The 115,343-nt window shown below is 35.0% G+C and carries 109 protein-coding genes (1 of these 109 only partly in view); 50 read left to right on the top strand and 59 right to left on the bottom strand.

The window, feature by feature from the left end; genetic code table 11:
* A protein-coding gene (locus DFQ05_RS05620; RefSeq protein WP_132704428.1) for a fatty acid desaturase family protein crosses the window boundary here: on the bottom strand, positions 1-402 show its 5' end (the start). Its footprint begins 702 nt before the window's first position; only the first 402 of its 1,104 coding nucleotides appear in the window; its start codon is at positions 400-402; the stop codon falls past the left edge of the window.
* A 141-nt stretch (positions 403-543) separates the two neighbouring features.
* On the opposite strand from DFQ05_RS05620, the gene rsmG reads away from it, so the two are divergent.
* On the top strand, positions 544-1,170 hold the full coding sequence (gene rsmG / locus DFQ05_RS05615) for a 16S rRNA (guanine(527)-N(7))-methyltransferase RsmG (RefSeq protein ID WP_132704427.1): 627 nt from the start codon (positions 544-546) through the stop codon (positions 1,168-1,170).
* Between the two features lie 48 nt (positions 1,171-1,218).
* On the opposite strand, the gene DFQ05_RS05610 is transcribed toward rsmG, so the two are convergent.
* Positions 1,219-2,940, bottom strand: a complete 1,722-nt coding sequence (locus tag DFQ05_RS05610; RefSeq protein WP_132704426.1) for a T9SS type A sorting domain-containing protein — start codon at positions 2,938-2,940, stop codon at positions 1,219-1,221.
* A 111-nt stretch (positions 2,941-3,051) separates the two neighbouring features.
* Positions 3,052-4,677: an L-glutamate gamma-semialdehyde dehydrogenase gene (pruA, locus tag DFQ05_RS05605; protein WP_132704425.1), complete on the bottom strand. Its 1,626-nt coding sequence runs from the start codon at positions 4,675-4,677 to the stop codon at positions 3,052-3,054.
* 126 nt (positions 4,678-4,803) lie between these two features.
* Here pruA and DFQ05_RS05600 point away from each other — a divergent pair, with 126 nt between their 5' ends.
* A complete protein-coding gene (locus DFQ05_RS05600; RefSeq protein WP_241974219.1) occupies positions 4,804-5,826 on the top strand; it encodes a DUF6695 family protein in 1,023 nt (340 codons plus the stop codon).
* On the opposite strand, the gene apaG is transcribed toward DFQ05_RS05600, so the two are convergent.
* From apaG to DFQ05_RS05585, 3 genes are all read right to left on the bottom strand, one after another.
* Entirely contained in the window at positions 5,823-6,209 is a 387-nt protein-coding gene (gene apaG, locus DFQ05_RS05595; RefSeq protein WP_132705088.1) for a Co2+/Mg2+ efflux protein ApaG, read from the bottom strand. The genes DFQ05_RS05600 and apaG overlap by 4 nt on opposite strands.
* A gap of 51 nt (positions 6,210-6,260) precedes the next feature.
* Complete coding sequence (locus DFQ05_RS05590) at positions 6,261-7,643, bottom strand: pyridoxal phosphate-dependent decarboxylase family protein (protein WP_132704424.1); 1,383 nt, start codon at positions 7,641-7,643, stop codon at positions 6,261-6,263.
* 78 nt (positions 7,644-7,721) lie between these two features.
* A complete protein-coding gene (locus tag DFQ05_RS05585; RefSeq protein WP_132704423.1) occupies positions 7,722-8,966 on the bottom strand; it encodes a type IX secretion system plug protein in 1,245 nt (414 codons plus the stop codon).
* A 248-nt stretch (positions 8,967-9,214) separates the two neighbouring features.
* Between DFQ05_RS05585 and DFQ05_RS05580 the strand changes: the two genes are divergently transcribed.
* The 6 genes from DFQ05_RS05580 to nqrF are packed head-to-tail and all read left to right on the top strand — an operon-like array spanning position 9,215 to position 15,345.
* Positions 9,215-10,567, top strand: a complete 1,353-nt coding sequence (locus DFQ05_RS05580) for a Na(+)-translocating NADH-quinone reductase subunit A (protein WP_132704422.1) — start codon at positions 9,215-9,217, stop codon at positions 10,565-10,567.
* A gap of 49 nt (positions 10,568-10,616) precedes the next feature.
* On the top strand, positions 10,617-11,825 hold the full coding sequence (locus DFQ05_RS05575; RefSeq protein WP_132704421.1) for an NADH:ubiquinone reductase (Na(+)-transporting) subunit B: 1,209 nt from the start codon (positions 10,617-10,619) through the stop codon (positions 11,823-11,825).
* Between the two features lie 2 nt (positions 11,826-11,827).
* Entirely contained in the window at positions 11,828-12,616 is a 789-nt protein-coding gene (locus tag DFQ05_RS05570) for a Na(+)-translocating NADH-quinone reductase subunit C (protein ID WP_132704420.1), read from the top strand.
* A 1-nt stretch (position 12,617) separates the two neighbouring features.
* On the top strand, positions 12,618-13,262 hold the full coding sequence (locus tag DFQ05_RS05565) for an NADH:ubiquinone reductase (Na(+)-transporting) subunit D (RefSeq protein WP_132704419.1): 645 nt from the start codon (positions 12,618-12,620) through the stop codon (positions 13,260-13,262).
* 44 nt (positions 13,263-13,306) lie between these two features.
* Positions 13,307-14,032 carry an NADH:ubiquinone reductase (Na(+)-transporting) subunit E gene (gene nqrE, locus DFQ05_RS05560; protein ID WP_132704418.1) on the top strand — a complete coding sequence of 242 codons (726 nt, stop codon included), beginning with the start codon at positions 13,307-13,309 and terminating at the stop codon, positions 14,030-14,032.
* A gap of 2 nt (positions 14,033-14,034) precedes the next feature.
* The gene (gene nqrF, locus DFQ05_RS05555; RefSeq protein WP_132704417.1) at positions 14,035-15,345 is read left to right on the top strand and encodes an NADH:ubiquinone reductase (Na(+)-transporting) subunit F; all 1,311 of its coding nucleotides are present in this window, start codon (positions 14,035-14,037) and stop codon (positions 15,343-15,345) included.
* Positions 15,346-15,454: 109 nt separating this feature from the next.
* Here the strand turns inward: nqrF and DFQ05_RS05550 are convergent, their stop codons facing one another.
* Genes DFQ05_RS05550 through DFQ05_RS05540 form a run of 3 tightly spaced genes read right to left on the bottom strand, consistent with a single transcriptional unit; the run spans position 15,455 to position 17,787 of the window.
* Positions 15,455-15,907, bottom strand: a complete 453-nt coding sequence (locus tag DFQ05_RS05550; protein ID WP_132704416.1) for a Na(+)-translocating NADH-quinone reductase subunit F — start codon at positions 15,905-15,907, stop codon at positions 15,455-15,457.
* 49 nt (positions 15,908-15,956) lie between these two features.
* On the bottom strand, positions 15,957-16,328 hold the full coding sequence (locus DFQ05_RS05545; protein WP_132704415.1) for a cupin domain-containing protein: 372 nt from the start codon (positions 16,326-16,328) through the stop codon (positions 15,957-15,959).
* A 10-nt stretch (positions 16,329-16,338) separates the two neighbouring features.
* Complete coding sequence (locus DFQ05_RS05540; RefSeq protein ID WP_132704414.1) at positions 16,339-17,787, bottom strand: SLC13 family permease; 1,449 nt, start codon at positions 17,785-17,787, stop codon at positions 16,339-16,341.
* Positions 17,788-17,840: 53 nt separating this feature from the next.
* On the opposite strand from DFQ05_RS05540, the gene DFQ05_RS05535 reads away from it, so the two are divergent.
* The 7 genes from DFQ05_RS05535 (at position 17,841) to DFQ05_RS05505 (ending at position 25,994) form a co-directional block, all read left to right on the top strand.
* Positions 17,841-18,710 (top strand): DUF4846 domain-containing protein, encoded by an 870-nt coding sequence (locus tag DFQ05_RS05535; protein WP_241974218.1) that lies wholly within the window; start codon positions 17,841-17,843, stop codon positions 18,708-18,710.
* Entirely contained in the window at positions 18,703-19,080 is a 378-nt protein-coding gene (locus tag DFQ05_RS05530; protein ID WP_132704413.1) for a Na(+)-translocating NADH-quinone reductase subunit F, read from the top strand. The genes DFQ05_RS05535 and DFQ05_RS05530 overlap by 8 nt, the downstream gene beginning before the upstream one ends.
* A gap of 48 nt (positions 19,081-19,128) precedes the next feature.
* Positions 19,129-20,115, top strand: a complete 987-nt coding sequence (locus DFQ05_RS05525) for an FAD:protein FMN transferase (RefSeq protein ID WP_132704412.1) — start codon at positions 19,129-19,131, stop codon at positions 20,113-20,115.
* Positions 20,116-20,215: 100 nt separating this feature from the next.
* A complete protein-coding gene (locus DFQ05_RS05520; RefSeq protein ID WP_132704411.1) occupies positions 20,216-23,116 on the top strand; it encodes a sensor histidine kinase in 2,901 nt (966 codons plus the stop codon).
* A 37-nt stretch (positions 23,117-23,153) separates the two neighbouring features.
* Positions 23,154-23,909: a LytR/AlgR family response regulator transcription factor gene (locus DFQ05_RS05515; RefSeq protein ID WP_132704410.1), complete on the top strand. Its 756-nt coding sequence runs from the start codon at positions 23,154-23,156 to the stop codon at positions 23,907-23,909.
* Between the two features lie 103 nt (positions 23,910-24,012).
* Positions 24,013-24,975 carry a T9SS type A sorting domain-containing protein gene (locus tag DFQ05_RS05510; RefSeq protein ID WP_132704409.1) on the top strand — a complete coding sequence of 321 codons (963 nt, stop codon included), beginning with the start codon at positions 24,013-24,015 and terminating at the stop codon, positions 24,973-24,975.
* Positions 24,976-25,130: 155 nt separating this feature from the next.
* Positions 25,131-25,994 (top strand): hypothetical protein, encoded by an 864-nt coding sequence (locus tag DFQ05_RS05505; protein WP_132704408.1) that lies wholly within the window; start codon positions 25,131-25,133, stop codon positions 25,992-25,994.
* Positions 25,995-26,037: 43 nt separating this feature from the next.
* Here DFQ05_RS05505 and DFQ05_RS05500 read toward each other — a convergent pair whose 3' ends face one another.
* The 3 genes from DFQ05_RS05500 to map all read right to left on the bottom strand — a co-directional run bounded on the left by DFQ05_RS05500 (position 26,038) and on the right by map (position 28,205).
* Positions 26,038-26,826: a class I SAM-dependent methyltransferase gene (locus DFQ05_RS05500; protein ID WP_132704407.1), complete on the bottom strand. Its 789-nt coding sequence runs from the start codon at positions 26,824-26,826 to the stop codon at positions 26,038-26,040.
* A 117-nt stretch (positions 26,827-26,943) separates the two neighbouring features.
* Positions 26,944-27,318 carry a GxxExxY protein gene (locus DFQ05_RS05495; protein ID WP_132704406.1) on the bottom strand — a complete coding sequence of 125 codons (375 nt, stop codon included), beginning with the start codon at positions 27,316-27,318 and terminating at the stop codon, positions 26,944-26,946.
* 68 nt (positions 27,319-27,386) lie between these two features.
* Positions 27,387-28,205 (bottom strand): type I methionyl aminopeptidase, encoded by an 819-nt coding sequence (gene map / locus DFQ05_RS05490; RefSeq protein WP_132704405.1) that lies wholly within the window; start codon positions 28,203-28,205, stop codon positions 27,387-27,389.
* 124 nt (positions 28,206-28,329) lie between these two features.
* Between map and DFQ05_RS05485 the strand changes: the two genes are divergently transcribed.
* Entirely contained in the window at positions 28,330-29,595 is a 1,266-nt protein-coding gene (locus DFQ05_RS05485; RefSeq protein WP_132704404.1) for an acetyl-CoA hydrolase/transferase family protein, read from the top strand.
* 2 nt (positions 29,596-29,597) lie between these two features.
* Here DFQ05_RS05485 and DFQ05_RS05480 read toward each other — a convergent pair whose 3' ends face one another.
* Positions 29,598-30,008, bottom strand: coding sequence for a BT0820 family HAD-type phosphatase (locus DFQ05_RS05480; protein ID WP_132704403.1), 411 nt, complete (start codon positions 30,006-30,008; stop codon positions 29,598-29,600).
* A gap of 1 nt (position 30,009) precedes the next feature.
* On the bottom strand, positions 30,010-31,527 hold the full coding sequence (gene gpmI, locus DFQ05_RS05475) for a 2,3-bisphosphoglycerate-independent phosphoglycerate mutase (protein WP_132704402.1): 1,518 nt from the start codon (positions 31,525-31,527) through the stop codon (positions 30,010-30,012).
* 260 nt (positions 31,528-31,787) lie between these two features.
* On the opposite strand from gpmI, the gene DFQ05_RS05470 reads away from it, so the two are divergent.
* Positions 31,788-32,174 carry an ankyrin repeat domain-containing protein gene (locus tag DFQ05_RS05470; RefSeq protein WP_132704401.1) on the top strand — a complete coding sequence of 129 codons (387 nt, stop codon included), beginning with the start codon at positions 31,788-31,790 and terminating at the stop codon, positions 32,172-32,174.
* Positions 32,175-32,228: 54 nt separating this feature from the next.
* Here the strand turns inward: DFQ05_RS05470 and DFQ05_RS05465 are convergent, their stop codons facing one another.
* Positions 32,229-32,996 carry a M48 family metalloprotease gene (locus tag DFQ05_RS05465; protein ID WP_132704400.1) on the bottom strand — a complete coding sequence of 256 codons (768 nt, stop codon included), beginning with the start codon at positions 32,994-32,996 and terminating at the stop codon, positions 32,229-32,231.
* Between the two features lie 76 nt (positions 32,997-33,072).
* On the opposite strand from DFQ05_RS05465, the gene DFQ05_RS05460 reads away from it, so the two are divergent.
* Complete coding sequence (locus DFQ05_RS05460) at positions 33,073-33,498, top strand: GNAT family N-acetyltransferase (RefSeq protein ID WP_132704399.1); 426 nt, start codon at positions 33,073-33,075, stop codon at positions 33,496-33,498.
* Here the strand turns inward: DFQ05_RS05460 and pepE are convergent, their stop codons facing one another.
* Positions 33,499-34,206, bottom strand: coding sequence for a dipeptidase PepE (gene pepE / locus DFQ05_RS05455; RefSeq protein ID WP_241974217.1), 708 nt, complete (start codon positions 34,204-34,206; stop codon positions 33,499-33,501).
* Between the two features lie 91 nt (positions 34,207-34,297).
* Between pepE and DFQ05_RS05450 the strand changes: the two genes are divergently transcribed.
* From DFQ05_RS05450 to DFQ05_RS05425, 6 genes are all read left to right on the top strand, one after another.
* Positions 34,298-35,113: an Imm42 family immunity protein gene (locus DFQ05_RS05450; protein ID WP_132704397.1), complete on the top strand. Its 816-nt coding sequence runs from the start codon at positions 34,298-34,300 to the stop codon at positions 35,111-35,113.
* Positions 35,114-35,202: 89 nt separating this feature from the next.
* Positions 35,203-35,988, top strand: a complete 786-nt coding sequence (locus DFQ05_RS05445) for a carboxypeptidase-like regulatory domain-containing protein (RefSeq protein WP_132704396.1) — start codon at positions 35,203-35,205, stop codon at positions 35,986-35,988.
* Positions 35,985-36,767 (top strand): carboxypeptidase-like regulatory domain-containing protein, encoded by a 783-nt coding sequence (locus DFQ05_RS05440; protein ID WP_158281894.1) that lies wholly within the window; start codon positions 35,985-35,987, stop codon positions 36,765-36,767. The genes DFQ05_RS05445 and DFQ05_RS05440 overlap by 4 nt, the downstream gene beginning before the upstream one ends.
* A gap of 45 nt (positions 36,768-36,812) precedes the next feature.
* On the top strand, positions 36,813-37,319 hold the full coding sequence (locus DFQ05_RS05435; RefSeq protein WP_132704394.1) for a DUF6702 family protein: 507 nt from the start codon (positions 36,813-36,815) through the stop codon (positions 37,317-37,319).
* A gap of 65 nt (positions 37,320-37,384) precedes the next feature.
* A complete protein-coding gene (locus DFQ05_RS05430; protein ID WP_132704393.1) occupies positions 37,385-39,676 on the top strand; it encodes a M1 family metallopeptidase in 2,292 nt (763 codons plus the stop codon).
* A 190-nt stretch (positions 39,677-39,866) separates the two neighbouring features.
* A complete protein-coding gene (locus DFQ05_RS05425) occupies positions 39,867-40,157 on the top strand; it encodes a Sec-independent protein translocase subunit TatA/TatB (RefSeq protein ID WP_132704392.1) in 291 nt (96 codons plus the stop codon).
* A 14-nt stretch (positions 40,158-40,171) separates the two neighbouring features.
* Here the strand turns inward: DFQ05_RS05425 and DFQ05_RS05420 are convergent, their stop codons facing one another.
* From DFQ05_RS05420 to DFQ05_RS05370, 11 genes are all read right to left on the bottom strand, one after another.
* Complete coding sequence (locus DFQ05_RS05420) at positions 40,172-40,813, bottom strand: O-methyltransferase (RefSeq protein WP_132704391.1); 642 nt, start codon at positions 40,811-40,813, stop codon at positions 40,172-40,174.
* Positions 40,814-40,822: 9 nt separating this feature from the next.
* Positions 40,823-41,047 (bottom strand): hypothetical protein, encoded by a 225-nt coding sequence (locus DFQ05_RS05415; RefSeq protein WP_132704390.1) that lies wholly within the window; start codon positions 41,045-41,047, stop codon positions 40,823-40,825.
* Between the two features lie 44 nt (positions 41,048-41,091).
* Positions 41,092-42,222, bottom strand: a complete 1,131-nt coding sequence (locus DFQ05_RS05410) for an amidohydrolase family protein (RefSeq protein WP_132704389.1) — start codon at positions 42,220-42,222, stop codon at positions 41,092-41,094.
* 31 nt (positions 42,223-42,253) lie between these two features.
* Positions 42,254-42,790, bottom strand: coding sequence for a 3-hydroxyanthranilate 3,4-dioxygenase (locus DFQ05_RS05405; protein ID WP_132704388.1), 537 nt, complete (start codon positions 42,788-42,790; stop codon positions 42,254-42,256).
* A gap of 135 nt (positions 42,791-42,925) precedes the next feature.
* Positions 42,926-43,708 (bottom strand): SDR family oxidoreductase, encoded by a 783-nt coding sequence (locus DFQ05_RS05400; RefSeq protein ID WP_132704386.1) that lies wholly within the window; start codon positions 43,706-43,708, stop codon positions 42,926-42,928.
* Positions 43,709-44,233, bottom strand: a complete 525-nt coding sequence (locus DFQ05_RS05395) for a hypothetical protein (protein WP_132704384.1) — start codon at positions 44,231-44,233, stop codon at positions 43,709-43,711.
* An 11-nt stretch (positions 44,234-44,244) separates the two neighbouring features.
* Positions 44,245-45,684 carry an aldehyde dehydrogenase gene (locus tag DFQ05_RS05390; RefSeq protein ID WP_132704382.1) on the bottom strand — a complete coding sequence of 480 codons (1,440 nt, stop codon included), beginning with the start codon at positions 45,682-45,684 and terminating at the stop codon, positions 44,245-44,247.
* 1 nt (position 45,685) lies between these two features.
* Positions 45,686-46,090: a RidA family protein gene (locus tag DFQ05_RS05385; protein WP_132704380.1), complete on the bottom strand. Its 405-nt coding sequence runs from the start codon at positions 46,088-46,090 to the stop codon at positions 45,686-45,688.
* Between the two features lie 5 nt (positions 46,091-46,095).
* The gene (locus DFQ05_RS05380) at positions 46,096-47,514 is read right to left on the bottom strand and encodes an FAD-dependent oxidoreductase (protein WP_132704378.1); all 1,419 of its coding nucleotides are present in this window, start codon (positions 47,512-47,514) and stop codon (positions 46,096-46,098) included.
* Positions 47,511-48,776, bottom strand: coding sequence for a kynureninase (kynU, locus tag DFQ05_RS05375; protein ID WP_132704376.1), 1,266 nt, complete (start codon positions 48,774-48,776; stop codon positions 47,511-47,513). Before kynU ends, DFQ05_RS05380 begins: the two co-directional genes overlap by 4 nt.
* Positions 48,777-48,968: 192 nt before the next feature.
* A complete protein-coding gene (locus DFQ05_RS05370; protein ID WP_132704374.1) occupies positions 48,969-49,652 on the bottom strand; it encodes a hypothetical protein in 684 nt (227 codons plus the stop codon).
* A gap of 43 nt (positions 49,653-49,695) precedes the next feature.
* Here DFQ05_RS05370 and DFQ05_RS05365 point away from each other — a divergent pair, with 43 nt between their 5' ends.
* Positions 49,696-50,496, top strand: coding sequence for a class I SAM-dependent methyltransferase (locus DFQ05_RS05365; protein ID WP_132704372.1), 801 nt, complete (start codon positions 49,696-49,698; stop codon positions 50,494-50,496).
* Positions 50,497-50,544: 48 nt separating this feature from the next.
* Here DFQ05_RS05365 and DFQ05_RS05360 read toward each other — a convergent pair whose 3' ends face one another.
* From DFQ05_RS05360 to DFQ05_RS05340, 5 genes are all read right to left on the bottom strand, one after another.
* Positions 50,545-51,438 carry a DUF6882 domain-containing protein gene (locus DFQ05_RS05360; protein WP_132704370.1) on the bottom strand — a complete coding sequence of 298 codons (894 nt, stop codon included), beginning with the start codon at positions 51,436-51,438 and terminating at the stop codon, positions 50,545-50,547.
* A gap of 156 nt (positions 51,439-51,594) precedes the next feature.
* A complete protein-coding gene (locus DFQ05_RS05355; protein WP_132704368.1) occupies positions 51,595-52,323 on the bottom strand; it encodes a hypothetical protein in 729 nt (242 codons plus the stop codon).
* Positions 52,324-52,436: 113 nt separating this feature from the next.
* Positions 52,437-53,102 (bottom strand): peptide-methionine (S)-S-oxide reductase MsrA, encoded by a 666-nt coding sequence (gene msrA, locus DFQ05_RS05350; RefSeq protein WP_132704366.1) that lies wholly within the window; start codon positions 53,100-53,102, stop codon positions 52,437-52,439.
* A gap of 211 nt (positions 53,103-53,313) precedes the next feature.
* The gene (locus DFQ05_RS05345) at positions 53,314-54,099 is read right to left on the bottom strand and encodes a zinc ribbon domain-containing protein (protein WP_132704364.1); all 786 of its coding nucleotides are present in this window, start codon (positions 54,097-54,099) and stop codon (positions 53,314-53,316) included.
* Between the two features lie 2 nt (positions 54,100-54,101).
* Positions 54,102-55,217 carry a Nif3-like dinuclear metal center hexameric protein gene (locus tag DFQ05_RS05340; RefSeq protein ID WP_132704362.1) on the bottom strand — a complete coding sequence of 372 codons (1,116 nt, stop codon included), beginning with the start codon at positions 55,215-55,217 and terminating at the stop codon, positions 54,102-54,104.
* Between the two features lie 56 nt (positions 55,218-55,273).
* Between DFQ05_RS05340 and lpxK the strand changes: the two genes are divergently transcribed.
* Complete coding sequence (gene lpxK, locus DFQ05_RS05335; protein WP_132704360.1) at positions 55,274-56,269, top strand: tetraacyldisaccharide 4'-kinase; 996 nt, start codon at positions 55,274-55,276, stop codon at positions 56,267-56,269.
* Here lpxK and DFQ05_RS05330 read toward each other — a convergent pair.
* From DFQ05_RS05330 to DFQ05_RS05280, 11 genes are all read right to left on the bottom strand, one after another.
* Positions 56,266-58,497 carry a tetratricopeptide repeat-containing hybrid sensor histidine kinase/response regulator gene (locus tag DFQ05_RS05330; RefSeq protein ID WP_132704358.1) on the bottom strand — a complete coding sequence of 744 codons (2,232 nt, stop codon included), beginning with the start codon at positions 58,495-58,497 and terminating at the stop codon, positions 56,266-56,268. The genes lpxK and DFQ05_RS05330 overlap by 4 nt on opposite strands.
* A gap of 26 nt (positions 58,498-58,523) precedes the next feature.
* The gene (gene gap / locus DFQ05_RS05325; protein WP_132704356.1) at positions 58,524-59,540 is read right to left on the bottom strand and encodes a type I glyceraldehyde-3-phosphate dehydrogenase; all 1,017 of its coding nucleotides are present in this window, start codon (positions 59,538-59,540) and stop codon (positions 58,524-58,526) included.
* Positions 59,540-60,412, bottom strand: a complete 873-nt coding sequence (gene lipA, locus DFQ05_RS05320; protein WP_132704354.1) for a lipoyl synthase — start codon at positions 60,410-60,412, stop codon at positions 59,540-59,542. Before lipA ends, gap begins: the two co-directional genes overlap by 1 nt.
* Positions 60,413-60,465: 53 nt before the next feature.
* Positions 60,466-61,707, bottom strand: coding sequence for an NRAMP family divalent metal transporter (locus DFQ05_RS05315; protein WP_132704352.1), 1,242 nt, complete (start codon positions 61,705-61,707; stop codon positions 60,466-60,468).
* Positions 61,700-62,254, bottom strand: a complete 555-nt coding sequence (locus DFQ05_RS05310; protein WP_132704350.1) for an RNA polymerase sigma factor — start codon at positions 62,252-62,254, stop codon at positions 61,700-61,702. Before DFQ05_RS05310 ends, DFQ05_RS05315 begins: the two co-directional genes overlap by 8 nt.
* Positions 62,245-63,267 (bottom strand): glycosyltransferase, encoded by a 1,023-nt coding sequence (locus DFQ05_RS05305; RefSeq protein ID WP_338419699.1) that lies wholly within the window; start codon positions 63,265-63,267, stop codon positions 62,245-62,247. The genes DFQ05_RS05310 and DFQ05_RS05305 overlap by 10 nt, the downstream gene beginning before the upstream one ends.
* Positions 63,268-63,364: 97 nt before the next feature.
* Positions 63,365-63,568 carry a membrane or secreted protein gene (locus DFQ05_RS05300; protein WP_132704348.1) on the bottom strand — a complete coding sequence of 68 codons (204 nt, stop codon included), beginning with the start codon at positions 63,566-63,568 and terminating at the stop codon, positions 63,365-63,367.
* A 125-nt stretch (positions 63,569-63,693) separates the two neighbouring features.
* Positions 63,694-64,476 carry an anti-sigma factor gene (locus DFQ05_RS05295; RefSeq protein WP_132704346.1) on the bottom strand — a complete coding sequence of 261 codons (783 nt, stop codon included), beginning with the start codon at positions 64,474-64,476 and terminating at the stop codon, positions 63,694-63,696.
* Between the two features lie 10 nt (positions 64,477-64,486).
* On the bottom strand, positions 64,487-65,017 hold the full coding sequence (locus tag DFQ05_RS05290) for an RNA polymerase sigma factor (protein WP_132704344.1): 531 nt from the start codon (positions 65,015-65,017) through the stop codon (positions 64,487-64,489).
* A 40-nt stretch (positions 65,018-65,057) separates the two neighbouring features.
* On the bottom strand, positions 65,058-66,071 hold the full coding sequence (gene murB / locus DFQ05_RS05285; protein ID WP_132704342.1) for a UDP-N-acetylmuramate dehydrogenase: 1,014 nt from the start codon (positions 66,069-66,071) through the stop codon (positions 65,058-65,060).
* Positions 66,072-67,262: a pyridoxal phosphate-dependent aminotransferase gene (locus tag DFQ05_RS05280; protein WP_132704340.1), complete on the bottom strand. Its 1,191-nt coding sequence runs from the start codon at positions 67,260-67,262 to the stop codon at positions 66,072-66,074.
* Between the two features lie 236 nt (positions 67,263-67,498).
* Here DFQ05_RS05280 and DFQ05_RS05275 point away from each other — a divergent pair, with 236 nt between their 5' ends.
* Positions 67,499-68,725 carry an aspartyl protease family protein gene (locus tag DFQ05_RS05275; protein WP_241974216.1) on the top strand — a complete coding sequence of 409 codons (1,227 nt, stop codon included), beginning with the start codon at positions 67,499-67,501 and terminating at the stop codon, positions 68,723-68,725.
* Between the two features lie 16 nt (positions 68,726-68,741).
* Here DFQ05_RS05275 and DFQ05_RS05270 read toward each other — a convergent pair whose 3' ends face one another.
* On the bottom strand, positions 68,742-69,170 hold the full coding sequence (locus DFQ05_RS05270) for a DUF1573 domain-containing protein (protein ID WP_132705085.1): 429 nt from the start codon (positions 69,168-69,170) through the stop codon (positions 68,742-68,744).
* 186 nt (positions 69,171-69,356) lie between these two features.
* Here DFQ05_RS05270 and DFQ05_RS05265 point away from each other — a divergent pair, with 186 nt between their 5' ends.
* Positions 69,357-72,017, top strand: a complete 2,661-nt coding sequence (locus tag DFQ05_RS05265; protein ID WP_132704336.1) for a valine--tRNA ligase — start codon at positions 69,357-69,359, stop codon at positions 72,015-72,017.
* Between the two features lie 164 nt (positions 72,018-72,181).
* Entirely contained in the window at positions 72,182-73,618 is a 1,437-nt protein-coding gene (locus DFQ05_RS05260) for an NADP-dependent isocitrate dehydrogenase (RefSeq protein WP_132704334.1), read from the top strand.
* Between the two features lie 50 nt (positions 73,619-73,668).
* Here the strand turns inward: DFQ05_RS05260 and rodA are convergent, their stop codons facing one another.
* The 6 genes from rodA to purH form a co-directional block, all read right to left on the bottom strand.
* A complete protein-coding gene (gene rodA, locus DFQ05_RS05255; protein WP_132704332.1) occupies positions 73,669-74,949 on the bottom strand; it encodes a rod shape-determining protein RodA in 1,281 nt (426 codons plus the stop codon).
* A complete protein-coding gene (gene mrdA / locus DFQ05_RS05250) occupies positions 74,942-76,879 on the bottom strand; it encodes a penicillin-binding protein 2 (RefSeq protein WP_132704330.1) in 1,938 nt (645 codons plus the stop codon). Before mrdA ends, rodA begins: the two co-directional genes overlap by 8 nt.
* The gene (locus DFQ05_RS05245; protein WP_132704328.1) at positions 76,876-77,379 is read right to left on the bottom strand and encodes a rod shape-determining protein MreD; all 504 of its coding nucleotides are present in this window, start codon (positions 77,377-77,379) and stop codon (positions 76,876-76,878) included. The genes mrdA and DFQ05_RS05245 overlap by 4 nt, the downstream gene beginning before the upstream one ends.
* On the bottom strand, positions 77,372-78,193 hold the full coding sequence (gene mreC, locus DFQ05_RS05240) for a rod shape-determining protein MreC (protein ID WP_132704326.1): 822 nt from the start codon (positions 78,191-78,193) through the stop codon (positions 77,372-77,374). The genes DFQ05_RS05245 and mreC overlap by 8 nt, the downstream gene beginning before the upstream one ends.
* 10 nt (positions 78,194-78,203) lie before the next feature.
* Complete coding sequence (locus DFQ05_RS05235) at positions 78,204-79,232, bottom strand: rod shape-determining protein (RefSeq protein WP_073082502.1); 1,029 nt, start codon at positions 79,230-79,232, stop codon at positions 78,204-78,206.
* Positions 79,233-79,389: 157 nt separating this feature from the next.
* Positions 79,390-80,919, bottom strand: coding sequence for a bifunctional phosphoribosylaminoimidazolecarboxamide formyltransferase/IMP cyclohydrolase (purH, locus tag DFQ05_RS05230; protein WP_132704324.1), 1,530 nt, complete (start codon positions 80,917-80,919; stop codon positions 79,390-79,392).
* Positions 80,920-81,065: 146 nt separating this feature from the next.
* On the opposite strand from purH, the gene DFQ05_RS05225 reads away from it, so the two are divergent.
* On the top strand, positions 81,066-82,316 hold the full coding sequence (locus DFQ05_RS05225; RefSeq protein WP_132704322.1) for an ABC transporter permease: 1,251 nt from the start codon (positions 81,066-81,068) through the stop codon (positions 82,314-82,316).
* Between the two features lie 84 nt (positions 82,317-82,400).
* The gene (locus DFQ05_RS05220) at positions 82,401-83,654 is read left to right on the top strand and encodes an ABC transporter permease (RefSeq protein ID WP_132704320.1); all 1,254 of its coding nucleotides are present in this window, start codon (positions 82,401-82,403) and stop codon (positions 83,652-83,654) included.
* A 34-nt stretch (positions 83,655-83,688) separates the two neighbouring features.
* Here DFQ05_RS05220 and DFQ05_RS05215 read toward each other — a convergent pair whose 3' ends face one another.
* Complete coding sequence (locus DFQ05_RS05215; RefSeq protein WP_132704318.1) at positions 83,689-84,144, bottom strand: GAF domain-containing protein; 456 nt, start codon at positions 84,142-84,144, stop codon at positions 83,689-83,691.
* A 91-nt stretch (positions 84,145-84,235) separates the two neighbouring features.
* On the opposite strand from DFQ05_RS05215, the gene xrtF reads away from it, so the two are divergent.
* From xrtF to DFQ05_RS05180, 7 genes are all read left to right on the top strand, one after another.
* Complete coding sequence (gene xrtF / locus DFQ05_RS05210; protein ID WP_132704316.1) at positions 84,236-84,790, top strand: exosortase family protein XrtF; 555 nt, start codon at positions 84,236-84,238, stop codon at positions 84,788-84,790.
* A complete protein-coding gene (locus DFQ05_RS05205) occupies positions 84,783-85,211 on the top strand; it encodes an exosortase F system-associated membrane protein (RefSeq protein ID WP_132704314.1) in 429 nt (142 codons plus the stop codon). The genes xrtF and DFQ05_RS05205 overlap by 8 nt, the downstream gene beginning before the upstream one ends.
* Positions 85,212-85,260: 49 nt before the next feature.
* Entirely contained in the window at positions 85,261-85,665 is a 405-nt protein-coding gene (locus DFQ05_RS05200; RefSeq protein ID WP_241974215.1) for an HYC_CC_PP family protein, read from the top strand.
* Between the two features lie 68 nt (positions 85,666-85,733).
* The gene (locus tag DFQ05_RS05195; protein WP_132704312.1) at positions 85,734-86,465 is read left to right on the top strand and encodes a heavy-metal-associated domain-containing protein; all 732 of its coding nucleotides are present in this window, start codon (positions 85,734-85,736) and stop codon (positions 86,463-86,465) included.
* Complete coding sequence (locus tag DFQ05_RS05190; protein ID WP_132704310.1) at positions 86,462-88,732, top strand: TonB-dependent receptor; 2,271 nt, start codon at positions 86,462-86,464, stop codon at positions 88,730-88,732. The genes DFQ05_RS05195 and DFQ05_RS05190 overlap by 4 nt, the downstream gene beginning before the upstream one ends.
* A gap of 109 nt (positions 88,733-88,841) precedes the next feature.
* Positions 88,842-89,192: a heavy-metal-associated domain-containing protein gene (locus DFQ05_RS05185; RefSeq protein ID WP_132704308.1), complete on the top strand. Its 351-nt coding sequence runs from the start codon at positions 88,842-88,844 to the stop codon at positions 89,190-89,192.
* Between the two features lie 178 nt (positions 89,193-89,370).
* Positions 89,371-90,105 carry a sulfite exporter TauE/SafE family protein gene (locus DFQ05_RS05180; RefSeq protein WP_132704306.1) on the top strand — a complete coding sequence of 245 codons (735 nt, stop codon included), beginning with the start codon at positions 89,371-89,373 and terminating at the stop codon, positions 90,103-90,105.
* A 143-nt stretch (positions 90,106-90,248) separates the two neighbouring features.
* Here the strand turns inward: DFQ05_RS05180 and groL are convergent, their stop codons facing one another.
* The 7 genes from groL to miaB all read right to left on the bottom strand — a co-directional run bounded on the left by groL (position 90,249) and on the right by miaB (position 97,031).
* Positions 90,249-91,880 (bottom strand): chaperonin GroEL, encoded by a 1,632-nt coding sequence (gene groL / locus DFQ05_RS05175; protein WP_132704304.1) that lies wholly within the window; start codon positions 91,878-91,880, stop codon positions 90,249-90,251.
* A 40-nt stretch (positions 91,881-91,920) separates the two neighbouring features.
* Positions 91,921-92,196: a co-chaperone GroES gene (locus DFQ05_RS05170; RefSeq protein ID WP_132704302.1), complete on the bottom strand. Its 276-nt coding sequence runs from the start codon at positions 92,194-92,196 to the stop codon at positions 91,921-91,923.
* A gap of 261 nt (positions 92,197-92,457) precedes the next feature.
* Positions 92,458-92,799, bottom strand: a complete 342-nt coding sequence (gene secG / locus DFQ05_RS05165) for a preprotein translocase subunit SecG (protein WP_132704300.1) — start codon at positions 92,797-92,799, stop codon at positions 92,458-92,460.
* Complete coding sequence (locus DFQ05_RS05160; protein WP_132704298.1) at positions 92,792-93,667, bottom strand: tetratricopeptide repeat protein; 876 nt, start codon at positions 93,665-93,667, stop codon at positions 92,792-92,794. Before DFQ05_RS05160 ends, secG begins: the two co-directional genes overlap by 8 nt.
* Position 93,668: 1 nt before the next feature.
* A complete protein-coding gene (gene lptE, locus DFQ05_RS05155) occupies positions 93,669-94,169 on the bottom strand; it encodes an LPS assembly lipoprotein LptE (protein ID WP_132704296.1) in 501 nt (166 codons plus the stop codon).
* A 26-nt stretch (positions 94,170-94,195) separates the two neighbouring features.
* On the bottom strand, positions 94,196-95,467 hold the full coding sequence (locus DFQ05_RS05150; protein ID WP_132704294.1) for a sigma-54 interaction domain-containing protein: 1,272 nt from the start codon (positions 95,465-95,467) through the stop codon (positions 94,196-94,198).
* A gap of 115 nt (positions 95,468-95,582) precedes the next feature.
* Positions 95,583-97,031: a tRNA (N6-isopentenyl adenosine(37)-C2)-methylthiotransferase MiaB gene (gene miaB / locus DFQ05_RS05145; RefSeq protein WP_132704292.1), complete on the bottom strand. Its 1,449-nt coding sequence runs from the start codon at positions 97,029-97,031 to the stop codon at positions 95,583-95,585.
* 228 nt (positions 97,032-97,259) lie between these two features.
* Here miaB and topA point away from each other — a divergent pair, with 228 nt between their 5' ends.
* From topA to DFQ05_RS05110, 7 genes are all read left to right on the top strand, one after another.
* Positions 97,260-99,770 carry a type I DNA topoisomerase gene (gene topA, locus DFQ05_RS05140; RefSeq protein WP_132704290.1) on the top strand — a complete coding sequence of 837 codons (2,511 nt, stop codon included), beginning with the start codon at positions 97,260-97,262 and terminating at the stop codon, positions 99,768-99,770.
* A gap of 6 nt (positions 99,771-99,776) precedes the next feature.
* Complete coding sequence (locus tag DFQ05_RS05135) at positions 99,777-100,943, top strand: formimidoylglutamase (RefSeq protein WP_132704288.1); 1,167 nt, start codon at positions 99,777-99,779, stop codon at positions 100,941-100,943.
* 165 nt (positions 100,944-101,108) lie between these two features.
* Positions 101,109-102,455, top strand: coding sequence for a T9SS ring complex lipoprotein PorK/GldK (gene porK, locus DFQ05_RS05130; protein WP_479686040.1), 1,347 nt, complete (start codon positions 101,109-101,111; stop codon positions 102,453-102,455).
* A 63-nt stretch (positions 102,456-102,518) separates the two neighbouring features.
* Positions 102,519-103,151, top strand: coding sequence for a type IX secretion system motor protein PorL/GldL (gene porL, locus DFQ05_RS05125; protein ID WP_132704284.1), 633 nt, complete (start codon positions 102,519-102,521; stop codon positions 103,149-103,151).
* 44 nt (positions 103,152-103,195) lie between these two features.
* Positions 103,196-104,776 carry a type IX secretion system motor protein PorM/GldM gene (gene porM / locus DFQ05_RS05120; RefSeq protein WP_132704282.1) on the top strand — a complete coding sequence of 527 codons (1,581 nt, stop codon included), beginning with the start codon at positions 103,196-103,198 and terminating at the stop codon, positions 104,774-104,776.
* 59 nt (positions 104,777-104,835) lie between these two features.
* A complete protein-coding gene (gene porN, locus DFQ05_RS05115; RefSeq protein ID WP_132704280.1) occupies positions 104,836-105,735 on the top strand; it encodes a type IX secretion system ring subunit PorN/GldN in 900 nt (299 codons plus the stop codon).
* Positions 105,736-105,831: 96 nt separating this feature from the next.
* The gene (locus DFQ05_RS05110; RefSeq protein ID WP_132704278.1) at positions 105,832-106,887 is read left to right on the top strand and encodes an NAD(P)/FAD-dependent oxidoreductase; all 1,056 of its coding nucleotides are present in this window, start codon (positions 105,832-105,834) and stop codon (positions 106,885-106,887) included.
* Here DFQ05_RS05110 and DFQ05_RS05105 read toward each other — a convergent pair.
* On the bottom strand, positions 106,868-107,272 hold the full coding sequence (locus DFQ05_RS05105; RefSeq protein WP_132704276.1) for a DUF983 domain-containing protein: 405 nt from the start codon (positions 107,270-107,272) through the stop codon (positions 106,868-106,870). The genes DFQ05_RS05110 and DFQ05_RS05105 overlap by 20 nt on opposite strands.
* A 112-nt stretch (positions 107,273-107,384) precedes the next feature.
* On the opposite strand from DFQ05_RS05105, the gene DFQ05_RS05100 reads away from it, so the two are divergent.
* The 5 genes from DFQ05_RS05100 to DFQ05_RS05080 all read left to right on the top strand — a co-directional run bounded on the left by DFQ05_RS05100 (position 107,385) and on the right by DFQ05_RS05080 (position 115,311).
* Positions 107,385-109,304 (top strand): ABC-F family ATP-binding cassette domain-containing protein, encoded by a 1,920-nt coding sequence (locus tag DFQ05_RS05100; RefSeq protein ID WP_132704274.1) that lies wholly within the window; start codon positions 107,385-107,387, stop codon positions 109,302-109,304.
* A gap of 61 nt (positions 109,305-109,365) precedes the next feature.
* On the top strand, positions 109,366-110,514 hold the full coding sequence (locus tag DFQ05_RS05095) for an efflux RND transporter periplasmic adaptor subunit (protein ID WP_132704272.1): 1,149 nt from the start codon (positions 109,366-109,368) through the stop codon (positions 110,512-110,514).
* Between the two features lie 2 nt (positions 110,515-110,516).
* Positions 110,517-113,780, top strand: a complete 3,264-nt coding sequence (locus tag DFQ05_RS05090) for an efflux RND transporter permease subunit (protein ID WP_132704270.1) — start codon at positions 110,517-110,519, stop codon at positions 113,778-113,780.
* Between the two features lie 23 nt (positions 113,781-113,803).
* Positions 113,804-115,117 (top strand): TolC family protein, encoded by a 1,314-nt coding sequence (locus tag DFQ05_RS05085; protein WP_132704268.1) that lies wholly within the window; start codon positions 113,804-113,806, stop codon positions 115,115-115,117.
* A gap of 11 nt (positions 115,118-115,128) precedes the next feature.
* Positions 115,129-115,311 (top strand): CPXCG motif-containing cysteine-rich protein, encoded by a 183-nt coding sequence (locus DFQ05_RS05080; protein WP_073082434.1) that lies wholly within the window; start codon positions 115,129-115,131, stop codon positions 115,309-115,311.
* Positions 115,312-115,343 lie beyond the last annotated feature (32 nt).

The raw sequence follows: 115,343 nt of genomic DNA, 5'->3' as shown, positions 1-115,343 counted from the left end.
ATTTGTGTAAGTGTGGTGCAGAACATTGTGCTGTACTTTCCAATTGTACACGTTTCCTGCTAAAATGTAAATACTACTTCCCATTAAACGGTTAACCCATTCTTTATTAGAAAACGAGCCGTGATTACCATCGTGCATTACATTCATACCAACACCGGCCATGCCTATTCCCATAACAACGGTTAATAACAATTGTGCCCAAGTAGGTATATTTAATGTAAGTAGCAGAAAATAAGGTGTTAAAAATAGAGCAAACATAACAACGGTTTTAATCCATAGTTTATAGTTGCCAGTGCGTTTTATGTTGTTTTCTTTAAAATAATCGTTAACTCTTTTGTTAAGTGTTCTAAAGAATTTTGCTGAGTCTTTTCGGGAGAACGTAAGTGTTTTTTGGGTATTCATAGGTAATCTTAATTTTATACTTAACGCTTATAAATTATATTAAGTATAGATATGTCAAAGATAAAGTATTTAATCTTTCGATATATCCATAGATGTTAAATTATCAAATTTAAAAATAAGTATTTTTGCCAAAACAATTAGATGGAACTCATTCTTAAATATTTCCCTAATCTCACGGAGCTTCAAATTAGCCAATATGAAGCGCTTCTTGGCCTGTATAAAGATTGGAATTCTAAAATAAATGTTATTTCCAGGAAAGATATAGACGAGTTGTATTTACGACATGTTCTGCATTCTTTAGGTATTGCAAAGGTTATAACATTTAATAGCGGTTCTTCAATATTAGATGTTGGTACTGGTGGAGGTTTTCCAGGAGTTCCTTTAGCTATTATGTTTCCAGAATGTCAATTTCATTTAGTAGATTCTATTAATAAGAAGCTAAAGGTTATTAACGGCGTAGCAGAAGCCTTAGAACTTAATAACATTAAAACAACGCATAGTAGAGTCGAGGCGATTGACGAGGAGTTTGATTTTATAGTAAGTCGGGCCGTAACAGCTATGCCAGAATTTACGAAGTGGGTGAAAGGTAAAATCCTGAAAAGACAGCAAAATGAACTTAAGAACGGGATTTTATATTTAAAAGGAGGTGACTTAACAGAAGAGTTAAAACAATACACCACCGTAAAATTGTTTCCACTTACCGATTATTTTGAAGAAGATTTTTTTGAAACTAAAAAGGTGGTTTACCTTCCGATGAAGCACAAATAAGAAAAGCTCCAAAAAAGGAGCTCTTCTTAATTAAGTCATCAGTTTTTATTATTTATTTACAATAAACTTAGTGGTAAATCTGGTATTGTTTTCGCCTAACACTTTTAGGATATAAAATCCTGAATCTAAACTAATAGGAATTATAGTTCTATTGCCTAAAAAGGTATTTGTTTTAAATACTGTTTTTCCTGTGAAATCAATAATACTTAAAGAAACATTTTCGTTGCTATTGGATTGTAATATTAATTCGTTGGTAACTGGGTTTTTAGCGAGTTTAATAACTCTAGTATTAGTTTCAGATGTACTCAATGCTGTTCCTCTAATTTCTGATAACATAAATGCTGCATTTGCTTCTGTTACAGCGACGTGGTCTTCATTAGCATCTGGTAAAAACGTGTTATCAAATGGTGTGTTGTTAGTCGTCGCTCGGCCAGAGGTTAAGTTTATATCATGATACCAATTAATATTATCTGCATTATTTCCTTCATCTGTAATCTCAAGAGCCAAAGCACTTACAGTTGGGATAAAACTAAATTTGTCAATAGTTAGAGCGTTTAAGAAATCTGCTGCAACTCCCGTTGTAGGTAAATCGCTAGCTAATCCTGTTAAGTCAAACAAGCCGCCAGGAGCAGCGTCAATACCGTCGAAGTTTGTTGTGCCAGAAGATGCGATAGATTGAACTGTGCCTATAAAAATGACTGTAGTAAAAAAACTGCTTACTTGTTGAGAGCTTCCCGAATTAGGAGTCATATTTATATTAATATCTACATTAATTGTGCCTAAAAAACCTAAGTCAACAGGTAAGGTTGTATTTACTATTTCAAATCCAGGAGTTACAGGCGTTCCGTCAATTGCATTATAATTTGCGCCGATACCACTGCCGTTAACTACAGATACTTTTCTTACGTTTTGTGGAAAATCTATAGTATTAGCGTCGCCATCTAGACTATTAATGTTTGTTTCAAATTGTGTACGATAGGTATCTGCAATAGGCAAGGTGAGAGCAGGGTCGAATGTCACACCATCTCCAGAAGAATCCAAGTGAGCCAAGAAATGATCAACTAAAAGCTGTCTTGCTGCTGGTGAATTTAGAACATCATCTATAATGGGTTGGACTTCTGCTACAGGGCTTAATGAGTTGTTAGCTAAATAATTAAACTGGTGTTGCAAACCTATAGGTACATTAGCTCCTAAATGTGGAGCATCAAAAGAAATCCAAAGTCTAGTGTCTGCATCCAGCATATTATTTTCCATATAGTTCAAAGCATATCTGGATATTAAGCCGCCCATACTTGGTCCGATAATAACATTTTGTTCTGGTGTATTTGCTGCTTTGTCTGTGTTTATTGTTTCTATAATCTTAACTAATGTAAGTGCATTACGCTCTATAAAGTCAGCACCACCATCAACTTCTGTTCCACCAGAGTTTGTGTACGTCGGGAAGTTAACAACCACAATATCAAAACCTTCGGCGCGTAGCTCGTCACCCAAATTAGTAAAGTTTGGATTCCCAGTATAATCCAGTGAACTATACAATACATCAATATTTCTTGAATCTCCAGGGTCAAAACCATCGATTAAAAAAATAGGTTTATCTAACGTGTTGTCTGCGCTGAGATAGATAAAATATTCGGCTTGTCCAACAAATTCTGTGGCTCCCGAATAGCCAGTTAAATCTGCTGTTAAATCAGAGGTAATTGGTATAGGTGTTACTTGGGAAATGGCAAAAAAAGGGAAAACTATTAAGGCAAATAAGTAGTTTTTTTTCATGTTTTGATTGAATTAGTAGGCCTAAAGATACTAAGAAAGTGGTTATGTAATGAAAATAAAAACCCTTCAAAGAAAAACTTGAAGGGTTTACTAAATTGTATTTTCTAATTCTTATCCCAAAAACGGATATCTGTAATCTGTAGGTGTCACAAACGTTTCTTTGATTAATCGTGGTGAAACCCAACGTAGTAAGTTTTGAGCAGAACCAGCTTTATCATTTGTTCCAGAGGCTCTTGCTCCTCCAAATGGTTGCTGACCTACGACTGCACCAGTGGGTTTATCATTGACATAAAAGTTACCAGCCGAATTTTGTAGTGCTTGTGTAGCTTCTTCAATAGCATATCGGTCTGTAGATAAGATAGCTCCCGTTAGTGCATACTCGCTGGTTTCATCTACTAATTTCAATGTCTCTGAGTAGGCGTTGTCCTCGTAAACATAAATAGTAATGACTGGGCCAAAAAGCTCAGTACACATTGTCGTGTACTTTGGGTCGGTTGTTACAATAACAGTAGGCTCAATAAAATAGCCTTTAGATTTATCGTAGCCACCACCTGCAATAATTTCAGCATTACTGTCAGCTTTTGCGCCATCGATATATTTCGCTAATTTGTCAAAAGAGCCTTCATGGATCACAGCAGTAATAAAGTTGCTCATATCCTCAGGAGAGCCCATTTTAAACGATGCAATATCCTCTAATAAGTAGGTTTTAACATCGCTCCAAAGACTTTTAGGAATATAAGCTCTTGATGCTGCAGAACATTTTTGTCCTTGAAATTCAAAAGCACCACGAGAAATTGCTGTTGCTACTTGTTTAGCATTAGCAGATTTGTGAGCAACAATAAAATCTTTACCTCCAGTTTCCCCAACGATACGTGGGTATGTTTTGTAGTTATGGATGTTGTTTCCTATTTGCTTCCAAAGTTCTTTGAAGATATATGTTGAACCTGTGAAGTGCAATCCAGAAAAATCTGGACTAGATAACACGGTTTCTGTAATCATTACTGGGTCTCCAAAAACAACATTTATAACACCATCTGGTACACCAGCTTCTTTAAAAACATCCATAATGACTTTTGCCGAGTAAACCTGACTGTCACTAGGCTTCCAAACCACAACATTACCCATTAATGCCATACAAGATGGTAAGTTACCAGCAATAGCGGTAAAGTTAAACGGTGTAACAGCATAGGTAAAACCTTCAAGTGGACGATATTCTACACGATTCCATGCATCGCTCGTACTTTCGGGTTGCTCCATATATATGTCCGTCATAAACTGTACGTTAAAGCGTAAAAAGTCTATAAACTCGCAGGCTGCATCAATTTCAGCCTGATGTATTGTTTTAGACTGTGCTATCATTGTAGCTGCATTAATTTTAGCACGGTATGGTCCCGCAATTAGTTCCGCAGCTTTTAAGAATATGCCAGCACGTTGTTGCCATGGCATTTGCGACCACGATTTGCGAGCCTCTAAAGCGGTAGCAATAGCCTCTTCTACATGGCTTTTTTCTGCCAAATGATATTCGCCAACAATGTGTTGGTGGTCGTGTGGCGGTGACATTGTTCTTGTATTTCCGGTTTTAATGTCTTTTCCGTTTATATATAATGGAACTTCAACTTTACTATTAAACATTGATTTATAAGCTGCAGCAACAGCTTCGCGTTCAGGAGAACCAGGTGCATAAGATTTTACTGGTTCGTTAACCGCAACAGGTACATTAAAGAATCCGTTTGCCATGATATTTTGTTTTAATTAAATGATTTTTGAAAGTGCAAAAGTACAATTTTTAATAGAGTTAATTTAAGTTGAAGTCTTAATGAAAACTTAATTGTTAATTTTATTTTGTAAGTTGGTTCCTGTTAAATGGACTTATTATTTATGCCTCGAAACGATGCTTTTATAATTACCATGGCCTATCCCGAAACTATTGTTTCGCATGCTGAAGAATGGTATTCTAAATTTTTGAGATTTGCTTTTATTGGAAGCAAAAAACACGTCAGAGCTGGGCACGCCGCTTTGGTTTTAATTAATAAACGAACAGGAGTTTTAGAATATCACGATTTTGGACGCTACATAACACCGTCTCCTAATGGACGTGTTAGAGGACGACAAACAGATTTTGAGCTTAACTTTCCGCTTAAAGCTAAGGTTGTTAATGATACAATTGTAAACCTAGACGAAATCCTAAAGTTTTTGGCAACTAACCCAAAACTAACTCATGGTGATGGGGATTTATATGCGTCGGTATGCAGTAAAATAAATTACGATTTAGCTCGTAAGCATATTACTGCGCGTCAGAACGAAGGTTTTATAAGATATGCCGCTTTTATAGGAGACGCATGTAATTGTGCGCGTTTTGTAACGGATGCTTTAATAGCGTCTGTTACCAATTTAAAGATTAAAAAAAAACTGGTAAGGTCTAAGTGGTTTACGCCAAGTACTATTGGTAATGTGGTTATCGCAGATACAGAAGATTTTGTCTATCGGGTTACTGACAATGGCATTATAAACGAGTTTACATCTACAGTAAGCAAAGAGAATAGACGTTTATTTATAGATGCTCTTAAGGACTATAATCCAAGTTTAGTAGGTACGCTTAAGCCAAAGGAAAACAAAGAAAAAAGACCACATGCCCAATGGTTAGGTGGTATTGCGGCAGGCGCGTGGTTCGAAATTTTTGATATTGGGAGTTCTCAAGAATTTCGATTTAGGCGCATTTCGCCATATGGTAACATCGACTGCGATGGCTTATATAAAATTGAAAGTGTAGGTTTTGATATTCGTCAGAATTATGAGTTTGTGCATTATTCTAACTGTGGATTTTTTCATATTCAACAAAATAGAAGCATTTACCGATTCGAATACCTAAAGGACTTTGAAGGCTAGTTTAAAGAAAAAGGTGCACTGAGTTTAAAGGAAGGGATGTAAACTTTAAACTCTTTGGTGTTAGAAAAATTTACCATATTGTAGTAGCCATGCATGCTTCCAAAAGGCGAAGACAGCAGACAACCTGAGCTGTAAGTGTGAGATTCTCCTGGCTGTAAAATAGGCTTTCTACCAATAACACCTTCGCCACGAACAATTTCTATATTATTTAATGCATCTTTAATTTTCCAGTAACGAGAATTTAACTGCACAACGTCGTTACCCTGATTTTCAATCGTAATTTTATAAGCGAAGGCATAATTCATTTTATAGTTTTTATAAAATGTACCTTCGAAATCAGTTTCAACAGAGATTTTTATTCCGCTTGTAACTTGTTGTACCATTGCTTTTTTTGTTCTCAACGAATATAAGATAATTTTTTATTTGTTTAATACCTAAGCTTCTGGCAAGCTGCTTTTTAACAAATCTTTAGATACAAAAGCTTCGATTGTTTGGAAAAAGTTAAGAATATCTTCTTTTTTTAGAACCGTATTTATTGTTACCATTCTTACAAATTCTGTATCTCTAAACCTTCCGAATCCAACCATTAACTCTGCCTCTTTATACAGTGCAGTGCACAAAAGGTTAGCAGGAATATCTCTGTAATTAAAGCATACCGATATGGAATCATCGAAACTGTACAACGAATAATCTGGGTGATTAGAAATATAGGCTCTTGCATACTCTGCCAATTCAAATTGATGGTCTACAATTTTTTCTAAACCTTTTTTGCCTATCGACTTCCATAGTGTCCATAGTTTAAGAGCATCGTTGCGACGACCACACTGTAACGAAATTTTCCCAAGATTAAAATCATCGCTGTCGGTTTGGTATAAATAATCAGCCTCATTAGAAAACGAATGATGTAACTGTGCTTTATGCTTTGTAATTATAATGGAGCAACCAAGTGGTGTGCCCAGCATTTTATGCGCGTTAAGGCTAAACGAATCCGACAGCTCCAAGCCATTAACTAAATACTTGTAACGCTCACTAAAAATTACGCTGCCACAATACGCACCATCGACATGTAGCCACAAATTGTATGTTTTACAGATTTTGCTAATAGATGTAATATCGTCGAAACCTCCAAGAACAGTTGTTCCTGCTGTAGCATTTACAAAAAAAGGAGTGTGGCCAGCTTGCATATCTTTTTTTACCAATTGCTCAAGGTGGGCAGCATCCATTTCACCTTTTTCATTTGTTTTAACTAAACGAACATTATTTTTTCCGATACCAGATAAAACAGCATTTTTAGAGATAGAGTAGTGTGATGCTTCCGACGTATAGAGTGTCATGGTTTTGTTTAGACCTTCTGCTCTTACTTCTGGAGATTTTTGGTCTCTTGCCATGAGTAATGCCATAAAATTAGTCATAGAACCACCCGCAGCCAAAGTCCCGCTACTATCTTTTGGATATCCAGAAAGTTGAATAATGTTGTTAATTATCTCTTTTTCGATACCAACGTGTGGGCCAGCTACTTTGTAAGTGTACATACTGTTATTAAGCATTACAGCTAATAAATCGCCAAGTGTTGCCTTACTTACACGACCACCAAATAATTGATTAAAGAATGCTGTTGAAGCAGTTTTAGGCGTGTACTTTATTATGGATTTTAAGTTCGAGACTAAATCTTGGTCCACAACACCAAAATCGTTAAGAGATAAATCTAATTTCTGGAATAATTCTGAAGTTTCTACAGGTCTAGCAACTGGATTTTTTTGCTCTTCCTGTAATAAGTAGTCGCATAATTCTACGAAGAGGTTTAAGTCTTGGCGCATTTTAAAGTTTTGTTTGGCTAATTTGTAAGTCTATATAAAACGAATATACTTACAATATTAAACTTTAAAATATTAAGTTTAGTTTGTAATCCTTTCGGAGTCGGCTTCTCCAAAGCCAATAAGTCTATCGAATCGTGCGCCTAAATCTCTGTAATAAACAAGTGTTTTGTAGTTGTTTTCAGTCTGCCAAAAGTTGCCGCTTATGGCACCTTCATCTATAGTTCCGTCTAAGTCTACCGTTACAAATTTATAGTTGTAAAATCCTTGTTTTAATTTAAAGGAACATTCGTATTGGCCGCTTTCTCTGTTATAAAACATGCGCGTCATATCTTCGATTTCAAAATTGTTAAAGTTACCATATACGTGAACGTCTTTTCCGATTATTTCGTCTTCTAAGAGTGTAAAGTGAACAACCGTGTAGTCTGCCTGAGTATCAATATTATCTACCCCAACGGCATTGATTAAGAAGTTTCCGTTAATATCGGGATTCCATGTGTACGGTCTATTTTTTCTACTTATTTGTTTAAACAGGTAACTGTGATAAAGCTCTTTTAAATCTATAAACTGAATGCCCAAATTTGCAACACGTACATTTTTACTTTCAAAATTTAAGTACTCATTACCAGCCCAAAAAGAAGCCTCTTCGTCATATCTGTATATCAACTCAGAATTGGTGGTGTACTGCGGTTTTAAATCTGAAATAGCGGTTTTAAGGTTGTTATTCTGAATAATTTTCACCTTTACTGTTTCCAAAGGATTATTAAGGTTTATACCGTTGGTATTAATCTTTAAATACACCGTTTGTTTTTCGTTTATGGTTTCAAAATCTCTAGTACGACTAGGCTGCACACCCACAGTTACCAAGTCTTCGACAACCATAAACTTCCTAGAAAACATAATCTCATCGTAGTCGTCGTAAATTGTAATCATATAATTTCCAGACTTAAGTAAACCTTTTGTTTGAATATTTGGAATTCTTAAATCGTAATGCGAATAAATCTGATAGGTATTTAGCGAGTTGAGGTAATTGATAATTCTAACATTGTCCACACCACGAAGATATTCGCCTTTAACTAGTTGCGACGGCTTCCAGTCAAAATCAAAATGCTCTATTTTATAGTAGAAGTCTTCCTCATTTCCTGTCAAAGCATCAAACTCTAATGTAAACGGTTCTCCAAGTCTTAGAATTGGTAATTGCGCTTGACTGGTGCTTCCTTTAAAAGTAATTGTTTTAATAAAATCTGGAGGTAGAATTTCTTCGGCTTGAGAAAAAATCGAAACCGAAAATAGTAGACATAAGATAAGAGATGCTTTTTTAATCATATCTAGATGGTAAAATTGTTTTACAAAGATAATCAATTTCTATGCCTTACTATTTTTATGAATAACTCCGTTAGACTTTGTTTATCTTTTTTTGCGTGATTTTACGAAAGCAAACGTTAAACTTAAACAAATGAGATTTACGCATCTAGAAATCCTAATATTAACTAAAAATTTTACGTTAGCTTCTGTGCATTTATGGTTTAATTCGTATTTTTGCACCGATTTTTAGATAACTAATCTTAAGATATATGTCCAAAGACATTAGAATAAAAAAAGGCTTAGATATTAAATTAGTAGGCGAAGCCGAAAAAACTACTGAAAATGCTATCATTAGCAATACTTTCACTATCAGGCCAGAAGATTTTCACAGCATTACACCTAAACTTGTAGCAAAAGAAGGAACTAAGGTAAAAGCTGGTGAAACTTTATTTTACAATAAGGAAAACGAAGACATGAAGTTTGTATCTCCTGTTTCGGGGGAAGTTACAGAAATTCAGCGTGGACCAAAACGTAGAATAGACGGTATTAAAATAAATGCAGACAAAGAGCAAACGTATCTAGAACATGGAAAGTTTGATGTAAATGCAGATGCCGAAACTTTAAAAGCGCACTTATTAGCTGCGGGTTGTTGGCCGTTTATTAAGCAGCGTCCATACGACGTGGTAGCTAATCCTAACAAAACACCTCGAGATATTTTTATTTCTGGTTATGCTTCTGCACCTTTAGCGGCAGATTTAGATTATGTTTTGGCAGGAAAAGAGGCTGAACTTCAAGCGGCGCTTACTGCAATAGCAAAATTAACAGAAGGCAATGTGCATGTTGCAATTCCAAAAAATGGAAACTCCGTGTTTGCTAACTTAAATGATATTACGACGCACAAGGTAGCAGGGCCGCATCCGTCAGGAAATGTAGGTACACTAATAAATAAAGTGGCACCTGTTAACAAAGGAGAAGTTGTTTGGACGCTTAATGCTCAAGATTTAGTAATTATTGGAGAGTTACTATTAACAGGGAGATTCAATGCAGAGCGTATTGTAGCTTTAGCAGGGTCTTCTGTAAAAAAGCCACGTTATTTTAAAACTAAGATTGGCGCCGAGGTGTCTACTATGATTTATGATAATGGGGTTGAAAAAGATGGAAACGATAGAATTATTTCAGGAAATGTTCTTTCTGGTAAGGAAGTAAAACCAGATGGTAATTTAGATTACTACAGCAACGTTATTACCATAATTCCAGAAGGTGATGATTACGAATTCTTTGGCTGGAATAAGCCAGTATTCGACAAGGTTTCCAACACAAGAGCATTAACATTTTCTTGGTTAGCGCCAAATAAGAAATATGACCTTGATACCAATACTAATGGCGAGCATCGTGCATTTGTATTAACAGGTAACTACGAGCAAGTATTTCCATTAGATATTTATCCACTACAAATTTTAAAGGCTTGTATGTATAAGGATTTAGATGAAATGGAAGCTCTAGGTATGTACGAAGTTGCTCCAGAGGATTTTGCACTAACTGAATTTGTATGCGTATCTAAACAACCGCATCAAAAAATTATCCGTGAAGGTTTAGATTTAATGTTAAAAGAAATAGGTTAAATTTTAAAATGCTTCAGTTTGTTTGAAGCTAAATTGAAACATCAGTAATATGGGTTTAAAACAAAATTTACATAGCTTTAAAATGAAAAATAAGGACAAGAAGTGGCTTCCAGCCTTCAACGCCTTATTTACATTTTTATACACACCAAACGAAACAACGCACAATGGAACGCACATCAAAGCTGCGGACGATTTAAAGCGTACCATGAATACAGTAATTCTTGCGCTTGTGCCATGTTTGATTTTTGGTATTTTCAATGCAGGATATCAGCATTATTTGGCTTTAGGCGAGATTGAAGCAGCTAACGGGTTTTTAGGGGCGTCGTTTTGGACACTAGATAACTTGTTGGTTGGTGCAGCAACAGTACTACCGCTAGTCGTAGTTTCTTATGGAGTTGGTCTTGCCGTAGAATTCGTTTTTGCAGTTATAAAAGGTCACGAAGTAGAAGAAGGATACTTAGTAACAGGTATGTTAGTGCCATTAATTGTTCCTGTAGATATTCCTTTATGGATGTTAGCCGTAGCAGTAGTTTTTGGAGTTGTTATCGGAAAAGAAGTTTTTGGAGGCACAGGAATGAATATTCTTAATCCAGCCTTAACTATACGTGCATTTTTATTCTTTGCTTATCCTACGTGGATGTCAGGAGATAAAGTATGGGTGCATGGTGCAGTTGAGCGTGCAGGTACACCAGATGCTATTTCAGGTGAGACGCTATTAGGTGCTTATGCACAAAATTCATCATTAGCAGGTATAGATTATTGGGATATGTTCTGGGGATTAATTCCTGGTTCAGTAGGTGAGACGTCTAAATTTTTAATCATTATAGGTGCAGCTTTCTTAATTTTTACTAAGATAGGTAGTTGGAGAATCATCTTATCTACACTTATCGGAGCCCTTACAATGGGACTGATTTTTAATGGTGTTGTTGAATTAGGTTGGATAGGAGAATCAAGTAAATTTTACGGTTTAATGACTGTACCTTTCTGGCAACATCTAATTATAGGAAGTATTTTATTTGGTGCGGTTTATATGGCTACGGACCCAGTAACTGCATCGCAAACCAATAAGGGTAAATGGATTTATGGTTTCTTAATAGGGTTTATTTCCATTATGATTCGTGTATTCAATCCAGCATACCCAGAAGGTGTATTCTTAGCAATATTATTAATGAATGTTTTCGCTCCGACTATAGACCATTATGTGGTACAAGGTAATGTGAAGCGTAGACTTAAACGTGTAAAAGTAAAAGCAGCATAATTATGGCAGTCGATACAGAAAAAAATTCGTACACCATCATATTTGCTATCGCAATGGTAGTCGTTGTAGGGTCTTTATTAGCCTTTACAGCATCATCTCTTGCACCAAATATTGATGAAAATGAAAGAATGGAAAAGCAGCAAAACATTCTTTACGCAATGGGTATTAATGGAAATGAAGGTGATGGTGATATTACATTTATTTCTACGGATAAAGTTGCTGAAGCCTTTAAAACTAATATTTCTGAGCAATTAGTAATCGAAGTAAAAGATGGAGAAATTGTTAAAACAATGACCCGTCAAGAATTTATGGAGGCTAATAATGGTAAAGAGCCTTATTTAATAGATGTAAAAAAGCAGCAAGCTAGATACAAAAGCGGAGAATCTAGACTTCTACCATTGTTCGTTGGAGAGCAAGATGGAAAAAAGGTTTATGTCGCACCAATTCGCGGAAAAGGTTTATGGGATGCCATTTGGGGCTACGTTGCTTTAGACGATGATATGATTGTTAGGGGAACATTTTTTGACCACGCGGGAGAAACACCAGGTTTAGGAGCAAATATTAAGCAGCGTTATTTTATGGACGATTTTTATGGAGAGCGTTTATTAACAGAAGCAGGAGTATTTAAAGGTATTACAGTTGCTAAAGGAAATAACGATCCTAAGAATGAAACCAAGGACGATTACGAAGTTGATGCTTTAGCAGGAGCAACCATTACAGGCGACGGCGTATCTGCTATGATAAAGAGCGATTTAAAATTGTATTTACCTTACTTTAAAACTTTAAAATAACATGGGACTACTCTCTAAAAAAGACACAAAGTTAATCACTGACCCGTTAGCAGATAATAACCCAATCACAATTCAAGTATTAGGTATTTGTTCAGCGCTAGCAATTACAGCAGAGCTTAAGGCTTCTATTGTTATGAGTGTTGCCGTATTATTCGTTTTAGGTGTCGGTAATGTTGTTATTTCGTTAATGCGAAATATTATCCCTTCAAAAATTAGAATTATAGTACAGCTTATTGTTGTAGCGTCATTAGTGATTATAGTAGATCAAGTCTTAAAAGCTTTTGCTTACGAATTAAGTAAAACGCTTTCGGTATTTGTTGGTTTAATCATTACCAACTGTATTATCATGGGACGTTTTGAGGCTTTCGCTTTAGGTAACGGTCCTTGGAAATCATTCTTAGATGGTATTGGTAATGCTTTAGGCTATGCTGTTATTCTAATTATAGTAGGCTTCTTCAGAGAGTTACTAGGCTCTGGAACATTATTAGGTATTCCTGTTTTAGGAGACCCAATAGAAAAAACAGGAGTTTACTCAATAGGTTATGAAAATAATGGTTTTATGCTAATGCCGCCTATGGCACTTATTATCGTAGGACTTATTATTTGGGTACAACGTAGTAGAAACACAGATTTAATTGAGGATTAAAAATCCTTTTCAACTTTTCTTTTAAGAAATAAAAGTATAAGACAATGATAGAACACATCGAATTATTTTTCAAGTCGATTTTTATAGATAACATGGTGTTTGCCGTCTTCTTAGGGATGTGCTCATACTTAGCAGTATCTAAAAAGGTAGCAACAGCAGTAGGTTTAGGAGCAGCTGTTATCTTTGTACTAGCCATAACAGTACCTTTAAACTGGTTATTGGACCAATATTTACTTCAGCCAGGCGCGTTATCTTGGTTAGGTGATGAGTATGCAAGTTACGATTTAAGTTTCCTTTCCTTTATTATGTTTATTGCAACCATAGCTACGATGGTACAGTTAGTTGAGATTGTAGTAGAGAAGTTCTCACCTTCACTATATAATTCTCTTGGAATATTTTTACCGCTGATTGCTGTAAACTGTGCAATTTTAGGAGGCTCTTTATTTATGCAATCGCGTGAAATTGAAACCTTTGGTTTAGCACTTAACTATGGCGTTTCTTCGGGAATCGGATGGTTTTTAGCTATTCTAGCTATTGCAGCTATTAGAGAAAAAATAAGGTATAGTGCTGTTCCAGCACCACTAAGAGGCTTAGGAATAACATTTATCATAACAGGATTAATGGGTATAGGATTCTTAAGTTTTGGTGGAATGTTAACCGGAGGAGACGAAGAGACAGAAGCTCCGAAGACAGTACAAACTATTGAGATAGAAAAAGAACAAACTGAAGACGCTAAGACATTAGCCGAAAACACTAAAACTATAGATTAAGTATGATTTTAGCAGCAGGAACAACAGGAACAGTAATAGCTACAGTAGCAGCATTTTTACTAATAACATTGGTGTTAGTAAGCTTACTTTTAGTTGTAAAACAAAAATTATCGCCTTCAGGACCAGTAAAGATAACCATTAACGGAGAAAAAGAAATTGAAGTCGCATCAGGAGGCACACTTCTTTCCACTTTAGGTAATAATAAAGTCTTTTTACCATCTGCATGTGGTGGTGGTGGAACTTGTATTCAGTGTGAGTGTCATGTTTTATCTGGTGGTGGAGAAGCGTTACCTACGGAAACACCGCACTTTTCACGTAAAGAATTACAGCATGGTGCACGTTTGGCTTGCCAAGTAAAGGTAAAGCAGGATATGGAAATAACAATTCCAGAAGAGGTATTTGGAATAAAAAAGTGGGAAGCTACTGTAGTGCGTAATTATAACGTAGCGTCTTTTATTAAGGAGTTTGTTGTAGAGATACCAGAAGATATGAATTATAAAGCTGGCGGATATATTCAAATTGAAATTCCACCATGCGAAATTAAATATTCTGATATCGATATTACGGCGCATCCAGAAGAGCATGAGACGCCTGATAAGTTTCAAGCAGAATGGGATAAATTTGGTCTTTGGCCTTTAGTTATGAAGAATACAGAAACTGTAGAGCGTGCATATTCTATGGCTTCTTATCCTGCAGAAGGGCGCGAGATAATGCTTAACGTGCGTATTGCTACGCCACCATGGGATAGAGCTAAAAACCAATGGATGGATGTAAATCCTGGTATAGCATCATCTTATATTTTCGCTCAAAAACCAGGAGATAAGGTGACAATTTCTGGACCATACGGAGAATTCTTTATTAACGAGTCAGAGAGTGAAATGCTGTACGTTGGTGGTGGTGCAGGTATGGCACCAATGCGTTCACACTTATATCACTTATTTAAAACATTAAAAACTGGTCGTAAAGTAACGTATTGGTATGGAGGACGTTCTAAGAGAGAGTTGTTCTACATAGAACACTTTAGAGAACTAGAAAAAGATTTTCCAAACTTTAAATTTTACATGGCTTTATCTGAGCCATTAGAAGAGGATAACTGGAAAGTAAAGAAAGATATTAATGACGAAGAAGGTGATGGTTTTGTAGGGTTTATTCATAATTGTGTGATTGATAACTACCTAAATCATCATGATGCACCAGAAGATATCGAATTATACTTCTGTGGACCACCATTAATGAATCAAGCTGTTCAGAAAATGGGAGAAGATTTTGGTATCCCAGATGAGCATATTAGATTTGATGATTTTGGAGGTTAAATTTTGAAGGTTATGATGCTCTCCCGAAGCTTCGGGAGTTTCAGCATCTCATTATAAAACAAAAACCAACGCTTTTGCGTTGGTTTTTTATTTTAAGATGTTTTAAGTTTTAAAAAGCCAACTCATACTTAGGTTTATCATTTTCGTATTCAAAGAGCTTTGAGTAATCCATAATATTGGTAATACCTTCTAATCTGCATAAATGCGATATTACGGCAGAAAGCGCTTTAAATAGCACATCCTTATCTGTAATGTTATCAGGTCTTCCATTTTTATGGTGTAGCGGTAATTTATATCCGCATGCCTTTAGAAATATAGACTCTATGGTAAGTAATTCTAACGGTGTATAACCGTTAAATCGGCGACCTAAATTTTGATGAAATTTTCCTATATAATTTAACTGAGTAGAGCCATGATTATCAGATAAATATTTCCAACTTTCTGTGTTGTTAAGAATATTTCCTACAGCACACTGTTTGCAACACTCTGGATTTAATGTGTTATTGTGAAACGCTATATACAGTTTTTGTATAGCAGCTTCAAAACGATTTGAAGTTTTCATAGATTTTTCTTTTTCGGAGTATTAAGATACAAAAAACTTAAAAAATATTTTATCTGTATTCCATAATTAGAAAAACTGCTGTGCTATCGCCTACATTCAAAACTTCATGGGAGGTTTTTTTGTCGTTTGAAAAAGAATACCCAGTAGGTACATTTACTTCTCGTACGCCTGTGGCGTCCTTTATTCTAAATTTACTTCCGCTAATGGTATAACCTACATGTGGATTATGGTAGTGTAATTCATGGCCAATATTAGGTGGAAATGTACATTTTAAAACCCTTAAGGCTTTGTTTTCTTCTAATACTTCGCAAACGTTCTTATTTTTCCAACCAGCTTCTAAAGGGTCTGGCAATTGAGGTTTATCGTTACAGTTAAAAAGAATAATTAAGAGTATAGGTACTATATATCTGGATAAGCGCATAATATTCTTTTTAGTTAGCTAAAAAAACCATTGGCATTATGTATTGAAACATAAGGATTAATAAAACTACAGAAATGAAATTTAAAATAATGCCAGCCTTTGCCATTTGATTAACTTTTATAAATCCGCTTGCAAATACGATGGCGTTGGGTGGCGTGGCCATTGGTAACATAAAGGCACAGCTACTAGCAATAGTAACTGGGATTAGAAGATGTAGTATAGGTATGTCTAATCCTAACGCAATACCAGCAACAACTGGTGCTAGAACTGCTGTAAGTGCTACATTACTCATTAGTTCTGTCATAAATAGCATAAGTAATATTAGTAAAGAAGCTGTGACCAGGATTCCAACTTTAGCCTCAGATATGGTTTGTGCAACTACATCTACAATACCACTTGCAGACATGCCTTTTGCTAATGCTAAGCCTCCACCAAACAATATTAATATACCCCAAGCTAATTTTTGAGTATCATTCCAGTGTAAAATAAAATCGCCTTTTTTTAGATTATGCGGAACAGCGAATAATGCAATTGCACCAAAAATACTAATCATTGTATCACTAAGGCCTAGACTTGGTAAAATGGAATTGATTACACTTCGGAATATCCAAAGCGCTACAATAACCGAGAAAACAAAAAGCACATGCTTTTCTTTTGAAGATAACTTACCAAGCGTTTTTAATTCATTTGAAACAACAGAAGCAGAAGCTCCAAAAACAAGTCCTTTATTCGGGAATAATAGCTTAACTAGTATCAAATATACGATTGTAATAAGGCTGATTGAAAATGGTAAACCAAAAGACATCCATTTCACAAAAGATACTTGTGTGTTATACTCATTCTCTAAAAGTCCAATTAATACTGAGTTTGGTGGTGTGCCAATCACTGTAGCTATTCCTCCGGCATTTGCAGAAAACGCGATACCAAGCATGACGCTTAGTGCAAAATTTTTATCAGCTTTTGTAAAACCATCCTCATCGTTTATTAAAAGATTAATAACAGACATGGCAATGGGCAGCATTACAACAGTACTTGCTGTGTTGCTTATCCACATACTCATAAAAGCAGTTGCAATCATAAATCCTAGAATAACACGATTGGGCGAAGTTCCTGTAAGTTTTATAATCGTTAGAGCTATACGCTTATGAAGATTCACCTTCTCTAAAGCAAGAGCTAGTACAAAACCACCAAAAAATAAAAATACAATAGGGCTTCCATAATTAGCGCCGACATCTGCTATTGGCATAATCTTAAATAACGGAAAAAGCAATAACGGTAATAATGCCGTGACGGAAATAGAAACTGCTTCTGTAATCCACCAAATTACCATCCATAATGCTATTGCAATAACAGTATCAGCCGCCTCGGAAATAAAGTTAATGGATGAAAATTGAATTACTAAGAAAAGAAGTGGCCCAAGAATTAAACCAATACGTTTAGATATAGGATGGTGATTCATATGATTAAATATAAAATTTTAATACGAAATTTATGTTCAATTACGTTTGCTATATGATGAAAAAATTACTCGTATTTCTTTTTTTAATTCTTGTAATAGCTGTTTTTGCATTACAGTTTCAACCCGTAAAGCAAACAGTGGCAGCTGTTATAACAAAACCAACGTATCTTAACAAAGGAGGAGCCACCATAAAAGAAAGGGTAAAAGTACCTAACAATTATAAAAGAGTTGTTTACGATTCAACTTCATTTCAGTATTATATAAGGCATCAGAATTTGAAAAACTATGGTGCTAAAGTGATTAATTATGATGGCGAACCGTATTTCTATCAGTTAGGTCATTTAGGCGTTTTGGATATCGATGTGCCAAGTAATGGTTTACAGCAATGTGCAGATGCATTAATTAGATTACGCAGCGAATATCTATGGGAAACCAATCAAAAAAGTAAAATAGGTTTTGAGTTTACTAGCGGACATTATTGCTCATGGAATAAATATGCTGAAGGCTATAGACCAAAGGTTAATGGAAATAAAGTTACGTTTCATAAAACCGCTTCTTCAAATCATTCAAAAATCAATTTTTACAACTACTTAAACCTTATTTATACCTATTCGGGCACCATGTCTTTGAATAATGAATTAAAGGAAATCACATCTATAAAAGACTTAAAAATTGGCGATATGCTCATTGTTGGTGGTTTTCCAGGCCATGTAATTATGATTGCTGATATTGTTGAAAATGAAGCTGGGGAAAGACGATTTTTACTTATTCAAGGCAATACACCTGCTCAAAGTATTCATCTGCTTAAAAATTTAGATGATACTAGTATTTCACCTTGGTATAAACTGCAATTAAATTCGGAAATTTCTGTGCCAGGCTTTACCTTTACAAACTCTAAGTTTGTGAGATTTATAGATGAGTAAAGCACTAACAAAACAAGAATTACATAACCTTGCCATGAACCATGTGGGGAAGGATTTAGAATCTCGAGGGTTTGAGTTTGTTGCTATAAATAGTAAACTAAAAAAGCACCCACAATTTGTCTGCATTGATAAAAATGGGCAATGGTTTTTTGTAATTGTCAGAGCTGTAATATTGCCAGAAAATCCTAATAATTACGATGTGGTTTGGATGGAAACCTTTAAGCAACATGCCTTTGATAAAAATGCTAAGGTGTTGTACGCGGGCGTTGGTCTGGGAAATCCAAATGGAGAAGATTTACCTATTTATTTAAATGAAGATTATTTAATCGAGTATAACGGCATCCAAGTCATAGACATGAACCTGAATTAAAATTTTCTGTCATGCTGAACTTGATTCAGCATCTCTTAATTTATTGAAATGATAAAAAAAACACTACAACTAATAGTTCTACTTGCATTACTTATTTCTTGCAAAGAAGATAAACCTCAAAACATAAAATTATCTGGACCTGTTTTTGGTACAGGATATAACATTCAATACTATTCTGAAACAAACACAAATTATCAAAGTCAGTTTGATAGTTTGTTCACTGTGATAAATAAATCGCTTTCTACCTACATCCCAGATTCCGACATTTCAAAGTGGAATAGAAACGAAAACGTCCAAGTCGATGAGCATTTTAAAAATGTCTTTAACGCTTCAAAAATAATTAATAAAGAATCTAAAGGTGTTTTTGACCCAACCATAGGAAATGTAGTTAATGCTTGGAATTTTGGACCAGACGAAAATAAGTTTCTAACGGATAGTGCCACAATTAAAAGATTGATGCAATACGTTGGTTTTGACCATGTGCATATGCTACCCAATAGATTTATAAAAAAAGACTCTACCTATTTAGATTTTAATGCTATTGCCAAAGGATATGGGATTGATGTTATTGCTGAGTTTTTAGAAGCTGAAGGTGTCACTGATTATTTAGTAGATATCGGAGGTGATTTACGAACAAAAGGTATTAATCAAGAAAGTAAAAAAGGTTGGACAGTTGGTATAGAAGACCCTAATTTTGATGGTTCTAAGTCCTATTCTAAAACACTAGTTCTAAAAGATAAGGGAATGGCAACGTCTGGTACTTACAGAAAGTTCAAAGTAGATGAAGATGGAAACCGATATGCGCATATTATTAATACAAAAACAGGCTATCCGACAAAAACTAATGTATTAAGTGTTTCCGTCATTGCTCCAAACGCTATGTTGGCTGATGGTTATGCGACTACATTTCAGGCGCTTGGAGTAGAAGGAACTAAGACTTTTTTAAAAACGCATCTTGAGTTGCAGGTTTATTTTATCTACTTAGATGAAAAAAATGAATTGCAGACTTTGAGCTTAAACGGATTTCCAGAATAGACTTTTAATATAGTTATTCACAAGTAAAAGCTTACTGTTTACTAAAATTAAGGATTTTCAAAATTTTATAAATTGTATTTTTGATAACAATTTTTTTTTTTTGAAAAGACCACTACATCTATTATCAATTCTTTTTCTTTTTGCTTTAAATATATCAGCACAAGAGCCAGTTTCCATTCATTTAACTGAAGAAAATGGCTTGCCCGATGTAGAGTTTTATTCTATTTTAGAGGATAACGAAGGCTACATGTGGTTAGCTGCAAATAAAGGGTTGTTTAGATATGATGGAAAAGAATTTAAGGCTTATACAAATCTTAAGAAACGCGGACGTTCTTTTTTCAATTTGAAATTAGATAAAGATGGGAACGTTTGGTGCAATAATATTGCTGGACAGTTTTTTAGGGTGAAAAATGATTCACTTCAATTGTTTTTAGACTTTAAAGATGAACTTGGTGGCGCATTACCAGATTATATTTTTTTTAAAAACAATTTGGTTTTTAAGGCGAGGAATAATCTTTTTTTTATTGATTTAGTTACAAAGCAAAAAAAGGTTAAAGTTGGTTTTAATTACGGCACATATATAGGTTTCGTTAATAAAAACAACGATTTTGTTTCGTTAGATTCCACTCTAAATTTTCAAATCAGAAAAAGTATTGATAGCCTCACTACCTTTAGTTTTTCTGAATATTCAAATGAAATAAAGGATGATAAATTAGGATTCACATCTTTTTATAAATACAAGACTTCAGATGTGTTGTTGTTTCAAAACAAGTACAATTTAAAAAAAAGGTTATTTCTATTTGAAAGTAATCGTTTAACAAACATTAATTTACCAGAACAATTTTCAAGTTTTTATATAGATCAGATTTTTATTGACAACAATTATTGGTTTTTTTCTACGACGAAAGGTGTTTTTAAATGTGTATTTCGAAATCAAAATCTTCATATAATTCAACATTATTTTTCGGAAGAGCACATTACTGCCACAGTAAAAGACTTTAATAATAACCTTTGGTTTTCTACCTTAAATAATGGTGTTTTTGTTGTACCTAATGAGAATATCATTTCATTTTCAAAATTTGAAGATGTTACGGCTCTAGAAAAAAAAAATGATTCTGTAGTTTATGTTGGTGAACTTAATGGCGAGTTATCGGAGCTATCTCTTAATTCTTCAATTAAAACGAGACATCCTTTGTCATCTAATAGTGTCGTAAGACAATTGCACTACGATGATGAAAAACTATTTTACGCTTCAGACCAAAACACATATTTATATAACGAAATAACTAATTTTAAAACCCCTTATCAGCACTTTGCAGCCCTGAAATCAGTTGATAAAATTTCTGATACATCTTATGTCATTGGAAAGAATTATGAGTCTAGTATTTTAAATACAAATTCTGAGATTGTTTTAGAAAAAAAAAGAGCTTACAAAGCGATATATTCAGAACGAAATAAGTCAATTTTATTAAGTTCCGTAAACGGATTGGATAGGTATGATTATCCTTCGCTTGACAAACAGCCTATATATTACAATAACAAACCGATTTATGCTTTTGACTTAACCGAAACTAAAAATGGAATTTTTTGGGCGGCAACTTACAGTCAAGGTGTTTTTGGAATTAAAGATGGTAAAGTTATTAAGCATCTTAAAACCGAAAATGGTTTGGCATCTAACACGACCAGTAAAATTGCGGCTGATGGCAGCAACCTTTGGATTGCAACAGACTTAGGTTTGCAATTTTATAGTTCAGATTTAAACACATTACAGACTTTATCTCGGTTAAACGGATTAAACTCTTTTAATATTAATCAACTTGAAGTATTAAAAAATCATGTGGTTTTTTCATCAAATTTAGGTTTGTTTTCACTTCAAAAAGACAACGTTTTTCAAGATAAACAAATTCCAAAAGTTGAAATTACATCAGTTACATTAAACGAAACACCAACGATTTTAGAAGACAGCTACACCCTGAAGCAGACAGAGAGCGAAATTGCTATTTCATTTCATAGTAAAGGTTTTCAGTCTGACAAAACAATCGATTATTATTACAAATTAGATGGTTTTGATGAAAACTACAAAATGGTTAATGACGCGTCTCAAGAAGTGAAATATAATAGTTTACCAGCCGGAAATTTTACGTTTAAGGTAAAGGCCAAAAATAAATTTGCCAATAATTTTTCTCAACCTGCATTTCTAAAAATTAATGTTGTACTGCCATTTTATAAAACATGGTGGTTTTGGGCGTTGGTATTTAGTGTTGCAGTGGTATTAGTGATTTGGTATTTTAAAAAACAAACCAATAGGCTAAAAAAAGAACAACAAATAGAATTAGAAAAGGCTAAAATAAGTAAGGATTTAGTGTTTTCTCAGCTCGAAAATTTAAGAAGCCAGATGAATCCGCATTTTATTTTTAATGCGTTAAACTCTATACAAGATTATATAATTACAAACGAAAAAAAGCTAGCAAGGCAATATTTGGTGCGTTTTAGTAGATTAATCCGTACGTATTTAGAGCATAGCCAAAAAAACAGAGTGTCACTTTCAGAAGAGTTAAATGCACTTAATCTCTATTTACAACTCGAAAAGGACCGTTTCGAAGATGATTTCGAATTCGAGATTTCAGTAGATAAACAACTAAACACAGATGAGATATTTTTGCCTTCGTTGTTTATTCAGCCTTATGTTGAAAATGCTCTTAAGCATGGTCTATTGCATAAAAGCGAAAATAAAAACCTAAAAATATCTTTTGTAAAGAAAGAATCAGAAGGATTACTGATTTGCAAAATACGAGATAACGGAATTGGTAGAGAAGCTTCAGCAAAAATTAAGGCAAAACGGCAAAAGGACCATAAATCGTTTGCAACGTCAGCAAATCAAAAGCGAGTAAATCTTCTCAATAAATCTGGAAACAAAAGATTTGAGGTTGAAATTATTGATTTAAAGGACACAAACAATCAATCATTAGGAACAGAAGTTGTGCTTCAAATTCCTATGTAAGCTATTACAGTTTGCATTAGTCAAAAAAAAATAAGTTATGAAAGTATTAATAGTCGATGACGAAAATAGAGCCAGGCGCGTTTTAAGCACTATTATAAGTGATACACGAGATGATATTACGCAAATTCTTGAAGCTTCAAATTTAATTGAAGCTGTAAAAATTATTAAATCTCAGAAGCCTAAAATTGTATTTCTCGATGTAGAAATGCCACAACACAGCGGCCTAGAAATTCTCGAATTTTTTAAAGGCGAAGTCATTGATTTTCAAATCATATTTACAACAGCCTATGGGCAATATGCTATAGAAGCTTTTAGATTATCTGCAGTAGATTATTTGTTGAAACCCATTGATGAGGATGAGTTAAATAAGGCGGTTAATAAAGCGACTAAAGCTATAACCGAAGAAAATATAACGCATAAGCTCGAAAATTTAGAAAAAGCCTTTCAGCAATTATCCTTAAACAAAATAGCTCTTGAGGTGCCAAAAGGTATCATCTTTGCGTCTCATGACGATATTTTATTTTTTGAAGCTGATGGTGTTTACACCAAAGTACATTTAGCAGACGGAAAGTCTGAATTGATATGCAAAACACTTAAACATTTCGCAGACCAGCTAAGTGATAAGCCCTTGTTTTACAAACCACATCGTAGTTACTTGATAAATCTAAAATTCATGAACGAAGTTGTTAAAAAAGATGGTTTGCAAGTCATCATGAAAAACAACAAATCCATACCAATCGCTCGAGACAGAAAAGAAGAATTTATGAAAATGGTAAATCGGGTTTTTAACTAGTTACGGTTTACAAGTAAAATCTTGCAATTCACTAAATAATAATTAATGCAACCTTAATTGGGTTGCATTTTTGTTTTCAAATAAACTCATTTAATTTTTTATTATGAAAATACGATTACTTTTATTTGGACTATTAATTTCCAAGTTTTGTTTTGCACAGATACCAAATGACGAAGTAGTTAGATACAAGTTTACAAATGCCTCACTTTTAAATGAGGCAAGTACAACTGGTCAAGGAAATTTAAGTCTTGGAGATGATTTAGCAGTATTTATTACTGGTGTGGAGAATGACTCTGGAAGCGCGCTAGAGGTTAATAATGACTTTATTTTTGCAGATAGTAATGTTAATGCCTTTTCGAAAACCTTTACAGTAAGTTTTTGGATTAGATTATCCAATACACCAAGTACTACACAAGATGTCATATTTCAATTTTTTGACTTAAACGATACAGCTCAAGTTATGTTTTCAAAAAAAGTTTTAGCTTCAGGGCAAGTAGAATTTGCATGGCAAGCAAATTTAGCGTCAAATACTAATGTTGTACCTTCACTTACAATAGGTAATTGGCATAACATTACTATGGTAGCAAGTGAGGTGAATCCTAGTTTAACAGCTTATCGTTTATTTGTCGATGGTGTTTTTGATGCTGATTTAACAGGTAGTGCCACCGATATAAGAGCGAGTTCTAACAATTATTTGGTGTATAGAAATATAGCTATATCGCCAACTGCAGGGTACCAAGATGATATTGATAATATTAGAATATACAATAGAGAATTATCAAATACTGAAGTAGCGAGTATATTCAGTGAAAATGTACTGTCGTCTAATGATTTTAGTATAAATAATTTTCGATTAAATCTTTATCCTAACCCAACATCAAACATCCTAAACATCGAAAGCAACAACCAACAAATTAAGCAAATAGAAATCTATGATATATTGGGTAAGCAACTTTTAATAGCTAATAACTCAAACATAGACGTCTCTAATCTTAAATCTGGAATTTACATACTGAAAGCTAAAACAACATTGGGGGAAGTTGTAAAGCGTTTTATAAAGCAGTAATCCGTTTTATTTAGTTTTAGTTTTGAAGAAAGAGCATCAGAAATGGTGCTCTTTTTCGGTTTACTAAAAGAATCTTACGCTTCACTAAATCACTAAATATTTAGCTCTAAAATTGAAAGATATTTGCATCATATTAATCTTTCAATATTATTAAAATGAAGACTTTTTTAAAACTTAGTATTTATCTTTTTACGTTATTTTCTTTTGCTCAAACGTCTTTTTTTGAAACTTTAAATTCTCATGGAGCAGACGCAGAATATCTTAATTTTGGTCAAGTTTATATTAATGACGACGGCAAGCAACAAGTGAATTCAAGCAAACCGCAAAAAACAACTATTGTTTTAAATGAGTTTATGGGACTCCCTGCTGGTATTAAAGTGTTTTCGCACTTTGAAGGTAAAGAACCTATAAGACGTTATAATTATGATGCTACAAAAGAACCAGTAATAGATTTTATTGGTTTTCCAAATACTTCTATGTTACATCATGGCGGATATAATAGAGGCTTTGTTGCCATAGATAACTATGTATTTTTTCTCGAAGGTATCTCTAAAGACAAACTAGATTTTAGACAAATATCTCGTGCATACGTTCTTGTGGGTACAAAGAATGCATCCTCGGAAACAAAAAAGAAAAAGAAGAAGAAGTTTGGTAAGTTTTTAGGTAAACTTAAAGATGCTACAATTAATCAAGGGCGCACAAACACAAATGCTCAACCAGAAGGCCCTGAATATGATGCTTTAATGTCTCACGATGTTAGAGAAATGATTAAATCGTATTTAAAAACCATGAAAGCCAAGCAAGATACATACGTACTAACGGAAAAAGATAAAGCTGATTTAGCAACGATAAAAAACGCAGGAATAGATTACGATAAAATGGTACAAGACAAAAACAACGCATATTGGAATAGTGCCGAAGGTCAAGAAGTGTTACGCCGTCGTCGTAAAGCTAATGCCCATATGGAAACATGCCAAAAACACAAGGAAGTGTGTGGTTCTGCTTGGCATTGGTGGTAATTATTTAATAAGAAAGAAAGGAGCAGCAAACGTTGCTCTTTTTTTATTTGTAAACCACAGGAATAATTTCGCCTTTGGCTAAGCAATATTTCTCGATATCTTCTGCGGAAAATTTCGTTGTATAATCTACTTCTTCAACCTTAAAACCTATAGAGCGAAGTTTATCAAAATAATCACGCCCATAAACACGGACGTGGTCGTATTGTCCAAATATTTTAGCACGTTCGGCTTTGTCAGTTATCGTATCGTCTTCAAAAGTAGTCTCACGATTTAAATCTTGAGGAATCTGGAAAATGCCCCAACCACCTGGTTTTATGACGCGATATAATTCTTGCATGGCCTTGGTATCATCTGGAATATGCTCTAAAACATGATTGCAAAGAATAATATCGTAACTGTTATCTTCAAATGGGAGATTACAGATGTCTGCTTTTACATCAGCAATAGGAGATAGCAAATCTGTGGTTGTATAATCGAGATGTTGTAATTTTCTAAAACGTTTTAAGAAGCATTGTTCAGGTGCAAAATGGAGGACTTTCTTCTTCTGTGCTGAACTTGTTTCAGTATCTACTTTAAAGAAATTTGTTTCATTTTGTAAATACAACCATAATAAGCGATGTCTTTCTAAGCTTAATGTAGAAGGCGATAGCACATTATTTCGTTGCTCTCCATAACCATACGGTAAAAACGATTTGAAACTTCTGCCATCAATTGGGTCTGTATAGGCATTTCCTTTTAAAAAGAATGCTAAAATGGGTCGCGCAATATAGCTTAACCTAATTAGTATAGGTCTTGGAATTGTATTTAATATGAGTTTGAAGAGTTTTTTCAATTTAATGTAGTTGACACGAATGACACGAATGACACGAATTTACACTAATCATTTTGTTTTGAAACATTATTCGTGCGCATTAGTGAAATTAGTGTCAATACTTTAGAAGGTTATATTTTAAAGCACAACTCTCTTGTACGCCAACCTATCCTCACCAAAATTAATAATCAATCCAAGTTTTAACCCGCTTACAGCTAAATAGTTTAAGGTTTGTTTTACATGATTGCTATGGATAGCTTCAACAGCTTTCAACTCTAAAATTATTTTGTCATCAATCACGAGGTCAGCACAATAGCTTTTCTTAAGTAAGGTGTCTTTGTACTTAATTTTAAATTTCACTTCTTTTTTATAAGGCACTCCATTTTGCTTTAATTCAATTTCAAGAGCTTCGGCATATACGGCTTCACTAAAGCCTTTTCCTAATGTATTATGAACCTCCATGCATAGCCCAACGATAAAATAGGCTTCATCTTTATGGATTAGTTTTGACATGAGTTTTTGAGCTAATAAATAATTGAATTATTCGTGAAAATTAGTGTAATTCGTGTCAAAAATATTAGTTAAAGTACTAAAGCTTTGTTTCTAAATTCATCTTCCTCATTACTCTCAATTCCTAATGCATCGTAGATATAAGCAAAGGTTGATAGTAATTCTGGTTTTCCATCCACGATAGCAACATCGTGTTCAAAATGGGCACTGGGCTTACCATCCAGGGTTGTGATGGTCCAACCATCTCTATGTTGTTTTATGCGATGCGTTCCTAAATTAATCATAGGTTCTATGGCTACAACCATTCCTTCAACAAATTTTTTTCCACGACCACGTTTCCCGTAGTTTGGCATTTCCGGGTCTTCGTGCATTTTACGTCCCAAACCATGCCCAACTAATTCTCTGACAACGCCGTAACCATGCGCTTCACAATGCTTTTGGATAGCAAACCCTACATCACCAACGCGATTACCAAGTTTAAATTCACGAATACCAACGTACAATGATTCCTTGGTAACATCAAGAAGTTTTTGAGTTTCAGGAGCAATTTCACCTATAGCAAAAGTATAAGCATGGTCACCGTAAAAATCATTTTTTATGGCCCCACAATCTATAGAAATAATATCGCCTTCAACTAAAGGCGTATCATTAGGAATACCGTGAACTACCTGAGAATTGGGGCTCATACATAAGGTATTCGGAAAATCGTATAATCCTAAAAATCCAGGGATTGCACCTTGGTCTCTAATACATTCTTCTGCGATTTTATCTAGTTCAAGTGATGTTACTCCGGGCTTAACCGCTTTAGCGACTTCACCTAAAGTTTTAGAAACGACCAAGGCGGCCTCGCGCATTAATTCTATTTCTTCCTTTGTTTTTACAACAATCATTTTACTCAGTATTGGTGCGCAAAGATACTAAAATTAACAAGCTGTTCTTTTTTTGTTTAAACATGATATTTGACAGCTTTCTACCTATAGCTTATCTTTATTTTTGTACAACAAAATAAGTATTATGTATAAATTAGTTTCAGCGGAAGAAGCTGTAAAAGTCATAAAATCCAACGATAAAGTATATATTCAGGCGGCTGCGGCTGCGCCTCAAAAATTAATAAAGGCCATGTCGGCAAGACATGGGGAATTGCACAATGTAGAAATATGTCAATTACACACAGAAGGTGAAGCACCTTATGCAGACCCAGCGTTAAAAGATAGTTTTCATGTCAATTCATTTTTTATTGGTAAGAATGTAAGACACACATTAAAAGCTGGTAATGGTTCTTATACGCCTGTGTTTTTAAGTGAATTACCGCGTCTTTTTCAACAGCGAATTATAGAATTGGATGTTGTCCTTATTCATGTATCTGTACCAGACCGACATGGCTATTGCTCACTAGGTGTTTCTGTTGAAGCTTCCTTAGCAGCAATTGATAATGCTAAAATTGTTATAGCTCAGGTGAATAAAAATATGCCACGTACGCATGGTGCGGGAATAATTCATCATAGCGAAATTGATTATTTTGTAGAGTCAGATGAAGAACTACCATCTCACGAAATGGCTGAGCCAACAGCTATAGAAAGCAAAATTGGAGATTATGTGGCAAGTTTAATTGAAGATAGAAGTACACTTCAAATGGGTATTGGTTCTATTCCAAATGCTGTTTTAACACGTTTAACTAACCATAAAGATTTGGGTTTACATACCGAAATGTTTTCTGATGGTGTTATTGATTTAATTCTAAAGGATGTTATTAACGGAAATTATAAAAAGATTAACCGCGGTCGAGCACTTTCAACCTTTTTAATGGGGTCTAAACGGTTGTACGATTATGTAGATGATAATCCGTTTGTAGAGATGCGAGCATCTAATTACACAAACAATACGGCTTATATTAAGCAAAATCCTAAAATGGTCGCCATTAATTCGGCTATAGAGGTAGATTTAACAGGGCAAGTCTGTGCAGATTCTATTGGCGCTAGCATGTATTCTGGTGTTGGTGGACAAATGGATTTTATAAGAGGTGCATCTTTAAGTGAAGGTGGAAAGGCAATAATAGCGTTGCCATCAGTTACTCGGAAAGGTATAAGTAGAATTGTACCAAATTTAAAATTAGGTGCAGGAGTTGTAACAACAAGAGCCCATGTTCATTATGTAGTTACAGAATATGGTATAGCTAATTTATATGGAAAAACTATAAAGCAACGCGTAAAAGCTTTAGTTGATATTGCGCATCCCGACCATCGTGAATCTATTGATAAAGCGTATTTTGAATTATTATAAACTTATCTAAATAATCCGAAAAATCCTTTTTTTGATTTTGGTTTTTCAAGAATTGGAGTTTCGTTAGTTATTAGTTGATAAACTTTTCCCCAGCCTATAAATCCTCCGATATTTCTATCATCGATAAAAAGGTCGGCATGGATTTTTGGGCTTTTTTCTGTTGAAAACTGTTCTTCAGGAAAACTTTTATTTACAGCGTAAAAGTCAATACCATTTTCTTTACAAAACGCAACCGCTTCTTCTAGTCTTTTTCCATCTCTATAGGTCCAAAGTATTAGACGATGACCGTCATTTTGAAGTCTTTTAAGTGTCTCGAAAGCAAATAGCTTTGGTTTCCCGATATTAGGATAGGCATCTTCGACGATAGTACCATCAAAATCTATTGCTAATATGAGTTTTTCTTTAAAAGACATTTTATACTAATGAATGTTGCGTCATAGCTTCAGGCTGATTTATTCCCATAAGCTTTAAGATTGTAGGCGCAATATCACCTAAAATTCCATCTTTAATGCCTGTTAATTCGTTATCAATTAAAATTACCGGTACAGGATTGGTGGTATGCGCTGTATGAGGTGTGCCGTCTGGATTAATCATGGTTTCGCAATTGCCATGGTCTGCAATGAGTATTGTTGTATAATCATTATCTAAAGCCGCAGTTACAACGTCTTTTACACATTGGTCAACAGCCTCACACGCTTTTATTGCAGCTTCCATAACACCAGTATGTCCAACCATATCTCCATTTGCAAAATTAAGACAAACAAAATCAACAGCACCTTTATTCAGTTCTGGGACTAAGGCATCGCGCAACTCGTAAGCACTCATCTCTGGCTTCAAATCGTAGGTTGCGACTTTTGGAGAATTTCTTAGTATGCGGGTTTCGCCATTAAAAGGTTCTTCTCGACCACCTGAAAAGAAAAATGTTACGTGCGGATATTTTTCAGTTTCGGCAATACGGATTTGTGTTTTGTTATGCTTCTCTAATACTTCACCCAAGGTTTCGGTTAAGTTATCTTTATTAAAAACAACGTTAATACCTTTAAAATTTTCATCATAATTGGTTAAAGTCACGTAGTGTAACTTTAGTTTATGCATTCCAAATTCATGAAAATCATTTTGCGAAAGCGCATCTGTTAATTGGCGTCCACGGTCTGTTCTAAAGTTGAAGAAAATAACAACATCATCTTCTTTTATTGTTGTTATTGCATTTCCTTCAGAATCTATATTTACTATAGGTTTAATAAATTCGTCAGTTATATTATTCTCGTAACTTTCTTGTATTGCTTTTAGCACTGATGATGTTTTATTTCCTTCGCCATTAACTAAAGCATCATAGGCTATTTTTACGCGCTCCCAACGTTTGTCTCTATCCATGGCATAATAACGACCCGTTACAGTAGCTAGCTTTGCGCTGGTTTCTTCAAGTTTTTCTTCAAGCTCAGTGATAAAGCCATAGCCCGACTTTGGGTCGACATCTCTTCCGTCAGTAAACGCATGTACATATACATGGTCTAAGCCGTTTTCTTTTGTGGCGTCCAGAAGCCCAAATAAATGATTGATATGAGAGTGTACGCCACCATCACTTACTAATCCAAGAAGATGTATGGCTTTGTCGTTTTCTTTTGCATACTGAAATGCATTTTTAAGCACTTGCTCTTCTTGTAGTGTTTTGTTTTTAACAGCGAGATTAATTTTTACTAAGTCTTGATAGACAATTCGTCCGGCACCCAAATTCATGTGACCAACTTCGCTGTTTCCCATTTGTCCTTCAGGTAATCCTACATGTAAGCCATCTGTTCTTAATGACGCATTTGGGTATTTTTTATAAAGCGAATCAATAAAAGGTGTGTTGGCATTGTCGATTGCTGAAACTTTTGGGTCTGGAGACATGCCCCAGCCATCTAAAATCATTAAGATTACTTTCTTGTTCATGGTAATTTGTAAGTGAATACCAAAGATAATACTTACAGAAGGATATCAAATTTTCAGCTTCAGAAAAAATTCATTTTATCTTTTTTTAATCGCTCTATGACTAGAATATTGTGTTCAGTAGGTTAATTGTGAAGACCTTAACATATTTGTTTACAAAGCGTTAAAGAACTGTTATTTATTAAATTTTAATGTAACGTATGTCTGTTTCTAGAGTCTTAATAGTATAACTAAAACAATTTGTCAATCAAAAAACAATAATCATGAAAAAAACAGTAACAGTCTTGGCTTTAGCATTATGCCTAACATTTCCGACAGTAAATGCATTAAATTCCGAATTAGTGTCAACTACAGTTGAAATAGTTGAAGAGAAAACAAGTGTAAGTCCTTTATGTGAAGCAGCAGCAAAAGGCGATATAGAGACAGTAAAGCAATTAATAAATAATGGGGTTAGTGTTAATCAGAAATCGAATGGCATGCTACCCATACATTATGCAGCACGATTTAATAGAGTAGAGGTTATTAAGGTGTTAATTACGTCAGGCTCAGAAATACACGCGACTTGTGATAAAGGCTTAACGGCTTTAAGACATGCCGAAAAAACAAATGCTAAAGAAGCGGCTGAGTTTCTAAAGCGTTTTAAAAAATAGTCTGCTTTATCCTAAAGCAATTATTTGAGTTAGTTAGTTGAAAAAAGCATCCATTTAGGATGCTTTTTTGTATTTTGAGATGGCTTCTCTGATTTTTTGAATTCTATTTTCTGGGTCTGGATGAGTACTCTGAAATTCTGGTACACGATTTGGTCCAGCAGCATCTTTTAAAATCTGCATGACACCAATCATTTCCTCCGGATTATAACCCGCTTTTATCATAAATAAAACACCAAGCTCATCACTTTCTAGCTCATCATCACGTCCGTTGGCTAAAAGTTTCCCTTGGCCATATTGTTGGGCAACGGCTCCAAAATCTATGGCTGAAGCGCCCATAACTAAGGTTTGCCAAAATTTTGAATCTGTAATCCTCTCGTTAGAATGTTTACCTAATACATGACCAATTTCATGACCTAAAACACCAGCCAATTGGTCTTCGTTTTGTAGTTTAGAAAAAAGTGCATAAGTTATGAAACACTGTCCGCCAGGAAGTGCAAAAGCATTTATAGTTTTGTCATCTGCCAAAAGATGAAAATCGTATTTGTAAGGTGTATTTTTTGCAATGCTATTGTTTACTAGTTTTTGCCCTACATTATCTACCAGAGCTTGATAGCGATTGTCTGGATGTAAGCCACCATGTTGCTGAGCCATACCTGGAGCACTTTGTAAACCTATTGCAATTTCTTGTTCAGGCGAAAGAGATATTGCCTGTACGCGTCCTGTGTAAGGATTGGTTTCTTGTTGACTGCAGCGTCTAATAAATGCAAAAACAACTACTGCAAGTCCGATGAGTAATCTGACTTTAAAATTACCTCTTCTCATATCTAGAATGATTTAGCTTTCTAAAATACAAAAAGTTCATTTATTTTTAGAAAATCGTTAATTAGCTATTTTGATTATGAATTTTACATTTCAAATAATTTCTAGTGAAAAGATATCTGATGTTATTCCTCTAGTTTTTAAATTAAATCAAGAGCGTATTTCTAAAGCTGTATTAAATGAAAGATTTAATGAGATGGTAAAGCAGAACTATGAATGTGCTGTAATTTACGACGATGACAAAATTATAGGCGTTACAGGACTTTGGTTTTGTACAAGACACTACGCAGGTAAATCTGTAGAATTAGACCATGTTTATATTTATGAAGATTACAGAAGCCAAGGATTGGGGAAACAGTTTATGAAGTGGATTACTGATTATTGTAAATCTAAAGGGTGTAACTCCTTAGAATTAAATACCTACGTTAATAATTACCCTTCGCATAAATTTTATTACAATGAAGGTATGGAGATTTGGGGCTACCATTTTTTTAGGCACCTTTAATTATTTCAGAAAGCTCAAGTCTGTATTAGGTTTAATTTCATAAGGCGCCTTATTGTAAAAGAAGATTCTAGCGTTTAATTGTCCCCTAAGAATTATAGATTTGCCTTTAACTTCAATCCAACTTCCTTCACGTAGTCCAATAACTGGTTGTGTATTAAATTTATGAAATTCTTTTATTCTCGTTTCTCTAGTTTCTCCCATATGGGTACTTCCTTCGATTGGGTCTAAATAATGTGGGTTTATGTTAAAAGGCACAATACCTAAAGTTTTGAAGCTCGGAGGATAAACTATTGGCATATCGTTAGTTGTGTTCATTGTTAATCCACAGATATTACTGCCTGCGCTAGTTCCAAGATAAGGTGTCCCACTTTCAATTACTGCTTTAAGCGGCAGTAGTACGTTGTTTTTATAAAGCTGATTAACCAGAACAAAAGTATTTCCGCCACCAGTAAAAATACCTTTGGCATTGTTAATTGCATCAACCGGATTGTCATACGCGTGGAGTCCAGAAACAGTCTTATCAATTTTCGAGAATGCCGTCTTAACTAGACTTGTATAGTTATCATAAGAAATACCGCTTGGTCGAGCATAAGGAATAAATAGAATCTCTTCTGTATGGCTAAAATGAGTTTTTAATGTGTCCATTAGATACTCAAGGTAATCACTACCATGAATTGTAGATGTACTAGCTATAAGTGCAGATTTCAAGACGATATGTATTAAATTATTTAACGCAAAAATAAGTTTTTATAATATGAATTGTCCTAGTTATAACTTATCTTAAACTAAAATTATGATTATGAAAAAAACACTACAACTAATACTTCTCTTCTTATCCTTATCGGCATCAGCTCAATTAATAAGAGTAGAAATTAAAGGACAAATTATTGTAGAAGGTGACGACCTTGAAGGGATTACTATTTTTAACAAAACATCTGGTCAAGGTACCATCAGTGATGCCCAAGGTAATTTTTCTATAAATATTAAAGTAGGAGATGTGCTTCAAGTTAGGGCATTGCAATATCAAGATTTTAATATTGTTATTAATGAAGCGATGATTGCATCTAGACGATTAAATGTATTCCTAATCCAAGAAATTAATCAGCTAGACGAAATTGTATTAAGCAATAAAAAAGTAACAGGAAATCTTGTTACAGACCTTGAAGCTGTACCAACGTTTACGCCAAAAATGGATGCCATTTATTTTGCGGTTAAACAAGAGCCACAGCTTAACGAAAGCCGTTCGGAGTTTATTAGAAACAATATTAATTTAACCAATGCTACATCCCAAAATAAGCCGTTAGTCAATGGGTTAAATCTAGTAAATGTCGTAGACCAACTATTATTACCTTTATTTCGTTCGGAGGTTGAAGATAAAGACAAAGTAGGTGTGCCAGAAGTGCCAGTAGAAGCTATTAAGTATTATTTTGGGTCAGAGTTTTTATCGGACAATTTCGGGATTCCAAAGCATAGAGTAGAAGAATTTATTAGATATGTAGAGCGAAAGGATTTTGATTTTAGCCTGCTTAATTACGGTAGAGAGCTAGAATTTCTAGAATTACTAAACAAAAAAAGCATAGAGTTTTTAGAGAAAGAATCAACAGATAAGGACTAACAGTTAAATTGAATTAACAAAACTTTACCAGTAACTTATTACGTTTTTAAGATTTCAAAAACGATTTTTACGGTACTAACTACCAAAAGATGAAAACCCTTTTTAAGTCAATTATCCTAATTTTTACTTTTTCTTTTGGGTATGGACAAGATATTGAGCGTGTAGAAATTAATGGACGTATAAATGTAGATATCGAGGACAAAGAAGGTATAACCGTTTATAACCAAAGCTCTAATAAGGGTACAATAACCGATGAGAACGGCACTTTTAAAATATTAGTCGCTGAGAACGATATTATAGCCTTTGGCGCTTTACAATTTAAAGATTTTACGATTAGGATTGACGATAGAATAATTAAGTCCAGACAAGTATCTGTAAGACTTGTAGAAGAAGTTAATAAACTAGATGAGGTCATTGTTTTGCCCTACGATTTATCGGGTAATCTTAATGTAGATGTCGAAGCCGTAAGAACATATAATGTGGATATGGCAGAAGTTTACAAAGGTGAAGAAGATTTCGATGACTATAAATTCTCTGCAGATAACAAGACAAAAATAGACGACCCTTTGCTTGATGAAAATCGATTTAGAAACGGAATAAATTTTGTAAATCTATTTGGTTTATTAGTAAAGAAAAAGAATAAACCTAAAACAGAAATTGAAAAGCTAGAAGCTAAACAAAGTCCTATAGCAAAAAGATACACGCCAAAATTTTTAGAAACGACGTTTAATATTCCTTTAGACTTAACAGAATCTTTTTTAGTTTATTTAGAAGACAGAGGCTACGATAAATTACTTTTAGAACTTAAAAACGAGATGTATTTAATAGAGTTCCTAGAAAAAGAAAGCCAATTATTTTTATTGCGTCAAAAGTGAAAAGGGTTCTTCTTATTCTCATACTTTTTAATAGTTATTTTTACCTTAATGCACAACTGAGACCATTAAAAGGGTCGGTCAGTGCTAAAGATGATGTAGAAGGTATACATATCTTAAATAGAACCTCGGCAAAATATACTGTAACCGATATTGATGGAAGTTTCGAAATTTTGGCCAAAGCAAATGATACACTTGTATTTTCTGGCTTAAAATATCAAATAAAAGAAGTAATAGTTAATTATAGTCTTATAGATAACAATAATTTGTTGGTTCTTTTAGAAGAGAAGATTAACCAGTTAGACGAGGTTACGGTAGGTAAAGTACTAACAGGTAATATTGGCTCTGATATTGGTAATGTGGAGCTTAAAGAAGAAGTTAAGTTTTATGATTTGGGTATTCCTGGTTATACAGGAAAGCCAAAAACTATCGAAGAGCGCAAATTAGCAGATGCGGACGGAGGAGGTCCTATATACACTGGACTTGGAGTTAATTTTCACAAATTGTTAAATCGGATTAGTGGTCGCACAAAGCGCCTTAAAGAGCAAGTAGAGTTGAGCGAAAAAGATAAATGTATGAAACGCATGAAAGACTTTTATTCAGAATCCTTATTCGGAAAGATAGAATTCACCGAAACTCAGAAAACAGATTATTTCTACTTTTGTATGGATGATGAATCGTTTAAGGCAATTTGTGAGCGTAATAATCCGTCTGAAACCATACCATTTTTAAAGAAAAAATTAGCAGCATATCAACTAAATTTAAATTCAGTTAAAAATTAAATTGGCATGGGCTTTGCCAATGTAAGATGACATTAAAATTATAAAATGAAAAAATTAAAATACATCTCCCTTATATTGCTATTTTTCGTATTAAGTTCTTCCACCCAGAAGCATGAATACTATGTTAGTGTTACTAAGATGGAGTACGTTAAAAAACAAAAATCCCTTCAAATTATTAGTCAAATCTTCATTGATGATTTCGAAAAGCTGATAAGACAACGTTATGACGAATCTATAACTTTGGCTATAGCTAATGAATCTAAAATGGTAGATACCTACATAGAAAAATACTTAAAATTCAAATTAGACATTAAGATTAATACCTCAGATAGAGATTTCAACTTTATCGGAAAAGAATACAGAGACGACATTGTCTATTGCTACTTAGAAATTGAAAATGTAGAGACCATTAAAACGCTAGAAGTGAAAAACGAAGTCCTTTTTGATGTCTACCCAGAACAACAGAATATTCTTCGAACAAAGATTAACGGTAGAGATAAGAGTTTTATTCTCATTTCAGAGAATAACAAAGCCGTGTTAAACTTTGACTAATTTCTGTTAAAATATCGTCAATTTTGCTACTTTAGGCATCATTTTTAAAACACCAAACCTTTATTATGAAGATTTTTAAACACGTCTTACTTGGACTTTTATTTGTTTCAGCAGGTGCATTTGCTCAAGATGCTGAAAAGAAAGAAAAACAACAAGGACACACTAATCAAAACAAATTCAAACAGTTATATGATGAATTTGCCACGCCTAATATGTTCCGTACAGGTTCTGGAGCACCAGGACCAGCGTATTATCAGCAGCAGGCCGATTATAAAATGGACATCGAATTAGATGATGACAAGGCAAGACTGTATGGCTACGAAACAATAACCTACACAAACAACTCACCAGACGAGCTTAAATATTTATGGGTTCAATTAGACCAAAATATGAGAGCTAGAGACTCCAAAACACCACTAATTAATAGTAGTGGTATTGGTCCAGCTACAACACCTTCAAGATTAGCTACAACTTATTTACAGGAGCGTTTCGATGGTGGGTTTAATATCCAAGAAGTGTCAGATACTAATGGTAAGCCATTACCTCACATGATTAATCGAACCATGATGCGCGTAGAGCTACCAAAAGCCATGAAAACAGGAGATAAATTCTCTTTTAACATTAAGTGGTGGTATAACATTAATGACCACGTTAAAGATGGCGGTCGTTCGGGTTACGAGTATTTCGAGGAAAACGATAATAGAATCTACGTAATGGCCCAGTTCTATCCACGTATGGCTGTTTATAATGATGTTGAAGGTTGGCAAAATTCTCAATTCTGGGGAAGAGATGAGTTCGCACTACCTTTTGGTAATTTCGATGTAAATATCACCGTACCTGCCGATCATATTTTAGATGGTACAGGATATTTAACTAATAGAGAAGAGGTATTCTCAAAAGAGATGATGAAGCGCTATAAGAAGGCACAGAAATCTTACGACGAGCCGGTTTTAATTGTCACGCAAGAAGAGGCAGAAAAAGCAGAAAAGTCTAAGAGTAAAGACAAGAAAACTTGGAAATTATCTGCACAAATGGTTCGTGATTTTGGTTTTGCCACATCACGAAAATTTATATGGGATATGATGGCTGTAAAGTTAGATACCAAAGATGTCATGGCGGTATCTTTATACTCCAAAGAAGGAAACCCACTTTGGGGCGATTGGTCTACAAAGGTTGTGGCAAGTACATTAAAGAGTTATTCTCGTATGACCTTCGATTATCCTTATCACAAAGCTATTTCTGCACATGCACCGATGGGTATGGAGTATCCAATGATTTGCTACAATTTTGGACGTCCAAATAAAGACGGCACATATTCTGACCGTGTAAAATTTGGTATGATGGGTGTAATTATCCACGAGGTTGGTCATAACTGGTTTCCAATGATTGTTAATAGTGATGAACGTCAATGGACATGGATGGACGAAGGTTTAAACACATTTGTACAGTATGTAGCAGAGCAAGATTTTGGTGAGTGGTATCCTGCGGCGTTATCTCCAGGGCAAACAAAATATCCGTCTCGTCGTGGACCTGCAAAAAATATTGTTAGATATATGGGCGGAAATCAAGATTTTATTGCGCCAATTATGACCAAAGGTCTAAATACCTATCAGTTTGGCTCTAATGCTTACTCTAAACCAGCTACAGGACTTAATATTTTAAGAGAGACAATAATGGGTCGCGAGTTGTTTGACTATTCATTTAAAGAATACGCAAACCGATGGAAGTTTAAACATCCAACGCCAGAAGATTTTTTCCGTACCATGGAAGATGCATCTGCAGTAGATTTAGATTGGTTCTGGAGAGGTTGGTTCTACACAACAGATTACACCGACATTGGTATCAAAGAAGTAAAGAAGTTTGCGGTTACAACAAACCCTACCGAAGAAGGTAAGAAGCTTGCGGAACGTTATAATATAGACCCTAGTAACCTTGTGTACTTTGTAGAAGAAGGAAACGATGGTTACGACGAAGCGCTAAAGGCTGGTGAAATATCGGATTTGCCAACGGTAAAAGAATTTGTAATGGATAATTTTACGCCAGAGCAACGAAAAGAAATGAAATCTCCAAAATACTTCTATCAAGTTACTTACGAGAAGCCAGGCGGATTGGTAATGCCAATAATTGTGGAGTACACTTATGCAGATGGCACTAAGAAAAGGGAAACCTTCCCGGCGCAGATATGGAGACTTAATGATAAAGAGGTGTCTAGAGCTGTTGCAAGTGATAAAGAAATTGTGTCTATACAAGTTGATCCTGATTTAGAAACCGCAGATGTAGATACGTCTAATAATGCTTGGCCAAAAGAGGTTAAAGAAAGTGAGTTTGACCAATTTAAAAACAAGATTAAAAACTAAATAACCTTTTTCTAAATATTAAAGCCGACTTTAACTAGTCGGCTTTTTTAGTGAAACTCATTTTTCACAACTTGAAAAATGTTTAGTTGTCCTGAAACTTAAAGGTAAAAGTGCTTTATTATGATGTCTGTTGTAAATAAATAATACATTCCCTATAACAGTTGTATTGTAAACTCCATATATTTGCATTATGCTTAGTCAACCCACATTATTATTTATCGGCGGTACCGAAGTGATTTTTATACTATTTATTGTAGTAATGGTATTTGGTGCAGATAAAATTCCTGAAATTGCTCGAGGATTAGGCAAAGGTATGCGCGCGCTAAAAGATGCAACAAACGACATTAAGCATGAGGTCACAAAAAGTGCTCAAGAAAATGGCGTAATCGATACCGAAGTGACTCAAAGTATCAATGAAGAGCTTAATAAAGTACGTGATGAGGTTGAAGATTTTGCAGGTTCTGTAAAGCGTAACAAGTAATTCTTTTCTTAACTTTATAACTTTCTGCTAATCGTTAGCCCATCTCTTATAGGCAGAACCACAGTTTCAATCCGTGAATCATTCTTTAGAAGTGCATTATAATCCAAAACAGCCTTCGTGGATACATCTTTGGGATTAAGTTTTTCAACTACTTTTCCATGCCAGAGAACGTTATCGGAAAGAATTATTCCACCAGGCCTCATTTTATCAATTATTAAATGAAAGTAATTGCTATAGTTAGGCTTATCGGCATCTATAAAGGCTAAATCAAAAGTAGAATTTAGTTGTGGAATAATGTCTATGGCATTACCAATATGTTGAATAATTTGATGTCCATATCCAGACTTATCAAAATACTTTCGTTGAAAATCTTCTAGTTCCTCATTAATATCAATAGTATGTATTGTTCCATCTTTTTGTAAGCCTTCTGCCAAGCAAAGGGTAGAGTAGCCTGTAAAAGTTCCTAGCTCTAATATAGAGCTAGGATTAATTAATTTAGAAATCATGCTTAAAACGCGTCCCTGATACGGTCCGCTGAGCATAATTGGCTGTAAAATTTTTTGATACGTTTCTCTAGTGAGTTGTTGCAGTAATTCTGGTTCTTCTTCAGAGTGAACAACGATATAAGCATCTAATTTTTCAGGTAAAAAATGCATCTATAACAGTTAAGCTTTAGATTCGGTGTTTTGCTTTGCGATTTCTTCGGTTTCTTTAGAGCTTCCAACAAAGAATAAAACAGCGCCGATAACTACCAAGCCTATTTTAATGGCCCAGGCAGGAGTTTCTCCAAGCTCGTCAATCATACCAAAGAGTCTTAATGTTAAACCGAAATAAGGTAAAATAATTAAAGCTAAACCAATAAGAATAGCGTAAATACCGATTTTTTTCATAATTATATAAATTGATTAGTTTCGATAAATATAGAAAATTCTGTTTAACTCAAAATTCGTTTTACTAATTGGTCTTTGGCCTTTTGGTCATCACCACAAAGCCATTGAATAACGTTGTCTTCCCAAATGGCATCGCGCTCATCTTCGTTAATAATATTACGCTCCATGGCTAAATCTAAAATTTTACCTGGATATGAGGATTGCTGAGTACTCTCCATTTCGCCCAAAGGATAAGGGTCATCTAGCCCCATTAAAACTTGTTTAGACCCTTGATTTTTTATCAATAACTCCAAAGAGCCCGTGTCATGAACTAGTGTATCAAAAAATATATTTTTGTGTCCCACTGCTTTCCGAGGATGTATTTTTCCTTCGAATAAATCTGGACGACCATCAAATCCTTGGATACGTCTCCCTAAGTTAATCTGAGCGAGCTGACCGCCGTGCGCAAAGCAAATACGCATATTAGGGTATTTTGCATAATACCCATTTAAGGTTAAAAAATGATAAGCATCTGCACATTGGGCTAACATCCAAATAAGGTGAAAACGCCAAGAGGTATTTTCTAGTTTTATAAATTTTTCGCCATCATAAGGATGGATTTCGATGGCTAAATTATACTTATTCGCTAATTCGAAAATTGGCTCATTTTCTTCGTCAAATATGCAACGCCAAGTGCCAATAGTGTCCATGTAGTGTGTTGGTAAACATAGTAAACGCATGCCTAAAACTTCTACACAACGTTCAATTTCCCAACAGGCACCACGAACAAATCCAGGATGTACCACAAAACCAGTGGTGAATTTACTAGGGTTCTCATGCTGAATTCTTGCATTAAAATCATTTTGAAAACGCAAGGCTTGCTTCATTTCTTCAAGGCGCAGACCATTACCATAAAGTTGCGACAGATTAAGTACAACAGCATGGTCAATTTTAAAATGCTCCATCCACGCCAATTTCTCGTCTAAGAAGAAACTGGAATCTGTAATTGGACGATTCCAATCCTTTTGTAGCATGAATTTTCGGTCTTTATCTACCCAGAAAATACCTTTGTCTTTCATAAACTGAGGAATTTCCTCGGGATAAGGAAGTAGGTGAGAGTGCCCGTTTATTCTAAGTTTTCGAGCCCCATCTAACTTCCCCAAAGGGGAAGGATTATTTTTGTTTTCTGAAATCATAGTACGTTTGAGTTTCTTCCCTTTGGGAAGATTAAGATGGGCTTTTTACTTTTTTTGGAGGTTGCATTATTGCATTGCAATTTGGGCATGTGCGTTTATCAGAGTCGCCATAATATTTGTCAAATATTTTTGGCATATCGGTTTCTATATTATCTAGTGTAAAATCTTCTTCGTAAAGTTTTGTTGTACAGTTTTCACAAAACCATAAAAGGGCATCTTTTACTCCTTTTTCCCTAGGATATTCAATGACCAAGCCTACTGTGTTGGCGCCACGTTGAGGTGAATGTGGTACTTTTGGTGGTAATAAGAAAATATCGCCCTCTTTAATATGGATATCTTTGGGCGTTCCTTTATCAATAACTTTTAGAACAATATCGCCTTCAATTTGATAGAAAAATTCAGGTGTCTCATTATAATGATAATCTTTACGGCTATTTGGTCCTCCAACGACCATAACAATATAATCACCATCTTTCCAAACAACCTTATTACCTACTGGCGGTTTTAGTAAATGTCTGTTTTCTTCAATCCAAGCTTTAAAATTAATTGGTGGATATAATTTACTCATAATAAAGGCCCCTTTTAATTTCCCCTAAAGGGAAAAACTCTTTTTGGGAATAAGAGTTAATTTTTATTACAGAATTAGATAAATATAGCACTTTTTTTGCGCAATAATTCCTCCCTTTAGGAGGATTAAGGTGGGCTATAGAGATTTTGTTCGTCCTCCATCAACAGGAAGATTTATTCCATTAATGTATGCTGCTCTCGCGCTTGCTAAAAACGTTATGGCATAAGCTGTTTCTTCTGGCTTAGCAAAGCGCTTTGCAGGAATTGCGTTTTGCATGGCTTCTTTGGCATCATCAATACTACTGCCTGATTTTTCAGATTTATTTTTAATAATCTGTGATAACCGTTCGGTAGCTGTAGCGCCTGGTAAAACATTATTAACAGTGATTCCAAATTGACCCAACTCATTAGCCATGGTTTTACTCCAATTTGCAACTGCACCTCTAATGGTGTTACTAACACCTAGACCATCCAAAGGTTGTTTTACAGATGTAGAAATCACATTTATAATTCGCCCGTAGTTTTCTTCTTTCATAAAAGGTACTAAAGCCTGAACTAAAATATGATTGCATTTTAGATGTTGTGTGAATGCAGACTCAAACTCTTCAATTTTTGCTGAAAAAATAGGCCCACCTGATGGTCCACCTGTGTTATTAATTAGAATGTTAAAGCCGTGATTTTCCGAAATATAACTTTCGATTTTTTCTTTTAATTCTGAAGGATTTGAAAAATCGGCAACAATATAATTATGGTTGCGATGCTGAGGTAGGTTGGCTAATACGGCTTTGAGTTTGTCTTCATTTCTTGCAATCAAAGTAACATTAACACCTTCTTCGGCTAAAGCCGAAGCAGTAGCTTTGCCTATGCCTGCGGTGCTTCCACATACTAACGCGTATTTGTTGTTGAGTTCTAAATTCATTTAATTGACAAATTTGAAACTGCTAAACATTTTATCAGCTGATTCTACATACTTGTCGAATTCGGCAGTTGTACTGGTAAAGGTAAAAACATAACCCTCGCCACCTCTGACAAATGCTACTTGTTTAAATTTTAAAATCATATTATTGCCAAAATCAGCAGACCAAATGATTTCTTGTACATCTAAACCATTTATTTTTTTTGATTCATTAGAAATAATTTTGGCAGTTGGAATTTGGGAAGTAATCTGGTCCAAGGATATTTTGGCATACTCCGTTGCCGTCATCTTTTGACCTTGTAGCGACTCTGAAGATAAATTAATATTTTCTCTGAAGCTATCCGAAATCTGAGAAGACGCATCAGAAAGAATCATAAATTTAACTGCTGGCTGCATTTTTTGTTCGCTGATTTCCCATGTTGCATCGTAATCTATAGTTAAATTATCTTTTGTATAAGTTTTCATCTCTTGTGCAAAAGCAAAGGTCGTTGTAATGCAAAGAGCTAGGGTAAGTATTCTAATTTTCATAATTATTTGATCTAATATTTAATACATATGTTTTTTGGTTCTGTAAAAAAACGAAGCGCTTCAAAACCACCTTCTCTACCAATACCAGAGGCTTTTATACCACCAAAAGGTGTTCTTAAATCGCGCATCATCCACGTGTTCACCCAAACAATACCAGCTTGTAATTGATTACTCATCCGCATGGTTCGTTTTAGGTCATTCGTCCAAAGCGTTGCTGATAAACCGTATTTCACTTTGTTAGCCATTTCTAAAACTTCATCTTCTGTTTTAAAAGGCATTATGGTGACGACTGGACCAAAAATTTCTTCTTGGTTAACGCGACATTCATTACTAGAGACTTCGATTACCGTAGGTTCTAAATAATAGCCATTTTCATAACCATTTACAGTCACTTCATTTCCGCCACATAAAACAGTTCCGTTTTCTTCTTTAGCGACATCAATATACGTTTTTACTTTTTCTAGATGCGGTTTTGAAACTAAAGCACCAATATTAGTATCTGAATCTGACGGATGACCAACTTTAAGCTGCTTCACTTTTTCGACAAAATCGGCTTTAAATTTTTCATATATCGACGCTTCTACAAAAATACGACTGCCACATAAACAAATTTGCCCTTGATTGGCGAATGATGACCTTACCGTGGTATTGAGCATGTCGTCGTAATCGCAATCGTCAAAAATGATATTTGGGTTTTTTCCGCCTAATTCTAAAGATAATTTTTTAAACAGTAGCGCAGCGACTTTTGCGATATGTGCGCCTGTTGCTGTTCCGCCAGTAAAGGAAATAGCTTTTATGTCTGGATGTTCTACGATGGCTTGTCCGGTTGTTGTACCTAAACCATGCACGATGTTTAAAACGCCTTTTGGCAATCCAGCTTCGTCACAAATCTCTCCTAAAAGATAAGCTGTCATCGGTGTGACTTCACTTGGTTTGGCAACCACACAATTGCCTGATGCAATGGCTGGAGCTATTTTCCATGTAAATAAATAGAGCGGCAGATTCCATGGTGAAATACAACCAACAACTCCAATGGGTTGGCGTAAGGTATAATTGATAGCATTTTGCCCAACGCTTTCGTGACTTTCACTTGCAAACTGAGTTATGGCATTGCCAAAGAATCTGAAATTACTTGCTGCTCTTGGGATATCTACTGCCTTAGCCAAAGAAATGGGTTTACCATTGTCTTTACTTTCTGCTTCAGCAAAACGGTCTAGATTAGCTTCTAATAATTCTGAAATTTTGATTAGGATTCTACTACGTTCTTCCAGAGTAGTTTGTGACCAACTTGGAAAAGCAGATTTCGCAGCAGTGTATGCGTTTTCTACATCAGATCTTGATGAATTGGGGATTTGTCCATACACTTCACCATTCGATGGATTGTAGTTATCAATCCATTCATTTGAAGATGGTTTTACAAATTCGCCGTTTATGTAGTTTTTTATATTCAAATTATTCAGGTTTATAAGCCATCACCTTAATTTCAATCACTAAATCTGGATGTGGTAATTGATGCACAGCTACTGTTGTTCGAGCTGGGCCAGTTGCTACATCAAAAAATTCTGCATAAGCTCTATTGTAATCTGCAAAATCATTCATATTAACTAAAAATGAGGTCACATCTACCACATCTTTAAGGCTGGCGCCTTCCTTTTCGAGATTGCGATTTATGTTTTTTAAGACTTCTTGAGTTTGTGTGTAGGCGTTGAGTTTTTTTGTACCCATCTCGTCAATGATATCTACTCCTGCAATGGTGTTGTCTGGTCTGCGAGAACTTGTGCCAGACACAAATATAAAATCACCCACGCGTTTTGTGTGTGGATATGCGCCTCTTGGTGTTACTGTTTTTTCACTCATAATTATTAATATAATCCAGCAATTCTATCATCTTCAAGAATAGCCTCAGTTTGTTTTTTTACTTTACCTAAAATTTCTTTTAAAACGTTTTTGTCTGTCAGGTCTAGCGCAGTTGAAATCTCACCGTCCGATAACATATTTAAAATGGCTTTATCTTGTGCACGACCTCTCAGCATAGCTTCTCTGTAGCCAATGACTTCATTAAAAGTGACTAAACTATATTTTGATGAGTAGTCTTCTGGAAATTCTTTTTCTAGAGCCATTTCAATTTTTCGTTTTTCTTGAAAAATAGCTTGGCCGACGTGGTCTTTCATTTCGTGGAAGTTGTCTATAGCTAAGTCTGCTATAGCATCAGTGTCTTTTTTTCGTCGTTTTTCGTAAGCTTTAAAAATGGCTTCCCAGTTATCATGACCTTCATCTAAAACAGCATCAAATTCCACGACGTCTTCAAAAGAAGCGTTCATACCTTGACCGTAAAAAGGGACAATGGCATGCGCAGAATCTCCCATAAGCAATGTATTGCCTTTGTAATGCCATGGCGAACATTTTATAGTGCCTAAAGGCGCTGTAGGATTCTCAAAAAAATCATTAACCAGATTTGGCATAATTTCTAATGCATCTGGAAATTCTTTTTGGAAGAATTCCGTAACGATTTCTGGCGTGGTCAAATTATTGAAATTGTATTTGCCATCGTCATAGCTTAAAAAAAGCGTCACTGTAAAACTACCATCTAAATTTGGTAGAGCGATTATCATAAAATCACCGCGAGGCCAGATATGAAGGGCATTTTTAAAGGTTTTATAACCGCCATCTTCAGTAGGTAAAATACTAAGCTCTTTATAGCCATGGGTGAGATAATCTTGCGAAAAGCTGAATAAAAATTTCTTCCCTAAGTAGTAGCTTTTACGTAATGCCGAACCTGCGCCATCGGTTGCGATAATCACATCGGCATCTTCTATAAATACTGAATTATCTACATAATCTTTGAATTCTGCCGTTGTATTTTCAAAATCAACACGTTTACATCCTTTATTAAAGTGAATTTTTACATTTTCGTGCTTTTCGGCTTCAGTTAGTAATAGCGAATTTAAATCTTCACGTGAAATAGAGTTAATATATTCACAATCGCGACCGCTATAGTTGGACATAAACGTGTTTCCCTCTTTATCATGAATCATTCGTCCATTCATTGGAATGCATAATTTCTTCACTTCTTCTTCTAATCCGACGAGCTTCATACCTTTGTTTCCGCGGTCTGAAAATGCTAAATTTATGGAGCGACCTGCGCTTATATCGACTTTACGTAAATCTGGTCGTTTTTCGTAAACCGTAACATTATAGCCGCGTTGTCCTAAACGTAATGCGAGAAGGCTGCCGCAAAGTCCTGCGCCGATGATGAGTATGTTTTGTTTTTTTTCTTTCATAATAATGTTTTCAATCGCTCTACAAACTGATAAATATCTTCGAAAGAATTATATAAAGGCACTGGCGCACATCTAATAACATCTGGTTCGCGCCAATCTGTTATGATTCCAGCTTTGGTGAGCTTGCCATGTAGAGCTTTGTCTGCATTTTTAACCTGAATTGATAATTGACAACCACGTTCATCTGGATGTTTTGGCGTGATGATTTTAATGTCTGAATTATTGAGTTCGTTGATTAAAAACTCAAAATAACCCGTGAGTGCCTTCGATTTCAAGCATAGTTTATCGAATCCAGCGGATTTAAAAACATCTAATGAGGCTCGAATCGCAGCCATAGATAAAATAGGCGGATTGCTTAATTGCCAACCTTCGGCACCAGGCAACTGGTCAAATTCATCACGCATTTTAAAACGTGTTTCCTTATTATGGCTCCACCAACCTGTAAAACGGTTGAGGTCTTTTCTGTTGGCGTGACGCTCATGTACAAAAGCACCTGACAAACTTCCTGGGCCAGAATTTAAATATTTGTAGGTGCACCAAACTGCAAAATCGGCACCAGAATTATGGAGGTTTAATTGCACATTTCCCGCACCATGCGCACAATCAAACCCAACAGTACAGCCATAGCTGTGACCAAGCTCAGTAATACGTTTTAAATCGAAAAATTGCCCGGTGTAATAGTTAACACCACCAATCATGATTAATGCAATCTCGTCGCCGTGTTGCTCTAAAATGCTTTCTAAATCTTCGTAATTGGCTAATTCTTCACCTTCTCTAGCTTCCCAAAGTATTAGACCTTCTTTATCATCGTAGCCATGATGTCTCAATTGCGATTCCACAGCATATTTATCTGACGGAAAGGCGTCAGCTTCAATTAAGATTTTATAACGTTTGTTTGTGGGTTGGTAAAAACTCACCATCATTAAATGAAGGTTGACGGTGAGCGAATTCATCACCACTACCTCAATAGGTTTTGCACCGACAATTTCTGCCATGGTTTCCGTTAGAAATTCATGATAGTGTAACCAAGGATGTTTGCCTTCAGTATGGCCTTCAACACCCAGTTTTGCCCAATCGTCAAGCTCTTGCTGTATATAATCTTTTGTGATTTTTGGTTGTAAACCCAAAGAGTTTCCAGTCATGTAAATCAATTCATTTCCATTTTCATCTTTAGGAATGTGAAATTGATTACGGTAGTTTGCTAATTGGTCGTTTTTGTCGAGCTCTTTAGCAAAATCAAGGCCTAATTTATAATGAGACAAAGTTTAGTTGTTTATGGTGTCTAACAAAAATAAGGATTTAAGGCTTAAGAATTAAACTGAGATTATTGAATAAAAAAAGGTTGCCAAATAAATGACAACCTTCAAAATATATAGACGCCCAAGGGCGGAAAATGTAAGCTATACGTCTTAAGTCGAAAGACCCACGCGAAACTTACATTGTGCTATAAGTCTCTAATTTTCGGTTAATACCTTTACGTCGGTAAAATTTAAATTCCAACTGCCGTTATCTTTCTTATGGTCAATGGCAATTTTAATGCCATTGAAATCTTTGTAATTTTCAAAGGTGTTAGATAAAGAAGGCTCAGGCGCATTTCCCTTTCTAAAGGTCCATTCTTTAATTAAATAATCTTTGTCATAGTAGATGTCATATGCATCACCTGGTGTGTAGCCACCTTCGCTAGGATAAAGAATCGTTATCATATCCATTTCGTTATTACTAATTGGCGCTTTTGCTTTTTTGGGTTCTGATAGTGTAGCACCAGAATCCCAAATCAATTGAAACGGTACTAAAAGCCAATATTTATCATTGATAAAAGCTCTGTCTGCATTTTTAGGCAGACTATCTAGGTCTCTACGACTGTATTTTACATCCTGAACTCCAGCTTTTAGATAAACGCTGTCTTTTTTTGGCAACCATGACCAAGTACGACCGCTTCCTTTTATGGTATCTCTATCGACTTGAAAGGTAAACTGAACTTCGGTTACATTTTTCCAGTTCTCAAACCCGTGGGCATTTGCAATTTTCTGAGCTATAGAAAGTTCCTCTTTTACGTTGTCTACTGCGTCTTGTTTTTTATCCGATTTGCAACTTACAGCTAACAAACAGATACATAGAATTGTGAATAGCGACCTCATTTTTTGAAAAAGTTATTTAAATTGTATGCTAAATTAAGCAACCATGAGTGATTCGACTAACTATTTTGAAACTAATAAAGCCACTTGGAACAAAAAAGTAGCTGTGCATGCCCAAAGCGATATGTATGATATGGAAGCTTTTAAAGCTGGAAAAAGCTCTTTAATGCCATACGAGTTGAAAGCATTAGGCAATGTTTCAGGAAAATCCTTATTGCATTTGCAATGCCATTTTGGGCAAGACACCTTGAGTTGGAGTAGGATGGGCGCTAAGTGCACTGCTGTAGATTTAAGTGATGAAGCCATAAATTTGGCTAAGCAATTAAATGAAGAACTAGGCTTAGATGCCCAGTTTGTTTGCTGTAATGTCTTGGATACGTCTCAGCATATATCTGAAACTTTTGATATTGTTTTTACGAGTTATGGAACTATTGGTTGGCTACCCGATTTAAAACCTTGGGCGCAAATGATTGCCGAACGTTTAAAGCCAGGAGGTGTATTTTATATCGTAGAATTTCATCCTATTTTGTGGATGTTTGATTACACGGATGACAAACTTGAAATGAAATACCATTACAACCAAGATGAGGTCATTTACGATGAATATCAAGGCACTTATGCAGACCAAAACTCAAAAATGGTTAGTAAAGAATATGGTTGGAACCACGGTTTGGGCGAAGTGGTCAACGCACTAATTGAAGCGGGTTTGCAAATAGACTATTTAAACGAATATGATGAAAGTCCGTACGATGTATTTCCTAATTTAGTTAAAACCGAGGCAGGTCTTTATAAAATGAAAGACCAACTATTTCCTATGATTTTTGAGATAAAGGCCACAAAGAATTAGAGTTGCTAAGTAATTTAATAGTTTTCTTACTTAGGCTCTACTTAATTTTTAAAACTCGTTAATTATCACTTTGGTTCCTTTAGCATTTAAATCAATTTCATAGGCATATGTTTCGTAACGATCCGCAAAAAAGGTTTTGTACATTACAAAATATCGGTTGTCATCGATTTTAAATTCTTTCCAGTCCGATACTATTTTTTCATCAAAATTACATGGCCAACATAAGGATGGAAAAAAATAATCGTCTTCATTTAACCAATAGTTTAAATGTACGTTTTCAATGTCATCAAAAGCATCGTCAAAACTGAGCTTCTTGTTTTTGTATTTAGTATTAATATCAAGTTTTTCTTTATGGAATGCTTTTATAAGATTGGTATACTTAGGATTTTCAACTGAAATCGAATAGCTATCAGGAGTAATTTTATGTATTTCTTCACCATCTTTGAAAATGGTAATATCGAGCAGCGTATAAAAAATTAAGACATTATCCTGACGTTGACGGTCATAAGCGTTAGCATTCAATTCATAACTAAACAGTGACAATAGATTCCCTAAAATATCACCTTTGGGTTTAAACTTGTCCTTTTGGTATTTTTCTGGTAATGAATTTCTAAACGCCGCGACCTTATCACTTTGGTTATCGTAAACCGAAGGGTTTTTATCTGACCATAGGAAAGTATTATCATCAAAATTTAATGTTCCTAGAATTTTTGTTTTTGCAATGACCTCATAGCCATTATCCTCAACAAGATATTTTACTTCGCCTTTAACTTGGTCAAAGACATATTGGTTTAGAGGAGACATGTTCCAGATTATTCTTTGGTACATGTTTCTAAGTTCCATATTAGAATTTGCAGTCTTAAATCTAGATTCTAATTCCGACTGACCTTTAGAAAAGAAGAATAGAGCACACATAAATATTGAAAAAAATGGTTTTTGCATATGCGTTAAATAAATCGGTTGAGTAATTAGTAAATATTTAGTTACTATTTTCAGTATCTAAATTAGCAAATACAAACGGAATAGAAAATCAGAAAAGATTTTCAGAAGTAGAAGAGAACGGCGTCATTACTTATAGCGATTGTTATACAACGTTTTTTATTCAATATTCTTTTCGGAATCCAATTGATTTTTTACTTTTGGATTACTTATAATCTTCTTCTTGAATTCTTCGAAATTTTCGTAATTATTTGGTGAATCCTCAATTTGTTCATAGAAGAATGATTTGTCTTTTTGAGGATAAATAATAATAGTTTCTCCAAATCGTAAATCAAAAAGCTTCATATTCAAAATTAAAGTTGAAAATCCATCTGGACTTGACGAAAATACCCAATCAAAGTCATTATTATTAGCCTCAATTTTTCCTTGAGCAGTTAAGTAAGGATAATTTCTAGAGTCTACCAGTGTGTTTTCCTCAGAATCTTTATCATTTGTTAAAATCAGCAAAGTCAGTTTATCGATTATCTTTTCACTTTCTGGATTTTCGTATTCTCCAATTCTAACACCTTTGAGAACGACATAGTCCAATTCAATTACAAATGGAATACTGGAAACAGCATAGTCATATTCAGCTATTGGAAAAGGGGATTTGTTTAAAGGATAACTCTGAAAAATCTCAGAATACTTATTATATGTTTCAATGTCTTGATTTAATAATTCTAAATCCCAATTGGTGCTGTCAAGATGTTGACGGGCTCTAATACTTAATTTTTCAATATTCCATTTATTTACTTCAGTACTCTTTTCAAGTGAATTGAGTTTTTCATTCTCTTGACAAGAAGAAAAAAGAAGTCCAAATATTATTGTTATCAGTATCTTTTGCATCATTTTTTAATGTTGTACAACGTAATTATATCAATAATGGTAGTGATATATCACTTATATCTAAACCAAAATACTAAAAATAAAAAACCCGTTAGAATTTCTAACGGGTTTATGTTTTAATGCTTTGCGTTTTTCTTTAGCACTTCTGGCATTTTTGCCTGAAATCGCTTTAATCTTGGTATCGACACAGCTTGTATGTAACGCTGGTTAGGATGTAGTTTTTCGTAATCTTGGTGGTAGTCTTCCGCTACCCAAAACTTTTGAAAGGGATATATTTCTGCAGCAATTTTAGCATCGAGTTTTTTTGCTAATGCTGCTTTCTTTTCTTCAATAATTTTCTTTTGCTCATCGTTCTGATAAAAAATAATGGAACGATACTGCGAGCCTCTATCTGGACCTTGACCATTAACTTGTGTTGGGTCTTGTGATGCAAAATAGACATCTACTAAAGTGGCAAAGCTTACGACGTTAGGGTCATAAATAATTTCTACAGCTTCGGCATGTCCTGTGCGTCCGGTGTTGCTGGCTTCGTAAGTAGGGTTATCGGTCCAGCCGCCAGAATAGCCACTTATAGATTCTTCTACACCTTCTACGCTTTCGTAAATGGCTTCGACACACCAAAAACAGCCGCTGGCAAAATAGGCTCGGGCTTTACCGTCTTTTAAGGGTACTTCAATTGGCTCTGCATTAATAACAGCTTGTTGTTTTTCGGTAATATTCTGAGCTGCATTATTACAGCTAAATAATAGGGCAACACCTAAAATAGGAATGAGTTTTTTCATGGGATTTTTGTTTTCTTTTTCAATAGTCGAACAAAGTTAACCAACCTTAATTTTAAAGGTTTTAAAATTATGCTAAAGTAGGTAGTCGAGAATATATAATCAGAGATGTTGATGTTATCCCGAATTGCCGTGAAAACAGACTGAATCTTAAAAGCTATGTATTAAAAAAGCCTCTGATTATCAGAGGCTTTGCTAAAACTGTATTAGAAAATTATTTGCTAAGCTTAGCGAATAATTTATCCATTTTTTCTTTTTCTTCTTCTGCTAAAGCAGCATCTACTAAAATACGACCACTATGCTCGTCAGTGATTACTTTTTTACGTGCAGCAATCTCAACTTGTACCTGTGGTGGTATTGTAAAAAATGACCCACCAGACGCACCTCTTTCGATTGGTACAACAGCTAATCCGTTTTTTACATTATTTCTAATGCGCTTGTAAGCTACTACTAATCGTTCTTCGATTTTTTTCTGAAATTTCTCAGATTCTTCAATCAGTGCTTTCTCTTCTTTTTCAGTTTCTTTAAGAATTTCGTCCAGCTCACCTTTTTTGTGCTTAAGGTGCTCTGTGCGCTCTTTTAGTTTGTCTTTTGTCTCAGAAATAACTTCTTTCTTTTGCTCGATTTGCGCTTTAAATTCTTTAATATGCTTTTCGGCTAACTGAATTTCTAATTCCTGAAACTCAATTTCCTTACTTAAAGAATTGTATTCTCTGTTATTTCTAACGTTTTGTTGTTGTTCTGAATATTTAGAGATTAATGTTTTAGACTCTTCGATTTGGTTTTTCTTTGCCTTAATCTCTTGGTCTAAAGTCTCTAGGCTATCATTAAGTTTTTCTAATCTTGTATTAAGGCCTGCAACATCGTCTTCTAAATCTCTTACTTCTAAAGGAAGCTCTCCTCTGATGTTTCTTATTTCGTCTACTCTAGAATCGATTAGTTGTAAATCGTATAATGCTCTTAAACGTTCTTCTACAGTAGCTTCAGCTTTTTTTGCCATAATTATAAATACTTTACCGGATTTGTATTTGTGTTTGATAAAATTACCCTACCTGACGGTAAGGCAGGCGCAAAATTAGTAATTTTTTTCGAGAGATAGTCTACTAAAAACGTTTTTGTGAACTGCTCACTCTCATAATGTCCAATGTCTGCGATTACTATATTATCCTCGGCCGTAAAAAAATCGTGATATTTAAGGTCTGCTGTTAAGAACAAGTCAGCACCAGCGGCTTTTGCGGCATTAATTGCAAAAACACCAGAACCACCAAGGACTGCAATTTTTTTTACGGATTTTTTTAATAAAGCAGAGTGCCTAATTATGCCACAATTCATTTGTATCTTAACAAATAAAAGTATGTCTTTGTAAGGCTGAGGCTTTTCTAACTCACCAATCATGCCCATCCCGATATGTTGGTTGGTATTTTCTAGAGTCGTAATTTCGTAAGCAACCTCTTCGTATGGATGTTCTGAGAGTAAGGTTTTTATGACTTGAGATTCCAAATGTTTATGAAACGTAATATTAAGCTGAGTTTCTTCTTCTTTTTGAAGTTGCCCTATCTTGCCAACCACCGGATTTGAGTCTTCGTTACCCTTAAACGTGCCTATACCATCGGTATTGAAGCTACAATTATCGTAGTTGCCAATGCTACCAGCACCTATTTTAAATAAGGACTGTCTTAGGTCATCGGCATTAGCCTTTGGTACGTAGGTTGTTAATTTTTTTATGGTTCCTTTTTGTGGAATTAATATTTTCTTGTTTGTAAGTCCTAATTGGTCGCAAATAATTGAGTTTACCCCATTTAGCGCATTATCTAAAGCTGTATGAATAGCAAAAATGGCGATGTTGTTTTGAATGGCTTTTATAACTACACGTTCTACATAGGTTTTGCCAGTAAGCTTTTTTAAGCCGCTAAATATTATAGGATGAAAACTTACAATAAGATTGCAATCGTTTTCAATAGCCTCATCAACAACTGTTTCAAGAGTATCTAGTGTTACTAAAATGCCACTAACTTTTTGGTTTTTGTTTCCTACAAGGAGCCCGACATTATCAAAATCTTCTGCGTAAGCTAGTGGCGCTAATTCGTGTAATTGATTAATAACATCTTGTACAAGCATTGAATTTGTCTTTTTTTCAAATATAAATATTAAAGATATATATTACTTTCGTTATCATGAAATTCCTTAGAATCCTATTATTTCCGGTTGTGCCGATTTACTATTTGGTAACATGGTTGCGAAACAGATTGTATGATTCTGGTGTAAAAGCTTCGAAATCTTATGATTTTCCTGTGATTTGTGTGGGAAATTTAAGTACTGGCGGTACAGGGAAAACACCAATGATAGAATATCTTATTCGACTTTTATCTAATAAAAAGGTAGCCACATTAAGCCGTGGTTATAAACGTATTACTAAGGGTTTTTTGTTGGCAGACGACGATGAAAATGTAGATACTATTGGCGATGAGCCTTTTCAGTTTTATAACAAGTTTGATTCTATCTACGTCGCTGTAGATGAAGATAGGCAAAATGGTATAGAACAATTAAGAACGTTAGAACCGCAACCTAACGTTATTCTGCTAGACGATGCTTATCAGCATAGAAAAGTAAAAGCAGGATTTAATATTTTATTAAGTTCATACCACAATCTTTATACAAAAGATATGGTATTACCTACAGGAAATTTAAGAGAGCCTCGTTCTGGTGCAAAGCGTGCTGATGCTATTGTAATTACCAAATGTCCTTCTAAACTGGATGATGCTGAAAAGCAGAATATAATTAGTCAAATTTCTCCTAAAACATATCAACACGTATTTTTTAGTCATATTGCATACAGCGATATGGTATTTTCGGCTACAGAGAAGAAGCTTTTAGAATCGCTTGGGCATTTTACACTTGTTACTGGCATAGCTAATGCAAACCCGCTAGTGGAGTATTTAAAATCGAAAGCATTAGATTTTCAGCATGTAGAATATGGTGATCATTATAATTTTACGCTAAAGGATATTGAACTGTTGGAGCAGAAAGAAATTATACTTACTACTGAAAAAGATTATATGCGCCTATTAACTGAAGAAAGTCTCCTGAAGACATTGTTTTATATTCCCATAGAGATAAACATTGATAAATCTTCAGAATTCAACAAGTTAATTCTAGACTATGTAGGCTAGGTTGTAGCTTCGGTTTTACCAGAAAGCGCAGTGAATAACTTCTTTTCGAAGGTTTCTTGTTTAAAAGGTTTAGAAATAATGTCATCGAATCCAGCTTCGTCAAATTCTTGCATTTTGTCTTCTAGTGTTACAGCTGTTAGGGCAAAAATGGTTAATTCTTTATTAAATACTCTTATGCGTTTGGTAGCTTCTAATCCACTAATACCAGGCATGTGAATATCCATTAATACAACATTATATTCGGTATTTTTAACTTTTTCTACCGCGTCTTCGCCATTATCTACAATCTCACAGTTTAGTCCCATTTTTGTGAGAATCTTTTTAGTAATCATTTGGTTGATTTTGTTGTCCTCAACCACTAGAATTTTAATGTTTTCTAAATCCAATGTCTTAATGTTTTCTATGTGTTTGCTTTCTTTAGGTAATTCTTTTTTCTTAGCTACTACATGCGTTAAAGGTAACTCAAAGAAAAAGGTAGTGCCTTGTCCTAATTGACTCTCCAGATAGATATCTCCTTTTAAAATTTTAATTAGTCCTTTTACGATAGATAATCCTAGGCCTGTGCCACCATATTTTCTGTTGATTTGAATAGATCCTTGAGAAAAACTCTCGAACATCTGTTCTTGTTTTTCTTTAGAAATCCCAATCCCATTATCTTCGATTTCGAATAAAAGTCTGTAATTATTTTGGTCTACAGATTTAGATTTTACGCGTATCCATATATCTCCATCTTTGGTAAACTTTATAGCGTTACCAATCAGATTAATAAGAATTTGGGATATTTTTAGTTGATCACCAATAAAGGTTTCAGGAAGGTCTTCTTGATAATCCAAATGGATTTGTGTATTGTTATCTTTGGCGGAATTGTTTAGTGCCGCAACAACATTTTCAATCTTTATTTTTAGGTTAAAATCCTCAGGATCTAACTCTACTTTGTTAGCTTCAATCTTATTAATTTGAAGGATATCATTTATAAAAGTTAGTAAGTAATCTCCAGAAAACTTCAATGACTTTAAATGCGGTATTTGGTTTTCCTTAGGCGACTCATCTAACAATAAATTGGTAAGACCGGTGACTGCGTATAGCGGTGTGCGAAGCTCGTGCGTAACTGTAGATAAGAAATTGGCCTTTGTCTTAGATGCTAACTCAGCTTTTTCTTTAGCAACAATAAGCTCGTCATTTTTAATTTGAAGCATATTGTTAGTCCTAAGTCTAATATTATTATTCTTGTATAGGGATAACGTTAATAATGATAAAATTGTAATTAAAGAAATACTAAGAATGGTGGTAATTCTCGCTAAATTACTATCAGCATCTGCTTCTGTGGCTTGATTCTCAAGTTGTTGATTACTGTTATCGGCTAAGCCATACATATTGTTTGTCCTAGTGTTTAAAGGTAATTTTTCTAATTGGACCTTATTTAAAGAATCCGATAGTTGCAGGTGCTTGTTAAGGTATAGATGTGCGGATTTAAACTGATTTTTGCTTTGGTAAACATGGCTTAGCGTTAAGTAAGCGTCATTTATGTTATACATTAAATCGTTTTCTAAAGCAATATTTAAGCCTTCTTGTACTTGATCCAATGCCAAATTGTATTCTTTCTTTGCAATGTACACCTTAGCATTTTGGATGTAACTGCTGGATAAAACTCGGTTTAAATCATGTTTTTTAGCTATTACTATGGCACGCTCTAACTTGGTTTTTGCATTGTCTAATTGATTTAAGTCTAGATAAACCCGAGCTTCATTAAGATTTACTTCGGCTTGATATTTTTCTGAACTCGGTTCATCAAAATTTAGAAGTGCTTCTGAAAAAAAATTTAAAGCGTTTTTATATTCCTTTTGGTTACTAAGAATTACACCTCTAATATTATAAGTTAGCCCAAGATTAATTCTATCATCGTTCTCTCTCTGAATATTTACTGCTTTGTTAAGAGACGAGATAGCCTTATCATATTCTTTAAGTAGATATTGAAGCTTGCCTATTTTAGTATATATAACACCTTCGCTTTTTTTGTCATCTGCGGTTTGAGCAAGTTTTAGGGCCTCGTTTAAATTTTGTATGGCATTAGGATAGTTATCTCTGTCTATAAACAGTTCAGCTTGCTTAAGCTTTTCTTGAAGCGATATCTCTAAATCACGTTGGTTAAGATTACTTGTTGTTTGCCCATGAGCAGTGTAGGCAACAACAGTATAAAAAAATAAAATGATGTATTTTATTTGGGACATTAACATCTGTTTTACAACAAATATAATTATTTATTCGATAAAAGTGTATTTTTGTCCGATAAATTACATAATAAGTCTAGCAAACGCTGGCTATATCCTGTTTCGTTATCGTACCAACCAATAATTTTAACCATGTTACCAATAACGGAGGTCATTTGCGAATCGAAAATACAGGAGTGAGGATTACCAACAATATCAACAGATACAATGGAGTCCTCGGTATACTGGATGATACCTTTAAAACTCGTGTCAGCAGCTTTTTTAAATATTGAATTAACCGTCTCTATGTCTACTTCTTTTTCGACATTAAATGTAATATCCGTTAACGAGCCATTTGCCACAGGAACGCGAATTCCACATCCTCCGATAACGTTAGATAAATCTGGAAATATTTTGGTTAAAGCTTTTGCTGCACCAGTAGTCGTTGGAACGATGGACTGACCAGCAGCTCTGGCACGCCTTAAATCTCTGTGTGGTTGATCGTGTAGGCTTTGGTCGGTGGTGTAGCTATGAACGGTAGTGATATAGGCTTGTTTAATACCAAAATTTTCGTGCATTAGTTTTATCATCGGAGCAGCATTATTGGTAGTACACGACGCATTAGAAATAACCTTTTCATTGCCTTGTAAAATGTGGTCGTTTGTGCCTAGGACTATGGTCTTGATATCATCGTCGATAGGTGGTACGGATAGAATTACCTGTTTTGCGCCATTAGTTATATGATGAAGTAATTGGTCTTTTTCTTTAAATTTCCCTGTTGCTTCCAACACAAAATCAGGCTGAAACGAAGACCAATTAATTTTAGAAATATCTTTTTCGTTTAGTAAAGGGATGGTTATATTTTCAATACAAATTGAGTTTTCACTATAACTTACTTCTCTATTTAAAACACCATGAATACTATCGTACTTAAGCAAATGGCTCAGTGTTCTGGCATCTGCTAAATCGTTTATTGCAACAATTTTAATATTTGGATTTTGTAGCGATAACCTAAGAAAGCGCCTTCCGATACGGCCAAAACCATTAATTGCAACGGAAATCATTAATTAATATGCTTTTGCGCTTTGTAAGAAGAACGAACCAAAGCGCTACTTTCTATATGTCTAAAGCCTAAATTTAATCCAATCTCTTTGTATTCTTCAAATTCGTCTGGATTAATGAAACGTTGTACTGGTAAATGTTTTTTGCTTGGTTGAAGATATTGCCCAATAGTAACAACGTCGACGTCGTTTTCGCGCAGATCGTGTAAGGTTTGTATCACTTCTTCACGCGCTTCTCCTAGACCTAGCATTATTCCAGATTTGGTTCTACGCTGACCTTGGGACTTTAGATATTTTAAAACGCCCATACTACGGTCGTATTTGGCCTGTATTCTTACCTCTCTTGTAAGGCGTCTAACGGTTTCTATATTATGGGAGACAACTTCTGGCGCTACCTCTATTATTCTGTCTATGTGTCTTTCTTCACCTTGAAAATCTGGAATTAAAGTTTCGAGGGTAGTATTAGGATTCATTCGTCGCACCGCTTTAACAGTCTCTGCCCACATAATACTGCCCATGTCCTTTAAATCGTCTCTGTCTACACTTGTAAGAACAGCATGTTTAATATTCATTAATTTAATAGAACGCGCTACTTTTTCAGGCTCGTCCCAATCCACTGTTTCTGGTCTGCCTGTTTTTACCCCGCAAAATCCGCAAGAACGTGTGCAGATGTTTCCAAGAATCATAAAAGTTGCAGTACCTTCTCCCCAACACTCACCCATATTGGGGCAACTGCCAGATGTACAAATAGTATTTAATTTGTATTTATCTACAAGGCTTCTAAGTTCGGTATATTTCTTTCCTGTTGGAAGCTTTACACGAAGCCATTTTGGTTTACGTTCTGGAAGTATATTAGATGCAGTTGTAGTCTCCATTAAAATTTCTTTTTCAATAGCACAAAGATACAAAGTAAAAAACAAAAATTAAGCTAAAGAATTGTTACAAACCACACACTAAAACCAACTAGAAAAACAATACCTAACCAACTTAATATGTTTATTATTCTTTTTGGGCGATAGGCTTTTGGAACGTGCTCGGCGTTAATAAGTTTATAGTTTGCAATAGCATAAAAAGGTGCGGTTAAAAAAGATAAAACCGTGGCTATTTGTACTAAGTCTCCAAGATTTGCACTTAGAAAAAAGAATATAGACAATGTTCCGGCAAATAAAACACCTAACCATAGTCTATATGTTTCTTTGAACTTAAAATTTGAGAGAAGCGCCGTAGTACGAGACATTACTCTTGGCGAAGCATCAAAGGTTGTAAGTGTGGTGCTAAACATTGTAGTAACTGCTGCAATGCCAATAATTGCATAAGCCCAATCTCCTAAGCTATTTGTATACATTATGATAAGTTGAGAAGAAAATCCTGCTGCCGATGTTTGTAACACCTCACCAGAGCCATAAAAAACTAAGGCGCCAAGCGTAAGAAAACCTAATCCAAGGAGAATAGTTGTAATGTATCCTATATTAAAATCGAAAATAGATGATTTGAAATCGACTAAGTTGTCGTCTTTCTTTTTCTCTAATGACCAAACGGAATGCCAAATGGAAATATCTAAAGGCGCTGGCATCCAACCCATAAATGCTATTAAAAAAAGCCATTGTGACTGCTCTGGGAATATTTGACGGATGCTCAAAGGATTTTCAGAATTAAAACCTGAAGCGAAAACCGATAGTATAGTAGAAAGTGTAAGGGTGAGTACTATCAATTTCATCAAACGGTCCAAAAACTTATAACGTCCCAGAACTAAAATAGCAATACAAATTAGTAAAATAATAAGCGTCCATATTTGAACACTAGTTAGTGTGTACCCTACAAATGATACCGTTTCAAACTCGTAAATAACATAGGAGGTTAAACTTGCTGTTACAATAGTAACTGCTGTTTGTATGGTAAACATCGTGGCAAAAGTGAGTAAGAAATACAGTGCTAAAAATACTTTTCCTAATCTATAATAGCCGTCTATAAGACTCTCGCCAGTTGCCATGGCATATTGTGGTCCATACCTAAAAAATGGATACTTAAAAAGATTTACTAGCAATAATGCCCAAACCAAGCCAAAACCAAAATCGGCGCCTGCCCTTGTTGATTGTACCAAGTGAGATACCCCAATAGCCGCTCCCGCAAACAGTAAGCCAGGACCTAGTTTTTTAATACGACTAAGCATTAGGATTTGTTAGAATTTGCGCTAATAATTTTTTCGCCCTAAGGAGCTTAACCTTTACATTATTCATAGGTTCTTTGAGCTCTTCGGAAATATCCTTGTAACTCATCTCTTGAAAGTATCTTAGGTTAATTACTTCTTGATAATGCGGTTTTAATTTTTTGATGTTTTTAAGGAGCTTTGCCAGGTTTTGCTCTCGAATAATTTTATCTTCTGGTGTTGGTGATTCGTCTGGAATATCATAAACTATATCATCATCTTTAGTTTGTATTTTACTTCTAATGGACGATTTGTGTTTACGAATTAAATCGACATGAATATTCTTTGAAATGGTTATCAGCCAAGTTTTAAAGACGTATTTATCATCAAATGTGTGTATTTTATCAAATGCTCTAGAAAACGTTTGAATAGTAATATCTTCTGCATCATTCTCATTTTCTGTCCGTTTTAACTGAAAACCATAAACATCGTTCCAATAGGTATCTAGTAAAAATTTAAATGCAGCTTGGTTGTTATCCTTAGCAAGCTTAATGGCTTTTTTTATTTCCAATGTTTTGGTTTTGAAACGATATTAGCACTAAATATAGCTAATTGAAAAATAATTAGAAAAATTTCAAGCAAAGGCGTTAGCAGTATTAAGTCTTTTTCATTTAATTTTTTCGCAGAGTATCCTACTGTAAGGTATAAGATAATAATTCTAAGAATTAAAATGCCAAGTACAATTTTCCATTGAAAACCTGCAATAAGAAGGATGACAGCTAAAGTGTAAAATGATATTTGACTCACGTAGAACAACCCCAGCAAAAATTGATCTAAATGCTTATACTCGTGCGCAGTACTTACATGTCTACGTTTTTGAATCCACCATGATTTAAAGGTTTTTTTAGGTTCTGAAACTGTAAAGCTTTCTGGTGAATAACACAGTGCTGTGTTCCCTTTTGTTGCATTTTCGTTTATAAACAAATCATCATCACCAGATCTAGTAGACATGTGATTAATAAAACCATTGCTAGTAAAGAATTGTGCTTTTCTATACGCTAAATTCCGTCCTACGCCCATATAAGGGTTGCCAACTTTAGCATAAGAAAAATATTGAAAAGCGGAGAACAGTGTTTCGAAGCGAATGAGTTTATTAAGTAGCGAATACTTGATTTTCTTATAAGCACCATAGCCAAGAACGATTGATTTTTTCTTACTAAAATGTCTAGCCATGTGTGTTATCCATTGATTAGAATTGGGTGTGCAATCTGCGTCGGTAAAAATCAAAAAATCATGTTTGGCTGCTTTTATGCCTAATGTCAAGGCATATTTTTTATTTCCCCAGAAGGGTTCTATAGATTTTACATCAACTAGTTTAATGTTCCGATGTTTCTCAGCAAAACTTTCCATAACCTCTAATGTATCATCAGAAGAGCTGTCGTTGATTAAAACAACTTCAAAACTTTTGTAATCTTGTTCGAGTATTTTTGGAAGATTTTGTGTCAAGTTCTCGGCTTCATTTTTAGCACAAATAATTACCGATACAGGAATGTTGTAAGCTTTGCCTTTTTTTGGCTTACTCAAACCAAAAAAACTTAGAAATATACTGTAGTAAGCTAACTGAATACAAGCAATAACTAGAAAAAGATAAAACAGTATAGAGATTATAGTCATTTATAGACTATGAGTGTTGAGGTTCAGAACAAGAATCGAATTGGTCTGGCGTTTTTCCGCAAAAACCGCAGGCTTCTCCTTCTTTATTAAGCATTGGATTTTGACTAGCACAAGTCCCTGCAAATTTACCATCTTTTTTAGCCCAAATTTTTATTGCAATACCTGCAATAGCTAGAAGTAAAAGTCCAAGGGTTATAAGTAGCAGTTTCATATTAGTAATATCTAAAATCAAGACAAAGATACTGCTTTTGTAGAAATATTGATGGATTGTCTTACGTGTTATAAGAAAAAAAAGCCGCCATAAAAGGCGGCTTATAAATTATTTCAATATTGTCTTTAATTATCTTTAAGTGATATTTCGGCAACTTCAGTTTCTTCTAAAGAAGAGGAGCCATTTTTATTTTGAATAACTATGCTCAATGCTAAAGCGTCCTCCATGTAAGGTATTGGCTTTAAGGAACGTTGATAGTCTTCTAAATAGCCGAGACTAACCATTTTATCCTCGAGTTCTGCTCTTAATTGATAATATTGGTTTTCTGGTAGTTTAGGCAAAGACACTACGTCTATCATAGAGGTTTTTTCAATAGGGTTAATGTATGCTACAGTTTTTAAATTCTTAGCACGCTCGTTTCCTTCTAAGACATACTTTCTAGAGTCAGGATTATTCAGTTTTTGTAATTGAATTGCCAATGCATCTAATTTAGAATTGTTTTTATCGATATCGTCTCGAAGGTCAAAAATCTCCTCAACTACGATATTATTCTCGCTACTTAGAGCTTGATTCTTTTGGTACAACACAAGACTCCATAAACCAAATCCTACAGCGGCAACACTTGCAGCAATGCTATACCAAGGTGTTTTACGCTGCGGCATTGTTATAACTTTAGTTTCTTCTTTTGTAGATTCTAAAATCTTATTTAATACACCTAAAGGTGCCTCTACAGCATTAGCCTTGGCAACAATTTCTAGATTGGTTTGCAGTTCTTCAAAAGCCTCTGCAATTTCGGGATTATTATCTATTTGGTGTTCAACTTCCAAATTTTCAGCAATGGAAGTGTCACCTACTAAATAACGCTCTAGTAAGCCCGATTGTAAAAAAGATTGTAATTTTTCTTCCATAATTATTAATTTAAAAATCGTAAACTTTTTTTAGCTCTCGTAAGCCAATTTTTAGTCTAGATTTAACTGTTCCGAGCGGAATATCTAACTCGTCACTTGCTTCTTGTTGTGTCATGCCCTCAAAAAATAAAGCATTAAGCACAATTTGATATTTTTCTTCTAGTCTGGCTACGTGTTCTTTAATGTCTAATACATCTTGATTTAACTTGTTGCCAGGTAAAATATATACGTTAGAGTTGTCGATTTGGACTTCTTTATGGTAACGATTATTAAAACTCCTTAACTTATCAATAGCTGTATTTCTAGCAATCCGAAATAGCCACGTGAATAGCTTGGCTTTAGATGCATCGTATTTATGGGCGTTTTTCCAAACTTTTATAAATGTTTCTTGTAAGGCGTCTTCGGCTATTTCTTCATTTTTTGTCACTTTAAGAATGGCACCGTATAAACTGTCTGAATAGTTTTCATAAAGTAAATTCAAGGCAAAATGGTCTTGACGTTGGAGAAGTTGTACGATGCGTTGTTCTATATTCTGACTCAATGTTGTTTAATTTAGTTAGCGTTAGGGCAATGGCTTAAAATTAAATAATATTTACTTCTGTTTCGATATTTATGCTAAATAGTCTGTAAATTGTCTGTTGTATAAGTAGTGCCAGATTGTAAATGTCTTTACCTAAAGCGTTTCCATAATTAACGAGGACAAGCGCCTGCTTATTATGTACACCGTAGTTTCCGAATCGTTTTCCTTTAAAACCAGCTGTCTCGATAAGCCAACCAGCAGGAACTTTAATTTCTGAGTCAGAAACCACATAATGTGGGGCATTAGGAAAGTTATTCTGAAGTTTCTTGAATTGCGATTTGGTAATTACAGGGTTTTTAAAAAAACTTCCGCTATTGCCAATATCTTTGGGGTCTGGTAGCTTACTTTTTCTAATGGCAATTACAGCGTCTGATACATCTTTAATTGTTGGATTTGTAATATTTACCTCAAGCAATTGATTCCTTATGGCACCATAGTCTAGGCTTAAGTTATGGTGATTTTTGGTAAGTTTTAAACGGACGCTTGTTATTATGCATTTACCTTTTAATGCTTGTTTGAATATCGATTCTCTATAACCAAAATTACATTGGTCTTTGTAGAAAGTTGTTTCAGACTGTGTTTTTATGTCAATAACCTTACAAGATTCAAAAACATCTTTAAATTCTACACCATAAGCACCGATATTTTGAATAGGAGCAGTGCCAATATTTCCTGGAATTAAAGACATATTTTCAACACCTCCGTAACCTTTTTCGATACAATAGAGTACGAAATCGTGCCAGTTTTCTCCCGCATTTGCTTCTAGGATAATGTGGTTATTACTTTCTTCAACAACAGAAATCCCCTTAAGATTTAAATGTAAAACAAGCGCATCAATATCTTTGGTTAGGAGCATATTGCTACCACCTCCTAAGATAAAAATTGGTTTGGATGCTTCTAGTTTTAAAATAGATTTTAAGTCGTCTAGAGTTTGTATATCTGCATAACGTTGAGCTTTGGCCTCGATACCAAAAGTATTAAAGCGCTTTAATGATACGTTTTCTTCGATGGTCATTTAATCTTTGTAGACTTTTAATGCCTCAGCAATAATATTTACAGCTTTTTTTAAACTGTTTTCATTAAGTACGTATGCAATCCTAATTTGGTTTAGACCTACGTTTGGTGAAGAGTAAAATCCAGCAGCAGGAGCAACCATAACTGTCTCATTATCATAACTAAAATGCTCTAATAGCCATTGCGCAAAATGATCAGAATTTTTTACGGGTAATTGTGCAATACAGTAAAAGGCACCATTTGGTTTAGCGACCTTAACGCCATCGATTTTCTCCAATTCTGTAATTAGTGTATCTCTTCTGCCAACGTATTCTTCAATAACTTCTATGAAGTAAGAGTCAGGAGTATCTAAAGCCGCTTCACTAGCAATTTGCGCTAGGGTTGGAGGACTTAATCTAGCTTGAGCATATTTTAAGGCAGTCTGAATTACTTCTCGGTTTTTTGATACCAAATATCCAATTCTGGCACCACACATACTATAGCGTTTAGATACGGAATCTATAACTATGGCGTGTTCTTTTAAGCTTTCCTCTTGAAGAATAGAGTAATGAGAAATACCGTCATAAACAAACTCGCGATATACTTCATCGGCTATTAAAAATAAATCATGCTTTTTAACTAAATCTGCTAATTTTTTTATTTCTTCTTTTGAATATAAATAACCTGTTGGATTTCCAGGGTTGCATATAAGAATTGCCTTTGTTTTTGGCGATATCAATTTTTCGAAATCTTCAATAGGAGGTAAGGCAAAATTATCTTCTATTTTAGAAATAACCGGGACAACATTAACGCCAGATGCCGTAGAAAACCCATTATAGTTGGCGTAGAAAGGCTCTGGTATAATTATTTCGTCATCTTCGTCCATAATACTGCCAAAAGCAAAAAGTAAGGCTTCGCTTCCGCCAGTAGTAACAATAATATCGTCGTGCTTTACATTGATGTTGTTTTTACTGTAGTAGTTGGCTATCTTTTTTCTGTAATTCTCAGAGCCTTCAGAACGGGTATATGCTAAAATATCCAGGGAATGTACTTTAACAGCGTCTAAAGCTACTTGAGGTGTTTTTATGTCTGGCTGACCAATGTTAAGATAGTAAACGGTTTTTCCATCTTTCTCGGCTTGTTCTGCAAACGGCACCAACTTTCTTATTGGAGACGAAGGCATTTTATGACCTTTTTCAGAAATTCTTGGCATAATTATTTACGTATTTTAAAGTCTTAAAGTTTGTTTAAAAAATCATTGCAAAATTAAGGTATTACAGGTAGAATTGTATTTTTATTTTAATGAATATCCCAGATAGACCTATTAAGTTTTTAATTACAACTGTTTTATTTGGTTTTTGCCTTTTTATGAATTCGCAAAATAGCTTTAATCTTAGAGCTAATAAAAGTTCAAAAATCAGGTTTAAGCTGATAAACAATATTATTGTTATGCCAGTAGAGTTAAATGGCATAAAACTATCCTTCGTTTTAGATACAGGAGTAAGTAGGCCTATTCTTTTTAATCTTGCAAATTTAGATTCGCTTCAGATAAAAAATACTGAACAATCTTATCTTAGGGGTTTAGGGCGAAATGGTAATGTTCAAGCTATACGTTCTAGAGGAAACATAATAAAAGTCGGTGAAGCTATAGCTGTTAATCGAGATATATCCATGGTTTTCGATCCTAGTATTAACTTTACGGCGCGATTAGGTGTACCTGTTCATGGAATAATTGGATATGATATTTTTAAGGATTTTATTGTTGAAATTAATTATCAATCTAAATATATAAGATTGCATAAAAGGCGATTTTTCAAGCCTAAAGCATCAAAGAAATGGAAAAGGGTATCCATAGAATTAATAAATAGAAAGCCTTACGTTAAAGGATTTGTTTCCTATGAAGACCAAAAAATACCTGTAAAACTTCTTATAGATACAGGTGGAGGCGACTCTTTATGGTTGTTCGAAGGAAGTAAATCCGAAATAAAAGTTTCAGACTCCTTATATTTTGAAGATTTTTTAGGGAAGGGACTAAGTGGCCCGGTTTATGGTTTACGTTCTAAACTACCGTTTTTCGAATTAAGCACGTTTGGTTTTAAAAACGTTAATGTAGCTTACCCAGATTCATTGTATCTAAGTACCGCTAGAACAATAAAAGGAAGAAACGGCAGTGTCGCTGGGAATATCTTAAAGCGATTTAATGTTTTTTTCGACTACAGCAACAATGCTTTATGGTTAAAGAAAAATGGGAACTTTAAATTACCATTTTATTACAATAATAGTGGTATTGTTTTAGAGCAAAGAGGAGTAAGGATGGTTAAGCAGCGACAGAAACAAGTTGCGACAGATAGTTATGGACGAGAAGTAGAAGGTAATTTAGGAATAGATTTTTCGGATACTTACAAATATGTTCTAAAACCTTCTTACGAGGTAGTTGAACTGCGTAAAGATTCAAATGCAGATTTGGCTGGAGTAAAATTGGGAGATATAATTTTATCAATAAATAAAAAGGATGTCAGTGAATTAACACTTCAACAAGTCAATGAATATTTTTATAACAAAAAAGGATTTTTACTGAGATTACTTGTAGAAAGAGGTGGAAAAACTCGGTTGATTAAATTTAAATTAGACGATGTCTTCAAAAAAAAGAGCCCTCAGATTGAAGGCTCTAATTAAATAAATTTTATAATTTTTATTGCTCTACTGAACTTTTTCCTTTTTTGTCTAAGACACTACTTTTACTAGGGTCAATAACTAAACCTTTAATTTTTAAAGCTACTGTCGGAGTATCAGCATTAGATATAACAGTTATTGTTTTTCTAATAGGGTTTACACGATTAGTATCGTATTTAACTTCAATTTCTCCGCTCTCGCCTGGCATAATTGGTCCTTTCGGTTTTTTTGGTACAGTACAACCGCAGGTAGATTTAACACTAGATATAATAAGAGGCGCATTCCCTGTATTCGTAAATTCAAAAGTTCGAACACCGTCGGCACCTTTCTCTATAGTTCCGTAATCAATAACGTCTGTTTTAAATTCAATTTTCGCAACCTTCTTGTCTTGAGCAGTTAAGCCTAAACTCATGACTCCGATAAATAAAATTGTAATTATTCTTTTCATCATTTTAATTTTAAAAAATTAGTCTATCAAAATTATGTACTTTTTCGTTCTCTGCAAAATTAATCCGTTGTAATGCATCCTATTTAACAATAATCAAACTTTTTAGGTACATTATCTATACAATTATTCTTCAAAAAAAGAAATATAAGTACTTTTGTCAGTTATTAGCAAAAACGATACCAAAACATGGAAATTCCTTCAAAATATAACGCTTCTAAAGTAGAAAGTAAGTGGTACGACTACTGGATGAAGCACAATTATTTTCATTCAACACCAGACGAAAGAGAGCCTTATACTATCGTTATACCTCCACCAAACGTAACAGGAGTGCTACACATGGGGCATATGCTAAATAATACCATTCAAGATGTTTTAATACGTCGTGCTCGATTATTAGGTAAAAATGCGTGCTGGGTGCCAGGTACAGATCACGCATCCATTGCAACAGAAGCTAAAGTCGTCGCTAAATTAAAAGAACAAGGCATAGATAAAAACGATTTGTCTAGAGACGAATTCTTAAAGCATGCTTGGGAATGGACAGAAGAATATGGAGGCGTTATTTTAGAACAGCTAAAGAAGTTAGGATGCTCATGTGATTGGGATAGAACAAAATTTACAATGGACGATGATATGTCCGAAGCGGTTATTAAGGTATTTGTTAATTTGTACAACAAGGGCTTGATTTATCGCGGATATCGAATGGTAAATTGGGACCCAGAAGCAAAGACGACTCTGTCTGATGAAGAGGTTGATTATGTTGAAAAGCAAGGAAAACTCTATCACATAAATTATAAAATTGAAGGTTCGGACGACGTTTTAACAATCGCTACAACTAGACCAGAAACCTTACTAGGAGATACTGCAATATGTATTAACCCTAACGACCAACGCCACATACACCTAAAAGGGAAAAGAGCTATAGTTCCAATCAACAACAGGGTGGTGCCTATAATTGAAGACGAGTATGTCGATTTAGAATTTGGTACAGGATGTCTTAAGGTTACGCCAGCACATGATGAGAATGATAAAATGCTAGGCGATAAGCATAATCTTGAAGTTATTGATATCTTTAATGAAGACGCTACTTTAAATTCTTATGGTTTGCATTACGAAGGTAAAGACCGCTTTGTTGTGCGTAAAGAAATTGTTAAAGAGCTTGAAGAGCTCGGCGCTATTGTTAAGATAGAAGACCATACGAATCGTGTTGGTATTTCAGAGCGTACAAAGGCCATTATAGAGCCACGCCTGTCGGACCAATGGTTTTTAAAGATGAAAGATTTGGCAGAACCTGCTATTAAAGCAGTTTTAGAGACGGAAGAGATTAAGCTCCATCCAAAACATTTTAACAACACGTATCGTCATTGGATGGAAAACATCCGTGATTGGAACATATCGCGTCAATTACGTTGGGGACAGCAAATCCCTGCCTATTATTATGGTGATGGAAAAGAAGATTTCGTCGTTGCAGAAACAAAAGAAGAAGCCTTTAAATTGGCTAAAGAAAAGCTATCTGTCGCTTCGAGCGATTCCGAAACTTCGGGAGAGACGTCTTTTAAAATTGAAGACCTTCGCCAAGATGCCGATGCATTAGATACATGGTTTAGCTCTTGGTTATGGCCAATTAGCGTGTTCGATGGCATACGAAATCCTGAAAACGAAGAAATAAACTACTACTATCCTACAAACGATTTGGTAACAGGACCAGATATTCTATTCTTTTGGGTGGCACGTATGATTGTTGCTGGTTATGAGTTTAAAGGACAGCGTCCTTTTCAAAATGTATATCTCACAGGTTTAGTGCGCGATAAGCAACGTCGTAAAATGTCTAAATCTCTAGGTAATTCTCCAGATGCATTAAAGCTTATTGAAGATTATGGCGCTGATGGTGTACGTGTTGGTTTATTGTTGAGTTCTGCTGCGGGTAATGACTTAATGTTTGACGAAGAGTTGTGTAATCAAGGAAAATCATTTGCCAATAAAATTTGGAATGCTTTTCGTTTGGTAAAAGGCTGGGATGTTGCAGATATAGAGCAGCCAGAGTCTTCTAAAATTGCCATAGATTGGTATAAAGCTAGATTCCAAAAAGCATTAGCCGATACAGAAAATAATTACAGTAAATATCGTTTGTCCGATGTGTTAATGACAAGCTATAAATTAATATACGATGATTTTTGCGGATGGCTATTAGAAATGGTTAAGCCCGTTTATGGTAAGCCAATAGATGCAAAAACATTTAATGCCGTTATACAAGTTTTCGAGGATAATCTTAAAGTCTTACATCCATTTATGCCATTTTTAACAGAAGAAATCTGGCAGTATATGGCAGAGCGAACGCCAGAAGAAGCTTTAATTATTTCAAAATATCCAGAATTAGAGTCTTATGATTCAAAACTCATCGAGGATTTTGAATTGGTAAAAGAAGCAGTTTCGGGTATTAGAACTATAAGAAAAGAAAAGAATATTGCTTTTAAAGATGCTATTGAACTTTCAGTAATTAATAATGAAGGTTTAGAGGCATCCTATAATAGTGTTATTGCAAAAATGGGTAATATTTCTAATCTTGAAACGGTTACAGAACCTCTTGAAGGCACATTAACCTTTAGGGTAAAGTCTAATGAGTACTTTATTCCAATGGCTGGAGCAATTAATGTTGAAGAGGAAATTAAGAAACTAACAGAGGAGTTGAACTATACCGAAGGTTTCTTAAAATCGGTACAGAAAAAACTTTCTAACGAGCGTTTCGTAAACAATGCGCCCGAGCAAGTTGTAGCTTCAGAAAAAAAGAAAGAAGCTGATGCTCTCGCAAAAATCGAAACGATTAGTGCCAGCTTAAAAGCGCTTCAGTAATTAAATAATAGTAATATCATATTCAAAACGTCACAGTTATGTGGCGTTTTTTTGTTATACATAAGTGTTAGTTATGCTTACCATAAGAAACATATATGAAAATATATGAAAAATTCTATTCACCTTTGCGGTATTATTAATTTTCAACACTTAAAATTACGAATATGATAAAAGTAACATTAGCAAAAGGAGATGGTATAGGTCCAGAAATTATGGATGCCACATTAAGTATTCTCGATGCTGCAAATGCAGATATAACTTTCGAAGAAATTCAGGTGGGCGAAAAAATGTATCTCAATGGTCATACAACAGGAATTTCTAACGACACTTGGGAAACAATTAGAACGAATAAGATTCTTTTTAAAGCGCCAATCACAACACCTCAAGGTGGCGGATACAAAAGTTTAAACGTTACTATGCGTAAAACATTAGGCTTATATTCTAATATCCGACCATGTACAAGTATGCATCCTTTTGTGCAAACCAAACATCCTGATATGGATGTTGTGATTATTCGTGAAAATGAAGAGGATTTATATGCTGGCATCGAACATCAGCAGACAGATGAGGTTGTTCAGTGTCTTAAACTAATTAGTCGTCCTGGTTGCGAAAAAATAATTACTTACGCATTTGAGTACGCTATAAGAAACGGTCGTAAAAAAGTGACTTGTTTTACCAAGGACAATATTATGAAGCAGACAGACGGACTGTTTCACGAAGTTTTTAACGAAGTAGCATTGAAGTATCCTCAAATAGAAACAGAGCATTGGATTGTAGATATCGGCGCCGCTTTATTGGCGGATTCTCCAGAACGATTTGATGTTATTGTAATGCCTAATCTTTACGGAGATGTTATGTCCGATATTGCCGCTCAGATTGCTGGTTCAGTAGGTTTAGGAGGTTCGGCCAATATAGGTCAAGAATGTGCTATGTTCGAGGCTATTCACGGTTCTGCACCAGATATTGCAGGCAAGAATATTGCTAATCCTTCAGGTTTAATTAATGCGTCTATAATGATGCTAAATCACGTAGGAAAGAATAAAGTAGCAGAGAAGATTCATAATGCTTGGTTGCGTACAATAGAAGATGGTGTCCATACGGCGGATATTTACGACCCCATTATGAGTACCAAAAAAGTGGGAACTAAAGAATTTGCTGAAGCTGTTATAGCCAATCTTGGTGAATTGCCAAAACAATTACCATCGGTTGTTTATGAAGAAAGTACACCTCTAGTTTTGCCAAAATATCAGCGTAAACCAGCTAAAGATAAAAAGATTGTAGGTGTAGATGTTTTTGTAGATTGGCACGGCGAAGATGCGAACGAGTTGGGTGCTATTTTACAAAAACTAAACAACGATGCTTTAGAATTGGTTTTGATAACAAATAGAGGCGTAAAGGTATGGCCACATGGCTTTAAAGAAACATTTTGTACAGACCACTGGCGTTGTCGTTATGCAGCTAAAGATGACGTGCTATTAGATAAGGGAAAAATCGTAGAAATATTACAAGCAGGTTTAGAACATAACATAGATATTATAAAGACTGAAAACCTATATACGTTTGATGGAAAACGAGGCTATAGCTTAGGTCAAGGTCAATAAATCGAATAAAGTACAAATGAAGAAAGCAGACTGAAAAGTCTGCTTTTTTATTACCATTCATTAATTTTATTACTATCCAACTTTACAAAAATAAATAGCAAAATAGTAAAGCTCCATAACCCGGAGCCACCATAACTGATAAAGGGAAGAGGTATTCCTACAGTTGGAATTAGTCCCATGACCATACCTATATTTATAGTAAAATGAAGAAAAAAGATAGAAGCCACGCTGTAGCCATAAACTCTACTAAATTGAGATTTCTGATTCTCAGCGAGATAAATAATCCTAATGATTAAGAAAACGAATAAAATAACGACAAAACTACTCCCAAGAAATCCCCATTCTTCGCCAACAGTGCTAAATATGTAGTCCGTATCTTGTTCTGGAACAAATTTCCCTGTTGTACGTGTGCCCTGCATAAAGCCTTTACCCCAAAATCCACCTGCACTTATCGCTTCCTCTGATTGAATCAGATTATAAGCTTCGGCTTTTTTCATGCGTTCTAATTTCGCAGGGTCTTTTTCTAGACGCAGCCATAAACTAATTCGGTTTTGCTGATGCGGTTTTAAAATGTTGTTATAAAATAGTTTTACGCCCGAAGCAAAAATTAATGAAACGATTAAAATTAATATTGGCTTAAAAATTGAATTGTTTCTTTTTCGCTTTAAAAAATAAACGCCAAAAATAATTAGTGCCGCTAATAATCCTGTAATTGTTAGTCCATATTTCAATGCTAGGACAGCTAAAATCAGTAAAGAAAATCCTATAATAATGTAGATTTGCTGAAGACCTTCGCGATAGAAAACAAAGAAAAATGAGGCATAAACCAAAGTGCTTCCGGCGTCATTTTGCAATAGAATTAGTAAGGCAGGTAAAAAAATTAGCGCAGCTGCTTTAAGCTGATCTCTTATAGTTTTTAAGTTAGTTTGGATATCACTTATGTATTTTGCCACCGCTAGAGCTGTGGCAAATTTTGCAAATTCGCTTGGCTGTATGGTCATGCTCCCAATCCCATACCACGAGCGTGCGCCATTAATGTCTTTTCCAAAAACAAAAAGGCCGAGTAAGGATAAAATAGCGACGACGTATATAATACTTGCGAAACGTTCGTAAAATTTGGCTTCTACTGATAGTATAAGTACAATTAAAACTACAGAGAGTCCCATGAAAACAAGTTGCTTTCCATAAGATTCGCTCATATCTAGATAATTGGTGATTTCACCTTCATGTGAAGCAGACATGATGTTTAGATATCCAAATCCAATTAATAGCAGATAAATAATAATAATTACCCAATCGAAACTAAAACGTCTTTGGTTTTCTCTAATCATTGACTCTCTCTATTCTGCGTTTTTTACGTTGAAGTTCCTCGAATTCTTCTTCGGATATTGGGTCTAAAATTGTTTCTCTGTTGATGCCAAAAGGCTCTCCAGAGTAAGGTTTTTTATATTCGTGCTCAAGAGAATATCTTAGAACAAAATTCTCTAAGTCGGTTCTGGTTATTTCATTTCTAAGATATTTTTCAATCATTAAGCTTGCTATTTTTCCTGCGAAACGACTTCCAAAATAACCATTTTCAATAAAAACAGCTATGGCAATTTTAGGATTGTCTTTTGGTGCAAATGCTACAAATATAGAATGATCTGTAAGCTGAGTCTTTACACTATCTATTATGGCAAAATTTTCTGCTGTTCCTGTTTTTCCACAGATTTCTATTCCAGGCACTTTAAGCATTTTAGCGGTTCCTTTGTTGTACACATCGAACATGCCTTGAACGACAGGTTCAAAGTGTTTTTTATCTATTGTAGTGTATTTTGGTGTTGTAAATTTAGAAGGAATGGTATCGTCTTCAATTTCTTTAATGATATGTGGTGTGTAGTAGTAACCTCGATTTCCTATAGCTGCTGCCATATTGGCTAATTGTATTGGTGTTGTTAAAACTTCACCCTGTCCAATAGCGTTAGAAACCGTAAATGTAGGATACCATTTTCCTTCGCCATAAGCTCTGTTATAAGTTTGAGATGTTGGGATTTTTCCGGGTTGCCCAACAGATAAATCGTTATTTAAATAATCACCTAATCCAAAACTTCTCACATGCGCACTCCACTTATCCATGGCCTCTACACGAGATTGGTACTTGTCCATTATTTTTAGATAAACATTCCCAAAATAGGCATTGCAGGACTCATATATGCCTAAATTCATATCAGCTGGACTTCGATGCACGTGACATCCCATACGCTGATTTCCGTATTTAAAACCTAAGTTGCATCTAAATTTATCTTGTGGCGTAACCACGCCTTCTTGAAGGCCAATTAACGCATTTAAAGTTTTAAAAGGAGAACCTGGTGGATACATGGCTTGTAAGCCTCTATCAAAGAGTGGTTGTGCTAGACTGTCATTATACAGTTTATTAAAGTTTTTAGAGCGATTACGCCCAACTAGTAAATTTGGGTTATAAGTTGGTCCAGAAATCATTGCTAAAATTTCGCCACTGCTTGGCTCGATAGCAATAATACCGCCACGCTTATTGGTCATAAGCAACTCTCCATACTCTTGTAATTTAGAGTCTATTGTAATAGTAATGTCTTTGCCAGGTTTTGCTATAGTATCGTACTTGCCATCTTTAAATGGACCTAAATCTCTATTAAATCTATCTTTCTGAATAAACTTTGTACCTTTTACACCACGTAAAATTTTTTCGTAAGTCTTTTCGATACCTTGTTTGCCAATTAAATCACCTTTGCCATAATAGGCATCTTTATCGATTATCGATTGATTAACCTCTCCGATATCACCCAAAACATTTGCGCCTATGGTCTTTCGATAAGTCCTAATAGAACGCTTTTGGATATAAAAACCGTCGTATTTGCGCATTTTTTCTTGAAGAAAAGCATAATCGTCCTTAGATAAATTCGATAGAAAAACATAGGGTAATCTGGGCGAGTAGGCTTTCGCTTTAGTGTAGGTTTTTATAAAATCTTCTTTTGTGATTTTTAATAACGAACAAAACTCTAATGTATCTAACGGCTCAACTTCTCGTGGGATGACCATAACATCGTAAGATGGTTGGTTAGCTACTAAAAGTTCTCCGTTTCTATCGTAAACATAGCCACGCTTAGGATAGGTAAATACCTTACGAACAGCGCTATCATCAAGCGGGTTATACGACGAAGCGTCATAAACTTGAAGATAATATAACCGCGCTATAAATGCCAGACCAACAAAAACAACTAAAGTTAGAAGTAATAATTTTCTCATTTTCGGGCTTTAAATAACAGAATAAGTAACGTGCTTAAAACAACTGTAAATAGACTAAAAACTAACGTCTTTTTAAGTATGAGAAGTATTTGAAAAATGTTAAAAATTTCTAGATTAAAAACTATAAAATGATGAAACAAGGTCATAAACGAGATGTAAATCACCAATTCATTAAGTTGTAATTTATTAAACTTTAAAATTTGATGGTCGTATAAGGTGCCAAAGGCATATTTTAGGAATATCGGTCGCACAAAAGCCAAGGCAACAGAAGCTCCGGCATGAACACCACCAGAATCTAAAAACATATCGACTAATAAGCCTAAATTAAAAGCGCAGAGTAAAAAAAGAGGACGATTGCTCTTTACAGGAAATAATAGAATAAAAATAATATAGATATACGGATTTATATAGCCTAGCAAATTTATATTGCTGCATATTGTTACTTGGGCTAAAAGCAATACAAAAAATCGAATGGTATTTGAAGCTAAAGTATTATTCATTATTTAAGGCTTCAAGATTTTGTATTTCTTCTATATCGTTATTTTTTATGATATAAACGTGCTGTAAAGTCGTCATATCATTAAATAATTTCACCTCAATAGTATATGTGTCTCCTGTTGCATCTGTAGAGAAATTTTGTACAGTACCAATGCCAATTCCCTTAGGGAAAATGGCCGACTGCCCACCAGTGACTATCGTATCACCAATATTTAGTTTAGCAAACTGAGAAACGTCTTCTAGTTGAGCCAAATAAGGCGATTTTGTATTCCAAGTTAAAGAGCCATTTTGGTTAGAGGATTTCAGCTTAGCATTAATGCGACTCTTTTTGCTTAATATAGATAATACTGTCGAGAATTTATTTGAAGTATTATCGATAATTCCAACGATTCCTTTAGAAGTAATTACTCCAAAATCTTGTTTTATGCTATCGCGTTTGCCTCGGTTTATGGTTAGATAATTATTTGGTAAATTATAACTGTTTTTATAGACTTGTGCAGGAATAATGCTAAATCTTTTATCTCTAAGGGTTGAGTCTATTGAGGTAATATCATTAGTGCTTGGAGTATTTAAAAGCTGTTCGCGAAGTCGTTTATTTTCTTCTACTAATATTGAATTCTGTTCTTTTAAATCAAAATACTGACCTATGCTGTTAACTGTGCCATATACGCCTCCTGTAAGACTGTTAGCGGAATTAATAAATTTACTTCGGTGATAGGAGTGCGACTGTATGGTCATCGATAATGCAATACCAAAAAGTAATAAAAACAATAAAGATGTTTTGTTTCTTATTACAAAATTGAAAATTTGTTGCATTATTTAATTCCTATTTAATCAATACGCTTTTGTATTTATTTAAGTTTTTAAGTGTGATTCCAGTACCACGAACAACAGCTCTTAATGGGTCTTCTGCAATGTAAACTGGTAAATCAGTTTTTTGCGATAAACGTTTATCCAAGCCCCTTAGCATAGATCCTCCACCAGCTAAATATATACCAGTATTGTAAATGTCTGCTGCTAATTCTGGAGGTGTTTGCGATAGGGTTTCCATTACAGAATCCTCTATGCGTAAGATTGATTTATCTAGAGCTTTTGCAATTTCGCGATAAGAAATTTGAACTTGTTTAGGTTTTCCTGTAAGTAAGTCACGTCCTTGAACACTCATGTCTTCTGGAGGTAAATCTAAATCTTCAGTTGCAGCACCGATTTGAATTTTAATTTTTTCTGCAGTACGGTCACCAACATAAAGATTGTGCTGTGTACGCATGTAGTAAATAATGTCATTTGTAAACACATCACCAGCGACCTTTACAGATTTATCACAGACAATCCCACCAAGGGCAATAACAGCAATCTCGGTTGTACCACCACCTATATCAACAATCATGTTACCTTTAGGTTGCATAATATCTACGCCGATACCAATAGCAGCCGCCATAGGCTCGTGGATAAGATATACCTCTTTACCGTTAACACGCTCGCAAGATTCTTTTACCGCTCGCATTTCTACTTCTGTAATTCCTGAAGGAATACATACTACCATACGTAATGCAGGATTGAATAATTTTTTCTTAAGCGCAGGAATATTTTTAATAAAAAGATTAATCATCTGCTCAGAAGCATCAAAATCTGCAATTACACCATCTTTAAGCGGTCTAATTGTTTTAATATTCTCATGGGTTTTTCCTTGCATCATATTAGCCTCTTTACCCACAGCAATAATTTTACCTGTGAGTCTATCTCTAGCTACAATAGATGGGCTATCGACGACAACTTTGTCGTTATGGATAATTAAAGTATTAGCTGTACCTAAATCAATGGCTATTTCTTCAGTTAGGAAATCAAAAAATCCCATGTGTTATTCTTGTATTTTGGGGTGTGTATTCTCTTAAAATGTCGCTTAACGGTAAATGTAATAAAATATACGCTATTTCCGAGATTATAGATGTTTATTACTCTGTTTTTTTTGAATTAATTTTATCTATCGAATAATAATGAAATTAAAACACAAATTAGTGCTTAAAATGGCGTGTTCCTGTAAAGACCATTGCCATATTATTTTGATCACAATAATTAATGCTTAATTCATCTTTTATTGAACCACCTGGCTGAATTACAGCTTTTATCCCGGCCTTATTTGCAATTTCTACGCAATCTGGAAATGGAAAGAATGCATCACTTGCCATAACGGCACCATCTAAATCAAAATTGAAAGATTTTGCTTTATGAATAGCTTGATTTAAAGCGTCAACACGACTTGTTTGTCCTGTGCCACTAGCGCATAATTGTTTGTTTTTTGCCAAAACAATGGTGTTAGATTTGGTGTGTTTACAGATTTTTGAAGCAAAAATTAAATCTTCAATTTCTGTTAAACTTGGTGATAGCTTAGTTACAGATTTTAAATCTTCAGGACGGTCAGTTTTACTATCGCGTTCTTGAACTAATGCACCATTTAAACACGTTCTTACAGTAGTTTTAGGTAATTCTACATCATTAAGAACTAAAAGAATTCTATTTTTCTTGCCTTTTAAAATATCTAAAGCATCATCGCTAAAAGATGGTGCAATGACAACCTCGCAGAATAATTTATGGATTTCTTCGGCAGTAGCTTTATCAATTTCAGTATTCGAAATTAGTATGCCACCAAATGCAGATACTGGGTCACCAGCTAATGCATCTACATACGCTTGGTGAACAGTATTACGTTGAGCAAAACCACAAGCATTGTTGTGTTTTAATATAGCAAATGTTGGTGCTTCGCCCTTAAATTCTAAAATAAGATTTACAGCAGCATCAACATCTAAAAGGTTATTGTAGCTTAATTCTTTACCGTGAAGTTTAGTGAACATAGCATCGAAATCTCCGAAGAAAAATCCTTTTTGGTGAGGATTTTCTCCATATCGAAGCACTTTTCCATTAGTCTCGCTTATTTTCAGTACAGCTTCTTCATGATTTTTATTGAAATAATTAAAAATCGCTGTATCGTAATGTGAAGACACATTAAAAGCTTTTGCCGCAAAACGTTTTCTATCTTCTTCTGAGGTCTCTCCGTTTTTAGTGTTTAAAAGTTCTAAAAATTCAGAATAATCATCAACCGAAGATACACAAGTAACATCTGCATAATTTTTGGCAGCCGCTCTAATTAAAGAAATACCACCAATATCAATTTTTTCGATAATGTCTTGATTGCTTGCGCCAGATGCGACGGTTTTTTCAAACGGATATAAGTCAACAATAACCAAATCGATTTGAGGGATATCAAATTCTTGCAATTCAGCCACGTCACCCTCATGGCTTTGACGATTTAATATACCTCCAAATACTTTTGGATGAAGCGTTTTTACTCGTCCGCCGAGTATCGAAGGATATGAGGTTACCTCTTCTACAGGAACGACATTAATCCCTAAATCTTTAATAAATTTCTCGGTGCCTCCGGTAGAATAAATGGTAACGCCAAGGTCGTTTAATTTTTTTACGATAGGCTCTAAGCCATCTTTGCTAAATACCGAAATTAGTGCCGATGAAATGGTTTTGTTGCTCATGTTGTTGTATTGTAAAATAATGAAAGGCACAAAAATACAGATTACTCCAAAAAAAGAAGACCGTAAACTAGACTTTGTTTAAGTTTTTTGTAACATAAAATTGTTGACAACGTCTTATGATTATATTTACACAAACTAAGAAGTCAATGCTCGTTTATTTACGGTTGTTTAAGGAGAGTTTTTACTTTGCATTAAATGCATTGCGGAATAATAAACTTCGTACGTTTTTATCGCTTTTGGGTGTAACTGTGGGTATATTTTCTATCATTGCCGTTTTAGCGGCCGTAGATTCTTTGGATAGAAATATAAAAGATAGTCTCGAAGGTTTAGATAAGAATACAATTTACCTAAGTAAATACTCTTTTGGCCCCACACAAGTACCACGTTGGCAGCGTGACCGATTTCCACAAGTAGAGCATGACGCTTTTGAATTTGTAAGACGAAACATTGCAGACATCGAGGCTTCTGCCTACGTTATTTTTGGTGGTGGAGAAACCATTAGGTATCAGGCTGAAACATTGACTAATGTTGAGGTAACACCAATTTCTGAAGGTATATATACAATAGATAACTTAAAAATTTCTCAAGGGCGTTTTTATTCCGAGTTAGAATCTGAAAAAGGGGCACCAGTCATTGTTCTAGGGTATACCTTAGCCGAAAATTTATTTGGAGACGAAGTTCCTATCGGTAAACAAATCAGAGTTTATGGTCGTAAACTTACGGTTATTGGTGTTTTAGGGAAATATGGAGATGGTTTAGGAGACTCACCAGATGTAAAAGCATTTGTGCCAGCAAATTTTGTTAGACAATTTAGAAATGGCGGCGCAGATGGTCTTCCAGGTGCTGTAGTAATCAAACCAAAAGCAGGTGTAGATATCGCAGCTTTTGAAAGTGTTTTGAAACAAAAATTTAGAGTTTACAGAGGTCTTAAAGCCGATGAGGACGATAACTTTTTTGTAAATAAACTATCGGGTCTTGTAGCAGCTGTGGATAGCATTATTGGTGTTATGAACGGTATTGGTTGGATGATAAGCCTATTTTCTTTATTAGTTGGAGGTTTTGGTATTGCTAACATTATGTTTGTAAGTGTAAAAGAACGTACCAATCTCATAGGTATTCAAAAATCGCTAGGCGCAAAAAATAGATTTATTTTATTTCAGTTTTTGTTTGAAGCGACCATCTTGGCTATTGTTGGTGGATTAGTAGGTCTTGGTCTAGTATGGATTTTAACGTTAGTCGCTTCTGGAATGGCTGGTGATTTTCAATTTGTATTATCACCAAAAAATATGCTTCTTGGATTTTCGTTATCCACAGTTATAGGACTAATATCTGGCGTTTTACCAGCACTTAGAGCATCACGCTTAGACCCTGTAGAGGCTATTCGTACAGGTATGTAAAATACCAGTTCTTTTTTTAGGCTTTCTGTAACAGTTTTTTGGTTTGGAGATTTTATCTTTAAATTCTGATTAAATTAGTCACCAATGTTTGTTTATCTAAGACTCTTAAAAGAAAGTTTTTCATTTGCTTTTAATGCACTTCGAAATAATAAGTTGCGAACATTTTTATCGCTTCTTGGCGTAACCATTGGTATTTTTTCAATTATTGCTGTTCTTGCGGCTGTAGATTCTTTAGACAAAAATATTAAGTCTCAACTCAGCGCTTTAGATAGTAATACTATGTATTTGGCACGATTCTCTTTTGGTCCAACCGATGTGCCACGTTGGAAACGACAGCAATTTGATAAAGTTAATTATAACGAATACAATTATTTAAAAGACAATCTATCTGGAGCAGAACACGTAGCTTACCAATTATTTGTAAGACCAGAAAGTGTGCGCTATGAGTCCGAGGTTGTTAGTAACGTTAATACGGTTGTGGTCTCACATCAATTTGCAGATATTCAAACTTTGGAGTTTTCTAAAGGACGTTTTTATAACGAAGCGGAATCTAATTCAGGTAAACCAGTAATAGTTATTGGAGACGAAATAGCTAATTCGCTTTTCGGAGATTTAGAACCCATTGGAAAACGTATTCGGCTTTATGGTCAAAAGTTTACGGTGATTGGCGTCGTAAAGAAAGAAGGCTCGGGATTGTTTGGCGATAGTAATGATGTATCCGTTTTTCTTCCAGCAAATTTTGTTAGAAATCGTTACGGTGATAATAACCGAAACATAAACAATATTGTAATTATAAAACCAAAGCCAGATGCAGATATAGCAGAGTTAAAGGCAGAAGTTACTCAGATGATGCGTAATCGACGAGGTTTAAAGCCTAATGAAATAGATACGTTCTTTATTAGCGTTATTTCTGGATTAAAAGATGCCATTGATGGAATTATTGGAAGTATGAATTTTATTGGTTGGATGATTAGTTTATTCTCGCTTTTGGTTGGTGGTTTTGGTATTGCCAATATTATGTTTGTAAGTGTAAAAGAACGCACAAACCTTATTGGAATTCAAAAATCGTTAGGTGCTAAGAATCGATTTATTTTGTTTCAGTTTTTGTTTGAAGCTGTTATACTAGCTGTTGTTGGTGGAATTGTAGGCTTAATAATGGTTTGGCTAGGAACCTTTGCGGCAGATGGTCTTACCGAAGATTTCGATTTTGTTTTATCGCCAAAAAATATGCTTATTGGCTTCACAATTTCTTCAATAATCGGCTTAATATCTGGTGTAATTCCGGCGCGTAGAGCATCTAGACTAGATCCAGTTGAAGCCATTAGAACTGGTATGTAAAAGCCCATCCTAACCTTCCCAAAGGGAAGGGATTCTATAAAATCTTCGCCACTTCTTTACAAACAAACTCTAAAAAGCGCTCATCTGCTTCGGTAAATGGGTCAGCGGTGTTAGAATCAATATCTATTTGGCCAATATTTTCACCATTTACAAAAATTGGGACTACAATTTCAGCTTTAACGGTTATACTACACGCTATGTAGTTGTCCTGAGCTTTCACATCTGGCACAACAAAATTTTGATTACTTACAGCTACTTGTCCACAAATCCCTTTCCCAAAAGGAATAATAGTATGGTCTGTTGGCTCGCCAACATATGGGCCAAGCTTTAGTTCGTGCTTGTCTCCGTTTTTAAAATAAAATCCAACCCAATTATAATAATCGACACTCGTTTCTAAAAGTTTGCATATGTTTAAAAGCTTTTCGTCACTAGTAGTCGAAGCGTTAGTCGTTATTTTTGTTATCTCTGGTTTTAATTCGCTAAAAGTCATTCATCAAAAATTTTGGTAAAAATATCTAAAAAGTGCTACTTTCAAATTCCATTTCTATAAATTTAACAGCACACTAACATATAGTCTTTCTTTGAGGTCTTTACTTACAAAATATAAACTTGTAATTCGTTTTATCATTACCTTTATTTTGGTTTATGGTGTGTTGTCTTTTGGCTATAAATTTTATCTAGATTTCTCTAACGGCTCCAAATATTACCCAGATTACGTTACCAATTTGGTGGGTAAGCAAACCGAAGCTGTTTTAAATTCTTTTGGTTACCGAACGAATATTGTGCCACATTACGATGAGCCTTCGTTAATGGTTTTTGTAGAACAAAAATATATTGCTAGAGTTATCGAGGGATGTAACGGAATGAGTGTAATTATTTTGTTTATAGCCTTTGTAGTAGCGTTTTCGGATACATTTAAACGCACATTTTTATTCATTTTAGCGGGAAGTGTGCTTATCTATGCTGTAAACCTTATTAGAATTGTACTATTAACTGTTGGCTTGCATCATTATCCATGGCGCAGCGAAATTATGCACGAAGTTATATTTCCGCTTGCGATATACGGAATGGTTTTTATGCTTTGGATGTTTTGGGTAAATCAGTTTTCTAAAAAAGTAAAACCGTCCAATGTCTAAAACACCATCATACATCATAGCTGCGATTCTAATTGTACTGCTTGTTTTAGTTCGAGCTTTCGAAGACGTTTTATTTTATGACCCTTATTTATTATTCTTCGAAAATGACTATCTCTACATAGACAGTCCAAGACGCGAGGTGGCTAAATTGGTTTTTTTTACATCCTTGCGATACCTAATTAATACCTTGTTATCCTTAGGTATTATTTATTGTGCCTTTAAGGACAAGCAAATGATAAAATTTTCAATAATCATATATGCTGTGGCCTATTTGTGCTTTTTAGTTCCTTTTCTATATTTTGTAATTAATCCGCGACAAGAAGACTATTATTTATTTTTTAATGTGCGTCGATTTTTAATTCAGCCAATACTCTTACTATTATTACTTCCTGCGCTATACTATTATAAACTAAAACGTTAAGGAAGCTCTAAAGTTTACCATTTTCATTGCTTTTAATTAACTTTGCAACGTGAAAAACATAATATCACATAAAGTATTGTCTGTTGCGTTGGCAGTTTTGGTATTGTTTTCAACATTTTCTTTTACTGTTGAAAAGCATTACTGTGGCGATAATTTAATTGATGTAGCCATATTCTCTGAGGCAAAAAGTTGTGGCATGGAGATAGAATCTGAGCCTAAACTAAAAAAAACCTGCTGTAAAGATATTGTTGATGTTATTGAAGGGCAAGATGAATTGCAATCTGTAACTTTTGATGACTTAGATTTTCCTACTCAAGTTTTTTTAAGAGCTTTTGTACAGGCATACATCGTAAATTTTGAAAGTCTCCCAAAGCAAATAATTCCGCATAGAGATTACGTTCCGCCCAACTTAATTAGGGATATACAACTTCTTAACGACGTTTTTTTAATCTGATTTTTATTTGATTTTATCGCTTTACAAAGCATTTTATAATCAAATTATTTACAATCAAATTAAAAAAAATGACACATACATATCATGTTTCTGGGATGACTTGCGGCAGTTGCAAAGCGGCTGTAGAAAAAGCATTGCAAGAACTAGAAACTATAACATCAGTCGATGTGCAGCTTCAGGATAGCCTTGTTACTATTGTTTCCGAAGAACCAATATTTATTGAAGAGCTTCAAAAAGCGCTTCCCGAGAAATACAAAATTTCAGAGAAAAAGACGTCTAATATTTTTTCTTCTGCAACCGCTAATCAAAAACCAAAATCTAAGCTAAAGCAGCTTTTTCCATTAGTATTAATCTTAGGTTATATTTTTACAGCTTCCCTATTATTGAATAAAAATCAATGGAATCTAAATCGTTTTATGTACGATTTTATGGGACTGTTTTTTATTGTCTTCAGCTTTTTTAAGTTTTTAGACCTAAAAGGATTTAGCCAAAGTTTTAGAATGTACGACCCTTTAGCAAAACGAGTTAATGCCTATTCAAATATTTATCCTTTTATAGAACTGGCATTAGGACTTCTTTTTTTAATGCGACTAGAGTTAGAAATAGCCTTAATAGTTACGGTAATAATTTTAACGATAACTACAATTGGTGTGGCTAAAGTACTTTTAGATAAGAAAGCAATTCAATGTGCATGTTTAGGTACGGTTTTAAAGCTTCCTATGACTACAGCAACTTTAATAGAAAATTCAATAATGCTTGTAATGGCATTTTGGATGATACTTAAAATCTTTGTGCTATGAAAAAGATGTTATCACTTATTATTTTTCTGGCTCTAGGAATTAGTATTACAGCACAAGAAACCTTAAGCGGAATAGTCTTAGAATCTGTAGATACCAAAGAACAACCCTTACCGGGTGCAAATGTTTATTGGTTAGATACGAGCGTAGGAACCATGACAGACGAGGATGGAAAATTTTCTATTCCATATCAGAAGACGTATTCAAAACTAGTAATTAGTTACGTTGGTTTTAAAACGGATACCTTAAACGTTAGTTCAAACACGCCTATCCGTCATGTACTACAATCGACTTCAAATTTAGACCAGGTGACCATTACATCTCGTAAGCAAGCTACATCCAGGTCTTACTTAAAGGCAACAAATACATTTACCGTAAGTAGTGACGAGTTGCTTAAAGCAGCGTGTTGTAATCTTTCCGAGAGCTTTGAAACCAACCCATCTATAGACGTTAATTTTGCGGATGCTGTTTCTGGGACAAAGCAGATTAAAATGTTAGGACTTACATCGCCTTATATTTTAATTGCTACAGAAAATGTCCCCGCAATTAGGGGCGCAGCCCAAACTTACGGACTTAGTTTTATACCCGGAACTTGGGTAGAAAGTATACAAATTACTAAAGGTGCAGGTAGTGTTGTCAATGGATACGAAAGTATATCGGGTCAAATCAATGCAGAATTACAAAAACCATCTAACGATTCGCCATTTTTTCTAAATGCCTACGGCTCGGTTAATGGACGACTGGAACTCAATACGCATATAAACACAAATGTTTCTGAGAAATGGAAAACAGGATTTTACATTCATGGGAATATTCGTAATCAGGAGTTCGATAGAAATGACGACTCATTCCTAGATGTGCCTTTAAAAAAGCAAATCAATGTGATGAATCGATGGCAATACACCGATGCAGAAAAAGGGGTTGTGAGCTTTATTAATGTGCGTTATCTAAACGACAATATTCAAGCTGGTCAAATTAATTTTAATCCAGATACAGATCGCGGTACTACTAATGCTTGGGGAAGCGAAATAGATACAGAACGTTTTGAAATTACTACAAAGCTAGGTTATGTTAATCCTGAGGTGCCATGGCAAACTATTGGCTTTCAAACGGCATTTAGCTACCATAATCAGCAGTCTTATTTTGGTTTAAACACCTATGATATAAGGCATAATAGTTTTTATTCTAACATTATATATAACAGCATAATATCAGACTCTAGACACAAAATTAAAACAGGACTTAGTTTTACATTAGATGATTATGATGAGGTGGTAAATGCGACTGATTTTGAACGAATTGAAAATTCCGTAGGTGCATTTTTTGAATATGCCTACGATAATTTAGATAAACTAACACTTACGGCTGGTCTGCGCGCAGATGCACATAATAGATTTGGCTTTTTTATTACGCCAAGATTGCATTTACGCTATACGCCTTGGGAGAAGTCAGCATGGCGATTTTCAGTAGGAAGAGGTATTAGAAGCGCTAATATTTTTGCGGAAAATCAGAATTTATTCTCTAGTTCTAGACAAATTAATATTCAGAATTCTGGTGGAAAAATTTACGGTTTAGACCCAGAAATTGCATGGAATTATGGCATTAGCTATTTGCAAGGCTTTAATTTATTTGGACAAAAGGCGGATATTACTTTAGATTTTTACAGAACCGATTTTCAGAATCAAGTTGTAGTGGACTGGGAAAATCCGTTCGAAATTAATTTTTACAATTTAGAAGGCGATAGTTTTGCAAATAGTTTTCAGTTTGAGTTTAATTATAACGCTTTCAAAGGTGTTGATTTACGAACGGCCTACAAGTTTTACGACGTTAAAACAGATTACAATTCTGGTCGACTAGAGCGCCCGCTAACGCCGAGGCATCGTTTATTTGCTAATGCGGCTTACGAGACAGAACTGACTGATAGAGGAAAGCAGTGGAAATTTGATTTAACCTACAATTGGTTAAGTTCGCAGCGGTTTCCTGATACAAGTTTGAGTCCAGTTGAGTTTCAACGACCAGAGCGAACACCTACATTAGGAACTTTGAACGCTCAGATTACTAGGGTATTTTCGCCTAAATTTGAAGTTTATGTTGGCGGCGAAAATATAACCAACGTTAGGCAAGATAATCCAATTATTAGTTCAGATAACCCGTTTGGTTCAAATTTTGATACTAACTTTGTATATGGCCCAATATTTGGAAGCATGTTTTATGCAGGACTTAGATATAGAATAAGCCCATCTAAATCTTCCCAAAGGGAAGGCTTTTAAATAAGAAGACCTAAAAAATAATAACTTGTCATTCTGAACTTGTTTCAGAATCTTATGAATAAAATGTCACACTGAGCGCAGTCGAAGTGCTCACAAATAAATATAAAAAATGAAAAAACTAATAACACTTTCAGTAATGCTAATAGGTTTTTTAGCATTCTCACAAAACAAAAACGCAAAGCAAACCATTGAAGTTGATGGTGTTTGCATGATGTGTAAAGAGCGTATAGAAAAAGCAGCAATACGCACAAAAGGCGTAAAGTCCGCAATTTGGAATGTAAAAACACACGAGCTTAAACTCATTTTTGACGAGCGAAAAACTAATGTGGAAACGATTTCTAAAAACTTAGCTGCTGTTGGTCATGACACCAAAGCCATAAAAGCAACCGATGAAGCTTACAACTCTGTTAATCCATGTTGTAAATACAGGGATGAAGATGTCGTGAAAGCACACAATTAATAAAAAGCCCAAATGTAAGTTTGGGCTTTTTAATTTTTATGATTTATAGGCTACATCTAATTTTATGTGGCCTATATTTTTTTGAGTCGCCCTTAGTGTTTATTGGAAATTTTTGTTCAACTTAGAGGATGGACTTTTTATATATTGAAACACCTATATATCTTAAACCTTTGGCTGTATGAAGAACTTGAGTTATTTATTCCTGCTTTTAGCATTAATAGCTGAAGTTTTGGGAACAATAGGAGGTTTTGGGTCTTCAGTGTTTTTTGTGCCCGTAGCTAACTTTTATTTCGATTTTGAATCGGTTTTGGGACTCACTGCTATTTATCATCTTTCAAGCAACCTAAGCAAAATTGTATTGTTTAAAAAAGGTTTAGACAAGAAGTTGCTTCTTAACATTGGTTTACCATCTGTCTTGTTTGTTATCGTTGGAGGGTTACTTACAAAAGTGTTTAATAACCAATACCTGGAGTTGTTGTTGGGTATTTTTTTAGTTGTACTAGCTTTAGTATTTCTGATTAAGAGTAAATTAGTAATTACTCCAAATAAACGCAATGCTATAATAGGCGGAGGTTTATCTGGCTTTTCTGCCGGACTTATGGGTACAGGTGGTGCCATCCGAGGATTAACAATGGCAGCATTTAATTTGGAAAAAAATGCATTTATAGCAACATCCGCTTTTATCGATTTTTTGATAGACTTTTCAAGAACATTTGTGTATTACTATAATGGGTTTATCCATAATCACGATTTGATTTATGTTCCGTTTCTATTAGTTATTGGATTCGTTGGTACGGCTATTGGCAAAAAAATATTAAAGTACATTCCGCAAGATAAATTCAAGAAACTCTCTTTAACCTTAATTTTGCTTATTGGCCTTATGACATTAATAAATGTAATAGTAAAGAACTAGAAATTCAAAATAAATAAATGAATCTATCTCTTTGGGAATTAATAGTAAAAAAGCCTTTGATGAAAATCAAAGGCTTTTTAGCTTATAATTAAGACAAATATATACACACAATAGTGAATTCATTGCCTGCGGTCGCTGACCGCTTACATCATACCTGGCATTCCGCCGCCGCCCATTGGAGGCATTGCAGGAGCCTCTTCTTTAATGTCTACCAAAGCGCACTCAGTAGTAAGAATCATTCCTGCTACAGAAGCTGCATTCTCTAAAGCAATACGTGTCACTTTCTTAGGGTCAATAATACCCGCTTCAAGCATGTCTACATATTCTTCAGATTTAGCATTGTAACCAAAGTCTTTTTTACCTTCTAGTACTTTGTTAATTACTACAGAACCTTCTCCACCAGCATTTTCTACAATTGTACGTAACGGAGCTTCAATAGCTTTGTTTACAATTTGTACTCCAGTAGTTTCGTCTAAGTTGTTTGTTGTAATTTTTTCTAATGTTTTCTTAGCGCGTACTAAGGCTACACCACCACCAGCAACAATACCTTCTTCTACAGCTGCACGTGTTGCGTGTAATGCATCGTCTACACGGTCTTTCTTTTCTTTCATTTCAACTTCAGAAGCTGCGCCAACATAAAGTACGGCAACACCACCTGCTAGTTTTGCTAAACGCTCTTGTAACTTCTCTTTATCATAGTCCGACGTTGTTGTTTCTATCTGCGCTTTAATTTGGTTAACACGCGCCTTGATATCAGCAGCTTTTCCCGAACCATTAACAATAGTAGTGTTGTCTTTATCTATAGTCACAGTTTCAGCAGTTCCAAGCATAGATAAATCTGCATTTTCTAAAGAAAATCCGCGTTCTTCAGAGATTACAGTTCCGCCTGTAAGAATTGCGATGTCTTCTAACATTGCTTTGCGTCTGTCTCCAAAACCTGGAGCTTTTACAGCAGCAATTTTTAAACCACCACGCAATTTATTTACAACCAATGTTGCTAAAGCTTGCCCTTCAACATCTTCTGCGATGATTAAAAGCGGGCGACCAGATTGCGCTACTGGCTCTAAAATTGGAAGTATTTCTTGTAAATTAGAAATCTTCTTATCAAATAAGAGAATGTATGGATTTTCTAAATCGGCAATCATCTTGTCTGCGTCTGTGACGAAGTAAGGTGATAAATAACCTCTATCGAATTGCATACCTTCTACAACATCTACATAGGTATCCATTCCTTTAGCTTCCTCGACAGTGATTACACCTTCTTTACCAACTTTTCCAAATGCTGTAGCGATTAGCTCACCAATTGTATTATCGTTATTAGCCGAAATTGCAGCAACTTGATTGATTTTGTCTGAGTCGCTACCCACTTTTTTGGCTTGTTTTTCTAAGTCTTTTACAATAGCTTCTACAGCTTTATCGATGCCGCGTTTTAAATCCATTGGGTTTGCGCCAGCGGCAACATTTTTTAAGCCTTCTTTTACGATAGCTTGTGCCAAAACAGTTGCTGTTGTAGTACCATCTCCAGCTAAATCGTTAGTTTTAGATGCTACTTCTTTTACCATCTGAGCACCCATGTTTTCTAGCTCGTCTTCTAATTCGATTTCTTTTGCAACAGAAACGCCATCTTTTGTCACCTGAGGTGCACCAAACGATTTTCCTATAATTACGTTACGGCCTTTTGGACCTAGAGTTACTTTAACTGCGTTAGCTAATGCATCAACACCACGTTTTAGTCCGTCGCGTGCGTCGATATCAAATTTTATATCTTTTGCCATAATTAATGTTTTTTAGTTTTTAATCTTTAAAATTTACGATTTATACTATAGCTAGAATGTCGCTTTCGCGCATCATTAAGTAATCTTTACCTTCTAGTTTAAGCTCGGTACCGCCATATTTTCCATAAAGTACAACGTCACCAACTTTTACTGTTAAAGGTTCGTCTTTTTTACCATTACCAACGGCAACAACAGTTCCTTTTTGTGGTTTTTCTTTTGCATTATCAGGAATGATAATACCTGAAGCTGTTTTTGTTTCAGCTGCCATAGGTTCTACAAGAACTCTATCTGCTAAAGGTTTAATGTTTAAGCTCATTCTATTTAATATTTTGGTTAATAAATTATAATTTTAACGCTTTAGCGTTATTCGAAAATTGTGCCAAGACAATTAGACTGACAAAGTTTCAGAATGAAAGCCCGTTCCAACCTTAGCAAAGGGAAGGAGCACTCGCTCAACTCATAGAAACGAAATTAATTATTAAAAAAAATCTAATTTATATGTCACTCTATTTCTTTCTGTTACATAAAAAAAGCCAACTTTTAAAGTTGGCTTTTATCTATTTTATTTTCTAAAAACTTAATCGTTGTTAGTTGTAGAGTCATCTGTCACAGGAGGCGTTACAGGTTGTTGTGTCTGAGGTGCATCCTCCGCATCTAATGCTTTAGAATCACTTACGCCGCCAGCACCTTCTATAGTGATGTTAGATAATAAGATTAATGCAATTAAAAGCGTTGCTAAAAACCAAGTACTTTTATCTAAAAAGTCTCCTGTCTTCTTGACACCACCTAATTGTTGAGTGCCGCCACCACCAAATGAGGATGATAAACCACCACCTTTAGGATTTTGTACCATAATTACTACGACTAGTAAAAAGGCTACTATTACGATTAATACTAAAAATATTGTAAAATTAGTCATTGTCTGTATTATTACGTTCTTTTAATTCTTTTACCGCTTTAATTTGGTCTGCAAAGAAACTACTTTTTTCTGGATATTTCAAACTTAAAATTCGGTAAGATTGAATAGCTTTTTCATAGTTCTTTTGCTCTAAGTAAATACGCGCTAAAGTCTCCGTCATTAGGCTGTCTTCGATGTCGTCGCTATTATCAACAAGCTTAGGTTTTGGTGTATTTACAGTGGGTTTTATTTTGGGATTTTCTAAAATAAACCTATCGATAGTTTCTAATTTATTAATAAGCGGTGCTTCAGTTTTGTCTGCTTCTTCAGTTCTGTCTATAGGTTTAAAACTTGTGATTTTTAACCATTCTGAAAATGAGTGCGTTTCAGAGGTAGAAAATTCTAACGGTTTTCCAATTTTTAATTTTTCTTCGGCAGAGTTGCTTTTTATAGGTTCTGCGACTGAATCTGAGCCTTCTTTTTTATTGAATAAATTTGGGTCTAAGACACCTTCCGTAGCTTCAATATGTTGTTTTAAGGCATCATCTATAGTTACGCTTCGATGTATCGAAATATCATCTACGGCATTAACTTCAATAGCTTTTATGTATTCTGAATTTTGTTTAATCTGTTCAGAAATCAGATTCTGATTAAAGATTTCCGAGGTGATAAAGTCAAACAAAATACTTCTATCGGTGGTGTGTGCTGCCGTGACCTTTAAAGCGTTGTTATATTTATAACTGTCCTTGTTTTTTAGGGCTTTAAGATATAATGCTCGTATTGGCTGAAAATAAGGGTAAGTATCCACTAGCGACTTAAGCTCCGTAATTTGTTCTGGCTTAAGCGTTTCTGGACGCTGTAATATGTCTGATAATTCTTGTAGTTGCATATTACCAATCTGCAAAAGCTTTTTGAAAAATATCTTGAGTAATACGTTGGAAAATTTCTTCCCAAGCACTGTCTCTTTGACTGCCTGTTAAGAGTGCATCACCATCGTAGTCTACAAAAAACGAAAAGCGCTGCTCGAAATTTTTTTCTTCGTCTTTAGTATCTGTATACCTAACATTAACACCTATTGTAAGTCTGTTTTGAGCGGCTCTATTATTAGCAGTTGCCGTTGTAGGACTAATACGATATTCTACAATCTCTCCATCAAAAATAACTTCGCCACCAGACGTTACAAGATTAGAGCTTGTTTGGTTTTGAATTAGGTCTTGAAGCGCGTTTGTAAACTGAATGTCTAAACCTGGCTCAATGAGTGGTGCATTATTTTGAAAGAAATTAACCTGAAACGAATTTGGCGTATCAGTTACACCAGTAAATGAGTAAAAGCCGCATCCTGTCAGGCTAAGAAAAAGTGCTACTATGCTTATATATTTGTATATTCTCATTGCTGTTTTTTACTAAAACGAACGAATTATAAATCGTATTGCTTTATCTTTCTATATAAAGTACGTTCGCTAATGCCCAACTCTGCAGCGGCTAATTTACGCTTTCCGTTGTGGCGTTCTAATGATTTTTTAATTAATTCTAATTCTTTGTCTTGCAGAGACAATGTTTCTTCTTCCTCAATCTCTTCTGCAAAGTGATATTTATCGTCGCTGTTTGTAACTGTTTCGTCAATTAGTTCTTCCTTATGTTCGGGAATTGCTAAAACAGATAAATCGTCTACGGTCTCTTCAAAATCCGAAACGTCATCATTGCCATAAATTTTCTGAATTAAACTTTCATTATCTTTCTGAACTTCAGAAGCATTACCACTTTTCATTAGTTCCATGGTAAGCTTCTTAAGGTCATTTAAGTCACTTTTCATATCAAATAAGACCTTGTACAGAATTTCCCGTTCGTTACTAAAGTCGCTTTCGGATTTAGACTCCTTGATTATCGCAGGTAAATTCTGCCCAGCGCCAGTTGGTAAATACGTTTGTAAAGTATTAGCCGAAATCGTACGATTATGTTCTAGCACAGAAATTTGTTCAGCTACGTTTCGTAACTGACGGATATTTCCATTCCAGCGATAACGCAATAATAATTGTACAGCCTCATCAGTTAGCTTAATGGTTGGCATCTTATATTTTAGAGCAAAATCGCTTGCAAATTTTCGGAATAAAAGATGAATATCTTCTTTACGTTCCCGCAATGCCGGAAGGTTAATTTCAATAGTACTTAAACGATAATATAAATCTTCTCTGAAGCGTTCTTTTTTAATAGCCTCGAACATATTAACATTAGTAGCAGCAACGATTCTTACATCTGTTTTTTGAACTTTAGAAGAGCCAACTTTTATAAACTCACCATTTTCTAGTACTCTTAGCAGACGTACTTGAGTAGTTAATGGTAATTCGCCAACTTCGTCTAAGAATATGGTGCCGCCATCCGCAACTTCAAAATAGCCAGAGCGTGTTTGTGTAGCTCCAGTAAAAGCACCTTTTTCGTGGCCAAAAAGTTCGCTATCAATGGTGCCTTCTGGTATTGCACCACAGTTTACGGCTATATATTTTCCGTGTTTACGATGCGATAGCTGATGAATTATTTTTGGAATACTCTCTTTACCAACACCGCTTTCTCCAGTTACTAAAATAGAAATATCGGTAGGGGCAACCTGTATTGCTTTTTCGATGGCGCGATTAAGCTTTGGGTCGTTACCAATGATACCGAAACGCTGTTTTATGGCTTGTACTGATTCCATAGGCATTTTCCGTATAAACGGGAATCTTTTTTTTAGGTATTCTAGTCACTTCGAGAACCTCAGTGTCCAGAAAAATAATTTGGTCGCTAAGGTTCTCGAAGCGACATTATTTATATTAATTATTTTCAGAGTACCCAACAGCTTCACCAATTAAGGTTGCTGATGTACAATCTGTAATTTTTACATTCACAAAATCACCAACTTTATAATGCTCTTTTGGGAAAACCACAACTGTGTTTTGTGTATTTCTCCCAGACCAGTGTGCATCCGATTTCTTCGAACTTTTTTCTATAAGTACCTCTTGGGTTTGTCCTACCTGCTTCAACGTATTGTAATGACTGTGTTTTCGTTGTAAAGCTTGAATTTCGTTAAGTCGTCTTTTCTTTACCTCTTCGGGCACATCATCTTTCATTTTACGACCAGCCAGAGTGCCAGGACGCTCAGAATAGGCAAACATAAAACCAAAATCATATTTTACATATTCCATTAAGCTCAATGTGTCTTGGTGGTCCTCTTCTGTTTCTGTAGGGAAACCAGCAATCATGTCTTGACTTATGGCTACTTCTGGAATAATACGTTTTATGTTATCAATCAATTCAAAATATTCTTCGCGGGTATGAAGGCGATTCATTTCTTTTAAAATACGATTACTACCACTTTGTACTGGTAAATGAATGTATTTACAGATATTTCTATGCTTTGCCATGGTTTCGATAACATCAAGCGTCATATCTTGTGGGTTGGACGTTGAAAAACGAAAACGCATTTTTGGCTGTGCTTTAGCACACATGTCTAAAAGCATTGCAAAATTTACAGCTGTTGCTTTTTGTATTTCAGAGGCTTTGTCGAAATCTTTTTTAAGTCCACCACCATACCATAAATAACTATCTACATTTTGGCCAAGAAGCGTAACCTCTTTAAATCCTCTTTTTGCTAAATCATTAATTTCTTCGATTATAGATTGCGGTTCTCGGCTGCGCTCGCGTCCTCTGGTAAAAGGAACAACACAGAATGTACACATATTATCACAACCACGAGTAATGGAAACAAAGGCTGTAACACCATTACTATTAAGTCTTACAGGAGCAATATCGCCATAAGTTTCTTCCTTAGATAAAATTACGTTTATAGCATTTCTGCCATCCTCAACCTCTTCTATAAGATTTGGTAAATCTTTGTAAGCATCTGGTCCAACGACCAAATCTACCATTTTTTCCTCTTCAAGAAATTTACTTTTTAAACGTTCGGCCATACAACCAAGAACGCCAATCTTCATTTTTGGATTCTTATCTTTTTTTACGGCGTTGTATTTTTCTAAACGTTTACGAACAGTCTGTTCTGCTTTATCTCTAATTGAACAAGTATTTACAAGTACTAAATCGGCTTCCTCAAGTGTATTTGTGGTATTAAATCCTTCTTGAGATAAAATTGATGCTACAATCTCACTATCGCTAAAATTCATTTGGCAACCATAACTTTCAATAAAAAGTTTTTTGGTATTACCATCTTTAGCTTCAATAACTAGGCGTTCACCTTGTTTATTTTCATCAATAATTTTTTCCATAGGTGTTTTCCAGTATAAATGGAATTCTGTTTCGTGTGTCAATAAGCATGCAAAGATAAGAATAAATGAATGATTGTGACAAAGTGGCAGTAGTAATTTGTTTTATTAATAGAGCTTCAGTGTGTATTTTTATTAGTTAAATAGGGCTTAATTTTTAGCTGTATTTAACCATAATTAGGTTGGTATATTTTTTTTGATATACATTTGTACCCTCAAAAAAAAGTAATAATGCCAAAGAATTTAGTTATAGTTGAGTCACCTGCAAAAGCCAAAACCATAGAAAAATTTCTAGGGAAAGACTTTAAAGTCGAGTCTAGTTTTGGTCATATCGCAGATTTGCCTTCCAAAGAGTTGGGTGTAGATGTCGAGGGTGATTTCAAGCCAAAATATCAAGTCTCTAAAGACAAAAAAGATATTGTAAAAAAACTAAAGGATTTAGCCCAGAAAGCAGAGATTGTTTGGCTAGCGAGTGATGAGGATAGAGAAGGGGAAGCCATTGCATGGCATTTGGCAGAAAGTTTAGGCTTGGATAAAGAGAAAACCAAACGAATTGTTTTTCATGAAATTACAAAAAGTGCTATCCAAAAAGCCATAGAAAACCCAAGAAGTATTGATTATAATTTGGTAGATGCGCAACAAGCAAGACGCGTTTTAGATAGAATTGTTGGTTATGAATTGTCTCCAGTATTATGGCGTAAGGTTAAAGGCGGATTGTCTGCTGGTCGTGTTCAATCGGTGTCGGTAAGATTAATTGTAGAACGCGAGAGAGAAATAGAGAAATTTAAAACGGATGCCACTTACAGGGTCGATGCCGAATTTAAAACAGCAAACGGCTCTACGTTTAAGGCAAAATTACCTAAGAATTTTGATACAGAAGAAGAGGCAGTTCAGTTTTTAAAGAATAATATTGGCGCTTCTTACGACGTTGCAGACCTTCAGAAAAAGCCAGCAAAAAAATCGCCAGCGCCACCATTTACAACATCTACGTTACAGCAAGAGGCTTCTAGAAAATTAGGCTTTTCAGTTAGTCGTACAATGAGCAATGCACAACGTTTGTACGAAGCGGGTTTAATTACGTATATGAGAACCGATAGTGTTAATCTTTCTGACGAGGCTAAGCAAGGCGCAAAAAATGAAATTATAAGCGCTTACGGTACAGAGTTTAGTAAACCACGTAATTATAAAGGAAAAAGCAAAGGTGCGCAAGAAGCTCACGAAGCCATTCGACCAACAAATTTTGCAAGTCATTCTGTTAATGCAGAGCGTGATCAAGCGAGATTATATGAGCTTATATGGAAACGTGCTATCGCATCACAAATGAGTGAAGCTAAATTGGAGCGTACCAACCTTAAGATTCGGATAAATTCTGATAAGGCGGTAAGCGAGCAATTTACTGCTAGCGGAGAAATCATCACATTCGAAGGTTTTCTAAAAGTATATTTAGAAGGCACAGACGACGAAGATACAGAGCAAGAAGGGATTTTACCAGATTTAAAAGTTGGCGAGGCATTAGATAGCAACTACATCACGGCAACCGAGCGTTTTACACGACCACCATCTCGTTTTACAGAGGCATCTCTAGTAAAAAAACTAGAGGAATTGGGTATTGGTCGTCCATCGACTTACGCACCAACAATTTCTACCATACAAAATAGAAATTATATAGAAAAAGGAACAAGCGAAGGCGAAGAGCGTAACTACAAACAAATTGTTTTTGAGGACGACAATATTAAAGAAAAGCAGTTGTCCGAAATTACAGGTTCGAATAAAGGTAAATTAGTACCAACAGATATTGGAATGATTGTTACGGATTTCCTTGTGAATCATTTTGAAAGTATTCTTGATTATAATTTTACGGCGAAAGTAGAAGAGAGTTTTGATGATATTGCCGAGGGTAAAGAAGATTGGCGAGCTATGATGAAGGATTTCTACAAAGGATTTCATCCACAAGTAGAAGATGTAAAAGAAAATGCCGAGCGCGAATCAGGTGAACGTGTCTTGGGTGTAGATCCAGAAAGTGGCCGCCAAGTTAGCGTACGTCTAGGTAAATTTGGGCCAATGGTGCAAATAGGGACAGTAGAAGAAGAAGAGAAGCCAAAATTTGCAAGTCTTTCTCCAGACCAACAATTGAGTTCTATTACCTTCGAGGAAGCTATGGACTTGTTTAAACTTCCAAAATCTTTAGGTCACTATAAAGAAGAAGAAGTTGAGGTGAATAATGGACGCTACGGACCTTATGTGCGTTTTGGAAAAAAATTCGTTTCCTTACCAAAAGGAGTTGATCCATTAAGTGTAGATTTCGACGAAGCTGTAGCGTATATTAAAGAGAAAGAAAAAGCAGACGCACCTATATATACGTATCAAGGATTAGATGTAATAAAAGGAAAAGGACGTTTTGGGCCATTTATTAAATGGAACAATATGTTTATTAATGTGAATAAAAAATATGATTGGGATAATTTATCTGAGGAAGATATCGTTACTTTAATCGAAGATAAAATACAAAAAGAAAAGGATAAGCTTATTCATGTTTGGGAAGAAGAAGGTGTACGTGTAGAAAAAGCAAGATGGGGAAGACACCATGTAATTAAAGGTAAGCAAAAAGTTGAATTGCCAAAGACTGTTGATGTTAGCGATATGACATTAGAAGAAGCTCAGGCAATTCTAGAAAAAAATGCTCCAAAGAAAAAAGCATCCAAAAGAAAGACCACCAAAAAGAAAACAACTTCAAAAAAATAACTGCTAATGAATTTTAATTTTCTCTCCCCAGTTTCGGATTTAGTGTTAGCACATACCGAGTTATTATCACAGCAAACCATAGGAAAGAAAGTTAAAATTCACTCAGAGCAAAATGGCATTCCAGACTTAGATGATGTTAAAATCGCCATAGTTGGTGTTAAGGAAAATCGAAACGATGTCAATTATATTGGTGCAACTCTGAATTTTGACGATATAAGAAAAACATTGTACAGTCTTTTTCCAGGGAATTGGCACACAACTATAGCAGATTTAGGCGATATTGAGCCTGGCGAATCAGTGGAAGACAGTTATTTTGCTTTAAAGACCACTACAGAGTTACTTATAGAAAAAGGGATTATACCTATAATATTAGGAGGCAGTCAAGATTTAACCTACGCCAATTATAGAGCTTACGATAGTCTTCAGCCAATGGTTAATATTGTAAGTGTCGATACGAATTTCGATCTAGGCGATTCGTCTTTACCTATTAAGAACAACAGTTATTTAGGTAAGATAATTACGGAGGAGCCTTATAACTTATTTAATTACTCTACGTTAGGTTACCAAACCTATTTCAATTCTCAAGAAGAAATAGATTTGATGGAGCGTTTGTATTTTGAAGCCTATCGCTTAGGAGAGGTTTCTAAAAACATTCATGCAGTAGAGCCAATAATGAGAGATGCTCACATCGTAACGGTAGATTTAAAATCTGTTAGAGCAGCGGAAGTCGGTGAGCGTCTAAAGTTTACACCAAATGGTTTAGACGGAAAAGAGATTTGTGCCATTACACGTTATGCGGGCATAAGCAATAAAGTATCTTCCTTTGGTATATACGAATACCATTATGCACCAAAGGATGACATAACGGCGATGCTTATCTCTCAAATGATGTGGTATTTTATTGAAGGCGTTAATTGCAGAGTTAAAGATGACGATTTTGTAAATTCCAATAACTATCAAAAATACAATGTACTTGTTGAAGATGAAGAGCTTATATTCTTTAAAAGTATAAAAACGGGACGCTGGTGGATAGAAATTCCTTTTTTAGCAAATCTTAATAATAAATTAAAAAAGCATACGTTATTACCATGCGCATACGACGATTACGTAGATGCAACCTCTGGTAAAATACCAGAAAGATGGTATAAAGCCTACAGGAAGAATAACTTCTAAAATATGCATTTCATCGAGTCTTAACATTATTTTTATCGACGAAATACCCTTTTTTGAGGATAAAGTGCAAAAAAAAATAGAAAAAAGTTGTTTTTTCCGATTAATTGAAATATGTTTACCAACTCAAAATTGAAGGATACTAATTAAACCTATAGTTTTATGAAAATTAATAAGCTTGTTTTACTAATCACAGTGTTGGCTTTTATGGTAAGCTGTAACTCTGGAGACCGCGGACAACTTGTTGGCGCAAAAGGTAAAAGATGGCACCCGGAAAAACCTTATGGAATGACGCTTATTCCTGGAGGTGCATTTATTATGGGTAAATCTGATGATGATTTAGCCGGAATGCAAGATTCACCAACTAAAACTGCTACGGTTAGAGCATTTTACATGGACGAAACAGAAATCACAAATAGTGAGTACAGACAGTTCGTCGAAGATGTAAGAGATAACATTATTAGAGAAAATCTTGCTGAGATGGCAGATTTAGAAGGAAAAGTTCCTGGAGATGGAGGAATTGGAGAGTTTGCTTATAAAGATGCAGATACAGCAAATCTTAGTCCATATCAAAAATACATGATAGAGACTTATGGTAACGAACAACGCGTTATCAATAAAGACATCGACTTAATTTTCGATACAGAAGATTATCCAGACGAGCTGTACTCTGAAGTAATGGACAATATGTATTTGCCTTTAGAAGAGTCTTATAACGGTCAGCGTTCTTGGGATGTGTCTCAGTTTGTGTTTAAATACACAGAAATGGATATCCAAGCGGCGGCAAAAGACCCATCTTTAAAAAGATCTGATGTTATCGAACAGAGAGAGATAATGGTGTATCCAGATACAACAGTATGGATTCGTGATTTTGCATACTCTTATAACGAGCCAATGCACAATGATTATTTTTGGCACGATGCTTATGGAGATTATCCAGTGGTAGGTGTATCATGGGATCAAGCTAAAGCGTTCTGTCAGTGGAGAACTATTTACCATAATAATTACCAAAAAGATAGAAAAAGACAACCTGTAAATGTATATAGACTACCTAATGAAGCAGAATGGGAATATGCTGCTCGTGGTGGATTACAAGGAGCAACCTATCCTTGGGGTAATAACTACACGTTGAACGACCGCGGTTGTTTTATGGCTAATTTTAAACCACTTCGTGGAGATTACGCAGCTGACCAAGCTTTATATACTGTAGAGGCAGATGCATATGAGCCAAACGATTTCAACTTGTATAATATGGCAGGGAACGTTTCAGAATGGGTTAATAGCTCGTATTCGACATCTTCTTACGAGTTTATGTCTAGTATCAATCCAAGTGTAAACGATAAAAATAACCAGCGTAAAGTTGTGCGCGGAGGATCTTGGAAAGATGTAGCCTACTATTTACAAGTAAGCTCTAGAGATTACGAATATGCAGACTCTGCAAGAAGTTATATCGGCTTTAGAACTGTACAAGATTACATGGGTACAGAAGTCACTAAAAATGCAAAAAATAAATAATAACTATAAACTAAACCTACTTACTGAGGGTTAAATCACTCGGTGAAACTAAAAACTAAAATTATGGCACAAAAAGGAAAACGTACGTTAACAAACTTTGTATATGGAATGGGAGCTGCAATTGTTATTGTTGGAGCGCTATTTAAAATTCAAAACTGGCCACTTGGTAGTGAGCTATTAACAATTGGTATGATTGTAGAGGCACTAGTATTTGCATGGTCTGCATTCGAAAAGCAAGAAGACGAACTAGATTGGTCACTTGTATATCCTGAATTAGAAGGTGGTTCAGCAAAAGCTAAAAAGGCTAAAGAAGACCCGAAAGATGCAGAAGGTTTGTTATCTAAAAAGTTAGATAGTTTACTTAAAGAAGCTAAGATTGATGGCGAGTTAATGGCTAGCCTTGGTGATAGCATCAAAAATTTCGAGGGAGCAGCTAAAAATCTTAACCCTACTGTAGATTCTATGGCAGCACAAAAGAAATATAGCGAAGAAATGTCTTTAGCAGCAGCACAGATGGAATCTTTAAACAGTTTGTATAAAGTACAAATGGAAGCAGCTAACAGACAAGCAGCAATCAACGAAGAGGCTGTAGAAAATGCTACAAAATTAAAAGAACAAATGCAATCATTAGCATCTAACTTATCATCTTTAAATGGTGTATATGGTGGAATGTTGTCTGCAATGAACAAGAACTAATTAGTTTTTAAGTATAACATATTTAATTAACCAAAAAACTAATTATGGCAGGACAAGGAAAAATATCTGCAAGGCAGAAAATGATTAACTTAATGTACCTCGTGTTTATTGCTATTATGGCAATGACTGTAGCTCCAGAAGTTTTATCAGCCTTTGGGTTGATGGAAGAAAAATTTGAAGCAGCTAACGAGGTTACAACAGACATGAATGCTAAATTACTAGCTAACCTAAAGACTAAGGGAGAAGAAAATCCTAAAGAATTTGCAGCAGCTTCAAACAAAGCTCAACAAGTAAGTATAGTTTCTGATAAGTTTTTCAATTTTATTGAAGAACAAAAGAAAGATATCCTTAGAATGGGAGATTACGAAGTAGAACCAGAAACAGGTCGTTTACCTTTTGAGAAAATGAAAAAAGGTGATAAACTTGATGAAAAGTGGTTTACGGGCGATCGCTTAACCAAAGAAGGTGAAAAATTTATGGCTGCAGTAGAGCAGTATAAGAATGAAATCAAAGATATTTTGGGTGTGGATCAATATTACACCAAGTTCATTGAAAATTTTGAAAAGAAGTTTGATATTTCTGATATAAAAGGTAAAGAAAAATTAGCCACACCTCAAAGATGGTTAGAATACCACTTCAAAGGATTCCCTTCTATTGCATCTTACACTAAGCTTACAGCGATGCAAAATGATGTTAAAGTAACTCAAGCGGATTTAAATAACTTATTCTTAGGAAATGCGGCTGTTGAGGCCACATCTTTAGATAAGTACAAGGCTATTGTGTTAGCTGATAAATCAGCTTTCTTTGCAGGTGAGAAGTTCCAAGGTAGAGTAGTAATCGGTAAATATGCAAATGTACCACCAACAGCTCTTGAAGTGAACGGTAAAAAATACGATGTTTCTAAAGTCATCGATTCTACAGGTGCAGCACGTTTAGACTTTAATGTTGGTAACGTAGGAGAGCACAAAATAGAAGGTAAATTCACCTTCTTAGAGAATGGAGAACAATTAGAAATTCCTATTATAGATGCTAACTACGTAGTTGTACCAAGACCAAACTCGGCAACGATTTCAGCAGATAAAATGAATGTAGTCTATCGTGGTGTAGAAAACCCAATGACAATTTCTTTCGCTGGAGTTCCTGATAATAAGGTAAAAGCATCTGCGCCTGGTCTTTCTGGTTCTGGTGGTAAGTACGTAATGCGTCCACAATCAGGTAGAGAAGTTAAGATTTCTGTAACTGGTACACTTGATGACGGTTCTACAGCAACTGATAGTAAGGTATTTAGAATTAAAGATTTACCAAAGCCAATAGGCGCATTTAATGGTCAGGTAGGTAATGCTAAATTACCAAGAAACAACGTAGAGATTGGTAAGCTTTCTGCAGACTTTGGTGATGATTTCGATTTTAGTCTTCCGTTAAATGTAGTTTCATTTACAATGAAAGTACCTGGTAAGCCTTCTGTAAACTGTACAGGTAATAGATTAAACTCTGCAGCTAAGAACGCATTACGTTCTGCACGTAGAGGTGATATTGTTCAGTTTATCAATATCAAAGCAAAAGCACCAAATAACCCAATACGTATTAAAACTGTAACACCAGTTGTTATTGAGTTAGCTAACTAAAATATATTGAAGCTATACACGTTTAAAATTAGCCTCAAACGTTTAAAACAGATTTAAAAATGAAATTAAAGCAATTATTATTAACTGGTCTTGGAATCATAACTATCAATGGTGTGTTTGCACAAGCAAATATCCTTAATGCTAAGATTCCAGAAGAAATAGGTGTCAAAACCGAAGAGCAATTGCTTTTAGATAATGACGAACCTTTGGAGTACGGATATGTAGACGATAGAGATCGCTTATACTCTAAAATGACTTGGGAAAAAGTGGTTTTAGATGAGCGCGTAAACTTTCCGCTTTATTATCCAGTAGACACTAATAACATTGGACCAGATCGTAGATCTTTATTTCACGTGTTATGGAACGCTGTAAAGTCTGGAGATATCCCAAAGGTATACGCAGATTCTTATTTCTCACAAGAGCGTACTTATGAGGAACTTAAGCAATCCATGCAAAAAATAGATACCTTAGATATTGGTTTTGATCAATTTAACGCCGATGGCTATGTAGACCCAGAATATATTACAAAGCGTGATATAGAAGCTTACGATATAAAAGCATACTTATTAAAAGGGCTTTGGTATTTCGATAAGCGTCAAGGCGAAATGAAATACCGTTTATTGGCTATAGGTCCAGCGGCACCAGACATCAATTACATTGATTCTGATGACGAGGCTAACAACGAGCCAGTACCTTTATTTTGGGTATTTTATCCAGAAGCAAGAGGTATTTTACACGAGTCTAAAGCATTTAATGAGAAAAATAGTGCAATGCCAATCTCTTTCGACCATATTCTTAATTCAAGAAGATTTAATGGATATATGTATAAGGAAGAAAATGTGTATGGAGACAGAGAAGTTAAGGACTACATTAAGGATAACGCCTTAATGCAGTTGCTCGAGTCTCAACGTATTAAAGAAAAGATTCGAAATTTCGAACAAGACATGTGGAATTATTAATTCTATGTTGACAATAATTAGAAACGCTCACTTTTTGGTGGGCGTTTTTTTTAGCTGATATTTTACGACGGTATTAATTTTCAATAGTTTTGCATAATGAAGAACGTAGATTACATAATAGTCGGTTGTGGCTTGGCAGGTATATCGTTTTGTGAAGTTTTAAAAGCTTATAACAAAAGCTTTATTGTTTTTGACGATGCGTCCCAACAATCATCTATAGTCGCTGCCGGATTATACAATCCAGTAATTTTAAAACGTTTTTCAGAGGTTTGGAAAGCTAAAGAACAGTTAGATATAGCTCTGCCGACATACGCTAAAATTGAAGAAGAACTAAATACACAAGTAGATTACCAGCATCCCATTTACAGACGCTTTAGTTCTATTGAGGAGCAAAATCTTTGGTTTACAGCTTCAGACAAACCCGCTTTAGAGCCATTTTTATCTGCCGAGATTATAAAAAATACAAATCCGTATATAGATGCTTCATTTGGCCTTGGAGAAGTCCTCCAAGCTGGTCGAGTTGACACAGAACATTTAATTTCAGTTTATAAAAAAGACCTTAGAGATAAAGATAGTATTAGGGAAGATGCATTTAATTACGAGGCGCTTGATGTGTCCGAAATAGATTGTGCTTACAAGGATTTAACGGCCAAGCATATTGTTTTTGCAGAAGGTTATGGCGTTAAAAAAAACCCATATTTTAATCATATTCCACTTAATGGTACTAAAGGCGAAGTTTTAACCATAAAGGCACCAAAACTTAAATTAGATACAGCGATAAAGTCCTCGGTATTTATTATATCAATTGGGGACGATTTTTATAAAGTGGGTTCAACTTACGAATGGACAGATAAAACCAATCAACCGACAGAAAAGGCTAAGGAAGAGCTCCTAACTAAGCTAAAAACTTTTATTACTTGCGATTTTGAAGTCGTGGAACATAGTGCTGGTATCAGGCCAACAGTAAAAGACAGACGGCCGCTAGTTGGAAGGCATCAAGAACATAAGCATCTGTATGTACTTAATGGTTTAGGAACTCGTGGCGTTATGATTGGACCTTATGTGGCCAAAAAGCTATTCAACTTTATAGAAAAAGATATTGCTTTAGATTCCGAAATAGATATTAACAGATTCAAAGACGATTTGCCTTAGTTTTTTTATTCACCAAAGACTTATCAAAACTCATAAATAGGTTTATCCAAATATTTCGAGACAGTCGCATAATTATGGGCATAAATGCTATAAGCGTTACTACGATAGCAATAAAAGCTGTTACCAAAGAGGTTTCTATTAAAACAAATGTTATGATAAAAGCGGCAACGGCAAAAGCAATTCCTACCGCGTAACTTACGTACATCGAACCATAAAAAAACGAAGGCTCCATTCTGTATTTAGTTTGGCAATTCGAACAACGGTCATGGATTTTTAAAGTATCTGAAATTATATATGGATTCTTTTCGATGTACATAGATTCCTGATGGCATTTAGGGCAAGCGCCAGTGATAATACTATAAATCTTATTTCCTTTTCCAAACATATATAAAACCTTTACTTTTGCGTTTTTTCAATACCATACAAAGATAATTTTTAGATGTTATGGTATTGTAACAATTGTAACGTTTTTCGTTATCTGAATATATTTAAAACTTATGCTTAATATTCATAACCTTTCTATTTCTTTTCAAGGCGAATACCTTTTTGAAGATATTACGTTTAAACTAGGAAATGGTGACCGTGTGGGGCTTATTGGTAAAAACGGAGCTGGGAAATCAACCATGCTTAGGATTTTGTCTAAGGAGCAGGAAGCAGATACAGGGCAAATAGCCGCAGATAAAGATTTAAAGATTGGATTTCTTAAGCAAGACATAGATTTCGATTTCGGAAAAACAGTACTAGAAGAATCTTACGAAGCCTTTAAAGAGATTAAAGCGTTAGAAAATCAACTCGAAACTATAAACACCCAATTAGCAGAACGCACAGATTACGAAAGCGAATCGTACAATCAGTTAATGATTGATTTAAACGAGATTCAGCATCAATACGAGATTTTAGGAGGATATAATTATCAGGGCGAAACCGAAAAAATTCTTCAAGGTCTAGGTTTCAAACGCGACGATTTCAATAAACTTACCGACACCTTTTCTGGTGGTTGGCGAATGCGAATTGAGTTGGCTAAACTTCTCCTTCAAAATAACGATTTGTTATTGTTGGATGAGCCTACAAACCATTTAGATATTGAGTCTATCATATGGTTAGAGAATTTTTTAAAAAACTATCCAGGAGCGGTCGTGATTGTGTCGCACGATAAGATGTTCTTAGATAATGTAACTAACCGCACCATAGAAATTTCATTGGGTCGTATTTACGATTATAATAAGCCTTACACAAAGTTTTTAGAGCTTCGAAAAGATATAAAAGAACAGCAATTAGCCACGCAAAAGAATCAAGAAAAGCAAATTCAGCAAACCGAAAAGCTTATAGAAAAATTCCGCGCTAAAGCTTCTAAAGCCACAATGGCTCAATCCTTAATTAAGAAGTTAGAGCGTATGGACCTTATCGAGGTCGATGAAGAAGACAATGCGGTAATGACACTTAATTTTCCAGTCTCTGTTGTTCCTGGAAAGGTAGTGGTTGAGGTCGAAAATGTATCTAAACATTACGGCGATTTACAAGTGCTTCATAATGTAAGTTTAAGCATCCCAAGAGATACTAAAACAGCTTTTGTTGGTCAGAATGGTCAAGGTAAATCTACGTTGGCTAAAATTATTGTTGGCGAAATTGAGCATAGCGGAAAACTTACTTTGGGACACAATGTGCAAATAGGCTATTTTGCCCAAAATCAAGCCGAATATTTAGACGGAAGTAAAACCGTTTTAGATACGATGATTGATGCTGCAAACGAGACCAATCGTTCTAAGGTAAGAGACATCTTGGGTTCGTTTTTGTTTCGAGGCGAAGAGGTAGACAAATATGTTCGCGTGCTTTCTGGAGGCGAACGAAACCGATTGGCATTAGCCAAATTATTATTACAGCCGTTGAATGTCCTCATTATGGATGAGCCAACAAACCACTTAGATATCAAATCTAAAAACGTTTTAAAAGACGCTTTAAAAAAGTTTGAAGGCACGCTAATTCTGGTCTCTCATGATAGAGATTTTTTGCAAGGATTAACCCAAACAATTTATGAGTTTAAAGACCAGAAAATAAAACAGTATTTAGGAGATATTGATTACTATCTAGAACAACGTAATTTAGAAAATCTCCGCGAAGCTGAAAAACGAACCGTAGTTACCAAAACTGAAAAGGTAAAAGACAACAAGCAGAGCTACGAAGACCAAAAGAAACTAAAATCTTTAAACAATAAGTTGAGTAATATCGAGTCTAAAATTAATGCCTTAGAAAAGGCGATAAAAGAAGACGATGTGGCGTTAGCTACAAATTATGACGAAACGGCTGCTAATCCTGATTTCTTTGATGCATATCAATCTAAAAAGAAAGACTTAGACCAACTTATGGAAGATTGGGAGAACGTACAAGAGTCAATAGACTCACTCAATTTTAACAATTAAGATTATTTTAACGAAGCCCACCTTTGGTTATAGGTAAATTTGTGATCTAAATAACCATCGAATGCGAAATATTATTCTTTCCGTCTTGGGCGTTGTTCTTATTATAGGTGCCATTTTTATTGGAAAAGAAATTGCTAATAGCAAAAAGAAACAAAGGCCAGTTCCAGCCAAAGTTGTAAAAACAGTTTTTACAGATACAGTAGTCAATAGCACGGTTCCTATTATCATATCAACTAATGGTAATTTGGTGGCTAAAAGACGTGTAGAACTGTATTCCGAAGTTCAAGGTGTTTTTAAGTCAACAGGAAAATTATTTCGTCCTGGTCAAGAATACAAACAAGGACAAACGCTAATCAAAGTAGATGCTTCTGAATATTATGCTAGCGTACAGTCTGCAAAGAGTGTGTTGTATAATTCTATTGCGGCGATAATGCCAGATTTAAGGCTGGATTTTCCTGAGGTTTTTCCTAAATGGCAAAACTATCTCAACGGATTTAATTTAGATAAAACCACGCCTAAGCTTCCTGAAATGACTTCAGAAAAGGAAAATTATTTTATTACAGGTCGAGGTATTGTTACTAATTATTACACGGTTAAAAATTTAGAACAACGGTTGTCAAAATTCAATATTCGTGCGCCATTTTCAGGAATATTAACAGAGGCTTTAGTTACTGAAGGCTCATTAATAAGAAACGGACAAAAACTAGGTGAATATATAGACCCAACCGTTTACGAAATGGAAGTTGCATTGGGTAAGAGCTATGCCAATCTATTAAAGGTTGGAGAAACTGTTGCTTTGAATAATCTTGAAAAAACACAAACTTTCACCGGAAAAGTCTCTAGAGTAAATGGAAGTATTGATGCTACAACACAAACGATTAATGCCTATATCGAAGTAAAAAGTAGCGACCTAAAAGAAGGTATGTATTTAGAGGCAAATCTAAATGCGAAGTCCGAAGCTAATGCTATTGAGGTAAGCAGAAGTCTAGTGCAAGATGGTAATAGAATTTTTGTTGTCAGAGATAGTATTTTAGATATTATAGATGTAAATCCTGTCTATTTTTCGGATACAAAAGCAGTACTAAAAGATGTGCCTAACGGAACGGTGATATTGTCTAAGCCTGTTCCTGGAGCATACGCAGGTATGTCTGTAAAACCATATAAAACTACTACTGAAAGTGTTTCAACTAACGCATCTTCAGAAAACTAACGATGAGACAGCTGATAACATATTTTATTAAGCACAGCGTCGCAGTGAACGTGGTGATTTTTGCTTTTTTGATATTCGGAATTTTTGGAGCTTCAAAACTTAAATCTTCTTTTTTTCCTTTAGTCGATTCTAAAAATATAAGTATTAATGTAACCTATCCAGGTGCATCACCGCAAGAGGTCGAAGAAGGTATAGTACTTAAAATTGAAGACAACCTAAAAGGGCTTAATGGCGTTGAGCGCGTGACTTCAACTTCTAGAGAAAATAGCGGAACGATAAATGTAGAAATCGAAAAAGGCAGAGATATCGATTTTATGCTTCTTGAAGTAAAAAATGCGGTTGACCGCGTACCATCATTTCCTGTTGGAATGGAACCCTTAATCGTTGCTAAGCAAGAAAATTTAAGACCTACAATTACCTTTGCTATTAGTGGTAGTAACATTCCTCTAGCGACCTTAAAACAAATAGGAAGACAGGTCGAAAATGATTTAAGAGGAATAGATGGCATATCTCAAATTTCAATTTCGGGCTACCCGCAAGAAGAAATAGAAATTGCTGTAGACGAGAATAGTTTACTAGCTTATAATCTAACGTTTACGGAAGTAGCACAAGCGGTTAATCAGGCTAGTCTAATAACCACAGGCGGAACTATAAAAACAGACGCTGAAGAATATTTAATAAGAGCTAACAACCGCTCGTATTATGCAGACGAATTATCTAACCTCATTGTAAAATCAGACCCTTCTGGTCGTAAAATTCAGCTAAAAGATATTGCAAATGTTAGAGACCAATTTTCGGAAACGCCAAATGCTAGTTTTTACGATAATAATCTATCTATATCTGTAACTATTACAAGTACCAATTCCGAGGATTTAATTTCTTCAGCAGATAAGACCAAAGCCTATATTGAAGAGTTTAATCAGAAGTACGAAAATGTAAAGCTTAATGTGGTAAGAGATTTATCGACTACATTGGTTCAACGTACACAACTACTAACGGAAAACGCAGTTGCAGGGATTATTTTAGTACTCATATTCCTGTCGTTATTCTTAAACACCAGATTGGCGTTTTGGGTAGCCTTTGGATTACCAATAGCATTCTTGGGAATGTTTATGTTCGCAGGTTATTTTAATGTAACCATTAACGTATTATCGCTCTTTGGGATGATAATCGTTATTGGTATTTTGGTAGATGATGGCATTGTTATTGCCGAAAATATATACCAGCAATACGAGAAAGGAAAATCACCAGAGCAAGCTGCAATAGATGGGGTAATGGAGGTGCTTCCAGCTATAATTTCAGCAATCTTAACTACAGTTTTAGCATTTGGTATATTTCTATTCCTTGATGGACGAATAGGGGAATTCTTCGGAGAGGTTTCTGTGGTTGTTATTTTAACATTGGTGGTGTCTTTGGTAGAGGCTTTAATTATTCTTCCAGCACATTTAGCACACTCTAAAGCCTTGCGGGCAGAAAGTAAAAAAGAAAAAATGGGTATTGCTGGATTTTTTCAACGTGCGTTTTCAAAGTTACGTTATATCAATACGTTTGGTGAACGAATAATGAACTGGCTTAGGGATAACCTTTATAGTCCTTGTCTTAGATTCTCGCTTAAGTATAAGTTCTTGACCTTCTCCTTTTTTGTGGTTTTTATGATACTCACGTTTTCTAGTATCGGTGGCGGAATTATCAGAGTTTCATTTTTTCCTCAAATAGCAAGTGATAGAGTGGCTGTAGATTTAAATATGCCGAACGGAACTAACGAAAAGGTAACTGATAGCATTATTTCATTTATCGAAGAGAAGGCTGTAGAAGTGACAAAGGAGATTAATGATGAGTATCTTGGAGCAGATTCTGAAAAGTACTTGGTAGAGAACATGATAAAGACTATTGGTCCTGGCTCTTCTACGGCACGTTTAGAAATCAATTTATTACCTGGTGAAGAGCGTCCTAACGAAATTACAACACAACTAGTGACTAACAAACTACGCGAGCGTGTTGGTCCAGTTTTAGGAGTGGAAAGTTTGGTCTATGGTGGTGGCGGAAATTTTGGTGGTAATCCAGTATCTGTTTCACTTTTGGGTAATAATATAGCCGACTTAAAAGCAGTAAAAAAAGAGCTTAAAGATTACCTAGAGAATAATGCATTACTCAAAGACGTAGCGGACAACGACCCAGCCGGTATTAAAGAAATACGATTAAAATTAAAAGAAAGTGCTTATGCATTAGGCTTGGATTTAAGAACCGTAATGAGCCAAGTAAGAGCTGCTTTTTTTGGTGCTCAGGCGCAACGCTTCCAAAGAGGTCAAGACGAGATAAGAGTATGGGTTAGATATAATAGAGAAAGTAGGTCTTCTATAAATAATCTCGATGATATGCGCATTGTAACGCCTCAAGGCAATCGTATTCCGTTAAGAGAAATTGCAGATTATACCATAGAGCGTGGCGATGTGGCTATAAATCATTTAGAAGGTAGAAGAGAGATTCAGGTTACTGCAGATGTAAAAGATGCTAAGAAAACAAGTACTGCAGATATTATGTTAGAAATTAAAGATGAGGTTATGCCAGAGATATTATCCAAATATCCAACTGTAACACCATCTTACGAAGGGCAAAACAGAGAGCGACTAAAATTAACAAACTCTTTGGGACCAGTTGGTTTGGTTATCTTAGTCTTGATTTATGTGGTTATTGCCTTTACGTTCAGAAGCTATAGTCAACCTTTAATTCTCCTGTTAATTATTCCTTTAAGTTTACCTGCGGTGGCATGGGGACATTGGATTCACGATTTTCCGCTTAATATATTATCACTTTTAGGAATAATAGCCTTAATAGGGATTATGGTCAATGATGGCTTAGTGCTTATTTCAAAATTTAATACCAACTTAAAAGAAGGTATGTCTTTCGATGCAGCATTGTACGAAGCAGGACGTTCGCGTTTTAGAGCCATATTCCTTACGTCTATTACAACGGTTGCGGGTCTTACACCTTTAATTTTTGAAGAAAGTCGCCAAGCGCAATTCCTTATTCCTATGGCAGTTTCTATTGCTTACGGTATAGGGTTTGCAACGGTTTTGACTCTTATTGTTTTACCAATATTTTTAGCCTTCGGAAATTTTATAAAACTAAATGCAAAGTGGTTGTATACCAATCAAGAGGTGACTAAAGAAGAAGTGGAAAGAGCTATAAAAGAACAAAAAGAGCTTGGCCATTTTGAAGCAGGAATACCCAAAATAGAACAAGCATCTAGTTACGAAAAGGTATAACTAAGTTGTTCAGAATAAAACACATGAAACAATTACAAATAATACTACTATTACTCGTTTTTAATCTTGCTAACGCCCAACAAGTTGTAAAACCATCGGATGCGGTTCAATTGGCTTTAGAACACAACTATGGTATTCAAATAGCAAATAACAATGTTGAAGTTGCGGAAAATAATAAAGCGATTTTAAACTCTGGTTACTTACCAACGTTGACAGGAAACGCTGGTGGAAATATAGACCGCCAGAATGCCGAAGGACAATTGGCCAATGGTGATACTAGAGTTGCAGAAGGCGCAGAGACAAGACGTTACAATGCATCGATAAACCTTAATTACACGCTTTTTGATGGATTAGGGAGATACTATAATTATAAGCGATTAAAAGAAGAATATAATTTGTCTGAGCTACAAGCGAGAGAAACCATTGAGAACACGATGGTTCAATTACTTACCGTGTATTATAATGTAGCGCGGCAAAGTGAAAATTTAAAATCTTTTGAAGAAACCATCGAAATCTCTAGAGATAGACTTACACGAAGTGAGTATCAGTTTGATTATGGACAAAACACCAAATTAGATGTTTTAAATGCCGAGGTTGATATCAATAATGATAGTATAAGTATTATTAACTCCAGACAAAATTTAATTAATCTAAAACGCGATTTAAACCTAGTTACTGGCAATAAAATTTCAAATCAATTTGAAGTCGATACCACAATTAATTTTCTATTTCAACTTAACAAAGAAGACTTGTTAAACAAGCTTTACGCAAATAATGTTAGGTTAATTCAGAATGAAAAAAACATCGCCATAAACGAGTTTGCACTCAAAGCCAATAAATCTGGGTATCTGCCAACGGTTGGCCTTACTGGCTCTTATGGTTGGAACGAGTCTACCAACAACAGTCCTTTGGCTTTTGTCTTGCAAAATACCAGTACAAATGTTTCAGCAGGTATTAATTTAACTTGGAATTTATTCGATGGTGGCGGTACAATTACCCGAGTAAAAAATGCCCGAATAAACCTCGAAAATCAAAAACTTCAGAAAGAACAGCTTAAAATTGAAATCGAGCGTAACTTTAACAATGCTTGGGACGACTATAAGAATAAGTTGCGCATCTACGAAGTGCAAGAGGATAATATTAAAACTGCAAAAAATAATTTTGAACGTACGCAGGAGAAATTCAAATTAGGACAAGTGACTTCAATCGAGTTTAGACAAGCGCAGCTTAATCTTCTCAATGCTGTTTTAAGTAAAAATCAAGCGAAGTACGATGCTAAATTGGCTGAGATTATCGTGCTTCAGATTAGTGGAGAGTTACTTAATGTCGAATTATAATCAATAAAAACGTGGAAGAGTATTTTTTTCAATGTCCGTATTGCTGGGAAGAAATTTCAATGCTAATTGACGTTTCTGTTACTCATCAAACCTACATAGAAGATTGCGAAGTGTGTTGTAATCCAATTCAAGTTACAGCAGTTACTGACGGAACTGTTGTAGAATATGTAGACGCAAACAGCATCGAACAGTAAGGATTCTTCTTAGAACTATTTAAATAGCGTGC

This window comes from Winogradskyella wandonensis, assembly GCF_004346845.1.
Taxonomy (GTDB): Bacteria; Bacteroidota; Bacteroidia; order Flavobacteriales; family Flavobacteriaceae; genus Winogradskyella; species Winogradskyella wandonensis.
Note: the sequence above shows the minus strand (reverse complement) of the source record. Positions and strands in the feature narration are given on the sequence as shown.

Excerpts from the sequence above, each read along its gene's own strand:
- rsmG (WP_132704427.1), top strand. The coding sequence starts at position 544 with ATGGAACTCATTCTTAAATATTTCCCTAATCTCACGGAGCTTCAAATT.
- DFQ05_RS05610 (WP_132704426.1), bottom strand. The coding sequence starts at position 2,940 with ATGAAAAAAAACTACTTATTTGCCTTAATAGTTTTCCCTTTTTTTGCC.
- pruA (WP_132704425.1), bottom strand. The coding sequence starts at position 4,677 with ATGGCAAACGGATTCTTTAATGTACCTGTTGCGGTTAACGAACCAGTA.
- DFQ05_RS05600 (WP_241974219.1), top strand. The coding sequence starts at position 4,804 with ATGGACTTATTATTTATGCCTCGAAACGATGCTTTTATAATTACCATG.
- apaG (WP_132705088.1), bottom strand. The coding sequence starts at position 6,209 with ATGGTACAACAAGTTACAAGCGGAATAAAAATCTCTGTTGAAACTGAT.
- DFQ05_RS05590 (WP_132704424.1), bottom strand. The coding sequence starts at position 7,643 with ATGCGCCAAGACTTAAACCTCTTCGTAGAATTATGCGACTACTTATTA.
- DFQ05_RS05585 (WP_132704423.1), bottom strand. The coding sequence starts at position 8,966 with ATGATTAAAAAAGCATCTCTTATCTTATGTCTACTATTTTCGGTTTCG.
- DFQ05_RS05580 (WP_132704422.1), top strand. The coding sequence starts at position 9,215 with ATGTCCAAAGACATTAGAATAAAAAAAGGCTTAGATATTAAATTAGTA.
- DFQ05_RS05575 (WP_132704421.1), top strand. The coding sequence starts at position 10,617 with ATGGGTTTAAAACAAAATTTACATAGCTTTAAAATGAAAAATAAGGAC.
- DFQ05_RS05570 (WP_132704420.1), top strand. The coding sequence starts at position 11,828 with ATGGCAGTCGATACAGAAAAAAATTCGTACACCATCATATTTGCTATC.
- DFQ05_RS05565 (WP_132704419.1), top strand. The coding sequence starts at position 12,618 with ATGGGACTACTCTCTAAAAAAGACACAAAGTTAATCACTGACCCGTTA.
- nqrE (WP_132704418.1), top strand. The coding sequence starts at position 13,307 with ATGATAGAACACATCGAATTATTTTTCAAGTCGATTTTTATAGATAAC.
- nqrF (WP_132704417.1), top strand. The coding sequence starts at position 14,035 with ATGATTTTAGCAGCAGGAACAACAGGAACAGTAATAGCTACAGTAGCA.
- DFQ05_RS05550 (WP_132704416.1), bottom strand. The coding sequence starts at position 15,907 with ATGAAAACTTCAAATCGTTTTGAAGCTGCTATACAAAAACTGTATATA.
- DFQ05_RS05545 (WP_132704415.1), bottom strand. The coding sequence starts at position 16,328 with ATGCGCTTATCCAGATATATAGTACCTATACTCTTAATTATTCTTTTT.
- DFQ05_RS05540 (WP_132704414.1), bottom strand. The coding sequence starts at position 17,787 with ATGAATCACCATCCTATATCTAAACGTATTGGTTTAATTCTTGGGCCA.
- DFQ05_RS05535 (WP_241974218.1), top strand. The coding sequence starts at position 17,841 with ATGATGAAAAAATTACTCGTATTTCTTTTTTTAATTCTTGTAATAGCT.
- DFQ05_RS05530 (WP_132704413.1), top strand. The coding sequence starts at position 18,703 with ATGAGTAAAGCACTAACAAAACAAGAATTACATAACCTTGCCATGAAC.
- DFQ05_RS05525 (WP_132704412.1), top strand. The coding sequence starts at position 19,129 with ATGATAAAAAAAACACTACAACTAATAGTTCTACTTGCATTACTTATT.
- DFQ05_RS05515 (WP_132704410.1), top strand. The coding sequence starts at position 23,154 with ATGAAAGTATTAATAGTCGATGACGAAAATAGAGCCAGGCGCGTTTTA.
- DFQ05_RS05510 (WP_132704409.1), top strand. The coding sequence starts at position 24,013 with ATGAAAATACGATTACTTTTATTTGGACTATTAATTTCCAAGTTTTGT.
- DFQ05_RS05505 (WP_132704408.1), top strand. The coding sequence starts at position 25,131 with ATGAAGACTTTTTTAAAACTTAGTATTTATCTTTTTACGTTATTTTCT.
- DFQ05_RS05495 (WP_132704406.1), bottom strand. The coding sequence starts at position 27,318 with ATGTCAAAACTAATCCATAAAGATGAAGCCTATTTTATCGTTGGGCTA.
- map (WP_132704405.1), bottom strand. The coding sequence starts at position 28,205 with ATGATTGTTGTAAAAACAAAGGAAGAAATAGAATTAATGCGCGAGGCC.
- DFQ05_RS05485 (WP_132704404.1), top strand. The coding sequence starts at position 28,330 with ATGTATAAATTAGTTTCAGCGGAAGAAGCTGTAAAAGTCATAAAATCC.
- DFQ05_RS05480 (WP_132704403.1), bottom strand. The coding sequence starts at position 30,008 with ATGTCTTTTAAAGAAAAACTCATATTAGCAATAGATTTTGATGGTACT.
- gpmI (WP_132704402.1), bottom strand. The coding sequence starts at position 31,527 with ATGAACAAGAAAGTAATCTTAATGATTTTAGATGGCTGGGGCATGTCT.
- DFQ05_RS05470 (WP_132704401.1), top strand. The coding sequence starts at position 31,788 with ATGAAAAAAACAGTAACAGTCTTGGCTTTAGCATTATGCCTAACATTT.
- DFQ05_RS05465 (WP_132704400.1), bottom strand. The coding sequence starts at position 32,996 with ATGAGAAGAGGTAATTTTAAAGTCAGATTACTCATCGGACTTGCAGTA.
- DFQ05_RS05460 (WP_132704399.1), top strand. The coding sequence starts at position 33,073 with ATGAATTTTACATTTCAAATAATTTCTAGTGAAAAGATATCTGATGTT.
- DFQ05_RS05450 (WP_132704397.1), top strand. The coding sequence starts at position 34,298 with ATGAAAAAAACACTACAACTAATACTTCTCTTCTTATCCTTATCGGCA.
- DFQ05_RS05445 (WP_132704396.1), top strand. The coding sequence starts at position 35,203 with ATGAAAACCCTTTTTAAGTCAATTATCCTAATTTTTACTTTTTCTTTT.
- DFQ05_RS05435 (WP_132704394.1), top strand. The coding sequence starts at position 36,813 with ATGAAAAAATTAAAATACATCTCCCTTATATTGCTATTTTTCGTATTA.
- DFQ05_RS05430 (WP_132704393.1), top strand. The coding sequence starts at position 37,385 with ATGAAGATTTTTAAACACGTCTTACTTGGACTTTTATTTGTTTCAGCA.
- DFQ05_RS05425 (WP_132704392.1), top strand. The coding sequence starts at position 39,867 with ATGCTTAGTCAACCCACATTATTATTTATCGGCGGTACCGAAGTGATT.
- DFQ05_RS05420 (WP_132704391.1), bottom strand. The coding sequence starts at position 40,813 with ATGCATTTTTTACCTGAAAAATTAGATGCTTATATCGTTGTTCACTCT.
- DFQ05_RS05415 (WP_132704390.1), bottom strand. The coding sequence starts at position 41,047 with ATGAAAAAAATCGGTATTTACGCTATTCTTATTGGTTTAGCTTTAATT.
- DFQ05_RS05410 (WP_132704389.1), bottom strand. The coding sequence starts at position 42,222 with ATGATTTCAGAAAACAAAAATAATCCTTCCCCTTTGGGGAAGTTAGAT.
- DFQ05_RS05405 (WP_132704388.1), bottom strand. The coding sequence starts at position 42,790 with ATGAGTAAATTATATCCACCAATTAATTTTAAAGCTTGGATTGAAGAA.
- DFQ05_RS05400 (WP_132704386.1), bottom strand. The coding sequence starts at position 43,708 with ATGAATTTAGAACTCAACAACAAATACGCGTTAGTATGTGGAAGCACC.
- DFQ05_RS05395 (WP_132704384.1), bottom strand. The coding sequence starts at position 44,233 with ATGAAAATTAGAATACTTACCCTAGCTCTTTGCATTACAACGACCTTT.
- DFQ05_RS05385 (WP_132704380.1), bottom strand. The coding sequence starts at position 46,090 with ATGAGTGAAAAAACAGTAACACCAAGAGGCGCATATCCACACACAAAA.
- DFQ05_RS05380 (WP_132704378.1), bottom strand. The coding sequence starts at position 47,514 with ATGAAAGAAAAAAAACAAAACATACTCATCATCGGCGCAGGACTTTGC.
- DFQ05_RS05370 (WP_132704374.1), bottom strand. The coding sequence starts at position 49,652 with ATGAGGTCGCTATTCACAATTCTATGTATCTGTTTGTTAGCTGTAAGT.
- DFQ05_RS05365 (WP_132704372.1), top strand. The coding sequence starts at position 49,696 with ATGAGTGATTCGACTAACTATTTTGAAACTAATAAAGCCACTTGGAAC.
- DFQ05_RS05360 (WP_132704370.1), bottom strand. The coding sequence starts at position 51,438 with ATGCAAAAACCATTTTTTTCAATATTTATGTGTGCTCTATTCTTCTTT.
- DFQ05_RS05355 (WP_132704368.1), bottom strand. The coding sequence starts at position 52,323 with ATGATGCAAAAGATACTGATAACAATAATATTTGGACTTCTTTTTTCT.
- msrA (WP_132704366.1), bottom strand. The coding sequence starts at position 53,102 with ATGAAAAAACTCATTCCTATTTTAGGTGTTGCCCTATTATTTAGCTGT.
- DFQ05_RS05345 (WP_132704364.1), bottom strand. The coding sequence starts at position 54,099 with ATGGCAAAAAAAGCTGAAGCTACTGTAGAAGAACGTTTAAGAGCATTA.
- DFQ05_RS05340 (WP_132704362.1), bottom strand. The coding sequence starts at position 55,217 with ATGCTTGTACAAGATGTTATTAATCAATTACACGAATTAGCGCCACTA.
- lpxK (WP_132704360.1), top strand. The coding sequence starts at position 55,274 with ATGAAATTCCTTAGAATCCTATTATTTCCGGTTGTGCCGATTTACTAT.
- DFQ05_RS05330 (WP_132704358.1), bottom strand. The coding sequence starts at position 58,497 with ATGTCCCAAATAAAATACATCATTTTATTTTTTTATACTGTTGTTGCC.
- gap (WP_132704356.1), bottom strand. The coding sequence starts at position 59,540 with ATGATTTCCGTTGCAATTAATGGTTTTGGCCGTATCGGAAGGCGCTTT.
- lipA (WP_132704354.1), bottom strand. The coding sequence starts at position 60,412 with ATGGAGACTACAACTGCATCTAATATACTTCCAGAACGTAAACCAAAA.
- DFQ05_RS05315 (WP_132704352.1), bottom strand. The coding sequence starts at position 61,707 with ATGCTTAGTCGTATTAAAAAACTAGGTCCTGGCTTACTGTTTGCGGGA.
- DFQ05_RS05300 (WP_132704348.1), bottom strand. The coding sequence starts at position 63,568 with ATGAAACTGCTACTTATAACCCTTGGACTTTTACTTCTAGCTATTGCA.
- DFQ05_RS05295 (WP_132704346.1), bottom strand. The coding sequence starts at position 64,476 with ATGGAAGAAAAATTACAATCTTTTTTACAATCGGGCTTACTAGAGCGT.
- murB (WP_132704342.1), bottom strand. The coding sequence starts at position 66,071 with ATGACCATCGAAGAAAACGTATCATTAAAGCGCTTTAATACTTTTGGT.
- DFQ05_RS05280 (WP_132704340.1), bottom strand. The coding sequence starts at position 67,262 with ATGCCAAGAATTTCTGAAAAAGGTCATAAAATGCCTTCGTCTCCAATA.
- DFQ05_RS05275 (WP_241974216.1), top strand. The coding sequence starts at position 67,499 with ATGCCAGTAGAGTTAAATGGCATAAAACTATCCTTCGTTTTAGATACA.
- DFQ05_RS05270 (WP_132705085.1), bottom strand. The coding sequence starts at position 69,170 with ATGAAAAGAATAATTACAATTTTATTTATCGGAGTCATGAGTTTAGGC.
- DFQ05_RS05265 (WP_132704336.1), top strand. The coding sequence starts at position 69,357 with ATGGAAATTCCTTCAAAATATAACGCTTCTAAAGTAGAAAGTAAGTGG.
- DFQ05_RS05260 (WP_132704334.1), top strand. The coding sequence starts at position 72,182 with ATGATAAAAGTAACATTAGCAAAAGGAGATGGTATAGGTCCAGAAATT.
- rodA (WP_132704332.1), bottom strand. The coding sequence starts at position 74,949 with ATGATTAGAGAAAACCAAAGACGTTTTAGTTTCGATTGGGTAATTATT.
- mrdA (WP_132704330.1), bottom strand. The coding sequence starts at position 76,879 with ATGAGAAAATTATTACTTCTAACTTTAGTTGTTTTTGTTGGTCTGGCA.
- DFQ05_RS05245 (WP_132704328.1), bottom strand. The coding sequence starts at position 77,379 with ATGAATAATACTTTAGCTTCAAATACCATTCGATTTTTTGTATTGCTT.
- mreC (WP_132704326.1), bottom strand. The coding sequence starts at position 78,193 with ATGCAACAAATTTTCAATTTTGTAATAAGAAACAAAACATCTTTATTG.
- DFQ05_RS05235 (WP_073082502.1), bottom strand. The coding sequence starts at position 79,232 with ATGGGATTTTTTGATTTCCTAACTGAAGAAATAGCCATTGATTTAGGT.
- purH (WP_132704324.1), bottom strand. The coding sequence starts at position 80,919 with ATGAGCAACAAAACCATTTCATCGGCACTAATTTCGGTATTTAGCAAA.
- DFQ05_RS05225 (WP_132704322.1), top strand. The coding sequence starts at position 81,066 with ATGCTCGTTTATTTACGGTTGTTTAAGGAGAGTTTTTACTTTGCATTA.
- DFQ05_RS05220 (WP_132704320.1), top strand. The coding sequence starts at position 82,401 with ATGTTTGTTTATCTAAGACTCTTAAAAGAAAGTTTTTCATTTGCTTTT.
- DFQ05_RS05215 (WP_132704318.1), bottom strand. The coding sequence starts at position 84,144 with ATGACTTTTAGCGAATTAAAACCAGAGATAACAAAAATAACGACTAAC.
- DFQ05_RS05205 (WP_132704314.1), top strand. The coding sequence starts at position 84,783 with ATGTCTAAAACACCATCATACATCATAGCTGCGATTCTAATTGTACTG.
- DFQ05_RS05195 (WP_132704312.1), top strand. The coding sequence starts at position 85,734 with ATGACACATACATATCATGTTTCTGGGATGACTTGCGGCAGTTGCAAA.
- DFQ05_RS05190 (WP_132704310.1), top strand. The coding sequence starts at position 86,462 with ATGAAAAAGATGTTATCACTTATTATTTTTCTGGCTCTAGGAATTAGT.
- DFQ05_RS05185 (WP_132704308.1), top strand. The coding sequence starts at position 88,842 with ATGAAAAAACTAATAACACTTTCAGTAATGCTAATAGGTTTTTTAGCA.
- DFQ05_RS05180 (WP_132704306.1), top strand. The coding sequence starts at position 89,371 with ATGAAGAACTTGAGTTATTTATTCCTGCTTTTAGCATTAATAGCTGAA.
- groL (WP_132704304.1), bottom strand. The coding sequence starts at position 91,880 with ATGGCAAAAGATATAAAATTTGATATCGACGCACGCGACGGACTAAAA.
- DFQ05_RS05170 (WP_132704302.1), bottom strand. The coding sequence starts at position 92,196 with ATGAGCTTAAACATTAAACCTTTAGCAGATAGAGTTCTTGTAGAACCT.
- secG (WP_132704300.1), bottom strand. The coding sequence starts at position 92,799 with ATGACTAATTTTACAATATTTTTAGTATTAATCGTAATAGTAGCCTTT.
- DFQ05_RS05160 (WP_132704298.1), bottom strand. The coding sequence starts at position 93,667 with ATGCAACTACAAGAATTATCAGACATATTACAGCGTCCAGAAACGCTT.
- lptE (WP_132704296.1), bottom strand. The coding sequence starts at position 94,169 with ATGAGAATATACAAATATATAAGCATAGTAGCACTTTTTCTTAGCCTG.
- DFQ05_RS05150 (WP_132704294.1), bottom strand. The coding sequence starts at position 95,467 with ATGGAATCAGTACAAGCCATAAAACAGCGTTTCGGTATCATTGGTAAC.
- miaB (WP_132704292.1), bottom strand. The coding sequence starts at position 97,031 with ATGGAAAAAATTATTGATGAAAATAAACAAGGTGAACGCCTAGTTATT.
- topA (WP_132704290.1), top strand. The coding sequence starts at position 97,260 with ATGCCAAAGAATTTAGTTATAGTTGAGTCACCTGCAAAAGCCAAAACC.
- DFQ05_RS05135 (WP_132704288.1), top strand. The coding sequence starts at position 99,777 with ATGAATTTTAATTTTCTCTCCCCAGTTTCGGATTTAGTGTTAGCACAT.
- porL (WP_132704284.1), top strand. The coding sequence starts at position 102,519 with ATGGCACAAAAAGGAAAACGTACGTTAACAAACTTTGTATATGGAATG.
- porM (WP_132704282.1), top strand. The coding sequence starts at position 103,196 with ATGGCAGGACAAGGAAAAATATCTGCAAGGCAGAAAATGATTAACTTA.
- porN (WP_132704280.1), top strand. The coding sequence starts at position 104,836 with ATGAAATTAAAGCAATTATTATTAACTGGTCTTGGAATCATAACTATC.
- DFQ05_RS05110 (WP_132704278.1), top strand. The coding sequence starts at position 105,832 with ATGAAGAACGTAGATTACATAATAGTCGGTTGTGGCTTGGCAGGTATA.
- DFQ05_RS05105 (WP_132704276.1), bottom strand. The coding sequence starts at position 107,272 with ATGTTTGGAAAAGGAAATAAGATTTATAGTATTATCACTGGCGCTTGC.
- DFQ05_RS05100 (WP_132704274.1), top strand. The coding sequence starts at position 107,385 with ATGCTTAATATTCATAACCTTTCTATTTCTTTTCAAGGCGAATACCTT.
- DFQ05_RS05095 (WP_132704272.1), top strand. The coding sequence starts at position 109,366 with ATGCGAAATATTATTCTTTCCGTCTTGGGCGTTGTTCTTATTATAGGT.
- DFQ05_RS05090 (WP_132704270.1), top strand. The coding sequence starts at position 110,517 with ATGAGACAGCTGATAACATATTTTATTAAGCACAGCGTCGCAGTGAAC.
- DFQ05_RS05085 (WP_132704268.1), top strand. The coding sequence starts at position 113,804 with ATGAAACAATTACAAATAATACTACTATTACTCGTTTTTAATCTTGCT.